100 protein-coding genes (1 of these 100 cut by a window edge) are annotated in these 115,343 nt (G+C 64.3%); 38 read left to right on the forward strand and 62 right to left on the reverse strand.

Annotated elements, in window-relative coordinates; all coding sequences use genetic code 11:
• Positions 1–12 precede the first annotated feature (12 nt).
• The 21 genes from ACT89O_RS16540 to surE all read right to left on the reverse strand — a co-directional run bounded on the left by ACT89O_RS16540 (position 13) and on the right by surE (position 20,867).
• Positions 13–1,161, reverse strand: a complete 1,149-nt coding sequence (locus ACT89O_RS16540; protein ID WP_487260613.1) for an ATP phosphoribosyltransferase regulatory subunit — start codon at positions 1,159–1,161, stop codon at positions 13–15.
• Between the two features lie 90 nt (positions 1,162–1,251).
• Positions 1,252–1,434 (reverse strand): DUF2065 domain-containing protein, encoded by a 183-nt coding sequence (locus ACT89O_RS16545; protein WP_121420594.1) that lies wholly within the window; start codon positions 1,432–1,434, stop codon positions 1,252–1,254.
• A 30-nt stretch (positions 1,435–1,464) separates the two neighbouring features.
• Positions 1,465–2,373 carry a protease modulator HflC gene (gene hflC / locus ACT89O_RS16550; RefSeq protein ID WP_121420595.1) on the reverse strand — a complete coding sequence of 303 codons (909 nt, stop codon included), beginning with the start codon at positions 2,371–2,373 and terminating at the stop codon, positions 1,465–1,467.
• Positions 2,374–2,382: 9 nt separating this feature from the next.
• Positions 2,383–3,759: an FtsH protease activity modulator HflK gene (gene hflK / locus ACT89O_RS16555; protein ID WP_121420596.1), complete on the reverse strand. Its 1,377-nt coding sequence runs from the start codon at positions 3,757–3,759 to the stop codon at positions 2,383–2,385.
• A gap of 54 nt (positions 3,760–3,813) precedes the next feature.
• Positions 3,814–4,980, reverse strand: coding sequence for a GTPase HflX (gene hflX / locus ACT89O_RS16560; protein WP_487260614.1), 1,167 nt, complete (start codon positions 4,978–4,980; stop codon positions 3,814–3,816).
• 69 nt (positions 4,981–5,049) lie between these two features.
• Positions 5,050–5,304: an RNA chaperone Hfq gene (gene hfq, locus ACT89O_RS16565; protein WP_010464175.1), complete on the reverse strand. Its 255-nt coding sequence runs from the start codon at positions 5,302–5,304 to the stop codon at positions 5,050–5,052.
• Positions 5,305–5,410: 106 nt separating this feature from the next.
• Positions 5,411–6,754, reverse strand: a complete 1,344-nt coding sequence (gene der, locus ACT89O_RS16570) for a ribosome biogenesis GTPase Der (RefSeq protein WP_055398655.1) — start codon at positions 6,752–6,754, stop codon at positions 5,411–5,413.
• A 13-nt stretch (positions 6,755–6,767) separates the two neighbouring features.
• On the reverse strand, positions 6,768–7,898 hold the full coding sequence (gene bamB, locus ACT89O_RS16575) for an outer membrane protein assembly factor BamB (RefSeq protein ID WP_487260615.1): 1,131 nt from the start codon (positions 7,896–7,898) through the stop codon (positions 6,768–6,770).
• Positions 7,899–7,936: 38 nt separating this feature from the next.
• On the reverse strand, positions 7,937–8,623 hold the full coding sequence (locus ACT89O_RS16580; RefSeq protein ID WP_487260616.1) for a YfgM family protein: 687 nt from the start codon (positions 8,621–8,623) through the stop codon (positions 7,937–7,939).
• Between the two features lie 15 nt (positions 8,624–8,638).
• Positions 8,639–9,904: a histidine--tRNA ligase gene (hisS, locus tag ACT89O_RS16585; RefSeq protein WP_487262873.1), complete on the reverse strand. Its 1,266-nt coding sequence runs from the start codon at positions 9,902–9,904 to the stop codon at positions 8,639–8,641.
• 155 nt (positions 9,905–10,059) lie between these two features.
• On the reverse strand, positions 10,060–11,322 hold the full coding sequence (gene ispG / locus ACT89O_RS16590) for a flavodoxin-dependent (E)-4-hydroxy-3-methylbut-2-enyl-diphosphate synthase (RefSeq protein WP_487260617.1): 1,263 nt from the start codon (positions 11,320–11,322) through the stop codon (positions 10,060–10,062).
• 20 nt (positions 11,323–11,342) lie between these two features.
• Positions 11,343–12,182 (reverse strand): RodZ domain-containing protein, encoded by an 840-nt coding sequence (locus ACT89O_RS16595; RefSeq protein ID WP_487256109.1) that lies wholly within the window; start codon positions 12,180–12,182, stop codon positions 11,343–11,345.
• Positions 12,183–12,246: 64 nt separating this feature from the next.
• Complete coding sequence (gene pilW, locus ACT89O_RS16600; protein ID WP_055398660.1) at positions 12,247–13,080, reverse strand: type IV pilus biogenesis/stability protein PilW; 834 nt, start codon at positions 13,078–13,080, stop codon at positions 12,247–12,249.
• Positions 13,081–13,116: 36 nt separating this feature from the next.
• On the reverse strand, positions 13,117–14,238 hold the full coding sequence (gene rlmN, locus ACT89O_RS16605) for a dual-specificity RNA methyltransferase RlmN (protein WP_121505919.1): 1,122 nt from the start codon (positions 14,236–14,238) through the stop codon (positions 13,117–13,119).
• Between the two features lie 87 nt (positions 14,239–14,325).
• Complete coding sequence (gene ndk, locus ACT89O_RS16610; RefSeq protein ID WP_008905954.1) at positions 14,326–14,751, reverse strand: nucleoside-diphosphate kinase; 426 nt, start codon at positions 14,749–14,751, stop codon at positions 14,326–14,328.
• A 90-nt stretch (positions 14,752–14,841) separates the two neighbouring features.
• Positions 14,842–16,431 carry a pseudouridine synthase gene (locus ACT89O_RS16615; protein WP_487260618.1) on the reverse strand — a complete coding sequence of 530 codons (1,590 nt, stop codon included), beginning with the start codon at positions 16,429–16,431 and terminating at the stop codon, positions 14,842–14,844.
• The gene (gene scpB / locus ACT89O_RS16620) at positions 16,431–17,186 is read right to left on the reverse strand and encodes an SMC-Scp complex subunit ScpB (protein ID WP_055398663.1); all 756 of its coding nucleotides are present in this window, start codon (positions 17,184–17,186) and stop codon (positions 16,431–16,433) included. The genes ACT89O_RS16615 and scpB overlap by 1 nt, the downstream gene beginning before the upstream one ends.
• A 146-nt stretch (positions 17,187–17,332) precedes the next feature.
• Positions 17,333–18,283: an RluA family pseudouridine synthase gene (locus tag ACT89O_RS16625; RefSeq protein WP_487262874.1), complete on the reverse strand. Its 951-nt coding sequence runs from the start codon at positions 18,281–18,283 to the stop codon at positions 17,333–17,335.
• A 95-nt stretch (positions 18,284–18,378) separates the two neighbouring features.
• Positions 18,379–19,296 (reverse strand): peptidoglycan DD-metalloendopeptidase family protein, encoded by a 918-nt coding sequence (locus tag ACT89O_RS16630; protein WP_487260619.1) that lies wholly within the window; start codon positions 19,294–19,296, stop codon positions 18,379–18,381.
• A gap of 12 nt (positions 19,297–19,308) precedes the next feature.
• On the reverse strand, positions 19,309–20,079 hold the full coding sequence (locus ACT89O_RS16635; protein WP_121420605.1) for a protein-L-isoaspartate(D-aspartate) O-methyltransferase: 771 nt from the start codon (positions 20,077–20,079) through the stop codon (positions 19,309–19,311).
• Positions 20,079–20,867, reverse strand: coding sequence for a 5'/3'-nucleotidase SurE (gene surE, locus ACT89O_RS16640; RefSeq protein ID WP_055398666.1), 789 nt, complete (start codon positions 20,865–20,867; stop codon positions 20,079–20,081). The genes ACT89O_RS16635 and surE overlap by 1 nt, the downstream gene beginning before the upstream one ends.
• A 139-nt stretch (positions 20,868–21,006) precedes the next feature.
• Here surE and ACT89O_RS16645 point away from each other — a divergent pair, with 139 nt between their 5' ends.
• From ACT89O_RS16645 to ACT89O_RS16660, 4 genes are all read left to right on the forward strand, one after another.
• The gene (locus ACT89O_RS16645) at positions 21,007–21,981 is read left to right on the forward strand and encodes an NADPH:quinone oxidoreductase family protein (protein ID WP_008905961.1); all 975 of its coding nucleotides are present in this window, start codon (positions 21,007–21,009) and stop codon (positions 21,979–21,981) included.
• 106 nt (positions 21,982–22,087) lie between these two features.
• A complete protein-coding gene (locus ACT89O_RS16650; RefSeq protein WP_487260620.1) occupies positions 22,088–23,632 on the forward strand; it encodes a GGDEF domain-containing protein in 1,545 nt (514 codons plus the stop codon).
• Positions 23,633–23,805: 173 nt separating this feature from the next.
• Positions 23,806–25,383 (forward strand): alkaline phosphatase D family protein, encoded by a 1,578-nt coding sequence (locus ACT89O_RS16655; protein ID WP_487260621.1) that lies wholly within the window; start codon positions 23,806–23,808, stop codon positions 25,381–25,383.
• A gap of 182 nt (positions 25,384–25,565) precedes the next feature.
• Complete coding sequence (locus ACT89O_RS16660; protein WP_487260622.1) at positions 25,566–27,401, forward strand: gamma-glutamyltransferase family protein; 1,836 nt, start codon at positions 25,566–25,568, stop codon at positions 27,399–27,401.
• A gap of 131 nt (positions 27,402–27,532) precedes the next feature.
• Here ACT89O_RS16660 and ACT89O_RS16665 read toward each other — a convergent pair whose 3' ends face one another.
• The 6 genes from ACT89O_RS16665 to ACT89O_RS16690 all read right to left on the reverse strand — a co-directional run bounded on the left by ACT89O_RS16665 (position 27,533) and on the right by ACT89O_RS16690 (position 31,632).
• Positions 27,533–27,847: a hypothetical protein gene (locus ACT89O_RS16665; protein ID WP_487260623.1), complete on the reverse strand. Its 315-nt coding sequence runs from the start codon at positions 27,845–27,847 to the stop codon at positions 27,533–27,535.
• 199 nt (positions 27,848–28,046) lie between these two features.
• Positions 28,047–28,334 (reverse strand): GNAT family N-acetyltransferase, encoded by a 288-nt coding sequence (locus ACT89O_RS16670; protein WP_487260624.1) that lies wholly within the window; start codon positions 28,332–28,334, stop codon positions 28,047–28,049.
• A 159-nt stretch (positions 28,335–28,493) separates the two neighbouring features.
• Positions 28,494–28,997 (reverse strand): GNAT family N-acetyltransferase, encoded by a 504-nt coding sequence (locus ACT89O_RS16675; protein ID WP_487260625.1) that lies wholly within the window; start codon positions 28,995–28,997, stop codon positions 28,494–28,496.
• Positions 28,998–29,222: 225 nt separating this feature from the next.
• Positions 29,223–29,978: a sulfite exporter TauE/SafE family protein gene (locus ACT89O_RS16680; RefSeq protein ID WP_487260626.1), complete on the reverse strand. Its 756-nt coding sequence runs from the start codon at positions 29,976–29,978 to the stop codon at positions 29,223–29,225.
• Positions 29,979–30,197: 219 nt separating this feature from the next.
• Positions 30,198–30,827, reverse strand: a complete 630-nt coding sequence (locus ACT89O_RS16685) for a pyridoxamine 5'-phosphate oxidase family protein (protein ID WP_487260627.1) — start codon at positions 30,825–30,827, stop codon at positions 30,198–30,200.
• 238 nt (positions 30,828–31,065) lie between these two features.
• Positions 31,066–31,632, reverse strand: coding sequence for a carboxymuconolactone decarboxylase family protein (locus ACT89O_RS16690; protein WP_487260628.1), 567 nt, complete (start codon positions 31,630–31,632; stop codon positions 31,066–31,068).
• Between the two features lie 171 nt (positions 31,633–31,803).
• Here ACT89O_RS16690 and ACT89O_RS16695 point away from each other — a divergent pair, with 171 nt between their 5' ends.
• The 3 genes from ACT89O_RS16695 (at position 31,804) to ACT89O_RS16705 (ending at position 33,652) form a co-directional block, all read left to right on the forward strand.
• The gene (locus tag ACT89O_RS16695; protein ID WP_487260629.1) at positions 31,804–32,703 is read left to right on the forward strand and encodes a helix-turn-helix transcriptional regulator; all 900 of its coding nucleotides are present in this window, start codon (positions 31,804–31,806) and stop codon (positions 32,701–32,703) included.
• Between the two features lie 191 nt (positions 32,704–32,894).
• Entirely contained in the window at positions 32,895–33,392 is a 498-nt protein-coding gene (locus ACT89O_RS16700) for a hypothetical protein (RefSeq protein WP_176886469.1), read from the forward strand.
• Complete coding sequence (locus ACT89O_RS16705; RefSeq protein WP_108497552.1) at positions 33,389–33,652, forward strand: hypothetical protein; 264 nt, start codon at positions 33,389–33,391, stop codon at positions 33,650–33,652. The genes ACT89O_RS16700 and ACT89O_RS16705 overlap by 4 nt, the downstream gene beginning before the upstream one ends.
• 9 nt (positions 33,653–33,661) lie before the next feature.
• On the opposite strand, the gene ACT89O_RS16710 is transcribed toward ACT89O_RS16705, so the two are convergent.
• From ACT89O_RS16710 to ACT89O_RS16720, 3 genes are read right to left on the reverse strand one after another with little or no spacing between them, the layout of a single operon-like run.
• On the reverse strand, positions 33,662–35,308 hold the full coding sequence (locus ACT89O_RS16710; protein ID WP_487260630.1) for an acyl-CoA synthetase: 1,647 nt from the start codon (positions 35,306–35,308) through the stop codon (positions 33,662–33,664).
• Between the two features lie 50 nt (positions 35,309–35,358).
• Complete coding sequence (locus ACT89O_RS16715) at positions 35,359–37,029, reverse strand: diguanylate cyclase domain-containing protein (RefSeq protein ID WP_233559231.1); 1,671 nt, start codon at positions 37,027–37,029, stop codon at positions 35,359–35,361.
• A gap of 3 nt (positions 37,030–37,032) precedes the next feature.
• Positions 37,033–38,136 carry an ABC transporter substrate-binding protein gene (locus ACT89O_RS16720; RefSeq protein ID WP_487260631.1) on the reverse strand — a complete coding sequence of 368 codons (1,104 nt, stop codon included), beginning with the start codon at positions 38,134–38,136 and terminating at the stop codon, positions 37,033–37,035.
• A gap of 60 nt (positions 38,137–38,196) precedes the next feature.
• Here ACT89O_RS16720 and dnaG point away from each other — a divergent pair, with 60 nt between their 5' ends.
• The 4 genes from dnaG to ACT89O_RS16740 all read left to right on the forward strand — a co-directional run bounded on the left by dnaG (position 38,197) and on the right by ACT89O_RS16740 (position 45,930).
• A complete protein-coding gene (gene dnaG, locus ACT89O_RS16725) occupies positions 38,197–40,242 on the forward strand; it encodes a DNA primase (RefSeq protein ID WP_487260632.1) in 2,046 nt (681 codons plus the stop codon).
• A gap of 257 nt (positions 40,243–40,499) precedes the next feature.
• Positions 40,500–42,869: an RNA polymerase sigma factor RpoD gene (rpoD, locus tag ACT89O_RS16730; RefSeq protein ID WP_055398678.1), complete on the forward strand. Its 2,370-nt coding sequence runs from the start codon at positions 40,500–40,502 to the stop codon at positions 42,867–42,869.
• A gap of 312 nt (positions 42,870–43,181) precedes the next feature.
• Positions 43,182–44,201 (forward strand): Bug family tripartite tricarboxylate transporter substrate binding protein, encoded by a 1,020-nt coding sequence (locus ACT89O_RS16735; protein ID WP_218301809.1) that lies wholly within the window; start codon positions 43,182–43,184, stop codon positions 44,199–44,201.
• A gap of 115 nt (positions 44,202–44,316) precedes the next feature.
• Positions 44,317–45,930 (forward strand): methyl-accepting chemotaxis protein, encoded by a 1,614-nt coding sequence (locus ACT89O_RS16740; protein WP_233559230.1) that lies wholly within the window; start codon positions 44,317–44,319, stop codon positions 45,928–45,930.
• Between the two features lie 170 nt (positions 45,931–46,100).
• On the opposite strand, the gene ACT89O_RS16745 is transcribed toward ACT89O_RS16740, so the two are convergent.
• The 3 genes from ACT89O_RS16745 to ACT89O_RS16755 all read right to left on the reverse strand — a co-directional run bounded on the left by ACT89O_RS16745 (position 46,101) and on the right by ACT89O_RS16755 (position 49,430).
• Complete coding sequence (locus tag ACT89O_RS16745; RefSeq protein WP_487260633.1) at positions 46,101–47,138, reverse strand: tripartite tricarboxylate transporter substrate binding protein; 1,038 nt, start codon at positions 47,136–47,138, stop codon at positions 46,101–46,103.
• A gap of 81 nt (positions 47,139–47,219) precedes the next feature.
• Positions 47,220–48,437, reverse strand: coding sequence for a CaiB/BaiF CoA transferase family protein (locus ACT89O_RS16750; RefSeq protein ID WP_487260634.1), 1,218 nt, complete (start codon positions 48,435–48,437; stop codon positions 47,220–47,222).
• Positions 48,438–48,461: 24 nt separating this feature from the next.
• Positions 48,462–49,430: a hydroxymethylglutaryl-CoA lyase gene (locus ACT89O_RS16755; RefSeq protein WP_487260635.1), complete on the reverse strand. Its 969-nt coding sequence runs from the start codon at positions 49,428–49,430 to the stop codon at positions 48,462–48,464.
• A 122-nt stretch (positions 49,431–49,552) separates the two neighbouring features.
• On the opposite strand from ACT89O_RS16755, the gene ACT89O_RS16760 reads away from it, so the two are divergent.
• From ACT89O_RS16760 to ACT89O_RS16770, 3 genes are all read left to right on the forward strand, one after another.
• Positions 49,553–50,458 (forward strand): LysR family transcriptional regulator, encoded by a 906-nt coding sequence (locus ACT89O_RS16760; protein ID WP_487260636.1) that lies wholly within the window; start codon positions 49,553–49,555, stop codon positions 50,456–50,458.
• Positions 50,459–50,834: 376 nt separating this feature from the next.
• The gene (locus ACT89O_RS16765) at positions 50,835–51,143 is read left to right on the forward strand and encodes a winged helix-turn-helix transcriptional regulator (RefSeq protein ID WP_010464095.1); all 309 of its coding nucleotides are present in this window, start codon (positions 50,835–50,837) and stop codon (positions 51,141–51,143) included.
• Between the two features lie 150 nt (positions 51,144–51,293).
• The gene (locus ACT89O_RS16770; RefSeq protein WP_055398683.1) at positions 51,294–51,653 is read left to right on the forward strand and encodes an FKBP-type peptidyl-prolyl cis-trans isomerase; all 360 of its coding nucleotides are present in this window, start codon (positions 51,294–51,296) and stop codon (positions 51,651–51,653) included.
• 111 nt (positions 51,654–51,764) lie between these two features.
• Here the strand turns inward: ACT89O_RS16770 and ACT89O_RS16775 are convergent, their stop codons facing one another.
• From ACT89O_RS16775 to ppsA, 4 genes are all read right to left on the reverse strand, one after another.
• On the reverse strand, positions 51,765–52,271 hold the full coding sequence (locus tag ACT89O_RS16775) for a hypothetical protein (RefSeq protein ID WP_228899626.1): 507 nt from the start codon (positions 52,269–52,271) through the stop codon (positions 51,765–51,767).
• A gap of 166 nt (positions 52,272–52,437) precedes the next feature.
• Positions 52,438–54,528 (reverse strand): VC_2705 family sodium/solute symporter, encoded by a 2,091-nt coding sequence (locus ACT89O_RS16780; protein WP_436129676.1) that lies wholly within the window; start codon positions 54,526–54,528, stop codon positions 52,438–52,440.
• 2 nt (positions 54,529–54,530) lie between these two features.
• Positions 54,531–54,875 carry a DUF4212 domain-containing protein gene (locus ACT89O_RS16785; RefSeq protein WP_055398688.1) on the reverse strand — a complete coding sequence of 115 codons (345 nt, stop codon included), beginning with the start codon at positions 54,873–54,875 and terminating at the stop codon, positions 54,531–54,533.
• Between the two features lie 67 nt (positions 54,876–54,942).
• Entirely contained in the window at positions 54,943–57,333 is a 2,391-nt protein-coding gene (ppsA, locus tag ACT89O_RS16790; RefSeq protein ID WP_487260637.1) for a phosphoenolpyruvate synthase, read from the reverse strand.
• A gap of 264 nt (positions 57,334–57,597) precedes the next feature.
• On the opposite strand from ppsA, the gene ppsR reads away from it, so the two are divergent.
• The gene (gene ppsR / locus ACT89O_RS16795; RefSeq protein ID WP_055398690.1) at positions 57,598–58,419 is read left to right on the forward strand and encodes a posphoenolpyruvate synthetase regulatory kinase/phosphorylase PpsR; all 822 of its coding nucleotides are present in this window, start codon (positions 57,598–57,600) and stop codon (positions 58,417–58,419) included.
• A 171-nt stretch (positions 58,420–58,590) separates the two neighbouring features.
• Here ppsR and ACT89O_RS16800 read toward each other — a convergent pair whose 3' ends face one another.
• On the reverse strand, positions 58,591–59,520 hold the full coding sequence (locus tag ACT89O_RS16800; protein ID WP_218301816.1) for a LysR family transcriptional regulator: 930 nt from the start codon (positions 59,518–59,520) through the stop codon (positions 58,591–58,593).
• A 109-nt stretch (positions 59,521–59,629) separates the two neighbouring features.
• Here ACT89O_RS16800 and ACT89O_RS16805 point away from each other — a divergent pair, with 109 nt between their 5' ends.
• Complete coding sequence (locus ACT89O_RS16805) at positions 59,630–60,616, forward strand: 2Fe-2S iron-sulfur cluster-binding protein (RefSeq protein ID WP_487260638.1); 987 nt, start codon at positions 59,630–59,632, stop codon at positions 60,614–60,616.
• A gap of 178 nt (positions 60,617–60,794) precedes the next feature.
• Here the strand turns inward: ACT89O_RS16805 and maiA are convergent, their stop codons facing one another.
• From maiA to ACT89O_RS16845, 8 genes are all read right to left on the reverse strand, one after another.
• A complete protein-coding gene (gene maiA / locus ACT89O_RS16810; protein WP_487260639.1) occupies positions 60,795–61,433 on the reverse strand; it encodes a maleylacetoacetate isomerase in 639 nt (212 codons plus the stop codon).
• A 26-nt stretch (positions 61,434–61,459) separates the two neighbouring features.
• Complete coding sequence (locus ACT89O_RS16815; RefSeq protein WP_487260640.1) at positions 61,460–62,461, reverse strand: Bug family tripartite tricarboxylate transporter substrate binding protein; 1,002 nt, start codon at positions 62,459–62,461, stop codon at positions 61,460–61,462.
• 54 nt (positions 62,462–62,515) lie between these two features.
• On the reverse strand, positions 62,516–63,640 hold the full coding sequence (locus ACT89O_RS16820; RefSeq protein ID WP_487260641.1) for a cupin domain-containing protein: 1,125 nt from the start codon (positions 63,638–63,640) through the stop codon (positions 62,516–62,518).
• A 30-nt stretch (positions 63,641–63,670) separates the two neighbouring features.
• Positions 63,671–64,387, reverse strand: a complete 717-nt coding sequence (locus tag ACT89O_RS16825; protein WP_487260642.1) for a fumarylacetoacetate hydrolase family protein — start codon at positions 64,385–64,387, stop codon at positions 63,671–63,673.
• An 89-nt stretch (positions 64,388–64,476) separates the two neighbouring features.
• Positions 64,477–65,772 carry an NAD(P)/FAD-dependent oxidoreductase gene (locus ACT89O_RS16830; RefSeq protein ID WP_487260643.1) on the reverse strand — a complete coding sequence of 432 codons (1,296 nt, stop codon included), beginning with the start codon at positions 65,770–65,772 and terminating at the stop codon, positions 64,477–64,479.
• Positions 65,773–65,790: 18 nt separating this feature from the next.
• On the reverse strand, positions 65,791–66,114 hold the full coding sequence (locus ACT89O_RS16835) for a non-heme iron oxygenase ferredoxin subunit (RefSeq protein WP_121505893.1): 324 nt from the start codon (positions 66,112–66,114) through the stop codon (positions 65,791–65,793).
• 9 nt (positions 66,115–66,123) lie between these two features.
• Positions 66,124–66,597 (reverse strand): aromatic-ring-hydroxylating dioxygenase subunit beta, encoded by a 474-nt coding sequence (locus ACT89O_RS16840; RefSeq protein WP_395455466.1) that lies wholly within the window; start codon positions 66,595–66,597, stop codon positions 66,124–66,126.
• A gap of 2 nt (positions 66,598–66,599) precedes the next feature.
• Positions 66,600–67,925, reverse strand: coding sequence for an aromatic ring-hydroxylating dioxygenase subunit alpha (locus ACT89O_RS16845; protein WP_487260644.1), 1,326 nt, complete (start codon positions 67,923–67,925; stop codon positions 66,600–66,602).
• 540 nt (positions 67,926–68,465) lie between these two features.
• Between ACT89O_RS16845 and ACT89O_RS16850 the strand changes: the two genes are divergently transcribed.
• Positions 68,466–70,838, forward strand: a complete 2,373-nt coding sequence (locus ACT89O_RS16850) for a hypothetical protein (RefSeq protein WP_487260645.1) — start codon at positions 68,466–68,468, stop codon at positions 70,836–70,838.
• Positions 70,839–71,328: 490 nt separating this feature from the next.
• Here the strand turns inward: ACT89O_RS16850 and ACT89O_RS16855 are convergent, their stop codons facing one another.
• From ACT89O_RS16855 to ACT89O_RS16910, 12 genes are all read right to left on the reverse strand, one after another.
• Complete coding sequence (locus tag ACT89O_RS16855) at positions 71,329–71,727, reverse strand: hypothetical protein (protein ID WP_487260646.1); 399 nt, start codon at positions 71,725–71,727, stop codon at positions 71,329–71,331.
• A 72-nt stretch (positions 71,728–71,799) separates the two neighbouring features.
• Entirely contained in the window at positions 71,800–74,919 is a 3,120-nt protein-coding gene (locus ACT89O_RS16860) for an efflux RND transporter permease subunit (RefSeq protein ID WP_487260647.1), read from the reverse strand.
• A gap of 9 nt (positions 74,920–74,928) precedes the next feature.
• The gene (locus ACT89O_RS16865) at positions 74,929–76,050 is read right to left on the reverse strand and encodes an efflux RND transporter periplasmic adaptor subunit (RefSeq protein WP_487260648.1); all 1,122 of its coding nucleotides are present in this window, start codon (positions 76,048–76,050) and stop codon (positions 74,929–74,931) included.
• Positions 76,047–76,619 carry a hypothetical protein gene (locus tag ACT89O_RS16870; RefSeq protein WP_487260649.1) on the reverse strand — a complete coding sequence of 191 codons (573 nt, stop codon included), beginning with the start codon at positions 76,617–76,619 and terminating at the stop codon, positions 76,047–76,049. The genes ACT89O_RS16865 and ACT89O_RS16870 overlap by 4 nt, the downstream gene beginning before the upstream one ends.
• Positions 76,620–76,655: 36 nt before the next feature.
• Positions 76,656–77,933 (reverse strand): TolC family protein, encoded by a 1,278-nt coding sequence (locus tag ACT89O_RS16875; protein ID WP_487260650.1) that lies wholly within the window; start codon positions 77,931–77,933, stop codon positions 76,656–76,658.
• Between the two features lie 178 nt (positions 77,934–78,111).
• The gene (locus ACT89O_RS16880; protein WP_487260651.1) at positions 78,112–78,468 is read right to left on the reverse strand and encodes a hypothetical protein; all 357 of its coding nucleotides are present in this window, start codon (positions 78,466–78,468) and stop codon (positions 78,112–78,114) included.
• 171 nt (positions 78,469–78,639) lie between these two features.
• Entirely contained in the window at positions 78,640–79,473 is an 834-nt protein-coding gene (locus ACT89O_RS16885) for a heme ABC transporter ATP-binding protein (protein WP_487260652.1), read from the reverse strand.
• Positions 79,470–80,552: a FecCD family ABC transporter permease gene (locus ACT89O_RS16890; RefSeq protein WP_487260653.1), complete on the reverse strand. Its 1,083-nt coding sequence runs from the start codon at positions 80,550–80,552 to the stop codon at positions 79,470–79,472. Before ACT89O_RS16890 ends, ACT89O_RS16885 begins: the two co-directional genes overlap by 4 nt.
• Complete coding sequence (locus ACT89O_RS16895) at positions 80,549–81,451, reverse strand: heme/hemin ABC transporter substrate-binding protein (protein WP_487260654.1); 903 nt, start codon at positions 81,449–81,451, stop codon at positions 80,549–80,551. Before ACT89O_RS16895 ends, ACT89O_RS16890 begins: the two co-directional genes overlap by 4 nt.
• Complete coding sequence (locus ACT89O_RS16900) at positions 81,441–82,568, reverse strand: hemin-degrading factor (protein WP_487260655.1); 1,128 nt, start codon at positions 82,566–82,568, stop codon at positions 81,441–81,443. Before ACT89O_RS16900 ends, ACT89O_RS16895 begins: the two co-directional genes overlap by 11 nt.
• A complete protein-coding gene (locus tag ACT89O_RS16905; RefSeq protein WP_487260656.1) occupies positions 82,565–82,912 on the reverse strand; it encodes a hypothetical protein in 348 nt (115 codons plus the stop codon). The genes ACT89O_RS16900 and ACT89O_RS16905 overlap by 4 nt, the downstream gene beginning before the upstream one ends.
• 163 nt (positions 82,913–83,075) lie before the next feature.
• On the reverse strand, positions 83,076–85,307 hold the full coding sequence (locus ACT89O_RS16910; RefSeq protein WP_487262875.1) for a TonB-dependent hemoglobin/transferrin/lactoferrin family receptor: 2,232 nt from the start codon (positions 85,305–85,307) through the stop codon (positions 83,076–83,078).
• Positions 85,308–85,640: 333 nt separating this feature from the next.
• On the opposite strand from ACT89O_RS16910, the gene ACT89O_RS16915 reads away from it, so the two are divergent.
• A complete protein-coding gene (locus tag ACT89O_RS16915) occupies positions 85,641–86,099 on the forward strand; it encodes a GNAT family N-acetyltransferase (protein WP_487260657.1) in 459 nt (152 codons plus the stop codon).
• 63 nt (positions 86,100–86,162) lie between these two features.
• Complete coding sequence (locus ACT89O_RS16920) at positions 86,163–86,858, forward strand: HAD family hydrolase (RefSeq protein WP_487260658.1); 696 nt, start codon at positions 86,163–86,165, stop codon at positions 86,856–86,858.
• 388 nt (positions 86,859–87,246) lie between these two features.
• Here ACT89O_RS16920 and ahpF read toward each other — a convergent pair whose 3' ends face one another.
• Both ahpF and ahpC read right to left on the reverse strand, forming a co-directional pair.
• Positions 87,247–88,866 carry an alkyl hydroperoxide reductase subunit F gene (gene ahpF, locus ACT89O_RS16925; protein WP_487260659.1) on the reverse strand — a complete coding sequence of 540 codons (1,620 nt, stop codon included), beginning with the start codon at positions 88,864–88,866 and terminating at the stop codon, positions 87,247–87,249.
• A gap of 318 nt (positions 88,867–89,184) precedes the next feature.
• Positions 89,185–89,760 carry an alkyl hydroperoxide reductase subunit C gene (ahpC, locus tag ACT89O_RS16930; RefSeq protein WP_055398629.1) on the reverse strand — a complete coding sequence of 192 codons (576 nt, stop codon included), beginning with the start codon at positions 89,758–89,760 and terminating at the stop codon, positions 89,185–89,187.
• A 413-nt stretch (positions 89,761–90,173) separates the two neighbouring features.
• Here ahpC and ACT89O_RS16935 point away from each other — a divergent pair, with 413 nt between their 5' ends.
• From ACT89O_RS16935 to ACT89O_RS16975, 9 genes are all read left to right on the forward strand, one after another.
• Positions 90,174–90,992 (forward strand): FTR1 family iron permease, encoded by an 819-nt coding sequence (locus ACT89O_RS16935; RefSeq protein ID WP_228899542.1) that lies wholly within the window; start codon positions 90,174–90,176, stop codon positions 90,990–90,992.
• Between the two features lie 183 nt (positions 90,993–91,175).
• The gene (gene bfr / locus ACT89O_RS16940) at positions 91,176–91,652 is read left to right on the forward strand and encodes a bacterioferritin (protein ID WP_055398627.1); all 477 of its coding nucleotides are present in this window, start codon (positions 91,176–91,178) and stop codon (positions 91,650–91,652) included.
• Positions 91,653–91,856: 204 nt separating this feature from the next.
• Positions 91,857–92,324 (forward strand): MarR family winged helix-turn-helix transcriptional regulator, encoded by a 468-nt coding sequence (locus ACT89O_RS16945; protein WP_487260660.1) that lies wholly within the window; start codon positions 91,857–91,859, stop codon positions 92,322–92,324.
• 12 nt (positions 92,325–92,336) lie between these two features.
• Positions 92,337–92,870: an arsinothricin resistance N-acetyltransferase ArsN1 family B gene (locus ACT89O_RS16950; protein WP_487260661.1), complete on the forward strand. Its 534-nt coding sequence runs from the start codon at positions 92,337–92,339 to the stop codon at positions 92,868–92,870.
• 393 nt (positions 92,871–93,263) lie between these two features.
• Positions 93,264–93,572 carry a DUF3649 domain-containing protein gene (locus ACT89O_RS16955; protein WP_176886506.1) on the forward strand — a complete coding sequence of 103 codons (309 nt, stop codon included), beginning with the start codon at positions 93,264–93,266 and terminating at the stop codon, positions 93,570–93,572.
• The gene (locus ACT89O_RS16960; RefSeq protein WP_487260662.1) at positions 93,569–95,335 is read left to right on the forward strand and encodes a PepSY-associated TM helix domain-containing protein; all 1,767 of its coding nucleotides are present in this window, start codon (positions 93,569–93,571) and stop codon (positions 95,333–95,335) included. Before ACT89O_RS16955 ends, ACT89O_RS16960 begins: the two co-directional genes overlap by 4 nt.
• Positions 95,336–95,338: 3 nt before the next feature.
• Complete coding sequence (locus ACT89O_RS16965; protein WP_487260663.1) at positions 95,339–95,686, forward strand: DUF3325 family protein; 348 nt, start codon at positions 95,339–95,341, stop codon at positions 95,684–95,686.
• A gap of 171 nt (positions 95,687–95,857) precedes the next feature.
• The gene (locus ACT89O_RS16970; RefSeq protein WP_487260664.1) at positions 95,858–98,035 is read left to right on the forward strand and encodes a TonB-dependent receptor; all 2,178 of its coding nucleotides are present in this window, start codon (positions 95,858–95,860) and stop codon (positions 98,033–98,035) included.
• A 121-nt stretch (positions 98,036–98,156) separates the two neighbouring features.
• The gene (locus ACT89O_RS16975) at positions 98,157–100,289 is read left to right on the forward strand and encodes a TonB-dependent siderophore receptor (RefSeq protein ID WP_487260665.1); all 2,133 of its coding nucleotides are present in this window, start codon (positions 98,157–98,159) and stop codon (positions 100,287–100,289) included.
• A gap of 217 nt (positions 100,290–100,506) precedes the next feature.
• On the opposite strand, the gene ACT89O_RS16980 is transcribed toward ACT89O_RS16975, so the two are convergent.
• Positions 100,507–101,073 carry an N-acetyltransferase family protein gene (locus ACT89O_RS16980; RefSeq protein ID WP_487260666.1) on the reverse strand — a complete coding sequence of 189 codons (567 nt, stop codon included), beginning with the start codon at positions 101,071–101,073 and terminating at the stop codon, positions 100,507–100,509.
• A gap of 440 nt (positions 101,074–101,513) precedes the next feature.
• Between ACT89O_RS16980 and ACT89O_RS16985 the strand changes: the two genes are divergently transcribed.
• From ACT89O_RS16985 to ACT89O_RS17030, 10 genes are all read left to right on the forward strand, one after another.
• A complete protein-coding gene (locus tag ACT89O_RS16985; RefSeq protein ID WP_487260667.1) occupies positions 101,514–102,743 on the forward strand; it encodes a PepSY-associated TM helix domain-containing protein in 1,230 nt (409 codons plus the stop codon).
• Positions 102,740–103,000 (forward strand): hypothetical protein, encoded by a 261-nt coding sequence (locus tag ACT89O_RS16990; RefSeq protein WP_260666882.1) that lies wholly within the window; start codon positions 102,740–102,742, stop codon positions 102,998–103,000. Before ACT89O_RS16985 ends, ACT89O_RS16990 begins: the two co-directional genes overlap by 4 nt.
• 25 nt (positions 103,001–103,025) lie before the next feature.
• Complete coding sequence (locus ACT89O_RS16995) at positions 103,026–105,248, forward strand: TonB-dependent receptor (RefSeq protein WP_487260668.1); 2,223 nt, start codon at positions 103,026–103,028, stop codon at positions 105,246–105,248.
• Between the two features lie 185 nt (positions 105,249–105,433).
• Positions 105,434–106,171 (forward strand): TonB-dependent receptor, encoded by a 738-nt coding sequence (locus ACT89O_RS17000; protein WP_487260669.1) that lies wholly within the window; start codon positions 105,434–105,436, stop codon positions 106,169–106,171.
• 163 nt (positions 106,172–106,334) lie between these two features.
• A complete protein-coding gene (locus tag ACT89O_RS17005; protein WP_487260670.1) occupies positions 106,335–108,470 on the forward strand; it encodes a TonB-dependent siderophore receptor in 2,136 nt (711 codons plus the stop codon).
• Between the two features lie 134 nt (positions 108,471–108,604).
• Positions 108,605–110,791, forward strand: coding sequence for a TonB-dependent siderophore receptor (locus ACT89O_RS17010; RefSeq protein WP_487260671.1), 2,187 nt, complete (start codon positions 108,605–108,607; stop codon positions 110,789–110,791).
• Between the two features lie 178 nt (positions 110,792–110,969).
• Positions 110,970–111,806, forward strand: a complete 837-nt coding sequence (locus ACT89O_RS17015; RefSeq protein WP_176886518.1) for a glycosyltransferase family 2 protein — start codon at positions 110,970–110,972, stop codon at positions 111,804–111,806.
• The gene (locus ACT89O_RS17020; RefSeq protein WP_218300641.1) at positions 111,803–112,219 is read left to right on the forward strand and encodes a sugar 3,4-ketoisomerase; all 417 of its coding nucleotides are present in this window, start codon (positions 111,803–111,805) and stop codon (positions 112,217–112,219) included. The genes ACT89O_RS17015 and ACT89O_RS17020 overlap by 4 nt, the downstream gene beginning before the upstream one ends.
• Positions 112,220–112,224: 5 nt before the next feature.
• A complete protein-coding gene (locus ACT89O_RS17025) occupies positions 112,225–113,433 on the forward strand; it encodes an NAD(P)/FAD-dependent oxidoreductase (protein WP_218300640.1) in 1,209 nt (402 codons plus the stop codon).
• Positions 113,434–113,913: 480 nt separating this feature from the next.
• Positions 113,914–114,879: a porin gene (locus ACT89O_RS17030; RefSeq protein WP_055399553.1), complete on the forward strand. Its 966-nt coding sequence runs from the start codon at positions 113,914–113,916 to the stop codon at positions 114,877–114,879.
• 120 nt (positions 114,880–114,999) lie between these two features.
• On the opposite strand, the gene ACT89O_RS17035 is transcribed toward ACT89O_RS17030, so the two are convergent.
• Positions 115,000–115,343, reverse strand: the 3' portion of a protein-coding gene (locus ACT89O_RS17035; RefSeq protein ID WP_487260672.1) for a PepSY domain-containing protein. The gene runs 1 nt beyond the window's last position; 344 of the gene's 345 nt are visible here — the last part of the coding sequence; only part of the start codon is in view: it crosses the right edge, with 2 bases visible at positions 115,342–115,343; its stop codon occupies positions 115,000–115,002.

The following is a 115,343-nucleotide window of genomic DNA, read 5'->3' on the forward strand; positions in this document are numbered from 1 at the left end:
ATTGTCAATTGCTCAAACAGCCTGCACGACCCAGCGGCCCGCAATCTGCACCAGTTCCCGATCACAGTGGAACTCGTCCACTTCGCTCTCATGCCCCGGCAAAACACAAACCACCGTCTCACCAGACGTGCGGAGTTCCGCGATGGCTGCATTCACTTCATCCGACTCTCCCCAGGGAGCACGGATAGCAGCTTTCAATGCCCGTGGAGAGACCACGCCCACAACCTGCTTGATATCCAGACTAAACCCCGCTGCGGGACGATTGCGGCCGAACACAGCCCCCACCTCGTCATAGCGGCCACCTCGAACGAGCGCATCGCTTGCACCCGGGGCATAGATCGCAAAACGTGCGCCGCTGTAGTAGGCATAGCCACGCAGATCGGCCAGATCAAAAGTGACAGCAGCTCCCTCAAGGCGGGATGCCAGCCAATCTAAATTTGATAGCACTTGAGATATGCCAGGAAAGCGCTGGAAGGCTTTTTGAGCCTCAATCAACACACCCTGGTCACCATAGAGCTGAAGCAACGCCAACAAACCCTCGCGCGACTCCAAAGGGAAATCTCGGGTCAATGCCGCGAGTTCAGCCGCGTCCTTGGCTGCCAGTGCCGCATGGATACCGCTCAACACCTGGGCATTCACGGACACGCCCGCCAGAAGATTGCGCACGATGCGCACATCCGCCAGATCAATCGTGGTGCCGGGCACATTGGCAATGCGCAAGCATTCCCGGGCGAGCTGCAACGCCTCAAGATCAGCCTCCAGCCCAGCATGTCCGAAGATTTCTGCGCCGAACTGGAGCGGCTCGCGGGTGGCATGCGGACGATCAGGCCGGGTATGCAACACTGGCCCGCAATAGCAGAGGCGAGTCACGCCCTTGCGATTGAGCAAATGCGCGTCAATTCGAGCGACCTGGGGGGTAGTGTCCGCTCGAAGCCCCATGGATCGCCCTGAGAGCTGGTCCACGAGCTTGAAGGTCTGGAGATCGAGGGCCTCTCCCGTACCTGTCAGCAGGGATTCAAGATGCTCCAGCAACGGGGGCATGACCAGCTCATAGCCGTAGCAGCGGGCTGTATCAAGCAGCCCGCGACGCAATTCTTCGATGTGCCGTGCTTCGGACGGCAAGACATCGGCAATGTGATCCGGAAGGACCCAAGCAGACATGGAAAAAAGGGGAGGCTGTTAAAACCGTGATTCTACCGGGAGCGGCGAAGAGCCCAGAGAGACTCCACCCGCTACCGGCTCTGGCGCTGTTCAGAACCAGAGCATCAACACGCCAGCAACGATTGCCAGCAAACCGAAAAACCGAATTTGGCCATCCTGCATCAGCGCAATCTGAGCGACTGCACGTCGCCAACTCTGAGGCGAAAGAAATGGCAGCAGTCCCTCAATCACCAGCACCAAGGCGAGCGCTGCCCAGAGGCTTTCCGAATCCACAGCGGCAGGATGTCGAAAATCAGCAGGGGACTACTTCCGGGGTGCTGCAGGCATAGCCGCAGAGTTTCCACCTCGGAATGTCTTGAAAAACTCTGATGACGAGGGGTCCAGAACCATTACATCGCTCTTCTTGTTGAAGCTGGATTTGTAGGCTTCCAGGCTCCGGTAGAACTGCGCAAACTGCGGGTCCCGCCCAAACGCATCGGCATAAATGCGCGCGGCTTCGGCGTCACCTTCGCCTTTGATCTTCTGAGCATCCCTGTAGGCATTGGCAATAGTGATCTCACGCTGGCGGTCTGCATCAGCACGAATTTTTTCACCTTCCGCCGCACCCGTAGAACGGAGTTCATTGGCCACGCGTTTGCGCTCGGCCTCCATGCGCCGATACACCGATTCCGTAATCGCCTCTACGTAGTCGACGCGGGTAATGCGAACATCGACAACATCCACACCCCACGGTTTGGCGCCGCGAACGGTCTCCAGCACTTCACGCTTCACATCCGCCATCAGCGCTTCCCGCTTCAGGGAAAGAAGCTCCTTGACGGTGCGCTTGTTGATTTCCTCCTGGAACGCATTGCGCACCACGCGATTGAGTTGCATCGCTCCGGCACTCTCATCCAGTCCAACGTTGCGGATGTACTCCGTTGGCTCGGAGATGCGCCACCGCACATACCAGTCGATGACCACCCGTTGCTTCTCCGCAGTCAACATGGGCTCCGTGTCACTGCTATCCAGTGTCAAAAGACGTTTGTCGATGTACGACACGTTTTGAAAAGGCGGGGGCAGCTTGAAATTCAAGCCTGGCTCTGTGATCACTTCCTTGATCTGCCCCAATGCGTAAAGCACACCAAACTGGCGCTGGTCCACCACAAAAAGCATGGAGCTCATCAGGGCCAGCACCACCAAGAGGGTAGATGCAATAAATCCGACTCTGTTCACGAGTTGCTCCTAGCGAGATTCACGATCGCGTGTGCGACTGCTGTCACGCGCGCGGGGGTCATTCGAAAAAGTGGTCGAAGGGGCTGCAGGGACTGCAACGGGGGCCGTCGTATTTGCAGCGGGAGCATCCGATGCCCCCCCTCCGCTGGCGACACTTTGCATGATCTTGTCCAGTGGCAAATACAACAGGTTAGAACCCTGCCGTGATTCAACCAGCACCTTGGTTACGTTGCCATAAATCTGCTGCATCGCCTCCAGATACATGCGGTCGCGGGTCACCTGTGGAGCCTTCTGATACTCTGCCAGAATCGAAGAAAACCGCTGGGCATCACCTTGTGCCTGGGCAACAATCCGAGCTTTGTAGGCTGCAGCTTCTTCGTTCAAGCGCGATGCGGACCCCACTGCACGTGGAATCACATCGTTGGCATAGGCTTGGGCTTCATTCTTGGCCCGCTCACGCTCCTGCCCCGCTTTGAGGACATCGTCAAAGGAGGCCTGCACCTGCTCAGGTGGACGGACACCACCTTGCTGCAGATTGATACCCACCACCTCGACACCTACCTTGTAGCGATCCAAGATGGTTTGCATGAGTGTGCGGACACGGGGAGCGATCTGATCACGCTCTTCGGCCAATGCCGTATCCATGCGCATCTTCCCGACCACCTCCCGAACTGCCGTCTCCGCAGCTTGCACCACCGCATCCGAAGGGTTCTTGCTTTCAAACAGCCACGCGCGGGCGTCACTCAAACGGTACTGGACCGCGAACTTGATCTCGACGATATTCTCATCTTCCGTGAGCATGGCCGACTCACGCAGACCGGTGCTCTTGATGATGCTGTCTCGCCCCACATCGGCAGACCGAATCTGGGTGACAAATACCAGTTCGTGGCGCTCGATGGGGTAAGGCAAACGCCAATTAAAACCTGCACCCACGGTGCTTTTGTACTTGCCGAACTGGGTAATGACCGCCTGCTGACCTTCCTGAACAATAAAAAATCCTGTTCCCATCCAGATCACAAAGACGATCCCAGCGATCAGCCCCACGCCCACACCAGCGCTCTTCATATCTGGCTGGAAGCCCCCCCCCGAACTACCACCGTTGCCCGGACCACGGCCACCGCCGTTCTTGGAGCCAAAAAAACCTCCGAGCTTCTTGTTGAGGTCGCGCCAAAGTTCATCAAGGTCGGGCGGCTGTCCATTGCTAGGCCGCTGATCGCCGCCCCGATTTCCGGCTGGAGGAGGCGCAGCAGGACGCTCCTCCGGACGTGAACCGTCGTCTGCCTTGTTATCGTCGCCGCGCCCCCACCGAGGGTCATTCAGATTGAACATGCCCCGAATACGTTCTGGCAGCGAAGCCCAGCGTAGGGTGCGATTTTGAAAATTCATGCGCAAAGTCTCTGGTTCTCTGGATGGCATTGGTAATGCTGGCATTGTGCCCAATCAGGGCGCGGCCCCTGGCAATTCAATGGCGGCATCAGGGGTCATGCATTTTTGAGCGGCAAGTACCCTTAGCGAGAGCGCATGGCGCAGGGCATCCAACCCCTCACCAGAACGAGCACTCACGAACAAGCGCGGGAAGACATGCCCATCCACGTCGTACTGGTCTTCAAGAAGCGGGGGGCGCTGCTCAGCCTGTAGAGAATCCAACTTGTTGAACACAAGTATCTGGGGGATGTCAGCTGCACCAATCTCGTTCAAGACCTTTTGAACCTGAGCCATTTGTTCAGGAAAGCCCGGATTGGAGGCATCCACTACGTGGAGTAAAAGGTCCGCATCAATGGCCTCTTGCAACGTTGCCTGGAATGCATCCACCAAGCCATGAGGAAGGTCCCGAATAAACCCTACGGTATCCGAGAGGGATACCGATCGCCCAGCATCGCCCAAATAGAGTTGCCGTGTTGTGGTGTCCAGTGTTGCAAACAATTGGTCTGCAGCGTAGGCGCGAGCCTTCACCAGCGCATTAAAGAGCGTGGACTTACCAGCGTTGGTGTACCCCACCAATGAAATATTGAACGTATCGCGTCGCTCACGCTGCCTTCTCTGGGTGGTCCGCTGGCGCTTGACCTTCACGAGGCGCTCACGCGTGCGCTTGACAGCGTCGCCAATCATCCGACGATCCAGTTCAATCTGTTTTTCACCCGGGCCGCCGCGCGCACCAATGCCCCCTGTCTGGCGCTCGAGATGCGACCAGCGGCGCACAAGGCGGGTGCTGAGATACTGCAATCTTGCCAACTCCACCTGGAGTTTGCCCTCGTGGCTGCGGGCACGTTGCGCGAAGATTTCCAAGATCAACAACGTTCGGTCATTGACTGGAAGCTCAAGGTGACGCTCCAGGTTTCGCTGCTGCGCCGGACTGAGAGACTGATCGAACAAGACTTCCGCCGCGCCATGCATTTGTGCCAACGTACGGATTTCATCCGCCTTGCCACTACCAATAAACAAGGCCGCATCCGGTGCCTTGCGTTTGCACGTCAAGCGGGCGACAGGCTTCATACCCGCTGTCTGCGCAAGCAATCCCAATTCTTCGAGATCGCCGTCGAAGTGAGGAAGACCAAAATCAACCCCAACCAGAAGCACCGGGGTGCCATCTCCCGACGAAACGGTCATCGATTGCAAAGTAGATTGCCCCCTCGCCCGAACAGGGCAAGACGCGAAAACGACAACACAAACAACAACTTAAGCGTTGTTGCTATCTGCATCAGAAGTGTCGGCAGTAGAGAAGTTGACCGCGCGGCCCGGCACGATGGTGGAAATGGCATGCTTGTAGACCATCTGGGTGACTGTATTGCGCAGCAACACCACGTACTGATCAAACGATTCGATCTGCCCCTGCAGTTTGATTCCGTTCACGAGATAGATGGAAACAGGAACATGCTCCCGACGCAAAGCGTTGAGGAAGGGGTCTTGCAAAAGCTGGCCTTTGTTGCTCACGATATTCTCCGTGTTCAAAAATGTTGTTGTAAACCAGCACCTTACCACAGCACGGAGCACAACCCCGCCTCAGGATACATGGCCCTTTGGGAATCCAGCCTTTGACTTAGGCTTCCTCTTTATCAGCGAAAGGGTTGTGCGATGTCTTCATCTCTATCCGGAGCGGTGTACCCACCAAGTCGAATTCTTTGCGGAAGCGGCCCTCCAGAAAGCGCTTGTAGGCATCTGTGACGTGTTCCAACGAATTACCATGGATGATGATCACCGGGGGATTCATGCCTCCCTGATGGGCATATCGCATCTTTGGCCGGAACATGCCTGCGCGTTTCGGACTCTGAAATTGAACAGCTTCTAGCAACAGGCGCGTCAATATCGGCGTTGACATCTTGCAGGTTGCCGCCTTGTGGGCTTGGGCAATCGATGCCCACACCGGCCCCAAACCCTGCCGTTTTTTTGCAGAAATGAAATGCAAGGACGCAAATTTCAGAAATGCGAGCCGGGTCTCGATAGACCGCTCCAGCAACTGACGCTGGTAGTCATCAACGGCATCCCACTTGTTAACCGCAACAACCACGGCTCTCCCGCTCTCCAAGATGTACCCCGCAATGTGCGCATCCTGATCAGTGACACCCTGGGTAGCGTCGAGCAACAGCAGCACCACATTGGCCGATTCGATGGCTTGGAGCGTCTTGACGACCGAGAATTTCTCTATCGCCTCGAAAACTTTTCCCTTGCGGCGCAATCCCGCCGTATCCACCAATTCAAAGCGCTGCCCATTGCGTTCGAAGGGTACCGTGATCGCATCACGGGTCGTTCCCGGCATATCAAACGCAACCAGACGCTCTTCGCCGAGCCAGGTGTTGATCAGCGTCGATTTGCCAACATTCGGCCGACCTGCCACAGCAAGTTTGATGATGCCTTTGTCAGATTCAACATCAGAGTCGTCAGGGTCAGGAAGCTGAAGCGGCTCCAGCGCAATCTCCACCAGGCTTCGGATACCCTGCCCATGGGCAGCAGACACAGGGTAAACCTCGCCCAGACCCAGCTCATAGAACTCGGCGAGTTGCACGCCTTCCAGCATGCCTTCTGCCTTGTTGGCAACAAGTACACAAGGTTTACCAAGGCGGCGCAAGTAATTCGCGATGTCATGGTCTTGCGCAGATACACCTGCGCGCGCATCCACCACAAAAATGACCACATCAGCTTCGGCAACGGCCTGCTGCGTCTGCTTGGCCATTTCCTTGTAAATTCCGCTCGATGCATCAGGCTCAAAACCGCCGGTATCGATAACGATGTACTCGTGCTTGCCCTGCTTGCCATTGCCGTAATGCCGGTCACGCGTAAGCCCTGCAAAGTCCGCAACAATGGCGTCGCGGGACTTGGTCAGGCGGTTGAAGAGCGTGGACTTGCCGACATTCGGACGCCCCACGAGGGCGATAACTGGCTTCATTAAATAAAATCCATCAATCTGGACGGAATCCGTAGACACCACCATTGCGAGTAACCACCACCAACGTATCTGCGGCCACAGCGGGTGCTGCGGCGATGCCAGATCCGTCCGTGGCGATGCGGTTGAGCGGAGAACCATCCGTGCGGGATAGCAGGTGAACGAGGCCTGTGTCGTCCCCGACTACGACGGAGCGGCCCAACAACAAGGGCGCCGTCAGTTTGCGGTGTTTGAGCCTGTCGGTGGCCCACAGACGCGAACCATCGCTGCGACGCCACGCCATGACCGTGCCATTGCCCTCAGCACCGAACAGAGCCTCCCCGTCTCCATGCACGCCATCGGCACCACTGGCGGGTTGCGTCCAAGTCACTGCGCCTCTGGCAGCATTGACACAACCCACAGCCGTCTGGAAGGCACGTGCACAGATGGAATCACCTACTCTGCTGGTACGCCCAACCAACTCCACCAGTCTCTCAACATCGTTGGTTCCCCGCGCACTTGCCAAAGGAGCCTCCCAACGAACGCTGCCATTGTCTGGATTCAGACCTACAACACGGCCGGAAAACCCCGCAACCAAGGTATCACCAACAGCCAGCAAAACGCCCGCCTGGCGTAAAACCAGAGGCTCACCGGGGCGCTGCTGACTCCAGAGTTTGCGGCCCGACACCGCATCAAATGCCGCCAAAGAACGATCGGCCGAAAGCACAAATACGCGTCCACCCGCAACGAGAGGGGGGGTGAATACTTGCGCAGCCAATGATTGGCGCCACCGCTCGCGGCCAGCATCCAGAACGATCAAGGTGTTGCTGCGGGAAACAACCGCAGCCGATTTTCCGTCGCTACCTACCCCCGCAGACAAAGGCTCTGAAAGCGCTACACGCCAAACGTCGCCACCGGTTCGGGCATCGATGGCCGCCACAACCCCGTCGGAGGAGGCAACAGTCACCACATTGCCTGCGGAATGGACATCAAGCGGCAATCCAGCAACGCTGCCAATGCGCGCAGTCCAAGCCTGCCGCACACCCAGCACCGCAACATTGGCCCCCAGATCTGCCGGCATCGGCTTGGAGCTCCCGCTGTTCCACAGCGAGCATCCAGCCAATGTGACAACCAGAACCGCTGAAGAAATGCACCGCAGGCCGAACATTCTGCCCTTTGCGCCGTCTCCACATATGAATGCCATGGCTATTTCACCCCATCAATGGATCCGGCGGCAGCTACTGCAACACCTTGTGGAGAAACACCCAGAGCACCGAGCTTTACCTCCACAAGACGACGGTACTCCACCCCCTCCTCGAAGGACTTATAGGCCTTGGAATACTCCGCAATAGCTTCCGCACGCTTATCCTGCAGTAGATAAATGTCTCCCTTGCGATCCGCAAAGACCGCTTCAAACTCCAAAGGAGCGCTTCCAGACAACTGCTTGAGGGCGTCGTCGTAGTTTTTTTGATCCATCAGCACGCTGGCCAAGCGGACCTTGGCCAATGCCTTGAGACCATCATCTCCCGACTGCGCAGCCACCCAGGCAAGCGCCTCCTTGGCGCCATCAGCATTGCCTGCCTCAACCATGGTCTTGGCCAATGCAAGCCCCGCCTGACTGGCCTGGGTCGTGCCCGCATACTTGCCCTTGAGGTCGGCAAACGCCTGAGCCATGCGCGCCTGGTCACCCGCTCGGGCAGCCACGTCTACAGCATCGTAGAGCGCTGCGGCCTGGCTTGCCTGCCGGTTCTGCCAATACTGGTATCCGTTCCAGGCGACCAAGGAGCCTGCCACCAAAATCAGCACGGAGCTGATGAGGGTGCCCCAGGTGTTCCAGAAATGCTTGAGCTGATCAAGCTGCTCTTGTTCTTCGAGATCAAGGTGATTTGCCATGGCAATGTGTTCTGTTTAGCGGTTGGATTGTAGGTTGGAGGCCCAATCGGCCAGGGAATCTAGCGGATGGTCAGCCTGTGCACCCACACCATCGCGCAATGACTTGACGACAACCATCCCCCGGGACAGCTCATCCTCCCCAAAGACCAGCGCGTGCTGCGCGCCACTCCCATCTGCCTTCTTGAATTGGGATTTCATGCTGCCCATACCTTCGCCCCCTGCAGGCGCAGCATGCATCTGCACACTGAGGCCCAACTGTCGCAGGCGCTCGATGGTGGTCACAGCCACGGGCAGCGCCGCCACAGAGGGGATCACGGCATAGACATCAGGTACAAGGGCTGGGACCGTGCTGGTCTGCTCCTTGAGCAGTTCAAGCACACGCTCAACCCCAAGCGCCCAACCCACCGCCGGGGCCGCCTTGCCACCGATCTGCTCTATCAGGTAGTCGTAGCGACCACCACCGCAAATGGTGCCCTGCGACCCCAGCTGATCAGTGACAAACTCAAAGACCGTAAGGTTGTAGTAGTCCATGCCCCGAACCAGCCGGGGGTTCACGGTCCAGGCCACACCGTTGGCGCTCAGAATGGACTTCACAGCATCAAAGTGCGCGAGCGACTTTGGCCCCAGAAAATCAATCAATCGAGGCGCAGCCTCCACCACGGCCTGCATAGCGGGGTTCTTGGTATCCAGAATGCGCAACGGATTGCTATGCAAACGCCGACGCGCCTCCTCATCCAGCACCTCGACATGCTGTTCCAGGTACGAAATCAGCGCCGCTCGATGCGCCTTGCGTTCATGCGGTTCACCCAGGCTGTTCAGTTCCAGGCGCACGTTCTGCAACCCCAGTTCGCGCCACAGCGAGTGGGCCAGAAGAATCAACTCCGCATCGACCTCCGCACCAGGAAAGCCGAGCGCTTCAGCGCCAATCTGGTGAAATTGGCGATACCGCCCGCGCTGCGGACGCTCATGGCGGAACATGGGCCCCATGTAGTAGAGCCGCTTGCCTCCGTCATACAGCATGGAATGCTCAGCGACTGCGCGAACCACCCCTGCAGTCGCTTCGGGACGCAAAGTGAGATGCTCGCCATTGAGACGATCCTCAAATGAGTACATCTCTTTTTCGACGATGTCCGTGACCTCACCGAGGCCACGAACAAACAGCGCCGTGGGCTCAACAATCGGCGTACGGATGTTGCGATAGGCATATCGAGCCATAAGGGTGCGGACCTTGGACTCCAGCCACTCCCATCGGGCGGATTCAGGAGGCAGGATATCGTTCATGCCTTTCACGGCCACCAGCTTTTCCGGCTTGGTCGACGAAGCGCTTTTTTCGTTACTCACAACTGTTCTTTTCTCTATCTGGCAACTATTCGAAGGACATCACCCACCATCTCAAGATAGCGGCTTAGTATCAATCAGGGTAAGGCGAGCAACGCTCAGGACAAAGTCACAGCGGCGGCGCCAAAACGCTTTTCGATGTACTGCTCGACAATTTGGTGGAATTCATGGGCGATGTTGTCACCCCGCAGCGTCATCGCCTTCTCGCCATCAATGAACACAGGGGCTGCTGGCGCCTCCCCCGTACCAGGCAGGCTGATGCCGATGTCCGCGTGCTTGCTCTCACCAGGCCCATTGACAATGCATCCCATCACCGCAACACGCAAGTTTTCGACGCCAGGATAGCGAACGCGCCATACAGGCATCTGGGCACGCAGAAAATCATCAATCTGCTTGGCGAGGTCCTGGAACGTGGTGCTGGTAGTGCGACCACAGCCAGGACACGCCGTGACACTGGGAACAAATACACGCAAGCCCAGAGCCTGCAGTATTTCGGAGGCCACCACCACCTCCTGTGTGCGCGCTTCACCGGGCTGTGGCGTCAGAGACACGCGAATGGTGTCACCAATACCCTCCTGCAGCAACACAGACAACGCAGCAGCCGACGCTACTGTGCCTTTGGTTCCCATGCCTGCTTCCGTGAGTCCCAGGTGCAAAGGGTAGTCGCAGCGGCGTGCCAGTTCACGGTACACAGAAATCAGGTCCTGCACACCGCTGACTTTGCAGGACAAGATGATTTGGTTGCCATCAAGGCCCATTTCTTCGGCCCGGCGCGCAGATTCAATGGCCGAGGTAATCAACGCCTCGTACATCACCTGGCGTGCTTCCCAAGGAGTAGCACGGCGGCTGTTGGCATCCATCAAATCAACCAGCAAGTCCTGGTCAAGACTGCCCCAATTCACACCAATACGCACGGCTTTGTTCCAGCGAATGGCTGCATCGATCATCTGGCCGAACTGCCGATCCCTCTTGTCGCCCTTGCCGACGTTGCCGGGATTGATGCGGTACTTGGAGAGCGCCTGTGCGCACTCAGGAAAATCCGTAAGAAGCCGGTGCCCGTTGTAGTGAAAGTCCCCCACCAAGGGGACGCTTTCTCCCATACGGTCCAATTGTTCACGAATGTAGGGTACTGCCGCTGCGGCCTCAGGGGTGTTCACCGTGATCCGGACGAACTCCGAGCCGGCCTGCGCCAGTTCCTTGACCTGAATGGCCGTGCCAATGGCATCCACGGTGTCTGTGTTGGTCATGGACTGCACTCGCACCGGAGCATCCCCGCCCACGGTCACCACGCGCGATCCCCACACAATCCTGGCTTGGCGGGACCGTCGTGGCAAGGGGGACGCCACCGCAATGGGCTCCATCTCACAAGGTAACCGTTCCATTATTTCACCTCGAAGCGAGCTACGTTCTCACGGGACACAGGCGTCAAGTCAAAAGGCTTTCCGCGCACGAATACCTCTGTCACGTCGGCACGACCAATCACCACGGCCAGCGGCATTTGGCCTGCGACAGACACCGACTCACCCGCCGCAAGATTCCTTTGCAACGCCACGGTGCCTGCGGAATCACGCACCTGCACCCAGGATTCGCTGCGCGCGCGCAGCACCAATGCCCCGGCCGGTGGCGTTGTAGCGCTTGCCGCCTCCACTGGGGCTGACGCAGCGTTGTTAGTAGCGGCAGCCGCAACGGCGGGAGCCGCGTCTGTGCGACCTGCCACTGACGGCAGAGAAACGTCGGGGATGCGCTGGGCAGCAGCGGGGATTGCATCCGACGCACCCGTGACAGCAGGGGCGGCCTGCTGCTCGACCACATTGGCCGGCGGTTGGATCGATGCGGGGGCAACAAGCGAGCTCGTTACACCGTCCTGCTGCCTGGGGAAAAAGACCAGAATCAGTGCCCCCACCAGCAGCGCCAAAACCACCACCGTTACGGACCGTGAGGTAGACCCGGAGGAAAAGGAAGCCGATGAGGAAGACGATTTCCCGATACTGCCTTTCACCGGAGCGTTCAATCCCGCACTGTCTGTAGCCAAGCGAGGGCTTTTACTTTGTGGCAACAGCGACAGAATGGGGGCTGGGTCCAACTTGAGCGTTCTGCACATGCTGGAGGCAAGCGCACGCACAAACACTGTATCGGGCAAGGCCTCATAGTTATCCGCCTCCAGCGCCTCCAGCTTGCTGACTGGCACTTTCAGTGCCACAGCCAAGGCAGCGATGTGCATACCAGACGCTTGTCGCGCCTCCCTCAGCAAACTACCCGCTGTCACCCCACCACTTTCCAAAACCTCACTCATTGAAAGCCCCACGCTCGTATGCACCCAACTCCCGTGAGTCCGGGAAACGCTTGCGCAACTGGTCAGCCAGTTGCTTCATGGCCACGGAATCACCCAAAGCGCGCTCAACCTTGATCCCCAGCCACAACGACTCGGAATTGGCGTACTGGCTGTTGTTGAGCCTCCGGATATAGAACTGAGACCGGGTCAATTCATTGCGACGCAACAAAAGTGCCGCGAGGTGATAACCGACCACAGGGTTTGCCGCATCCAGTTCATAAGCTTTCAGCAGCGACTGCTCGGCCTCCGCAAACTGGCCAGCGCCTGATTGGCACAGGCCTTGGGCCATCAAGGTCTTGCTGCGTGCTGTGTATGCAGGATTTGCGAGAGCCCGACCAAAGTGCTGATTCGCCTCGGCGTACTTTTGCTGCTGGCACAACAACCAACCGTAGTTGTGCAGCAGATTGGGATCCCCGCCCCGCAGCGCCAATGCTCGGCGAAAACTGTCGTCCGCCTGGGCAAAATCGCTCAACCTCATGTAGATGAGGCCACGAAGATTGAAGGCATCGGCGTAGGTGGGATCAGCTGCCAGCGCCTGCTTGACTTCATCGAGCGCCACGGCTGTCTGACCATTCTCAAAATAGTTGGAAGCAAGCTCCAGACGGATACGGGCGCGGCGCCGCGTCTCTGGCTCATCAGAGGGGGTGATCATTCCCGCGTTGGCGTCGGCGGTCGGCATGCCGCTATTGGTTGCACACCCTTGAAGCGCAGCCACGCAGGCCACCACGCCACATGCCGTGAGAGTCCAGCGGCCCCATTGCTGCCAGCGTCCAACCAATCTCACCATGTAGAGCCTCCTTGAAGTATGCCGATTGCTTGTTGATCAAGTCACCGGTTTGAGCACGATTGTCCGCTGCTTTGCCATGCGCTCGGCAGCCCTTGTGCGGTCCTTGACATCGCCTGCGAGCTGACCGCACGCAGCGTCGATATCATCTCCGCGGGTCTTGCGCACGGTCGTGACGATACCCGCTTCGCTCAAGACTTTGGCGAAAGCCAGCACCTGATTTTGTGGCGAACGCAACAGCCCTGACGCGGGAAACGGATTGAAAGGAATCAGGTTGAATTTGCAGCGCACACCCACACCACGGGCGGGCTTGACAAGTTCGATCAGCTGCCGTGCGTGCTCAACCTGGTCATTGACACCATCGAGCATGCAGTATTCAAACGTAATGAAGTCGCGCGGCGCATGCGCCAGATATCGATTGCAGGCAGCCAGCAATTCTTCAATGGGATACTTGCGGTTCAGCGGCACCAGGTTGTCGCGCAAGGGGTCATTCGGCGCATGCAGAGACACCGCGAGAGCCACAGGACAATCCACGGACAAGCGGTCCATCATCGGAACCACACCCGACGTTGAAACGGTGACCCGCCTGCGTGACAAACCATACCCATGGTCGTCCAGCATGACGCGCAAGGCCGGAACGAGGGCCGAGTAGTTCTGCAGCGGCTCCCCCATCCCCATCATCACCACGTTCGAAATGACGCGGTCCTCAGATTGGAGGCGCTGGCGCAGGGAATGCTCAGCAAACCAAAGCTGTGCAACGATCTCCCCTGTGGTGAGATTTCTGCTGAAGCCCTGGTGCCCCGTGGAACAGAAGCGGCAACCCACAGCGCAGCCAGCCTGCGAGGATATACACAGGGTTCCGCGATCATCTTCGGGAATAAAAACCGCCTCGACCGCATTGCCATCCCCCACGTCAAACAGCCACTTGACCGTGCCGTCTGAGGAGACATGTTCGGAGATGACGGGCAAGGCCTCGACGCGAGCACAGCCCTTGAGCTTGTCGCGCAAGGCCTTTGCCAGATCACTCATGGCGTCAAAGTCACTGGCGCCGCGCTGATGAATCCAGCGAAACAACTGCGTGGCGCGAAACCGCTTTTCACCCAACTGCTGGCAGAAAGCCGCCAGACCGTCGAGATCAAATTCCAAAAGATTGGTGGTCACTGCGCCCTCCCCGGGGTGGGCCGAACGCAGTCGTCCCCATGGCGCAGGTATCCCACGTGTGCGGGAACAGGCATGGGGACACCCATATCAGCGCGAGTAAATGTTCAGGCCAGGGAAGAAGAAAGCCACTTCTGCCTGGGCGGTTTCCGCAGCGTCGGAGCCATGCACTGCATTGGCATCGATGCTGTCAGCGAAGTCGGCGCGGATAGTGCCGGCTTCTGCCTTCTTGGGGTCCGTGGCGCCCATGAGTTCGCGGTTTTTCAGAATCGCGTTTTCACCTTCCAGGGCCTGGATCATCACAGGACCGGAGATCATGAAATCCACCAGATCCTTGAAGAAAGGACGCTCTTTGTGCACAGCGTAGAACTGCTCGGCCTCCAGGCGCGATAGGTGAGCCATACGTGCAGCCACGACCTTGAGACCAGCCGCTTCGAAGCGTGCATAGATCTGACCGATGACGTTCTTTGCCACTGCGTCGGGCTTGATGATGGAGAGAGTGCGTTCGATTGCCATATTGATTTCCTGAATTGATGTTGCTGTGATTCGTTTGTCCACCGGACAAAGCCCTCGATTCTAACCGGGGAGCCCGGGGCAGCACAGCGCCTAGCGCCCGCCCCCGCCCCGACGTGGACCTCCGCCACCAGGGCGGCGTTTGTCCTGGCGATGCCGCGAGAGACTGTCCATGCCGATATAGCCCACCGATGTTTTCATCGGATCGGGCTGCGCCGCGCCGCGCGGGCGGTCTCCACCACCTGCATTGTTGCCACGGTCGAACCCTTGCCCCCCATCACGGCGGGGTTTCTGCCCTCGGGGACCACCGGGCGCACCCTGCGACATGTCGCGACGCGGCCCGTCGCCCACGCGGGGACCATTGCGCCCCCGGTTGCGCTTGTTGCCACCCCGTCCGCCGCCAGCGCCCGACCCGTCATCCGAACGAGCTTCCGCTGCTTCCGGACGCCCGGCGCCCGCCGCCTGCACCAGAGCCCGGATGTCGCCCTCATCCAGTTCCAGCCAGGCACCGCGCTTGAGACCCCGTGGCAGCACCATGGCACCGTAACGGATGCGGATCAACCGACTGACCGCATGGCCCACAGATTCGAGCATGCGGCGCACCTCGCGATTGCGCCCTTCGGAAATGGTGACCCGGTACCAGCAATTGGAACCTTCGCCTCCACCATCTTCGATGGAACCAAACGACGCCATGCCATCGTCCAGGCGCACGCCATCGAGCAGCTTCTGCTTTTCCTCATTGCTGAGGGCGCCGAGCACACGCACAGCGTATTCACGCTCCAGCCCAAAACGAGGATGCATGAGCTTGTTGGCCAGCTCTCCCGAGCTGGTGAACAGCAGCAGGCCTTCGGTATTCAGATCCAGGCGCCCTACCGACTGCCACTTGCCCTGCATGAGCCGGGGCAGCTTGCGAAAGACGGTGGGCCGGTTCTGGGGATCGTCATGGGTCACCACCTCCCCCACAGGCTTGTGGTAAGCAATCACCCGCGCTGGCGGCGGGTCTATGCGGTAGCGGATGGGTTTGCCATTAACCTTGACCTGATCGCCGAACTGGATGCGCTGGCCGATGTGGGCTGGCTCGTTGTTGACGGAGATGCGCCCTTCCAGAATGAGTTGCTCCATCTCCAGGCGCGAGCCAAGTCCCGCCTGCGCCAGCACCTTGTGAAGCTTGGGGGTTTCCACCTGGGGCAGAAGCACCCGCTTAGCGGGAACCATCTCTGCGGAGGCATCATCCTCATCGAAGCGCCCCGACACCACATCTTCAAACTGGTATCCCTGAACCGCAGGAGCACCTGCCTTGCGCTTGTCGCGCCCTGCGCCGTCGAGGCGCGGCTGCCGAGCCCGCCCGTCCCCACGATTCTGGCGCTCGCCATGGCGAGGTTCGGGGGTGGCGTCAGACGCCTCCGCCTCTGCCTCGGGAATTGCAGGCTCATGCGCAACCACAGGAACGACCGGCACATCCTGCTGGCTCAACCCATGCGGCAACGCCCCGGCCAGGGCAGGTGCCTCAGCAGCATCCAAAACGCGCACGTCCACAGCATCCTGCACTTCCACGGCTTGCGCCGGCTCGACTTTTTTCTTGCGCGGGGCACGTTTGACAGCGGCTTTTTTGGGCGCTGCGGCTGTCGCTGAAGGATCAGCATCCGGCAGATCGGCCGGGATTTCGGGGGTCGAATCGTTCATCAAGTATTTCCCTGGATACCACCCGGGGTATCGGCATCGTCATCACGGAGATCCGTCTCCGCACTCTGAAAAAAATCATCCACACGCAGCAACTGCCCACTGGCGGCAACAGCCTCCAAAGACTCTGATGGCTGACTATCCATCGCCACAGCCAGCAGTTCAGCCTCGGCCTCAGGCGTTGATTCCGGCTCTATCACTCCTTGCGCTGCAGCGGCCATTGCTTCCAGCACATTCGCATTGCCTGAGGGGTCGTCAAGCACCGGCAATTGGTCCAACGACTGCAAACCCATGTCATCCAAGAACTGCCGGGTGGTTGCAAACAGCGCGGGGCGCCCCACCGTTTCCCGGTGACCAATGACCTCGACCCAGCCCCGGTCTTCCAACTGCTTGACGATCAGGCTATTGACCGTTACCCCCCGGATGTCCTCGATGTCGCCGCGCGTTACCGGCTGGCGATACGCAATGATCGCGAGTGTCTCCATGGTGGCCCTCGAATAGCGCGGAGGCTTTTCGGGGTGCAGCCTGTCGAGGTATTCACGCATTTCGGGACGGCTCTGAAAACGCCAGCCCGTGGCCACCTGCACCAGCTCTACACCCCGCTGCGTCCATTCAAGCTGCAACTCCTGCAACAGCAACTTGAGCGTGTCCGACCCCAGAGCGTCATTGAAAAGCACCCGCAGCTCGCGCAGGGGCACAGGCTGCTGCGCGCAGATCAGCGCAGTTTCGAGGACCCGTTTGGCATCCACCGTGTTCATGGTTCAGCGATTCCTGGAAAAGTGCCACGCGTTGCAACGGGTGGCACATCAACAGCAGGGGCAATCAATGGCGCGCTGTGCAAGGGCGCTGGCGCGACGCAGAAGCCCGGCGGGATTCCGTCTTCGGGCTGGGGCCAGTCTGGCCGTCAGGGCGCATTGTAGCCCAGCCCCCACAAGGAGAGGGCTTGGCGCATGTCTTCGGGTACAGGAGCATGGAATTCCAGCGCCTGGCCCGTGACGGGATGCACAAAGGCCAGGCGGTAGGCATGAAGGGCCTGGCGCTGCATCGCCCCGAGCGGAGCTCCCCCATAGAGGCTGTCCCCCACCAGCGGGTGCTTCAGAGATGCCATGTGCACCCGGATCTGGTGGGTGCGTCCCGTGTGCAGGGTGCATTGCACCCAGCAACCGTCATCCGTACCAGCCAGGCAGCGGATATCGGTCCGTGCCAGCTTGCCAGCATGGAGTGCCAAGTCCACCACCGCCATGCGCAGGCGGTTGCGTGGATCCCGGCCGATGGGAGCATCCACCGTTCGCGTCTTGGGACCCGACCAGGCGCCGTGGGCCATGGCCAAATACTGGCGCTGTACCTTGCGCTCCGCAATCAGTGCAACCAACGCGTCCATGGTGGCACGATCACGGGCAACCACCATCAAGCCACTCGTATCCTTGTCGAGCCGGTGCACGATGCCAGCGCGTGGCACGGTCAATGCCTTGTCGTCGCGGGCGAGCAAGCCGTTGAGCAAGGTGCCACTCCAGTTCCCCGGCGCGGGGTGGACCACCAGACCAGCGGGCTTGTTCACCACCAGCAGATGCGCATCCTCATGGACGACCTCAATGTGCATGGGCTCGGGCCGAAACGCCTGGCTCTGCAGCGTGGGCCGCATTTCCAGCACCACCTGATCGCCCACCTTCACCCGGGTCGCCGACTTCGTGACCGGTTTGCCATTGAGACTGACCAACCCCTGCACCAGCAATTGCTGCAGATAGCTGCGGGAGAACTCGGGCACCAGATCGGCCAGCGCCTTATCCAGCCGGGCGGCGTGCTGCCCGGCGCCGATCTGCGTGGAGCGAAGCTCGCTCCCGGATTCGTCCGCCAGTCCTTCAGACTCCTCGCTCAGCAAGTCATCTGCGGCTCCGGCCGGTTCATCCGCACTGCCAGATCCGTCCAGAGGCGGTTGAGCCACAGCCGGGCTCAACGGGGAGGCAGGTAACGCGATGGATCCACCGGCTTGCCCTGGCGGCGGATTTCAAAGTGCAGCTTGACGCGATCGGCGTCGGTGCTGCCCATCTCGGCGATTTTTTGCCCCTTGCGCACGGCCTGATCTTCCTTGACGAGCAAGGTCTGGTTATGGGCATATGCCGTCAAAAACGTGTTGTTATGCTTGAGGATGACAAGGTTGCCGTATCCGCGCAGCCCAGCGCCCGCATACACCACGCGGCCATCGGCGGCGGCCAGGACCGGGTCACCGGCCTTGCCAGCAATGTCGTAGCCCTTGTTGCGTGCCTCGTCAAAACCGGCAATCAACGAGCCAGGCGCAGGCCAGATGAACGCCATGTCATCCTCGGCCGCTGCAGCGGGTGCGGCAGGCGTGGCAGGGGCAACGGCCACCACAGGGCCAGAAGCCGCCGATGTTGCAGGTTTCGCGGCACTGGCCGCAGGGGCTGGCGTGCTCGCAGGTGCTGCAGGCGTGATGGAGGAAGACGTGACAGGACGGGTGACCACGCCGCTGTCCGACGCGACCGTCTGCGAAGCAGCAACCGGTGGCGCTACGCGCAGAACCTGGCCCACTTCGATCAGATTTGCGTTGTCAAGGTTGTTCCAGCGCGCAATGTCTTTCCAGCTCTGGCCGGACTCCAGCCCGATTCGGATCAGGGTATCTCCAGGCTTGACTGTGTAATAGCCAGGTTTGCCCGCATTTTCAGCACCCGGCAGTGGCTTGATGGGGGTGCCAACCACCACACCTGGCTGTGCAGAGGATGAAGGAGCAGAGGAGGAGGATGTGCCTCGGTCTTCCACTGGAGCCTTGTTCAGCCGGGTGCCGCAGCCACTGAGCGCCAAACCCGCCAGTGCCACAGTAAACCCAACCACAAGACCACGCGATACGAACATAAGCAATTCCCTTCAGGCAATCCCCGATTTTAGAGGGACAAAATGCACAGGCTCCAGCACGCTTTGTTTCAATCCGTGTGGGGTTTTGTCGATCACAAGCAACATCTGCTGCCCCCCCGCAAGCGCCATGGGCGCAACCAGCCTGCCGCCCACGGCTAATTGGTCGCACCAGGCCTGGGGCACAGCGTCACCACCGGCTGCGGCGATGATGGCCGCGTAAGGCGCACCCTTGGCATAGCCCAGCATGCCGTCACCGAACAGCAGGTGCACATTGGCCAGCCGAAATGGGCGCAGGTTGTTGCGCGCCTTGTCGTGCAGGCCACGCAGGCGCTCCAGGGTGTAGACCTCGCGCGCCAGGTGGCTCAGCACGGCGGCCTGGTAGCCGCAGCCCGTGCCGATCTCCAGCACACGCCCCAGCCCATCGGTGCGTGCGCCTTCGGCGCCCAGGAGCAATTCGCACATGCGGGCGACGACATTGGGCTTTGAGATGGTCTGCCCCAGACCAATGGGCAGACTGGTGTCCTCATACGCCTGGTTGACCAGGGCGCTGTCCACAAAACGGTGGCGTTCCACGGTGCCCATGGCCTGCAGCACCGCAGCCGATGTGATGCCCCCTGCCGCCAGCTTTTGCACCATGCGCGCGCGCACCGCCGCAGAATCCAGCCCAACGCCCACAGGGGGTGCCGCCACTGGATTGCGCGCAGCGGGAGCCACCGGCGTGGGCCGGACTGCCGCAGGACCCGATCCGGGCAGCCGGGCCGGGAATCCAGGGCGGCGCTGCATCAGAGCTCCGGGGCGCCAGCCGCCCCTGCCGCAAGCCGGGACGCCGTTTGCGCCCAGTAGCCAAGGTTGTCATGGTCGGTCAGGTCCACCTTCAGTGGCGTGATGGACACATGGCCCTGCGCCGTGGCATGGAAATCCGTGCCCTCCGCATCGTCCTTGGCGGCTCCCGCGCCACCAATCCAATACATCGCCTCACCCCGGGGGCTTTCCTGCACGATCACGCGCTCGGCCGCGTGGCGGCGTCCCAGGCGGCACAGCTTGATGGGCTGCAGCGCCGCAAGCGGCATGTTGGGAATGTTCACATTCAGCAGCCAGGGTGTATCGGTCACTAGGTTCTGGGCGCGCATCTGCTCCACAATCTCCCGCGCCTTGGCCGCTGCAGCCTCGATCTCGCCCCAGCCCTTGTCCACCTGCGAGAAGGCAATGGCCGGAATGCCAAACAGATAACCCTCCATCGCGGCGCCCACGGTGCCTGAATAAATGGTGTCGTCGCCCATGTTGGCGCCATTGTTGATGCCCGATACCACCAGATCGGGCCGGTAGCCCAGCAGCCCCGTCAGGGCGATGTGCACACAGTCGGCCGGCGTTCCGTTCACATAACGGAAGCCGTTGTGGGCCTTGTGCACATACAGCGGCGAGTGCAGGGTCAGCGCATTGGACTTGGCACTGTTGTTGTGCTCGGGCGCGACGACTTCAACCTCCACCCCGTCGAGGGTTTTCAGGGCATCGTGCAGCGCCACGATGCCCGGAGCCTGGTAGCCGTCGTCGTTGGAGATCAGAATTTTCATGGGTTGCGGTAGAGCTTGCAACGGATTGTAGGTGGGGCACCCGCCCACACCCAACGGCCCGCCCTCCGTCGCTCGTGGGACATCGTGCGCCCGGGTGCCCCGCCTATCATGCTGACCACATTGACAGGAGACTTTTCCCATGCACGCTTGGCTTTGCACCAACCCCACCGGCGTTGACGCCCTGGCCTGGACCGAACTGCCCACGCCCACGCCCAAGGCGGGCGAGGTGCTGATCGAGATCAAGGCGGCCAGCCTGAACTTCCCCGATCTGCTGATCGTGCAGAACAAGTACCAGATGAAACCGCCCCTGCCTTTCGTCCCCGGCTCGGAGTACGCAGGCGTGGTGGCAGCCGTGGGCGAAGGCGTCACCCACCTCAAGGTCGGCCAGAACGTGGCCTGCCTGTCGGGCACCGGCGGTTTCGGCACCCACACCATCGCCCCGGCAGCCCTGTGCATGCCGCTGCCGGATGGCTTTTCGCACGTGGACGCTGCGGCGTTCATCATGATCTACGCCACCTCGCACCATGCCCTCGTAGACCGCGCACAGCTCAAGGCGGGCGAGACCGTGCTGGTGCTGGGCGCCGCCGGGGGCGTGGGCACGGCCGCCATCCAGATCGCCAAGGCCATGGGCGCGCGCGTGATTGCAGCGGCCTCCAGCGATGAAAAATGCGCGCTGTGCACTTCCATCGGGGCCGACGCCACCATCAACTACAGCAAGGACAACCTGCGCGACGCCATCAAGGCGCTTACCGACGGCAAGGGCCCCGACGTGATTTATGACCCTGTGGGTGGCGATTTTGCCGAGCCCGCGTTCCGCTCCATTGCCTGGCGCGGCCGCTACCTGGTGGTGGGTTTTGCCTCCGGCCCCATCCCGGCCCTGCCCTTCAACCTGGCGCTGCTCAAGGGCGCCTCCATCGTGGGCGTGTTCTGGGGCGACTTCGCCAAGCGCGAGCCCAAGGCCAACGCCGCCATGATGGGCGAGCTGGCGCAGTGGTACGCCCAGGGCAAGATCAAGCCCGTGATCGACCGCACCATGCCCATGGCCGAGCTGCCCGCCGCCTACGCGCACATGGGTTCACGGGGGGTGATGGGCAAGCTCGTGATGGTGAACTAACGCCCGCGCCTGCCAGGCCACAAGGCTTGGCAGAGCCAGCCCCTCAGAAAGCGGCCGCTGTGTCACACTCGCACCTCCTGCTCTCCTCTGACACTGGTGTCCGCACATGGCCGACCGACCACCTTCCGAAATTGCGCGCGAGACGCTCAAGCAGCTAGCCACCCGCCGCCTGCCCCCAACGCCCGACAACTACCTGGCGCTGTACGACGAGATCGCAGGAACCCGCAGCCCCCAGCCGTTCCCGGACGGCCAACTGCACCACATCCTGCGGGTGCTGCCAGGGCAGACACCGGCCCAGAAACGGCTCTTGGGGCAATTTGAGCGCGCCGTCAACAACAAAGACTGGACTTCGCTACAAAGTGTGCTGGTGGGTTACGCCAACCTGGGGCTGAGCCCGGCGGCGGCTGCAGCCCCGGTAGAGACCGCTGCAAGCACCACCGTCCCCGGCAACCCCGGTGTTCTGCCGGACGAGTTTGCGCAGATGCTCGCCCGCCTGATCGACAACACGCTGCCCGCGCTGGGCGAAGACGATGCCCGCGTGATCGAGATGGCGCAAAAGCTCATCGCCTTTCTGAAAGAGCCCGCACCGCCCATCTCCACCGTCCAGCTCATGCTGGGCAACTTCACCTACCGGCTGTCTTTTGCCACCGAAGACCAGGCCGCCATCCGCTCCAGCCTGCTGGAGCTGCTTCACATGGTGTTCGAGAACATCGCCGTGCTCAGCGTGGAAGACCGCTGGCTGCACGGCCAGGCCGAGGCGCTGATGGCAGCATCCACGCCGCCGCTCACTTTGCGCCGCCTGGACGATGTGCAGCGCCGGCTCAAGGACGTGATCTTCAAGCAGACCGAGGCCAAGGCGCGCACCGTGGAAGCGCAGGAGCAGATGAAGGATATGCTGGCCACCTTCATCGAACGGCTGGCCAAGATCACGGCGTCCAGCACTACCTACCAGGGCACCATGGCACGCTGCGCCGACCTGATCGGCAAGGCCAACACCCTTGAGGAAATCGCCCCCGTGCTGCAAGAGGTGATGACCGCCACCCGTTCGATGGCGCTGGACAGCCGTGTGGCCCACGACGAGCTTCACGACCTGCGCGAGCGCACCGAAGCCAAGCGCGCTGAAGTCGCCAAGCTGCAGGAAGAGCTGGACCGCGCCAGCGCCCAGGCCCGGCACGACCCGCTCACCGGCTCGCTCAACCGCAAGGGCCTGGACGAAGCCATGGAGCGCGAAATCGCCCGCGCGCGCCGCCTGGGCTCGCCGCTGTGCCTGGCGCTGCTGGACGTGGACAATTTCAAGACCATCAACGACCGCCTGGGCCACTCGGGCGGGGACGCGGCCCTGGTGCACCTGGCCCAAGTCACACGCGAAGTCATGCGGCCACAGGACCTGCTGGCGCGTTATGGCGGTGAAGAGTTCGTGCTGGTGCTGCCCGACACTTCGGTAGAAAGCGGCGTGGCCGCGATGACGCGGCTGCAGCGCGAGCTGACCACACGCTTCTTCCTGCAGGGCAGCGAGAAGGTGCTCATCACGTTCAGCGCTGGTGTGGCCCAGCTGCACGACAGCGAAGGCAGCCCCGACGCCATCCGCCGCGCCGACCAGGCGATGTACCTGGCCAAGCGATCGGGCAAGAACCGGGTCATGGCGGCATAGGGTGAAGCACCCCCTGAGTCGCCTTCGGCGCCTTCCCCCTCTCCTTCGGGAGGGGGACGCCACCAGCGCACGCAAGCGAAGCGCCGCATCCGCAGCTTGGCGGCCCTTGCGCGGTGGCCGCTGGCCTGGGCCGCGCCGGTTCTAAGCGCAGCGCACCTATCCAGCGCCCCGCAATGAATCCAGAGCAGAGACGCGCATTTTTGCGGAAGGCCATCCTGGCCGCCGCCGCTGCCACCCAACTGCCCCGCTGGGCATGGAGCAACGCACCAGCACTACAGAGCAACCCCTTCGCGCTGGGCGTGGCCAGTGGAGACCCGGCGCCCGACGGTGTGGTGCTGTGGACGCGGCTGGTGCTGGCCAACCCGGCGCTGATGCAAGCGGCCCACACCGTGCGGTGGGAGGTGGCGCACGATGTGCGTTTTGCACAGATCGTGCAAAAAGGCGAAGCCACCGCCCTGCCTGCGCTCGGCCACAGCGTGCATGTGGAGCTGCAGGGCCTGGCACCAAGCCGCTGGTACCACTACCGCTTCATGCTGGGCGATGCCATCAGCGCCACCGGCCGCACGCGCACGGCCCCGGCCCCCGATGACCTGCCCGCCACGCTGCGCATCGGCTTTGCCTCCTGCCAGCGCTGGGAACACGGTCACTACGCCGCCTGGCACCATCTGGTGGCCGACCAGCCCGACCTGGTGCTGTTTCTGGGCGACTACATCTACGAATACGCGACGCCGAAAAACACCACCGACCTGACGCGCACCCACAACCTGCGCCACGCCACCACGCTGGCGGACTTTCGGGACCGCTACGCACTGCACAAAAGCGACCCCGCCCTGCAAGCCGCCCACGCTGCCTGCCCCTGGGCCGTGACCTGGGACGACCACGAGGTGCAGAACGACTACGCCAGTGGTACCGGTAAGGGCGACGATGGCAGCTTTCTGACGCTGCGAGGCGCTGCATGGCAAGCCTTCTACGAAAACATGCCGCTGCGCACCGCCAGCCTGAACGGCCCCGCCTCCGGCACCCGCTGGGATGCCCTGCAGGTCTATCGCCGCCTTCGCTGGGGGCGCCTAGCCCACTTCCACCTGCTGGACAGCCGCCAGTACCGCACTTGGCAGGCCTGCCGCACGCCCCAGTCCGCCAGCGCGGGCGCTGTGCGCGCGGCAGACTGCGCCGACCTGGCCAGCCCCGCCCGCACGCTGCTGGGCGCAGCGCAAGAGCAGTGGCTGGACACCGGCCTGGCCGCCGACGCACACACCAAAGACGCCACCCACTGGAGCGTGCTGGCACAGCAAACCCTGTTTTCGCCGCGCCACTACCCTTCGGGCGTTACGTCCGCCGACAGCTGGGACGGTTACCCCGCAGCCCGCGCGCGCCTGCTGCAGGCCGTGGCACAGCACGCCCCGCGCAACACCGTGCTGCTGGGCGGCGACATCCACCAGAACTATGTGTGCAGAGTGCACGCCAATCCCGATCGCCCGGAGTCGCCCGTGGTGGCCAGCGAGTTCTGCGGCACGTCCATCAGCTCGCGCTCGGGCACCACACAAGATAAGGTGGACGCCATCGCCCGGCACAACCCGCATGTGCTGCTGGCCCGCTGCGACCAGCGCGGCTATGGGCTGGCAGACATCACGCCCACGCGCTGGACCACCACCCTGCGCGTGTTGGACGACCCGCTGCACGCGGACAGTGCCGCCACCACGCTCGCCCGCTTTGTGGTGGAAGACGGGCGGCCCGGGCCCAAGCCAGCATGACGGCTGCTTAAATGCTATTATATTTATAGCTATTAGCGCTTTATGGATAAGCGCTAGAGGCTAAAAACACCCAAATTTCCGGAGCCTGTAGCGCGATGTAACGCCCCGGCGTCGCTCCGGCCGGTCCGCGTACCATGGCCACTTCTTCTCCCCCTTCGCTTCTCGCCACCCAGGAGTTGTCCATGCCCAAAACCACCACGCACCCCCTGCCCTCCCCTCGTGCCATCACCTTCAGCCTGAGCCTGCTGGCCTCGGCCGTGCTGCTGGCAGGCTGCGCCAGCGCCCCGTCACAGTTCGCGTACACCGTGCCCGCCCAGCCCGAAGGCTCGTCCGGCTACACCGAAAAGCCCGGCTGGGCCACCGAGAAATTTGCCGTGGCCGCCGCCAACCCGCTGGCCACGGATGCGGGCTACCAGATCCTCAAGGCCGGGGGTTCTGCCATCGACGCAGCCATTGCCGTGCAGATGGTGCTGACCCTGGTGGAGCCGCAATCGAGCGGCATCGGCGGCGGCGCCTTCCTGCTGCACAGCACCGGCAAAACCGTGGAGGCCTACGACGGCCGCGAGACTGCCCCCGCCGCTGCGGACGAAAAACTCTTTCTCGGCGCCGACGGCAAACCCGTGCAGTTCTACGATGGCGTGGTGGGCGGCCGCTCGGTCGGCGTGCCCGGCACCGTGCGCATGCTGGAGATGGCGCACAAGCAGCACGGCAGGCTGCCCTGGGCCACGCTGTTCCAACCCGCCATCACCCTGGCCGAAGGCGGCTTCAAAATCAGCGCACGGCTCAACACCCTGGTCAAGGCCGACCCGCACCTCAAGAAGGACCCGGTGGCTGCCGCCTATTTCTACAAGGCCGACGGCGACGCGCGCGATGTGGGCGTGAACCTGCGCAACCCCGAGCTGGCCGCCGTGCTGCGCAAGATTGCCGCCGAAGGCAGCAAGGCCCTGCACGAAGGCGAAATCGCCCAGGCCATCGTGGACAAGGTGCAAAAACACCCCACCAACCCCGGCAAACTCAGCATGGCCGACCTGGCCGGCTACCAGCCCAAAAAGCGCGAGGCGCTGTGCCACGACTACCAGGTGCAGGCCAAAGACTTCCGCATCTGCGGCTTCCCGCCGCCCAGCTCGGGCGCCATTGCCATCGGGCAGATCCTGGGCATCCTGAAAAACACCGACGCTGCCGCCAAGCCCCTGCAAGACGGCGTTCCATCCGCCGACTGGCTGCACCTGTACAGCGAGGCCGCCCGCCTGGCCTTTGCCGACCGCGCGCTGTACGTGGCCGACCCTGACTTTGTGCAGCCCCCCGGCGGCAGCTGGACCAGCCTGATCGCCCCCGCCTACCTGGCCGAACGCGCCAAGCTCATCGGCACGCAAAGCATGAAGGTCGCCCAGCCCGGCAACCCGGCCGCCGTGAAGACCAGCTACGCTCCCATGCCCGACCAGCCCGAATACGGCACCAGCCACATCAGCATCGTCGATGCCTTTGGCAACGCCGTGGCCATGACCACCACCATCGAAGACCAATTCGGCGCGCGCCAGATGGTCAAAGGCTTCTTGCTGAACAACGAGCTGACCGACTTCAGCTTTGCCCCCACCGACGCCCAGGGCCAGCCCATCGCCAACCGCGTGCAGCCCGGCAAACGCCCCCGCTCGTCCATGGCACCCACCCTCGTGTTCGACAAGGCCACCGGCGAGCTGCTGATGAGCGGCGGCAGCCCCGGCGGCGCGGCCATCATCCACTACACCGCCAAGACGCTCTACGGCGTGCTCAACTGGGGCCTGATGCCCCAGCAGGCCATCAACCTGCCCAACTTCGGCTCGATGAACGGCCCCACACTGCTGGAAGAAAAGCGCTTCCCGCCCGCCACCGTCGAAGCCCTACGCGCACGCGGCGCCGAGGTGCGCGAGATGAATATGACGAGTGGGTTGCAGGCCATTACGCGTGGCCAGGCACACGGCAAGAAGCTGTGGATGGGGGGCGCGGACCCACGGCGTGAAGGGGTGGTGATGGGGGATTGAGATGGAGATGTTGATGCCTCCGCATCAACACCTCCATCTGCAGCCGGACTTGAAACCCTTCACGCTGCGAGCCCCACAAGCTTGTCGAAGCGACTCGCAAGGCTTCGACAAGCTGTGCCCGAACAGGCCGTTCAGGGCTGAAGGCCTGCCTTGATCTTGCGAACCGCTGCAACGTCGCCAAGGAATACTTGCAGTGCATCCTTGTCTTCACGCGAAAGGTCCGCGCTGTCGAGAAGATGGAGTTGGTGGATCACAACTTCCAGTGCCTCTGCGAGCCTGCCGATTTGCTTGCCGTAACTACCAACCTTCTCCAGCGCAGCTTGCTCTACCTTGGCGTTTGAAGTCGCTCCCAAGTTGACCTGAAAGAGATTGAACGACCAGTTGGGAAGGATTGGCTGGGAGAGCGCTGTAGGGGCCAGTTGAAGTGGCATGTAGAAGTTTTGCAATTTGCACTCCCAGTGAAGTTCGTGAGTTCGGACGGCAATGCCTGCGTTCCCCGGCGGTGGGCTTTGTGCAGCCAGACGTTCGAGCCAAGCGGAAGATGGTGGCATGACGACTGTCACACGAGGCCGATGATAGCCAGCACACCTAGCAGGCCAGGCGGCGCGCCGTAGGGGCTCCCACTTAAAGACTACCAACTCGGCGTCACCTCTTTCGCCGGATGACAAATGCGTTCTCAGCACGTTGAAAGCCGATTGCAGGGTAATAGGACATCGCGTTCGGCGCTGACAGCAGTATGAGAGCGACCTCTTCGCCAATGACCGCCTGCGTCCGCCTCATCAGTTCCTTGCCCACGCCTCGACCCTGAAGAGCCTTGTCGACAGCAAGGTCAGAGAGGTAGCAGCAGTAGGCGTAGTCGGTGAGTGATCGACTCAGTCCCACCAGGCGTCCATCCTCCCAGGCCGAGATCACGAGGCTCGGCGCCGCGAACATGCGCGCGATTCGGGGAAGGTCAGAGGTTGGACGCGTGATCCCTGACGCGTCGAAGACCCGAACAACTTCGACGGGATCTAGCGGTACGTTGTGACGGTACTCGAGTTGAGGCATAGGATCGCGAATGGGATGTGATGTTGAATCGTGTGACGCTTGACGTTAGCGCTCAGCGGACGGCGAAGCCGACTCTCGCAGCAGAGTGTTACCAGCATCTGCTGGAGACCGAAAACGATACACGGATGCGCCACGATCGTGGGAAGGCGCAATGTGAGAACGAAACCCCGCAGTGGCGTTACGCCAAAACAACTCGGCTCCAACATTGCCAGGATAGCTTGCGACAGACCACTCGCCCGGATGCGCTTGGAAGAGCGCCAAGGCGGCCGCCCTCCCCGCGCCGCGGCGCCGATAGCGTGGCTCAACCCAGAACTCAGCTATCTCATGCAGCCCGCGCTCAATGTTTCGGACGAGAGCAAATCCCGCCACGTTGTCGCCCACTCGAAATAGGTACGGCGTTCGCCCCGCCTCCTGCCAGTACAGGTGCAAGTACGGGTAGTCCGTACTGGCGCCCAACTCCGACAAGTATCTGTAGAGCAGCGCTGCCACGAGATCATGGTGCTCCCGAGCAACTCGCTCGACGGTTAGGAGATGATCTGGAGTCATCATGATGGATACAGGTTGTGCGGAGCGGCGCGCACCCCGGGGCTTGAACTTGGCACTTTATGCTTCACGCGTCCACTCCTGTGATGGCGTGGACTCATTGGTTGTTTGGGTGAAGGCGTGGTGATGAGACTGAGCTGAATCCGAGAAAAATTGCCGCCATCGTGCTTCGCACCGACACGCTGAGCAAAAGGCGGCATGCTGGAACCTGCTTATTTAGATACCCGCTTGTCACAACCAACGCTCCAGCACCTTCGGCACCCCCGCCATCAACATCGCCACCCCCGACAGCGTCAGCATCCCCAACACAATCTGCCGAAACCTCGCCTCGCTGATGCCGTGGTACAGCTTGGCGCCCAGCAGAGTGGGCACCAGCATGGCAGGTATGACGATGGCCACCAGGGGCAGCGCTTCGCGGGTGACCAGGCCGGTGGCCAGGTAGGTGATGAAGGTCACCAGCAGCATGGCCAGGTTGAAGTTCTGGATGATGGCGCGCTGCACATCCTTGTCCAGACCGCGCAAGGTGCACCAAAGGGTGGGCAGCACGCCGGTGAAGCCGCCCAGGCCGCCCATCACGCCGCCTGCCATACCCACCAGCGCGTCGGCCACGCGCCCGCCGCGCGTGATGCGGGGCAACTGCTTGGCCATCAGCATGGCCGGGCACCACAGCACCAGCAGCGTGCCCAGGATGACCTTGAACGCGTCCATGTCCAGCCGGGGCAATACGGCCACGCCAATGGGGATGCCCACCAGGCCACCCAGCACAAAGGGCAGCAGGCGCACCCGGTCAAACCCCCGGCGCACCGTGGCCGCCGCCACCAGCTGGCCGGTGAGCGCGCCGCACACCGCCAGCAGCGCGGCCAGGCGGGGTTCCAGCGTCCAGGCCCAGAACGACATGGCCACCATGCCAAAGCCGAAGCCCGACAGGCCCTGCACAAACCCGGCGGCTACGGCGCCCAGGGCTACGATCAACAGCACGGAATCCATTGCACCTCCACTGCTATCGGCTGCGTTCAACAATCTGCTCACGCCGAGCTTGTCGGAGCGCTGCACAAGGGTTCGACGAACTCCGCCTGGACGGCTTCGGTACGTCGCAGACACGCAATTCGTTTTAAGGGGCTGGTGAGCCAGCCGTGTCCATTGTGCAGGTTGGTTCGCAGGCGCACTCGGGCACAGGAGCACCTTGGCCCGCACACACCTTGTCCATCAATACAACGTGGCTTGCTGGCGCGCGGGCAGTTCGCGGTCGTAGGTGGCGCCGTCAAACCGGCCCTGCGTGATGGACGCGAGGATGGCGCCGGGGGTCGGCACCGTGCGCGGGGTGCCAGGCGGTACAGCGCTCCACAGGCGCGAGCGCTGTATGGCGCGGGCGCACTGGAAGTACACGGCTTGCACATCAACGACGATCACGCATTTGGGCGGCTGGCCGTTGACCACGAACCGCTCCAGCAGGTCGGGCGCCACGCTGATGCGCGCGTGGCCGTTGACGCGCAGGGTTTCGCCCACGCCGGGGATGAGAAACAGCAGCGCCACGCCCGGGTCGGCCACGATGTTGCGCAGGCTGTCGGCGCGGTTGTTGCCACGGCGCTCGGGCAGGAGCAGGGTCTTATCGTCCTGCAGCTGCACAAAACCCGCCGGGTCACCACGCGGCGAGGCGTCCAGCCCGCCAGGGCCGGTGGTGGCCAGCACGGCAAAGGGCGACGCCGCGATCATGGCGCGGTAGGCGGGGTGCACATACGGGAGCTCTTTGTGGACGGAGGCCTCGCTGAGTGGGCCCAGCAAGGCCTCCAGGCGTGGCAGGGTGTCGATGGCATGCTCGTCGCGGGTGGGGGTCATGGCGGTAGCTTCCTTGGGGTAGGGTGGCAAGGGAACGGCCATGGTGCGGCAGGCCCGCCGCCCCGACAAACGACTTTGCGGCAGGTCACGCGTGCAAAAAGCGCACACATGGAGTCCGGCACGTGGGAGTGCCGGCCCCACTGCCCTGCCCCCAGCGCATGGCACTGGCACGGCACATGCCGCGCCAGGGGGCAGCGCGCAATCCGGCCCGTGGGCAAGACACGCGCCGCTCCTTTGTTCAGCGTGCGGGACGCAGCTTGACCCCGGGGAAATCCACCGGCACCGCGAGCGCCACGTTCACGTAGTTGGTGAACAGGTTGAGCGCCACATGGCCCACGATCTCGACGATGTGTTCGTCGCTCCAGCCGTGGTCGCGCAGCGCCTGCACATCGGCGGCATCCACCTGGCCACGTTCATTGACCAGCTTCAGCGCAAAGCGCAGCACGGCGGCGGTGCGCGGGTCGGCGGATTCGCCCGACTGCGCGGCGGCCAAATCGTCGCCGCTCACGCCTGCCTTGCGGCCCAGTGCGGTGTGGGCGGCCAGGCAGTAGTCGCAGGCATTGCGATTGGCCACGGCCACAGCGATCTGCTCGCCCAGTGCGGCACCGATCACGCCGCCACCCAGCGCACCAAAGGCGGCCCACATGCTTTGCAGCGCGGCAGGCGAGTTGGCCACCGCGCGGAACATGTTGGGGGTGGCACCGAAAGCGCCGTGGATCTGGTCGAGCACGGTGCGCACGGAGCCGGTGGCGGCGGTGCGGTCAACGAGGGGGACGCGGGCAACGGAGGAGGAGTTAGCGGACATGGCGTGGATTTCCTTGAAGGTCATGAAAGACGGTTTGGTTTAAAGGGCCGGTGCTTGGTTAAGGGGTTAAGCACCGGGTGCCTGTTCTCAGCACCCTTGCAGTGTCCAGCGTCAGCGCGTACCATTGGGCACATAAAATCCACCATTCATACCTAATCATCCAAAATCACCATGAATGCCCGCGACACTTGCACCACGCCTCTGCCAACGCAGGCACCCGCTCCGTTTGACCGGCTGTCGTCGCTGCTGGAGCGCTTTCGGGTGCGCGCCCACCTGTTCCACAGCGGCCCGCTGTGCGGCGTGACCCACTTTGCGGCGGCGCCCGGGCGCGGGTTTCTGCATGTGCTGCGCCGTGGCGAGATGGTGGTGACGCACCAGCCCCAGGCGGGGCCACCGGAGCGGCTGGAGGTAGCTGAGCCCAGCCTGCTCTTCTACGCCCGACCGCTGGAGCATTTTTTTCACAATGCGCCCACGGAGGGCTCGGACTTCACCTGCGCGGCGCTGGACTTTGACGGTGGTGCCAGCCACCCGCTGGCCCGCGCCCTGCCCCCGCTGGTGCTGCTGCCCCTGGGCAAGGTGGACAGGCTGCAGCAGTCGCTGGACCTGCTGTTTGCCGAAACCGACCGCCTGCGCTGCGGTCACCGCGTGCTGGCCGACCGGCTGTTTGAAGTGGTGCTGCTGCAGCTGCTGCGCTGGCTGCTGGACCACCCTGAGCAGGCGCACATGCCGCCCGGCCTGCTCACGGGTCTCGCCGACCCTGCCCTGGCCCGCGCCCTCACCGCCTTGCACGATGCGCCGGGCCAGCCATGGAGCCTGGCGCAGATGGCGCAGCAGGCAGGCATGTCGCGCAGTGCGTTTGCGGCCCGCTTCAAGGCCGTGGTGGGCGACACCCCCGCCGACTACCTGGCGCACTGGCGGCTGACGCTGGCGCAGGCCCATCTGCGCGGCGGACGGTCGTTGAAGTCGATTGCCAATGAGCTGGGTTACGCCAACCCCTCGGCGCTGTCGCGCGTGTTTGCGCAGAAGGTGGGCATGTCGCCACGGGTCTGGCTGGAGGGCCTTGCAGCATAGCGAGCTAAGCCGCCACCTCCTCTGCCCGGCTGGACGCGCGGCCCACGGGCCGCCACAATTTCCTGCGCCGGCTGCGCAGCGCCAGGATCTTGATAAAAACAGGCCCTGGCGCTTATCCTGATTACGCAAGCAGCTATTTAATTGATAGCAAAACTCTGTAAATAGATCAGCCGCCGGAAAGGATGCACACCATGAACGCCGCTCTCACCCAACTGGCAGCCGACTGCGGGCTGGCCAGCGACGCCCACACCCCGCTGCGCCTGGCCTTTGGCCTGGCCTGTGTGCAGCGCGTGCGCCATCTGCTGGAAGATCCGGAGGCCATCGCCGGCCTCGACGTGCTGGCCGCGTTCACGGCGGGCACGGTGGATGCGGCCACTTTGGCCAACGCAGCAGAGCGGCTGAAAGCGGTGGCCTCGCACCACCGGGGCTCGCAGTCGCTGGACGGGTCGGCCCATGCCGCCGTGTCGGCCACCTACGCCGTGGCCAACGCGCTGGCGGGCCGGGCGCTGGAGGCCGCCAGCTACGCGGCCTATGCCACGGTGTATGCCTATGGCGGGTATGCGGTGCAAGACCTCTCGGCGTTTGAGCCAGAGCACCAGTGGCAGGTGCAGGCGCTGCAGCGGCTGCTGGACGATGCGGCGACCCAGCGGTCGGCGAGGCCCCTTGCCGCCAGCCAGCCCTGCGCATGAGCCGCCAGCAGGTTCTCGCCGCGCTGGCCGCCCCGCTGCGTGCGATCCTGGAGGCCGAACTGGCGCAGGGCAACGTTATCGACGAGGTGGCGGACTGGCCGCCTCGGTGCGAGTTGCTCGTGATCCTGCGCCGCCCTTTCGCGAAGGCCTACCCGACCGGGCCTGGCGTGGAGTTCACCGCCATCGAAGACCGGCACTACTGGAAGTCGGAATACAACCTCGATGGCGGCCGGCAGACGCTGGCGTGCGGTTTTGGCTGAGCCGGGTGATCAGACGTTGATGGCGGCCGCCGACCCGGCCTGCTTGCGCAGCTCGAACTTCTGGATCTTGCCGGTGCTGGTCTTGGGCAGCTCGCCAAACACCACGGCACGCGGCACCTTGAAGCCCGCCAGGTGCTTCTTGCAATGCGCCACGATGTCTTCGGGCGTGGTCTGCGCACCGGCCTTCAGCTCCACAAACGCGCAGGGCGTCTCGCCCCACTTGGGGTCGGGCTTGGCCACCACGGCGGCGGCCAGCACGTCGGGGTGGCGGTAGAGCACGTCTTCGACCTCGATGGACGAGATGTTCTCGCCGCCCGAGATGATGATGTCCTTGCTGCGGTCCTTGATCTTGATGTAGCCGTCGGGGTACTGCACGGCCAGGTCGCCGCTGTGGAACCAGCCGCCTGCAAACGCTTCTTCCGTCGCCTTGGGGTTCTTGAGGTAGCCCTTCATGGCGATGTTGCCCTTGAACATGATCTCGCCCATGGTTTCGCCGTCCTGTGGCACGGGCAGCATGGTCTCGGGGTCGAGCACGCGCACATCGCGCTCCAGGTGGTAGCGCACGCCCTGGCGGGCGTTGAGGCGGGCGCGCTCGCCAATGTCCAGGGCATCCCAGGCTTCGTGTTTGGCACACACGGTGGCGGGGCCATACACCTCGGTCAGGCCGTACACATGGGTCAGGTCGAACCCCATTTTTTCCATGCCCTCGATCATCGAGGCCGGTGGCGCGGCGCCCGCCACCATGGCCTTGACGCCTGCGGGGATGCCCACCTTCATCGCATCGGGCGCGTTGACCAGCAGGCCGTGCACGATGGGCGCGCCGCAGTAGTGCGTGACACCGTGGTTGCGGATGGCGTCGAAGATGGCCTGCGCGTCCACCCTGCGCAGGCACACGTTGACGCCTGCGCGGGCAGCGATGGTCCACGGAAAACACCAGCCGTTGCAGTGGAACATGGGCAGCGTCCACAAGTACACCGCATGTTTGGGCATGTCCCACTCCAGCACGTTGCTGATGGCGTTGCTGGCCGCGCCCCGGTGGTGGTAGACCACGCCCTTGGGGTTGCCCGTGGTGCCGCTGGTGTAGTTGAGCGCAATCGCATCCCACTCGTCGGCGGGCAGGCTCCAGGCAAAGGCCGCATCGCCGCTGGCCACAAAGGCTTCGTAGTCGGTGCCGCCCAGGCTTTGAACTGCGGGTCCATAAAGCGCGTCCTGCACCTCGATCACGCGTATGGGGGTAGTGCCCGTGCGCAGGGCCAGTGCCTTGGCCATGGTGCCGGTGAACTCCGGGTCCACGATGACGGCCTTGGCCTCGCCGTGGTCGAGCATGAAGGCGATGGCCTCCGGGTCGAGCCGGGTGTTGAGGGTGTTGAGCACCGCGCCGGCCATGGGCACGCCAAAGTGCGCCTCCACCATGGGTGGGGTGTTGGGCAGCATCACGGCCACGGTGTCGTTCTTGCCAATGCCGGCCTTGGTCAGCGCGCTGGCCAGCTGGCGGCAGCGCGCGTAGGTCTGTGCCCAGGTCTGGCGCAGCGTGCCGTGCACGATGGCCAGACGGTCGGGGTAGACCTCGGCCGTGCGTTCGATGAACGACAGGGGGGACAGGGCAGCGAAGTTGGCTTCGGTGCGGGGCAGGTGCTGGTCAAAGATGGAGGTCATGGGTCGGTGCTGAGAGGTAAACAGAACGCAGCCTACCGCCCCAGGCTGACTCAAACCCTTCGGCGGCGACTCTGCTTGATACGGTACATCGCCGCGTCGGCGCTGGCCAGCAGCGTGTGCGCGTCGTGCGCGTCGCGCGGGAACAGACTCACGCCGATGCTGGCTCGCACCGGGAAGGGCTGGCCTTCGATGTCGAGCGGAGACTCGAAGGCCTGCTCCAGCTTGGCAGCGATCTGCAGGGCCGCATCTTCGGAATCCACGTTCTCGCACAACACGGTGAATTCGTCGCCCGCAAGCCGGGCCACGGTGTCGGCCTGGCGCACGGCGCCTACGATGGTGCGGGCCACGGCCTGCAACACCAGGTCGCCCACGGCGTGCCCCCGCCCGTCATTGATGGCCTTGAAGTCATCCAGGTCCACAAACAGCAGCGCGCAGTCACGCCCGCTGCGGCGCGACAGCTCCAGCGCCTGCGCCAGGCGCTGCTCGAACATGCGTCGGTTGGGCAGGCCGGTGAGTGCGTCGTGGTGTGCCAGGTGGGCCATGGCATCGCGGCTGGCGTTGAGTTCGGTCATCTGGCGCAGGATCTGCTGCTCCATGTCTTGAAAGCTGCGCGCCAGCTCACCCACCTCGTCCTCGCGATCCACCGGCAGCACGCCGTGGGGACGTCCCTGCGGCAGTGCCTGCGTGGCGCGCACCATGGCTTTGAGGGGCTGGGTGACCACGCGTGAAACCAACGCCGCCAGCACCACCCCCACGGCACTCAGCACCAGCAGGATCTTGAGGATGCTGTTGCCCAGGTTCACCACCTCGCCCTGGACCGCCGCCAGTGGTTGCGAGAGCCCCACCACCATGAACCGCTTTTCCTCCTCGCGCCCGAAGGGCATGCGCACGAACGAGAAGACGCGGGCCTCTTCGTCGTCAGTGCCCGGCAGACTGAGCACCACCTCTTCCTGGTGGCCCCCGACCAGTGCGGCCACGGGCGCAAAGCTGTCCTGGATCAGGATGCGCTGGCCCCGGTCGAACCCGAAGGTCTGGCTGGCGTCCGGGTGCACCAGAAAATCGCCCCAGCGGTTGCTGAGGAAGAAACCATAAGGAGCGGGCAGCGCTGTATTGAAGCTACGCAGGAAATGCTGCGCCGCCACACGCACCACCACCACGCCACGCACCTGGCCCCCCCGCACCACGGGCGAAGCCATGCTGAACACGGGCAGCGGCTCGGCATCGGCTGCGCCTTCGTGGTTGATGCCGAACTCCGACACATAGACCTCGCCCGGCGCCAACGCCAGGGTTTCGAACACAAAGGGGAAGTGGGCCTTCTCCTGCAGTTCGTCCTCGCTGGCGCGGACCCACGCGTCGCCAGTCCGGTCGATGCGTACGAGCTCCAGGCCAAAGTCCTGCACGCCGATGAAGCGGATCTGCAGGTAGCTCGGGTGGGTGATCAAGCTGGCACGGAACACATCAGCCAGCACGTTCTTGTCCTGCTCTATGGCCGCCACACTGGCCAGAAAAGCCGTGTCGCGCGCCACGGTGCCAAAGCCGGCTTGCATGTGGCGCGCCAGCACCTGCGTGGTGGCCAGCAACGCCTGTTCGGCCCGCCCCTGCAGGCGCGCGCGGCTGGAATCAAAGGTGTAGTAACCCGCAAGAATGGCCGCAAACACACTGAAGGACGCGAGCAGCATCCCCAGCCGCAGCGCAATGCCCCATTTCATGCGGGTTTTCATGGCTCAGAACCGGTTTGGTCGGTCGCCCGACAGGATGCGCTGCCACAGCTGCGCGCGGCGGGCCTCGTCCTCCACGGGCTCCAGCCACACAATGGCGCCTGCGGGGGCATCGCCCGACAGCGCGGGCGGCTCTTCGAGCGTGTTGGCCAGGCCCTGGCGCCGGGTCAGTTCGCGGCTGACGGAGGGGTCGAGCATGTAGTTGATCCACTCGGTGGCCAGCGCCACCTGGGTGGACCGGCGGGTGATGGCCCAGCAGTCCAGCCAGGCCAGAGCCCCTTCGCGCGGTACCACGTAGCCCACATCCAGCCCAGCATCCCGCAACTGCTTGAGCTGCTGCTGGCCATAGTTGGCATGCATGACCGCAATGCGGTGTTTGCGAAACAGCTCCAGCGACTCTTCGGGAAGGCTGTAAAACGAGCGCACGTTGCGGCGCAGGGCCACCAGATCCCGCGCCAGCGGGCCAAACTGCGTGGCGGGGATATGGAACGGCGCCATCCCCCGGTACATCGCAGCCAGCGAAAAACCGTGGCTGCTGCCGTCAAATGCCAGCACGCGCCCGCGCCAGCGGGGGTCCCACAGCACGGCAATGGAGGCAGGTGGGGTAGTGATCTGCTGGCGGTCGTAGATCAGCCCCATCTCTGAATAGGTGTAGGGCATCGCATACACGTCCGAACCCTGCGCAATGCCAGCGATGGCATGCAGTTGCCGAAAGCGCGGCAGCTGCCGCTCGGTGTTGGGGATGTTGTGCACGGGCAACGGTGCGAGCAGCCGGCGGGCCACCAGCCGCGCAATTTCGGCCGTATTGGCGGCCACCAGATCAAAACCGGCTCCCTGAGGGTTGGCCAGCTTGGCACGCAGCACATCGTCAGAGGCGACGGTGGTGATCTCCACCTTGGCGCCATGGCGCTTCTCGAAAACCGCCACGATATCGGGATCGGCATACCCGGGCCAGGACAGCACACGCAGCACCGGCGCCGCATGCGCTGCCGTGGGCCACAGGCCTGTTGCCACCAGCGGCAGCAGCACAGCCACATCCCGGCGCCGCAGCATGTGCTGCGCCGAGGTGCCTGCCCCACCCACCGCCTGGTGCCGCAACGTGACTGCCATGCCGAAAGCCCCGCTTCTGCAATATCTGGTAACAAATAGTTTACGCGGACAATACGGGGTGTGACGATCCCACAGTCTTTCATTCAGGAGTTGCTTGCCCGCGTCGATGTGGTCGACATCGTGGGCCGCTACGTGCCATTGAAGAAAGGTGGCGCCAATTTCATGGGGCTGTGCCCCTTCCACGGTGAAAAATCCCCCTCGTTCAGCGTCAGCCCCGCCAAGCAGTTCTACCACTGCTTTGGGTGTGGAAAAAACGGCAATGCCATCAGTTTCCTCATGGAACATGCGGGTATGGGGTTTGTCGAGGCGGTACAGGATCTGGCCCAGCAGGTGGGCCTGCAGGTACCGGACGACGACATCTCCCCACAGGAAAAAGAGCGCGCCGCCGCCGCTCGCCAAAAGCAGGCCACGCTGACCGATGTGCTCGAAAAAGCCGCCGACGCCTACCGCCGCCACCTGCGCGAGTCACAACGCGCTATCGGCTACTTCAAAGGCCGTGGCGTCTCGGGCACCGTGGCCAAGCGCTATGGCCTGGGCTACGCACCGGAGGGCTGGCGCAGCTTGGCCAGCGTGTTCCCGCAATACGACGACCCGCTGCTGGAAGAGAGCGGGTTGGTCATCGTCAACGACGAAGATGGCGGCAAGCGCTATGACCGGTTTCGCGACCGGGTGATGTTCCCCATCCGCAACGTCAAGGGCGAATGCATCGGCTTTGGCGGGCGGGTGTTGGGCGATGACAAGCCCAAGTACCTCAACTCACCCGAAACCCCGGTGTTCCACAAGGGGCGCGAACTGTATGGCCTTTTCGAGGCGCGCACCGCCATCCGCGAGCATGGCTACGCGCTGGTCACCGAAGGCTACATGGACGTGGTAGCGCTGGCGCAGCTGGGCTTTCCGAACGCGGTGGCCACGCTGGGCACGGCCTGCACGCCTGAACATGTGCAAAAGCTGCTGCGCTTCACCGAATCGGTGGTGTTCAGCTTCGATGGCGACGCGGCAGGTCGGCGCGCTGCGCGCAAGGCACTCGACGGCGCCCTGCCCCACGCCACGGACACGCGCAGCATCAAATTCCTCTTCTTGCCTGCAGAGCATGACCCCGACAGCTTCATCCGCGCCAACGGCACGGACGCTTTTGCCCGGCACGTGAGCGAGGCCGTGCCGCTCAGCCGCTTCCTGGTTGAATCAGCAAGTGATGGCTGCGATCTGGCCACCGCCGAGGGCCGCGCCCACATGGCCAGCAACGCCCGCCCGCTGTGGACAGCCCTGCCCGATGGCGTGCTCAAGCGCCAGGTGCTCAGCGATCTGGCGGACCTGACCCAGCTCAAGGCCCAGGACCTGGCCGACCTGTGGGGCCAGGCCACGTCGCGCGAGGCACCCCGGTCCTCCCACTCTGGCTACTCTGGCCACCCTGGCGCAGGCAGTGCGCCAGCCCGGCAGGCCCCGGCGGCCTACGATCACGAACCGCCGTCCTGGGACGCCCCGCCCGATGCCGGAACGTGGCCGCCCCAAGGGGAACCGGCCGGAGGATATCCAGGCAGCTATGGCAATGGCAGCGGCTACGGCAACAACAGGCCCGCATTCCGCAAGGGTGGCGACTGGAAGAGCAACTGGAAGAAAAAGGACAAGGACTCCCCCTGGCCACCCCAGCCCCGCCTGCCACGCACCCCCACGGCCAGCCGAGCGGACCATGCTGCGCGCCTGCTGCTGTCGCACATGGCGTTTCTGGAGGAGCTGACCCACGACGACCACACCACCCTGTGCGCGCAGCCCGCCCCCCACGGCCCGCTGTTCAGCTGGCTGGAAGCGCAGTTTCATGAACATGGCCCCTTGGCCTGGGCTGTGCTGCGCGAAAGCCTGCGCGAGCACGAATGCGAAGCGCTGGCCGTCAAGGTGATGACGGGCTCGCACGCCCAGACCGAAGGCGCAATGCAGGAGCTGCGACTGGAACTGCGCGACCTGCTCAACCGCATGCAGATTGAGGACATCGAGGCACAGCAAAAGCTATTGATGCTCCAAGCGGCTGATGACCCGACGGCCCTGGAGCGTTACCGCGCTTTGGAACAAAAGCGCAGGGTTTTACTCGGCGTGGCTGCAAAGGCGGCTTGAAATCAGCGCCAAAGGTATAATGTAGGGTTAGTTATTGGCAAGAGCGACAGCAGCACCTCCGAGCCGGACCACCGTGACAAACGCGCACAACCGTCCAACCATCGCAAGGACTGCACACCAAATGATCGCCCAGACATCTTGCCCCTGAGGGCCTCCCCTCAAAGCGCAAAGCCCTCGTAGCTTTGCGTTGCCACCCGCGCCGGGACCTGAGGCGCTTGCGTTTTCTTTGTGTCCGTTTTTGATCCTGAGGTTGTTCCATGCCCGCTCAAAAGTCCGCGAAGCCACTCAAGTCTGCTCCAGGTACCGCCGCAAAGGCTGCCACCAAAACCGCTGCCAAAGCCCCGGCCAAGGCTGCTTCTCAAAAAGCTGCCGCCGCGCCCGCCCCGGTTGCCAAGAAAGTGAAAACTGTGCCTGTGAAAAGTTCTGCCGAGCTGACCAAAGCTGCCGATGAATTGCTGAAGAAAAAGCCTGCCCGCGCCAAGGCTGCAGCATCCGACGACGAAGAAACCCCGAAGAAGCGCCCAGGCCGCCCTGCTAAGGCCGCTGGTGCCGCTGAAGCCAAGGCCCCCGCCAAGCGCGGACGCAAGCCCAAGGCTGCGGCCGCTGGCGACGAAGGCGGTGACGACACCGACCTGTCCGACATCGAGGCCGACCTGGAAGGTGAAGTCGAAGAAACCACCGAAACCGCAGCCACGGTTGAGAAGGTCAAGCCGCTGCGCATGAAGATCAGCAAGGCGAAGGAACGCGCCTTGATGAAGGAATTCGGCCTGGACGAAACCGTCCTGTCCGAAGAGGACATGGCCAAGCGCCGTGCGCGCCTGAAGGCCCTGATCAAGCTGGGCAAGACGCGCGGCTACCTCACCCACGTTGAAATCAACGACCACTTGCCCGACAAGCTGGTCGATGCCGAAACCCTCGAAGCTGTCATCACCACGCTGAACGACCTGGGTGTGGCGGTGTACGAGCAGACGCCCGACGCTGAGGCGCTGATCATCACGGACAACGCCCCCGCAGGCGCCACCGAAGAAGAGGCGGAAGAAGCCGCCGAAGCCGCGCTGTCCACGGTGGACTCGGAGTTCGGCCGCACCACAGACCCGGTTCGCATGTACATGCGCGAAATGGGCACCGTGGAGCTGCTGACCCGTGAAGGCGAAATCGAAATCGCCAAGCGCATCGAAGGCGGCTTGATGGCCATGATGGAGGCGATCAGCGCATCGCCCGCCACCATCGCCGAGATCCTGAACATGGGCGAAGACATCCGCGAAGGCAAGGTCGTGATCTCGACCATCGTGGACGGCTTCTCCAACCCCAACGAGGCCGACGACTATGTGGCCGAAGAAGACTTCGACGAATTCGACGAAGCCGATGACGACGACGGCAAGGGCGGCTCCAAGGCGCTGACCAAGAAGCTCGAAGAGCTCAAGAAGCAGGCGCTGGAGCGCTTCGACAAGCTGCGCGAGCTGTTCGAGAAGGTCCACAAGGTGTACGACAAGGAAGGCTATGGCACCCCTGCGTATGTAAAGGCCCAGCAGGCCCTGTCGGCCGAGCTGATGACCATCCGCTTCACCGCCAAGACCATCGAGAAGCTGTGCGACATGGTGCGCGGCCAGGTGGACGATGTGCGCAAGAAGGAACGCGAGCTGCGCCGCATCATCGTGGACAAGTGCGGCATGCCCCAAGAGACGTTCATCAAGGACTTCCCGCCCAACCTGCTGAACCTGCAGTGGGTCGAAAAGCAGGCCACTGCTGGCAAGCCCTGGTCGGCTGTGATTGCGCGCAACATCCCGCCCATCCAGGACCTGCAGCAAAAGCTGATGGACCTGCAGTCGCGCGTGGTCGTGCCACTGGCAGAGCTGAAAGGCATCAACAAGCGCATGAACGAAGGTGAAGCCACCTCGCGCGATGCCAAGAAGGAAATGATCGAGGCCAACCTGCGCCTCGTGATCTCGATTGCCAAGAAGTACACGAACCGTGGCCTGCAGTTCCTCGATCTGATCCAGGAAGGCAACATCGGTCTGATGAAGGCGGTGGACAAGTTCGAATACCGCCGGGGCTACAAGTTCTCGACGTATGCCACCTGGTGGATTCGCCAGGCCATCACCCGCTCGATTGCCGATCAGGCGCGCACCATCCGTATCCCGGTGCACATGATCGAGACGATCAACAAGATGAACCGCATCAGCCGCCAGCACTTGCAAGAGTTTGGTTTTGAGCCCGATGCGTCCATCCTGGCGGCCAAGATGGAGATTCCCGAGGACAAGATCCGCAAGATCATGAAGATCGCCAAAGAGCCGATCTCCATGGAAACGCCGATCGGGGACGACGACGACAGCCACCTGGGCGACTTCATCGAAGACGGCGCCAACACCGCCCCTATCGAAGCCGCCATGCAGGCTGGCCTGCGCGACGTGGTCAAGGACATCCTGGATGGCCTGACCCCGCGCGAAGCCAAGGTGCTGCGCATGCGCTTTGGTATCGAGATGACCAGCGACCACACGCTGGAAGAAGTGGGCAAGCAGTTTGACGTGACGCGCGAACGCATCCGCCAGATAGAAGCCAAGGCGCTGCGCAAGCTCAAGCACCCCAGCCGCTCGGACAAGCTGCGCAGCTTCATCGACTCGCTGTAATCCCTGCCCAGCCAGCGGCACACTGAACCCCAGCATTCGTTCAGCACAACGCCCTGCCCCGCAATTGCGGCGCAGGGCGTTTTTCATGGCCAATCCGTTGCGCAAGGCCCAGCGCGTTTACCCTGATACTCCCGACAGCAGACTGACAGCTTGGATGGTGACCATTGCCACCACGTCCAATCAAAAATTGGGAGACTTCCCTGCAGCGTTGCAAGCCGCCCTCTTGCGGCGAGGCTGCGCAGAGAAGCCGACCCTGCTGTCCGGTTGCGTGAAGGACATGCTTTTCACCCCCGCGTTTTCACGAGGTACCCCATGACCCCCCTCAGCCGCCGCAAGGCACTCGCACATGCTGCACTCTCCGCTACGGCGTGGACCGCTTTGACCCCGGCCGCATGGGCGCAAGCCAGCGCCACGGCAGCCCGCCCCACCGCCCCCAAGGCCCCCAAACTGGCGGGCACACTGCGCATCGTGATCCCGGCCAACCCCGGGGGCGGCTGGGACCAGACGGGCCGCGCGCTGGGAGCGGCCCTGGCTGCGGTGGGCGCGGCGGACCAGATCGAGTACGAGAACATTGGCGGCAAGGGCGGCACCATCGGCCTGGCCAAATACGCCGAAAAATACGGCAACGACCCCAACACCCTGCTGATGGGCGGCATGGTGATGGTGGGTGCCGTGGCGCTGCAAAAGCCCGCCGTGGACATGGGCCACATCCAGCCCATTGCCCGGCTCACCAGCGATTACCTGGTGGCAGCGGTAGCCGCCAAATCCCCCATCAAGAACACCAAGGACCTGGCCGATGCCATGCGCGCCGACCTGCGCGCCCTGCCGGTGGCGGGGGGCTCGGCCGGCGGGGTGGACCACATCTTCGCCGGGGTGCTAGCCCGTGCCTCCAAGGCCAAGCCGGAAGACCTGGTCTACAAACCCTTCCCCGGTGGCTCTGAGGTGGTGGACGCCCTGGTGTCGGGCAACGCGGCGGTGGGGCTGTCGGGCTACAGCGAATTCAGTGATGCGATAGCCGCAGGAAAACTGCGCGCCATCGGCGTGTCGTCCCGCCGCAGCGCCTTCGGCCTGCCCGCCTTCCGCGAGCAGGGGCTGGATGCCACCATGGCCAATTGGCGGGGCGTGTTCACCGGCAAAGGGGTGCCCAGCGCCCGCATGGCCGAGATGCTGGCCGCCGTGGAGGCCGCCACCGCCCATGAATCCTGGCTGCGCACGCTCAAAAGCAATCGCTGGGAACCCTCTTGGCTGACAGGCAAGGATTTGGCAGAGTTCATGGAACTGGACCTCACCACGGCACGGGTGATGGTGTACCTGCTCAAGCTGAAGGCATGAAGTGCAACAAGGCCTCTGTGCGGCTGCGGGGCGCCACCCTCGGGCCATACCGGTTTCAGGTTGCAGGCGACGTGCAGCAAGATGGAAAACCGAGATCAACCTTGGGAGCTGACCGATGAAAATGTCCAACCACTCCATCGGCGCACGCATGGCCACCGCACTGGGCCTGGTGCTCGCGCTCCTGCTGGGCGCTGCCCTGTTCGGCATTGCGGCCCTGTACAGCAGCCTGGGCACCTACGAGACCACGGTGCAGGAACGCGTGGCCCAGGAACGTGCGGTGAGCCGCATGGAAAACGAGTTCAAGACCCAGGTGCAGGAGTGGAAGAACACCCTGTTGCGGGGTGAGGATTCGCGCAAGCGCGAACTGCACTGGGCAGCGTTCCAGGCCAGTGAAAAGCGGGTGGCCGACGCCGCCAAGGCGCTGGAGCCGCAACTGACCGATGCGCAGGAAAAGGCAGCGCTGCAGAAATTCACCCAAGCCCACGCGCAGATGGCACAGGGCTACCGCAAGGGTTTTGAGGTGTTCCAGTCGCTCGGTTTTGTGCCCTCTGCGGGTGACGCGGACGTGGCCGACATCGACCAGGGCCCGGCCAAGCTGCTCACCGCACTGAGCGAGCAGGTGGCCGCCAGCAGCGCGACCATTGCAGAGCAGGCGGCCCTGAGCGCGCGGCGTGCGCTCATCAGCAGCCTGGTAGCGCTGGCACTGGTCACGGCCCTGGGCGGCTGTGCGGGCTGGCTGCTCACACGCTCGGTAGTGCGCCCGCTGCGGGTGGCGGTCTCGGTGGCCAACAAGGTGGCGGCCGGCGATCTGACCACCACCATCGAGGTCGATGGCAAGGACGAACCCGCGCGGCTGCTGGAAGCCCTGCGCACCATGCAGGAGAACCTGGAAAACGTGGTGTCGGGAGTGCGCAGCAACGCTGAGGGCGTGGCCAGTGCCAGCGCCGAGATTGCCCAAGGCAATGTGGACCTGAGCATGCGTACCGAAGAGCAGGCCTCGTCGCTGGACGAAACCACCTCTTCGATGCAGCAGCTGCAGGCCACCGTGCAGCAAAACGCCTCCAACGCCCAACGTGCCAGCGAGCTGGCCAAGAGCGGCGCATCGGTGGCCCAGCGCGGTGGCGACGTGGTAACGCAGATGGTGACGGTGGTTCAGGGCATTCAAGACAGCTCACGCCGCATTTCCGACATCATCGGCGTCATCGACAGCATCGCGTTTCAGACCAACATCCTGGCGCTCAATGCTGCCGTGGAAGCAGCACGCGCCGGCGAGCAAGGACGCGGCTTTGCCGTGGTGGCCAGCGAGGTGCGCAACCTGGCCACCCGCAGTGCCAGCGCCGCGCGCGAGATCAAGGCGCTGATCCAGACCAGCGTGGAGCGCGTGCAGGCCGGCTCTGACCTCGCCCGGAACGCGGGCAGCACCATGGGTGAAGTCGTCTCGTCCATCCAAGGCGTGAGCGCGCTCATGGACGAAATCAGCCAGGCGAGCGCGGCCCAGACCTCCGACATGCTGCGCGTCACCCAGGCCATCGTGCGAATGGATGAAACCACCCAGCAAAACGCTGCCCTGGTGGAAGAAAGCGCCGCCGCCGCCGGCAGTCTGAGCGGCCAGGCCCGCCAGCTGGTGGAGGCCGTGGAGGTGTTCCGCCTGCGCCACCAGCAGCCGCAGCTTCAGAACCTTCACCACCACCCGGCAGGGCAGCGCGCCCTGACGGCACCGCAGGGTTGATGAATCGCTATAAAAAACATAGCTACCAGCGCTTGTCACATAAGCGCTAGCGTCCAAAAATATTCAAATTGCGGCTCGGCCGAGCGCAGCCTGACCCGGCAGACGACCTCATGCGGGGCGACGGCGCGTTACGCCCTTCGGGCAACCGCACCCCACACGGCAGCCCCGCGTCAATCCATCGTCACGTTGGCGTTTTTCACGACCTGCGCCATGCGCGCCACCTCAGATCGAAAGAACGCGGCTGCTGGCTCCGGAGGGGTGAGCTTGATTTCGTAGCCCTGGGCGATGAGCGCATCGCGCGCCTCGGGCATTTCCATCGCGGCTTTGAAGGCGGCATACAGGCGTTGCAGCTCGGCCTTGGGCAGGCCGGCAGGCCCCACCGGGGCGATCCAGCCGTCGAGCTCGTAGCCCGGCAAGCCCTGCTCCGCAATGGTGGGCACACCGGGCAACGACGGCACGCGGCTGGCCGTGGTCACGCCCAGGGCGCGCAACGCTCCCGACTTGATGTGCGCTGCCGCAGGCGCTACCGCCACCACGGCCAGCTGCACCTGGCCGCCCAGCACATCGTTCATGAGCGGGCCCATGCCCTTGTAGGGAATGTGCTGGATCGACACCTTGGCCTGGTCCACGAACATGGCTGCGGCCAGGTGCAGGATGGTGCCGTTGCCCGACGAGCCGTAGTTGAGGACGCCGGGTTTGGCCCTGGCCAGCGCGATCAGCTCCTGCACGGTCTTGACGGGCACCGAGGGGTGGGCCACCAGCACGAAGGGCGTGGCGCCAATGATGGTGATGGGCGTGATGTCGGCGAGCGAGTCGAACGGAATGTTCTTGTACACGCTGGGGTTGACCACGTGGTTGTTGGACACCACGCCGATCACCGAGCCGTCCTTGGGCGCCCGCACGATCTGCGTGGTGCCGGTGATGCCGCCCGCGCCCGGCAGGTTCTCGATGACCACGGGCTGGCCCAGCGCCTTGGCCAGGCTGGTGCTGATGGCACGGATGGCGCCGTCGGCCCCCGAGCCCGCCGACAGCGGCAGGATCACGCGCAGCGGCTTGCCATCACCCTGGGCACGGGCCAGGTGGGGCAGGCCCCAGGCCACAGCCCCCAGCGCGGCGGCGCCGGTGGCGAGGGCCTGGCGGCGCGTGAGCACGCTGCGAGCGGCAGGCGTGTCGTGGGGTGAAGCGGGGGCAGTGGTGGTGCGTGGCATGGGTTTGTCTCCGGTCGTGGTCAGGGAACCCTGGGCGGTGGTCTGCGCCACATTGCTATGCCCGGGGATGGTTTCAAAAAATCAGGCGATGGCCCCGGCGGCGTGCAACGCCGCCACCTCATCGGCCGTGTAGCCCAGGCCCTGCAGCAGCTCGGCCGTGTGCTGGCCCAGGCGGGGCGGGTCGCAGCGCACATCGAGCCGCTGGCCGTCCATACGCAGCGGCATCAGCGTGATCTGCGCGGTCTGCCCGGCACGTTCGCCATCGGGCAGCGTGATGTCGGCCAGTCCGCCCGTGGCTTGCAGGTGCGGGTCGTCAAACAGTTCTTCGGGCCGGCGGATGGGTGCAAACGGCAGGCCGTGGCGTTCGAAGATCGCGGCCAGTTCGTCGGCCGTGTGCTGCGCCAGCCGCTCGCGCAGCACGGGCATCAGCGTGGGGCGGGCGCGTACGCGGTCGTTGTTGGTGGCCAGGCCGGTGTCGGCCTTCAGGTCGGCATAGCCCATGGCATCGCAGAAGGTCTGCCACTGCGCATCGCTCACGGCGGCCAAAAAGATCTGCCCGCCGTCCTTCACGCTGAACACGTCGTACACGGCCCAGGACGAGATGCGGTCGGGCATGGGGGCCGCGGGTTTGCCGGTGACGGCGTACTGCATCATGTGCTGGCCGACCAGGAAGACGTTGTTCTCGAACAGGGCCGAGTCCACCTCCTGCCCCCGCCCGGTGATGCCGCGCTGCATCAGCGCCGCCATCGCGCCAATCGCGCCGAACATGCCACCCATGATGTCGTTCACGCTGCTGCCCGCGCGCAGCGGGTCGCCGGGGCGGCCGGTCATGTAGGCCAGGCCGCCCATCATCTGCACCACCTCGTCCAGCGCCGTGCGGTGCTCGTACGGGCCGGGCAAGAAGCCGGTGTGGTTGACATAGATAAGGCTCGGGTTGAGCTGGCTCAGCGCCGCGTAGTCCAGGCCGTATTTGGTCATCACGCCAGGCTTGAAGTTCTGCGCCACCACATCGGCCGACGCCGCGAGCTTGCGCGCCGCTGCCAGGCCGTCGGGGCTGCGCAGGTCGAGCGCAATGCTCTTCTTGTTGCGGTTGAACATGGGGAAGAAGCCTGCGCCCGCGCCCAGCAGGTGGCGGGTGCGGTCGCCATCCACGGGCTCGACCTTGATGACCTCGGCCCCCAGGTCGGCCAGCACCATGCCGCAGGTGGGGCCCATGACCATGTGGGTGAACTCCACCACGCGCAGGCCTTCGAGCGGCAGGCGGGGGGATGGTGGGGTGGCGGGTGTGTCGTCGTTCATGTTCAGGGCGTTCCGAAAAGGGGTTCAGGCGGTTGCTGCTTCGTGCAGCGCGGCAGGTGCGGCATTCTGCGGCAGCCCTGCCTGCCACAGCGTGCCATGCAGGGTCTCGCCCGCCAGCCATCCGGCCACGCGCTGGCGCAGTGCGAGCAGCGCAGTCACGTCGATGCCAGTGGCGATGCCCATGCGATCCAGCATGAACACCAGGTCTTCGGTGGTGACGTTGCCACTGGCGCCCGGCGCGTGCGGGCAGCCGCCAATGCCGGCCAGGCAGGCGTCAAAGCGGGTGATGCCCGCCTGCCAGGCGGCATAGACGTTGGCCAGGCCCATGCCGCGCGTGTCGTGGAAGTGCGCGCAGGCCAGGCGGTCGCCCACCAGCGCACGCGCTTTGCCAAACAGGCGGGCGACCGAGGCCGGGTCGGCATAGCCCACGGTGTCGGCCAGGCTCACGCGGTCGGCGCCCGCATCCAGCAGCGCTTGCATCAGGCGCAGCACCTCGCTCTCGGCCACCTCGCCCTGCAGGGTGCAGCCAAAGGCCGTACCCACGCCACCTTCGATCAGCGTGCGGCTGCTGCTGGCGTCGCGCAGTGATCGGATGCGCGCGACCTCGGCCACCACCTCGTCGGGGGTCTTGCGCAGGTTGGCCAGGCTGTGGGCGTGGCTGGCGGACAGGGGCACCACCACTAGGTCGGCACCACACTCCAGCGCGCGTCCGGCGCCTTTGTAGTTGGGCACGAGCACCGAGGCCACCAGGCCCGGCAGGGCTTTGGCGTGGGCCAGCACCTCGGCCGTATCGGCCAGCTGGGGCAGCAGCCGGGCGGGCACAAAGGAGCCGACCTCGATCTCGCGCTGGCCGGCGGCGTAGGCGGCGTTGAGCCATTCGATCTTGTGCGCGGTGGAGACCACGGTGGCAGTGCTTTGCAGGCCGTCGCGCAGACCCACTTCGCGCACGGTGGCACGCGCCGGGGTGGTGGAAGCGATAGAGGGGGTAAGCACTGCGTTGTCTCCGGCGGGTGGTGTTCTGCCGTCGATTCTAGAAATTCCCAACAGAATCAGAAAATACATTTTGGAAGCCATATGATTCCAAACAGGAAGATCAAACACCTGGAGACAAGCCCATGCGCGACCTGGACCTGCAGACCCTGCGCCTCTTTGCCGCCGTGTGCGAGCAGCGCAGCATCGCGCGCGTGGCCGAGCAGGAGTCCATCGTGGGCTCGGCCATCAGCAAGCGGCTGGCGCAGCTGGAAGACACGGTGGGCACGCCGCTGCTGCTGCGCAAACGCCGTGGCGTGGTGCCCACCCCGGCGGGCGAAACCCTGCTGGAGCACGCGCGCACCATGCTGGCCAGAGTGGGCCAGATTGAACGCGACATGGCGGCCTATGCCACCGGCACGCGGGGCCATGTGCGCATGCTGGTCACGGCCTCGGTGATGGCCGAATCACTGGCAGACGACGTGGCCGCTTTTCTGCAAGACCCGGCGCACCGCGACATCCAGGTAAGCCTGGAGGAGCGCGTGAGCCCGGACGTCGTACAGGGCATCCGTGACGGCAGTGCCTCCATCGGCATCTGCTGGGACGCGGCCGACCTGACAGGCCTGGAAACCTGCGGCTACCGTACCGACCACCTGGCCGTGGTGGCACATGCGCTGCACCCGGTGGCCCAGCACCAGAGCGTGCGTTTTGCCGACGTGCTGGACCATGAATTCGTCAGCATGCCCGCACTGAGCGCCGTGCAGGTGTTGCTGGCGCGCGCTGCGGCCGTGGAGGGAAAGATGCTGGCGCACCGGGTGCTGGTGTCCAACTTCGATGCGGCACTTCGGGTGGTGCGGGCCAACCTGGCCATCAGTGTCGTGCCGCGCGAAGTGGCCCTGCCTTTTGCCCAGACTGCGCCCATCCGGGTGGTTCCACTGAGCGACCCTTGGGCCCGACGGCGCTTCGCCATCTGTTACCGCAGCGCCCAGATGCTGGCCCCGGCCGCACAGTTGCTGGTCAGCCACCTGGCAGGGCTGGGCCGTCAGGAATGACCGTCTAGGAGCCTGTCAGGCTTGGCGAATGGACCGCAGCGGTCCATTTTTGGCTTCGCCGCTCTTCGAGAACACCGCCTTTTTTGCCCCATAGCCGGGCTATGGGGCTGCAAATCCGGCAAAAACTGTCCTCGCTGGGGCCAGTTTTCGCTTTCGACGCTCCAAGTCCTACAGGCTCCCAGAACCGTGGCCCTACCGCAACAGTTTGACTTGTAACACAGGTTTTTCGGGGTGTAGCGCATGTGTGGTGTGCGTTCTGAGCTACCAAACTTGTAGCAAAATGGGTTCCGCGCTATAGTCTCAGCGCATCACCGGGCCCGGCATTCGCCCACCCGAATGAATATTTGATCCAACACTTGCGCGAGGAGAAGCGTCCATGAGCTCCAAAGAAAATGCCGCCATCAACCAGTTGTTCGAGCGGCTCGAATGCCGTTACGCACTGCGCGTGCTGTGGGCCCTGAAGGACGGTCACCCCCAGACCTTCCGCCTGCTGCAGGACAGCGTGGGGGGCATCACCCCCAACACGCTCAACACCCGCATCAAGGAACTGCGCGAAGCCGGTTTTGTAGACCACGGCAGCGACGGCTACACCGTCACCCCCTCGGGCGCCGACCTGCTCAAGCGCCTGTCGGACGTGCAGGCCTTCGCCACCCGCTGGGTCGCTGGCCGCGCCAAAAAAGCCTGACGCCAAACCGCCCCCCCGCCCCACTCAGGGAAAAGCCCCGCCGGACCTCCGCGCGGGGCTTTCGTTAAAATAGGGGTCAAAAATGCTGCTAGCGCTTAACTATCAAGCGCCAATAGCTCTTTTTTTAATAGCAAACAAGGAATTTCACCCATGGCACTGACCACCACCGCATCCGGCCTGCAATACGAAGACACCACCGTGGGCGAAGGCGCCGAAGCCACCAAGGGCCAGAACGTGTCGGTGCACTACACCGGCTGGCTCTACAACAACGGCGAGCAAGGTGCCAAGTTCGACTCCAGCCGCGACCGCAACGACCCCTTCGAGTTCTCGCTGGGCGCGGGCATGGTCATCAAGGGCTGGGACGAAGGCGTGCAAGGCATGAAGATCGGTGGCCAGCGCACCTTGATCATTCCTGCCGCCCTCGGCTACGGCGCACGCGGCGCGGGCGGCGTGATTCCACCGAACGCCACGCTCAAGTTCGATGTGGAACTGCTCAAGGTCGGCCGCTGAGCACTGCGCCCTGTGACGCACCAAACACAAAGCGGCCTGGGGCCGCTTTTTTTGTGCCCGCACTTCACGCGTGAAACTGGTGCGCCTCTCGGGGGAGAGGATCCGGGGGCCTCAATCAAAAAGCGCTTCGTCCAGCCGCTTGAATTTGGCGTCACCCACCGCCTCGCGGATCTTGGGTGCCAGCGCCGCCAGATCCTCAAAGCTGCCCGCCCCTTCCACCGCCAGATTCAACCGGAACCCACGCAGCCCCAGCCCCGCTGTCAGTTCGGTGGCGATCGGGTAGGCCGCCTGGTAACGCTCCTTGGGTGAGCGCCCGGAGCCCTCCAGCGGCGACGCCACCGTCCCCAGATCGGTGGCAGGTGCAGGCTCTGCCGTCGCATCAGGCGGGGTGGCAAAAGCTGCAGGCAGAGACTGCCCCGGCAGCGGAGCCAGCAGTCCCTGCGCAATCATGGCCTGGACATCCTCCTGCGTGATCCCCATGGCTGCCGTGGCCGCCAGTATTTCGCCCGTAGAGCGCTTTCCGTCAAAAAGAATAAAAGCCGAGCGCTGGCGTGAGCTGAGGCTACCGCGCCGATCCTTGAGCGCTTCCTGCCCTGCCTGCGTTTTGACGAGAACCATGAATCTCCTTGAGCTGAACCATTGTGGTGTGACCGAAGCTCACCCCGACAGGTAAGCTTTTACGTCCCAGATTCTCACGTTTGCGCAGGCTTGGTAATCGGGGTTTACGCATAACCCATTAGCAGGCGCACGGGCAGGGCACTCCAGCCTGCCAACCCAAGTCCCCCTACATCTCGGACCGGATGCGCGGCAGCGCCGGGGCAGGCCGGGTCAGCCAGCTCACCACCACCGTCACCGCCAAGCCGGTGGGCACGCCAAACACCCCGGCCGAGACGGGCTGAATACCAAACCACAGCCCGTCTGCCAGCATCCAGCTGGGCAGCGCGCGCATGGCGGGCACATGCGACAGCAGGTAGTACACCGCCACGCCAAGCCCTGCCAGCATGCCCGCCACCGCCCCCTGCCGCGTGGTGCCGCGCCAGAAGATGCCCAGCACCATCACCGGCACAAAGGCCGAAGCCGCCAACGAGAACGACGCCGACACCATCGGCAGAATCTCAGAGGGTTTGAGCGCCGCTACAAATGCCGCCGACAGGGCCACGGACAGCAAGGCAAACTTGCTCAGAATCACACGCTGCTCCGGCGACGCCTGGCGCTTTGCGTCCTGAAAATACAGGTCGCGCACCAGGGCGTTGCTGATGGTGAGCAACAGCCCATCAGCGGTAGACAGCGCTGCCGCCAGCCCGCCAGCCGCCACCAGGCCCGAGACCACATAGGGCAAGCCCCCCAGCTCCGGCGTGGCCAACATGATGAGGTCGGCCCCCAGCCGGATCTCTCCAAACTGCACGATGCCGTCAGCGTTCACGTCTTCCACCGACAACAGCGAGCTGTCCACCCGCGCCCATTGGGCCATCCAGGTGGGCAAAGCCTCGAAACTGCTGCCCACCAGGTTTTGCATGACCTCGAATTTCACCAGCACCGCCAACGCGGGCGCACTCAAGTACAGCAAGGCGATGAAAAACAGCGACCACGCCACCGATGCCCGCGCCGCGGACACCGTGGGCGAGGTGTAGTAGCGCGTGAGCAGGTGCGGCAAGCCTGCCGTGCCCACCATCAGGCAGAACATGAGTGCCAGGAAGTTGCGGCGCGTCAGCTCGTAGTCGCGTTGCTCGTCGGGCGTGCCCTGCGGGTCACCCACATACGCCTGGCTGTGCAGGGGCAAGCCGCCCAGGGGGCGCGCACGTTCGTAGTTCTCGCGCATTTCGCGGGTCCAGCGTTCGCGCGCCGCTGCGGCATCGCGCGGCAGGGCCGCCAGCTCGCGGCTGGCCGTGACGATCAAACCTACATCAGCGTTCTGGGTGCGCAGCGCGCGAATGCGCTCCCGCCCTTTCTCGCGCTCCCGCTCCAGGGCGCCTTCCACATCACGCAGCCGCGCCTCAAAATCCTGGGCGCGCCGCAGGTAGGTCTGCACCACCTGATGCTCTGCGGGGGAATCGAGCAGCTGCGCTTCCAGGTCGGCGATCTTGCTGATCTGCGCGCCATAGACTGCGGGCGCCAACGGGTTGCCCAATTGTTTGTACGCCAGCCAGGACACCGGGATCAGGAACGCCAGCAGCACCACCACATACTGCGCCACCTGCGTCCAGGTGATGGCGCGCATGCCACCGAGGAAGGAGCACAGCAGCACCCCGCCCAGGCCCAGCATGATGCCGATCTCGAACTGCACACCGGTCAGGCGCGAAGCGATCAGCCCCACACCGTAAATCTGCGCCACCACATACGTGAACGAACAGAGCACCGCCGCCAGCGCCGCAATCACACGCGGCCACCGGCCGCCAAAACGCACATGGAAAAAATCGGGCACGGTGTACAGGCCCATGGCGCGCAGGTGCGGTGCGATCAGCATCGCCACCAGGCAAAAGCCTCCCGTCCACCCCAGCAGATAGGCCAGCCCCCCGGCCTGCCCCGGTGTGCCGGAAAAACCCTGCAGGTAAAGCGCCCCCGACAGACTGATGAACGATGCGGCACTCATCCAGTCTGCCGCTGCCGCCATGCCGTTGTACATGGGCGGAATGCGCCGACCCGCCACGTAGTATTCCTCGGGGTCGGTAGTACGGCCATAGACACCGATGCCCGCGTAGACCATCACCGTGAGGAACAGAAAAATCGGCCCGATCCAGTGCCGCGAAAGCCCCTGGTGCTCTGCCCAGGTCATCAGCGCCAGAAAGGCCAGCACCCCGGTCACATACAGCGCCAGGATGCGGTGCAACCGCCACAGATAGGCCCGATCGGTGTCGGAAGAATTGTTTTCAGCCATGGTCAGCCGTGGGGGCGGTCCGCGTCGTCCGAAAGGGCTGCGGCATCCGCTGCGAGGCGCTCCGCATCCTGCCGTTCGAAGCGGTTCATGGCCCAGCCATAGACCACCACAATGCCAATGAACACCAGCACTGCCCCCTGCGCCGCAATCCAGTAACCCAGGGGCCAACCGCCAAAGACCAGCACTTGCAGGTCCCGGGCGAAGTAGGTGGCACCAAACGACACCAGCGCCCATAGCAGCAGCAAGCCGGCCTTGAGCTTGAGGTGCCGCACATCGTGCAGATCGGGCGGGAACGGGCCCGCCATTTCGGCATCTGCAGAACGCCGGTGCTGCTGCGGGGGCTGCATCACAGGCACGGCATCAGGGACGCAGTGGCGGGTGGTGCAGTCGGCACATGGCAGCCCGGTCGGAGCGTCAGCCTGCCAGTTGCTGCCAAGTGGCGATCACGCTGTCGGGGTTGAGCGAGATCGACGAGATGCCTTCCTTGGCCAGCCACTGCGCAAAGTCAGGGTGGTCGCTGGGGCCCTGGCCGCAGATGCCGATGTATTTGCCCTGGGCCAGGCAGGCCTTGATGGCCTGATGAATCAGTGCTTCGACAGCGGGGTCGCGCTCATCAAAGTCCTGCGCCAGCAGCTCCAGGCCCGAATCACGGTCCAGGCCCAGCGTGAGCTGGGTCAGGTCGTTGGAGCCGATGGAGAAGCCGTCGAAGAACTCCAGGAAGCGCTCGGCCAGGATGGCGTTGCTGGGCACCTCGCACATCATGATGACCTTGAGGTCATCCTTGCCGCGCTGAAGGCCATGGGTGGCCAGCAGCTTGGTCACGCGCTCGGCCTGGCCCAGCGTGCGCACAAACGGCACCATCACCTGCACGTTGGTCAGGCCCATGTCGTTACGCACGCGCTTGAGCGCCTCGCACTCCATGGCAAAGGCTTCACCGAAGTCTTCGCTGATGTAGCGGGCTGCGCCACGGAAGCCGAGCATCGGGTTTTCTTCCTCGGGCTCGTAGCGGCTGCCGCCGATCAGCTTGCGGTATTCGTTGGACTTGAAGTCCGACAGGCGCACGATGACGGGCTTGGGCCAGAAGGCGGCGGCAATGGTGGCCACGCCTTCGGCGACCTTGTCCACATAGAACGCCCTGGGGCTGGCATGGCCACGGGCCACGGACTCCACGGCCTTCTTCAGGTCGGCATCGATCTGGGGGTAGTCCAGGATGGCCTTGGGGTGCACGCCAATGTTGTTGTTGATGATGAACTCCAGCCGGGCCAGGCCCACGCCTTCGTTGGGCAGCTGGCAGAAGTCAAAGGCCAGCTGGGGGTTGCCCACGTTCATCATGATCTTGGTCTTGATGGGGGGCATCGCGCCGCGCTGCACTTCGGTCACTTCGGTTTCAAGCAGGCCGTCATAGATCTTGCCCGTGTCGCCCTCGGAGCAGCTCACCGTGACCAGCGTGCCGTCCTTCAGCCGCTCGGTCGCGTCGCCGCAGCCGACCACGGCCGGGATGCCCAGCTCGCGCGCAATGATGGCGGCGTGGCAGGTGCGGCCGCCCCGGTTCGTGACGATGGCGCTGGCGCGCTTCATCACGGGTTCCCAGTTGGGGTCGGTCATGTCGGTCACGAGCACATCGCCGGGCTGGACCTTGTCCATCTCGGAAATGTTGTGCACCAGGCGCACCGGGCCGGTGCCGATCTTCTGGCCAATGGCGCGGCCCTCGGCCAGCACGGTGCCATGGCCCTTGAGCTTGTAGCGCAGCTCGGCCTGGCCCTTGGCCTGGCTCTTCACCGTCTCGGGGCGGGCCTGCAGGATGTAGAGGTGGCCGTCGGTGCCGTCCTTGCCCCACTCGATGTCCATGGGGCGGCCGTAGTGCTGCTCGATCACGAGCGCGTAGCGGGCCAGTTGCTCCACATCAGCGTCGGTCAGCGAGTAGCGGTTGCGCTGCTCGGTGGGCACGTCCACGGTCTTGACCAGCTTGCCGCTGGCGGCTTTTTCTTCCGCGCTGGAGAACACCATCTGGATCAGCTTGCTGCCCAGGTTGCGGCGGATCAGCGCCTTCTTGCCTGCCTGGAGCATGGGCTTGTGCACGTAGAACTCGTCGGGGTTCACGGCGCCCTGCACCACGGTTTCGCCCAGGCCGTAGCTACTGGTGATGAAGACCACGTCTTCAAAGCCGGATTCGGTGTCGATGGTGAACATCACGCCGGCAGCGCCCAGGTCGGAGCGCACCATGCGCTGCACACCGGCCGAAAGGGCCACCACATCGTGCTCGAAGCCCTTGTGCACACGGTAGGAAATGGCGCGGTCGTTGTACAGCGACGCGAACACTTCCTTCATCTTGTGCATGACTTCGTCGATGCCCACCACGTTCAGGAAGGTTTCCTGCTGGCCTGCAAACGAAGCGTCGGGCAGGTCCTCCGCCGTGGCCGACGAGCGCACGGCAAACGAGGCAGCGGGGTTGCCAGCACTCAGCTTGGCAAATTCATCGGCAATGGCCTTTTGCAGGTCGCCCGGGAAGGGCTGGGCCTCGACCATGGCACGGATTTCTGCACCCACTTGTGCAAGAGCGCGCACGTCTTCGGTATCCAGGCTCTTGAGCTTGGCGCTGATGCGGTCGGCCAGGCCGTCATAGGCCAGGAACTCGCGGAACGCGTGGGCGGTGGTGGCAAAGCCCGTGGGCACACGCACGCCCTGCGGCAGCTGGGAGATCATCTCGCCGAGGCTGGCGTTTTTACCGCCAACGACCTCGACATCGGTCATTCTCAGGTTTTCAAACGGTACGACCAGGGCGGTCGGGCTGAAAAGTGCAGACATGGGAAAGCTCCAGAAGTTGAAACCGGGTCTGCGTGCCGGGCCCTGGATGGCTCCTGGCAGGCGGCCATGCACGGCCTGAGGCTTTGTCGTTGTGGTTGTGGGCCGACGCGGTGCATGGTGAGAATTGGATAATTGTGACAATTGTAGGCCCGAGCATCTGGCAGCGGGCTGACGCTTTCACGCGACTTACGCAAATCGGGCAATCACCACTTCTTTGGGGTGGCAACCCGGCTGGCGCAAGCCGCATCCAAAAAAAGGGGCTCCATGCACTCGCGCACCGTATTTTTTGTCTCTGACGGCACCGGTATCACCGCCGAAACCTTCGGCAACGCCATCCTGGCCCAATTCGAGATGAAGCCGCGCCATGTGCGCCTGCCCTTCATCGACACCGTGGACAAGGCCCACCAGGCGGTGCGGCAAATCAACCACACCGGCGAGGTCGAGGGCAAAAAGCCCATCGTCTTCACCACGCTGGTCAACATGGAAGTGCTCAAGGTCATCCAGGACGGCTGCAAGGGCATGCTGCTCGATATGTTTGGCACCTTCGTCCACCCGCTGGAGCAGGAGCTGGGCATCAAGTCGCACCACCGTGTGGGCCGCTTCAGCGACGTGAGCCGCAGCAAGGAATACACCGACCGCATCGAAGCCATCAACTTCAGCCTGGCCCATGACGACGGCCAGAGCAACCGTGACCTGGCCGGTGCCGACGTGATCCTGGTGGGCGTGAGCCGCAGCGGCAAAACGCCCACCAGCCTGTACCTGGCCATGCAATGTGGCCTGAAAGCCGCCAACTACCCGCTGATCCCCGAGGATTTCGAGCGCCGCCAGCTGCCCCCGGCCCTGGTGCCGTTTCGCAGCAAGATCTTTGGCCTGACCATCAGCCCCGACCGCCTGGCCGAGATCCGCGCCGAGCGTCGCCCCAATTCGCGCTACGCCAGCCTGGAGAACTGCCGCATGGAGGTCTCCGAAGCCGAGGCCATGATGCGCCGCGCAGGCATCCGGTGGTTGTCCACCACCACCAAGTCGATTGAAGAGATTGCGACGACCATCCTGCAGGAGATTCGGCCGGAGAGGCTGGTGTATTGAGCAGCGTTGCATGGCAAGTACGACCCAACCTCCCTCGGGGGCCATGGCGGATTCATGCAAAAACAGGCTCTACCGCCCTACTGACAAGCGCAACACGCTATAAATAATATAGCAATGTTCTCACAGGACCGGTGGTGCAGTCTGGCTTGCGCCGCAAGCCCCGCCCACCGATCACGGCAAACCACCCCCAGCGGGGCCATCGCCCCCAAACAATTCAAACACCATGCTGCGCAGCCATTGGTTCACCGGCTCGCGGTGCACCTTGGCATGCCAAAACACGCTGATGGGCGCGTCAGGCAGTTTGACGGGGTGCGTGCGCAGCACCAGGCCAAAGGGCTCGACCAGCTTGAGCGCCAGCCGCTCGGGCACCGTCGCCACCAGCGCCGTGCTTTGGAGGATGTGGCCCACGCTCACAAAGTGCGGCACGCTCAGCCGCACCAGGCGGTCGATGCCGGCCTTCTGGATCAATTCATCCACCTTGCCGTGCCCCGTGCCCGCCGACACGATCACCAGATGCTCTGCCGCCTTGTAGTCCGACAGCAGCAGCTTGGGCCGGTCCAGCGCATGGCCCTTGCGGAACAGGCACACATAACGCTGGCGGAACAAGCGCCGCTGGAAAAATCCCGCTTTCAGCTGCGGCAGCAGGCCGATGGCCAAGTCCACCTTGCCAGCCTCCATGTCTTCGCGCAGATGGGCCGCGTTGTTGCGCACGGTGTTCAGCGTGACGCCCGGCGCCTCCCGCCCCAGGCGCTCCAGCAGCGCGGGCAGAAAGACGATCTCGCCAATGTCTGTCATGCCGATGGTGATGGTGCGCTTGAGCGTTGCGGGCGTGAACTGTGTGCGCTGGTTCAGCCCGCTGTGGATCATGCCCAGCGCATAGCCCACGGATTCGCCCAGTTGCTCGGCAAAAGGCGTGGGCACCATGCCGCCCGAGGTGCGCAAGAACAACTCGTCTCCAAAAATGCGCCGAAGCTTGGCCAGCGCGTTGCTGACCGCAGGCTGAGTCAGCCCCAGGTTGTCGGCCACCTTCGACACGCGCCGTTCGACCATGAGTTGCTGAAACAGCACCAGCAGGTTCAGGTCGATATCCGATAGCTCCATCGCTACTCCATCAGCTCGGGTGATATGAAGTGCAAATGGTATTGCAGCTGGGAATGCAGCCAACCATTCATCGGCACAATCGCCCGCATGACCTTGAACGCCGCCCGCCATGGACATCCTCGTTCAGCCGCTTAACCGCGTGATCCGCGCCGAGCCCGGCGTGAACCTGCTCGACGCCCTGCGCGCGGCGCAGGTTCCGATGTCGTATTCATGCCTGTCGGGCCGCTGCGGCATCTGCCGCTGCCGGGTGCTGTCTGGTGAGGTGCTCGATGGCGGGCGCGAGCAGCAGCGCCCGTTGGACGGCGTGGACGGTGCCGTGCTGGCTTGCCAGACCTATGTGACCGAGCCCTGCACCATCGAAGTGCCCGCCCCCGGCGAAGCCGTGGTGCACCGTGCGCGCGTGGCCAAGGCCACCGTGGTGGCCATCGAACCACTGGCGGCAGACATCCGGCGCCTGCTGCTCAAGGTGGCAAAACCGATTGCGTTTTCGCCAGGCCAGTACGTGCAGCTGGGGTTCACGCCGACGCATGTGCGCCCCTACTCCATGGCAAACCTGCCGGGCGAACCGCTGCTGGAGTTCCACATACAGCTCATGCCCCAGGGCCGGGTCAGCGGCTACATCGCCGGGCAGCTGAAGGTGGGGGACAAGGTCAAGGTCAGTGGGCCGCTGGGTGCGGCGTATCTGCGCCAGCAGCACACGGGGCCCATGCTGTGCGTGGCTGGGGGCACCGGGCTGGCATCGGTGCTGTCGGTGGTGCGCGGCGCAGTGGCTGCCGGAATGCGCAACCCCATTCACCTGTACTTCGGCCTGCGCTCGCCGCGCGAGCTGTATGGCCTGGCGTGGCTGGACCATCTGCGCAGCCTGCACCCGGCGCTGCAGGTGCATGTGGTGATGGCCTCGGGCGCCGACACTGCCACGCAGCGGCGCGGGCTGGTGACCCAGGCCATCGAGCAGGACCACGCCAGCCTGCAAGGCTGGCAGGCGTATCTGTGCGGATCGCCGCCGATGGTGGAGACCACCACACTGCTGGCGCTGGGCAAAGGCCTGGAGGCGGCTCACCTCCATGCCGAGGCTTTTTACATGCAGGGCGACTGATTCCGTCTCCAAATCATCCGTGTCGTTGTTGCTTCGCCTTGCCGTGCTACAGCACTGTCTGCAGCTTCGCGCCTAGACACGAATGATTTGGAAACGGAATGAGGTTCTTGGAGTCGTCTGAATCCATTTGAACCGCTCACTCAGCGCGGTCGAAGCGCCGCGAGGGGCTTCGGCAGGCTCAGCCCGCATCCGGCTGCGCGCTGGGCGCCGCCTTGCGGAACGCATCCAGTTGCGCGCAGGCTGTGTCCACCGCCTGCACCAGCGGCCAGCGCGACAAGTCCACCTTGAAGCGGCGCGCGCTCTCCACCTGCGGAACCAGGTACACATCGGCCAGCGTGGGGGTGCTGCCAAAGCAGAAGTCACCGCGCTGCGGGTCCTTCGACAACAGCGCCTCGATGGCGTCAAAGCCCGCGCTGATCCAGGTGCCGCACCAATCGTTCACGACAGCCTCGTCGGCACCGAAGCGGTGGCGCAGCGCCTCCAGAATGCGGCGGTTGTTGATGGGATGGATGTCGCAGCCCACGATGGCCGCCAGGGCGCGCACCTGGGCGCGATCGCCTGCATCGGCGGGCAGCAGCGGTGGGGTGGGATAGCGCTCTTCGAGCCACTCGATGATGGCGGGCGACTGGATCATGAGGCGCTCGTCGGCCTCCAGCACGGGCACCAACTGCTGCGGGTTGATGGCCTTGAAGGCATCGCCCAGATGCTCCTCACGCCGCAAGTCGACCGCAATCTGCTCGTAGGCCAGCCCCTTGAGGTTGAGCGCAATGCGCAAGCGGTGGGAGGTTCCGCTGCGGAAGAAGGAATAGAGCTTCATGGTCAGTCTCTGTGTCAGTCCCTGTGTCAGTCCAGGGCAATCTTGGCGCGCTTGACGACTTCACCAAACGTGCGCGAATCGCGTTCGATGGCCTTGGTGAGTTCGGCGGGCGGGCCAATGTAGGGCTCAAACCCGAAGGTCGCCAGGCGCTCCTTGACCTCTGAAGTGGCCAGCACCTTGCCCACGTCGGCATTGATCTTCTCGATGGCTGCCTTAGGCGTGCCTGCGGGCGCAAACAGGCCCACCCATGTCTTCACTTCAAACCCGGCCGGGCCGCCCGCTTCGCCCATGGTCGGAATGTCGGTGAAGCCCGCCAGACGCTGGGGTGCGGCCAGGGCCAGAAACTTCACCTTCTTGGCCTGGTACATCGGTCCGGCCGTCGCCGCCGTGCCAAACGCCCACTTGATGTCGCCCGTGGCCACCGAGGTGTAGACGCTGCCCATGTCCTTGTACGGCACATGCATCATCTTCGTGCCCGTTGCTGCCTCCAGACTCGCCGCGCCCACATGGGCCACGCTGCCGATGCCCCAGGAGCCGTAGGTGATGTCGCCTGGCGCCGCCTTGGCCGCCTTGATCAGATCGCCCACATCCTTCCAGGGCGAGTTGGCCGCCACCACCACAAAGAAGTTCGTGAAATACACCGGAGCGACTGGCTCGAAATCTTTGGTCGGGTCATAGGGCAGTTGCTTGAACACATGCGGCTGCAGGGCCATGTGCGTGTTGTCCACCTGCAGCAGCGTGTAGCCGTCTGGCATTGCACGCTTGGCATCGCCGATGGCGATGAAACCGTTGGCACCCGGCTTGTTGTCAATGACGAGTTGCTGCCCCCAATTGCGCGACAAGCGCTCGCTGAGGATGCGCATCACCGCATCGGGGCCGCTGCCGGGCGAATACGGCGCGACGGAGCGGACGGGCTTGGCAGGGAAGGTCTGCGCCACGGCGTTGGGCACGCTCGCGGCGGCCACAAGGGCCAGCGCGCAAAGCGCCAGGGCAGGTCTCAAAATCTGTGAACGAATGGCGGTCAGCATGGGGGGTGTCTCCTTGGTTTAATGAAGGCCGAATCTGGCTTGGTAAGTGATGGATCAAACAGTGACTTGCACACGGTGGCTGTGCAGCGCCTCAAAAATCGGCGCGTCGCTGAAGCGGAACAGGTCGAGTGCGCCAGCAGCAGATGCCTGGGCCGAGAACGGTTGCCACGACGGCACCACAAACAAGTCGCCCCGCGCCACCTGCCAGGTGCGCTCACCCACCGTGACGGTGCCGCTGCCGTCAAACACCTGGAACACGGACGAACCCACCTCGCGGTGCACCCGCGTTGCACCGCCCGCGCGCACGCGGTGCATTTCGGTCCGCATCGTGGGCAACACATCGGCGCCGGTGGTGGGGTTGGTAAAGCGCACCGCTGCATGCCCGGGGCTCAGCGTGCCCGCCTGGCCTTCGTCTTCCAGCGCCAGCTGATCGGCCAGCGCACGGTCGGTATCCACCCAGCGGTAGGCCAGCAGGGGCGTGGCGGGCTGCGCCTGCACCATCGACACCGGGCGCAGGCCCGGGTGGCCCCACAGCCTTTCGGAATAAGAACGCTCGGCGGTGGTGCGCTCGGCGGGCGGGAGCTTCTCGCGCCCCACTTCAAAAAACTGGCTCTCGGTGTAGTACGAGAACGGAATGTCCAGGCCGTCGATCCAGGCCATGGGCTCGGTGGCAGCGTTGTGGTGGGCATGCCAGTTCCAGCCGGCCTGGGGCAAAAAGTCGCCCCGCGACATGCGCACGGCATCGCCATTCACCACGGTCCAGACGCCCTCGCCTTCCACCACAAAACGGAACGCGTGCTGCGTGTGCCGGTGCTCGGGGGCGTCTTCGCCGGGCATCAGGTACTGAATGGCGGCCCACAGCGTGGGCGTGGCAAAGGGGCGCCCGCCAAGCGCCGGGTTGGCCAGCGCAATCGCACGGCGCTCCCCGCCACGGCCCACGGGCACGATGGCGCCCGCCTGTGCGGCCAGGGCCTTCAAGCGGTCCCAGCGCCACAAGTGCGGCACGGCCTTGGATTGGGGCTGGCGGGGCATCAGGTCGCCAATCTGCGTCCACAGCGGCACCAGCAGCTCTTGCTCAAAGCCCCGGTACAGCTGCTCCAGCTCGGGCGTCGGCTCGGGCTGGCCTTTGCCCGCAACGGCGTGCAGCCGCACGGGGGAAGGCGTGAGGTCGGTGGTCATGGTGGGTTGTCTCCTGGATGTGGTTTTTTCTTATTCCGCCGGGCCAACGTGGAGCGCGATGCTGCCCACGCCTTCAATGTGGCCTTCAATGCGGTCGCCTGCCAGCACGGGGCCTACGCCCTCGGGCGTGCCGGTAAAGATCAGGTCACCCGGCTGCAGGTGGTAGAACTTGGACAGGTCGGCAACCAGCTCGGGGATGTTCCAGATCAGCTTGGACAGGTCGGACTTCTGGCGCACAGCGCCATTGACCGACAGCTCCAGGTCGCCCTGGCCCAGCACCACCTGCGGCATGGGCACGATCTCGGAGACCACGGACGACTGCTCCACATCCTTGCCCAGGTCCCAAGGCCGGCCCTTGTCGCGCGCCACCAGCTGCAGGTCGCGGCGCGTCATGTCCAGGCCACAGGCATAGCCATAGACAAGGCGGGGCGCATCCGCCTCGCTCACACGAAAGCCGGGCGCACCAATGGCCAGCACCAGTTCCATTTCGTGGTGGTAGTTCTGCGTGCCGGGTGGGTAGGCCACGGTCGCGCCAGACTCGACCAGCGTGGACGGTGCCTTGGTGAAATAGAACGGCACCTCCACCGCCTTGTCCACCGGGCGCCCCATCTCGACCGCATGCGCGTGGTAGTTGCGGCCCACAAAGAACAGCCGGTGGATGGGCAGGCGCTCGCTGCGGCCACGCACAGGCAGCGAATAGACGGGGGGCGGGGTCCAGAGGTAAGTGGTTGACGTGGTTGCGGTCATCGGTGGTTTCCTTAGCGGGTTGTCGTGTTCGGTTCTGGTGGGCTTGGGTGGGGGTGCGGGCCTCGGTGCTGCGCGGCATCCAGTTGGGTTCACAGCTTTGCCATCGGCGTGTTCAGGTCTGCCAGCCGCTCGGCATTCACCGGCTTGCGCTGCTCGATCAGCCTGCGGGCAAACCGCAGGTCACGCGCTGCGTTGGCCCCTACGGCGGCCTGCACCACATCGCCAGCCAGGTAGAACAGCACAAAGCTGCCGCTGGCCGGGTCGCCGCGCTGCACCACGCGGTGCGCAGGCGTGGGCATGCCGTAGATCTGCAGGTTCATGCCGTACTGGTCGGACCAGAACCACGGCAGCGGCTGGTAGTCCACCGCCTGGCCCAGGGCCGAGCGCGCAGCGGCCATGCCCTGCTCCTGCGCGTTCTGCCACGACTCCAGCCGCAGGCTCCGGCCCGCCCAGGGATTGGGTGCCACGGCCACATCGCCTGCGGCCAGGATGTGGGGGTCGGACGTTCGGCATTGGGCATCGACCAGCACGCCACCTTCGCAAGCCAGGCCCGCCGCACGCGCCAGCTCGTCGTTGGGCACCAGGCCAACGCCCAGCACGATGGTGTCGCACGCCAGCGCGCTGCCATCGGCCAGCAAGACCTCCGAACGAATATCTGCGCCGTCTGCGCCATCCGCAGCGCGGGCAAAGCCCCGCACACCCGCGCCCAGCAGCACGCGCACGCCCTGGGCGCGGTGCAGCGCCAACAGATACGCCGACACCTCGGCGGGCACGGTGCGTTCACACAAGCGGCTTTGCGTCTCCACCACCACCACTTCCGCGCCCTGCTGGCGTGCGGTGGCCGCCACCTCCAGGCCGATCCAGCCACCGCCCACCACCACCACGCTGCGGCCAGGCCGAAGGGCCGGGGCCAGCGCCTGCGCATCTTCAATGGTGCGCAGCGTGTGCAGCGGCACCTGGTCTGCGCCCGGCACGGCAAGCCGCCGGGCGCGCCCCCCGGTGCACAGGATGAGCTTGTCGTAGGGCTGCGCTGCGCCATCGGACAGCAGCACCTGCTTGGCAGCACGGTCAATACGGCGCACCTGCACGCCGGGGTGCCATTGCACCGCCAGGGCGTCAAAGGCCTCGGGCTTCATGAGGCGCGTGGTCTCTGGCGCGGCAGCGCCCGATAGCACCGCCTTCGACAGCGGTGGCCGTTCGTGCGGCGGATGGGCTTCGTCACCGATCAGCACCACGCGGCCCGCAAAGCCTTCGCTGCGCAGCGCCTGCGCCGCCCAGCCACCTGCCTGGCCCGCACCGACGATCACGATGGTGGAAGCCTGGTGGGCGTTAGCGCCTTCATGCGGCAATGCGGCGGCCTCGACCTCAGGTCGTTCGGCAGTCATGGGGGCTCCTTGAGAGGTTCAGTCCAGGGCCAGCCACACGCGGCCGCCCTCGATCTTCACGGGGTAGCTGCGCAGCGGCTCGGTCACCGGCGCACAGGTGGGTTTGCCGTTGCGCACGTCAAACTTGCCTTGGTGCAGCGGGCATTCGATCTCGTGCCCTTCCAGAAACCCATCGCACAGGCGCGCATGGCCGTGGGTGCAAATGTTGTCGGTGGCAAACACCTCGCCGCCCACGCCATACAGCGCAATGTCGCGCCCGGCCACGGCCAGGCCGATCACGTCATCCTCGGGCACATCGCCGTGCGCGGCGGCGTCAATCCAGTTCGTCGTCATCGTCGTCATGGCGGCTCCTCAGATGGGGTAGATCAGCGAGTTGGGGATCATCTCGCTGTCGTAGATAACGAGGCGCGACGCGAATTTCAGGCCCTCGGGCGTGGGCACCACTTCATCCAGCGTGCGCCCCACGTTGAACACCGTCGACTCCTTCGACAGGCGCGTGCGCAGCACTGCATAGTTGGCCTCGCAGTGGATGCGGCCATCGGCATCCACCTTGTGCACCAGCGGCGCACCCACCACATGGCGCTGGTAATAGGGGTCGTGGAACAGCGTCTCGCGGATACCGTAAACGCGGTCTTTCAGCATGCCCTTGCTGTCAAACGCCAGTGTGGCCAGCGGAAACCCGCGCTCGTGGTTCTCGCGCGGCTGCAGCTTGTACACACAGTGGTCGATAAAAAATTCAGGCCACGCCTCCCAGTCCGCCGCGTCGAGTGCGCGGGCATAGCGGGCGTAGAGCTGGTTCAGTTCGAAGTAGGTCTGGAAGTCCATGGTCAAGCCTCCGCCTCCATCACCTTGCGCCAGTATTCGTACATGCCCCGGATCAGCGTCTCGGTCACCATGTGGTCTGTGTCGCCTACCTCGCGCCCGCCCAGTTCGGCCAGCGTGCGGTGCGCGGGCTTGGTCTCAAAACCTTCTTGCGACCACTCGATCACCTCTCCATCGTCGGCCGACACAAAGCCCGCCGGGCCGAACAGATTGGCCTGGCGCAGGCGGCGCTGCGTCATTGCTTCGCTGTCGTCTTCAAAGCCAAAGTGCGTCCACACAAAATCAAAAGCCCCCTTGCCATCCGGCTGGATGTGGCGCGTGGACACGCTGTTGACCTGCTGCTGAAAGATCACGCTAGGGAACACGGTCATCATCACCGCCGTGGGCACCGACGCCCCCGCGCTCGGCGCCGCAGCGCCCTCCCCGCTGGCGGCGGGGGCCGGGCCCGCCCACCAGTCCTCCTGCGCAATGTCCAAAAAGCGTGGGTCGTGCAACTCCATGCCCGCCTTGAAGCTGGACACCTGCGTCACATCCGCCGCCTTGCCCGCCGCACCGCGTGTGGACACCATGGCCGCGTGGCGGTGCTGCGCATCCATCAGCAGTTGCGACTTGTTGTCTGCACGCCAGAGCCCAAAGGTAACGAACCATGTGTGCAGCAGGCCGGGGTGGTACGGGTCCTTGATGTTCTCTTGCATCAGCTTCCAGTTGCCCGGAATGCGCTGGCGGTTGTAGCCCAGGATGGTGAGCTTGCGGCCATTGAACAGCCGGTCAAAGTAGCCCAGGATGGTGGGGCCCAAAAAGTCTTCCAGCGGCTCCACGCTGTGGTCAAACGACGCAAACACCACGCCGCCACGGGTGGCCACCTTGAGCTTGTTCAGCCCATGCTCTGCCGGGTTGAAATCCGCAGGCATGCCGCCATTGACCTTGCCATCCTGCTTCACGCCACGCCGAAACGGCACGCCCTGCAAGTCACCCGACAGGGTGTAGTTCCACTGGTGGTACGGGCAGGTCAGGCTCTCGCGGTTGCCATGCCGCTCGCGGCAAAACGCCATGCCACGGTGGGCGCAGACGTTTTCCACCACATGGATCGAAGCGTCCTTGTCACGCACCAGCAGCACCGAACGCTCGCCAATCACCGTGCGCTTGAAATCCCCCGCGTTGGGAATCTCCGCCTCCAGGCCGACATAACACCAGTGCCCGTTGTAGAACAAACGGTCCAGCTCCCTGCGGTACAGCGCCTCATCCGTATAGGCCTGAAAGGGAATGCGGCTGGTGCCATCCGTCTCCCAGCGGATCTGCTGCGGGAACACAGTCACGGGGCATTCATGCATGGGCGTCTCCTTTGTTTTTTGTCATTGCCAATCAATCAGTCGATCCATCGATCCATCAGTCTTTCGGGGCCGGTGCGGATGCACCCAGCGCCTGGGAACCGATCATTCGCGCTGGAGCAATATCAGTCAATGGAACGCTGGTGATATTTCACATCACTCAGGTGAATATGACTTTGACGGCGGTGTAGGAGATTGCTGCGCTATGCGGCGGTGCAAGGCGCGCAAGGCCACGCTGCATGCGGGTGGCATGAGCGAGTCAGATGGGAGTGGGTACTGGGGGCAGTCGGCCGAGAACTTCTACCGATGGGTCTGGGCCGGACGGACAGCCTGCGTGGCAAGGAGGTCGCTGGGGGTAATGCTCAGCCGATGAGTGGCCGGGGCATGCGAGGACATTTCAGATCAGTTCATATCTGCAAGGGCTACCTCGCCAGAAGTAGCTCGAACGAGGTAAGACCACTAAACTGAATTAGGGTGAAAAGGAGAGGAGAAAAAGTGCTCGGTTCCGCAGACATAAAAGTCCGACCGCTCAGGTTGGCGCTCATGGTTGACCCGAACAGCCCCCTACAAGTGCGCGAAGCCATCCGCTTGGCGTGCACTCAGTGGGGTGGGATGTTCTTTCCAATCATCCCCGTGTACAAACGCATGCCGGCTAGTTGGCGGGATGGTGGCTTGAAGGCTCCTCCGGCGGAGAGTGTGGTGAAGGGGTATATCGATGGATTTGACCCAGACATCCTGGTCCAGTTTGGAAATGAACTCCCAAAGTACATCCTCGACTTAAAGCTGAAGGTTCTCAAGCCGGAGGATTTCTGGAGCGGCGGTCGAGACAGGGACGCAATCGAACCCGCCTATGGGATTGGTGTGCTTGACCTTCTGCTAGACATCTATCGAGAGCACTTCAAGTTCAAGGCGAAGTACCCGGTTAAAGCCATTGTTCCCGTAATACCAAGGTCTTTGGGGCTGTTCTGGGCCAGCGTCTTTGGTGAGTATCCAACGCACATTGCCGAAGCCATCGACAAGGAGTTTGGGGACGCCTTGGATCTTTCGAAGCCGGAGGTGCGATCAGACAATTTCCGCGAACTGACCGAAAGCGACGTACTCTTTCCAAGGCGTGTCACCCAATGGGCGACGCGTGTGCAAGGCTCGGTGGTCTTTCGCGGGGACGCCTCGGTCTTCTTTATGGACGCGTCGAAGACCGAGGACGTCATCGACTATTGGAACCTTAGAGCCTCTGGACGTTCGGTGCTCCCGTTGCCGAAGCAGTTCCTTGAGGAAAAGTCCTTCAAGAAGGTCGTTGTTGAATATCTCGATGAACGTCGCGGCCTTAGGGGTGAAAGCGGCCATGGCTTCGATGTTCCCAGCTTGGTACGAAGCCGCAACAGCACCATGGACGAGATGGAGTCATTCGCGAAGTCCTTAACGCCGCCGCCAGCGGATGGGCAGCATAGTGCAGCGAGGCCACGGATGCTCCTCCAGCATTGGTATCCAAGGCTGTGGGAAGAATGGGCCCGCGGCAAGGATGCCGGCGTTGCCGACATTTATGGAAAGGATGATGAAACCATCGACATCGCGGGAGAAGAGGACCTTTCACTTCGGCTTAAACCTCTAATCCCGTCGTTTGGCCGCGAGAACTGGTTTTGGAGCCACGGTCGATGCGCGAATGAACTCGACTTACGCCTTTATGGCGCTGAAGAAAATCTCGCCGAGGTTTATCCAAAGGTCGAGGGAGACAATCTCCTTCATGCGATTTCCGGCTATGCCGGCAGCTTCGGTGAGTGGCGAATAGGACGCCACGGCTTGGTTCGAATTGTCCGCGGTGTGTCGAGCGAGTCGCGCAAGGTGCCAGAAGCAGAGAAGATTTTTTTCGCTTGGCTGAAGGATCGCGGCTGGGAGGCAAAACTCTCGACCCCCGGTATTCTGGCCAAGGAGATTTTCAAGCGCCTCGGTGGCGTGGTCAGCTTGCTAGCAAACAAAGAGGTCCTTGCGCTGATCGAACACATGAATGGTGGAACAGTCAGCAGGGGCGGTGCGCAGAAAGATGACAGGATAGTCGCTGAGCGAGAGGCCTCTGTCGCCCAGGTCAAGAGCAAACTGACCGGTCATCGCTACGAGTGGTTTGTTCAGAAAGGCATTTTCAAGCTGGGCCTACAGACGAAGTGTCCCAATTGCCAGCGGAACAGCTGGTTTGCCATGGCTTCGTTGAAGGAGGAACTGGACTGCCCCAAGTGTTTGAATACGTTTTGCGCAGCGGGCAACATTGAGCAGGGGAAAAGTGGCTGGTTCTATCGGACGGCCGGTCCATTCAGTGTTCCCAATTTTGCAGACGGTGCGTTCTCAGTTCTGCTGACACTTGAGGTACTTGCTGGGCGTATGGCCTCATCGCGTCGCAGCACCTCCGTTCCGAGTTTTGAGGCGACAGCCCCGGGCAAGCTGCCCCTTGAGGCTGATCTCGCTATGTTCTGGCGAGACGGGAGCTATGGCGATGAAACCGCAGGGCTCTTGTTCGGTGAGTGCAAGAGCTATGGGCTCTTCAAGCCCAAGGATTTTCAGCGCATGCGTTATCTCGCCGAGACCTTCCCTGGGGCTATCTTGGTTTTCAGTACGCTGCGCGAGCGGCTCACCAAAGAGGAAGTCGCGGCACTCACTCGTCTGGCAAAGTTCGGTCGCAAGTACTGGAAGGCTGAGCGCCCCGTGAATCCCGTGCTAATCCTCACAGGTGCGGAGTTAATGACATGGGAGCCCCCGCCTCGTTGCTGGAATGGAGAGCTGCAGAAGCGGTTCCAGAACGTACGTTCCCTACTTGAGCACTGCAACGCCAGCCAGCAGATATACCTAGGGTTGCCGTCGTGGCACGAAGCCTGGGAGGCAGCGTCTGAGCAGCGCTGGCGAGCACGTCAGAAGAGGAGCAAAGGTTAGCTTTCGAACGGTTGTTTCAGCGCAGATTTTTTCGACCGGCAGGGCCATTTCGGCCTTGGCAGCAATCGGCCGTAGTGCTCAAAATCGGCCATTTTTCGGTGGGAAAGCGGCGGTCAGGAAAAAGGCGCTCAACGACTGGTCTTTACGGCAGCTGCAATTCAAGAATCGGACCATGGTTATTCAGCTCAGCCGAAAACAGCCAGACACTGCGCTCTCAAAAATCTGCCTATTCCTGCACACGGAGCCTCAGCACCTTGTGCCCAGTATCAACCACTTCACTACTAATTTAATAGCTTCGAGCGCAATACAGGTGGGCGGTAGAGCCCAATTTTCTTCAAATTTCAGCACACCTCACCACCGATACGGCGCTAGTACCCTCCTCGCCCGTGCTCATGGCGCACTGCAACTGAGAAAGGCCACACACCGCCACGCCAGCAAAAGCCAACGCGGCGGCGCGTAATGCACAACGCTTTCTTTCTCCGGCAGCGGCTTACTTCACCGCAAACCGCACATTCGCCGCCTTCTTGCCCGGCAGCGTCACCAGCGCCACCACCTTGGTGCCGGGTGCGACTTTGAAGATGCCTTTGGTTTCGAGCCTGCCCTCGCCTGCCGGTACAAGCACAGCCTCGGATTTCTCGGTGCCGTTGAGCAGGGTGAGTTTGGCGCTTACGCCCTCGGTTTTGGCAGGCTTGCCGTGGTCACGCAGGTGCAGGGTGATGGTGTCGGGCTTGGCGACGAGTTCGTAGTCCATGTCGTTGGCCTCGGCCACGATGCCGCCGTGTTGGGGCTTGTGGTCGTGGCCTGCGCCGTGGTCGCCAGCGGCATGGACGGCGGTGGTGGCCACAGCAGCGAGGGCCAGGGCAGCGAAAAGTTGGCGGGTGGTTTTCATGGGAGTCCTTTCAAAGGGTGAATGAAAAAGCGAACGAACAAACAAAGAGAACAAATACAAAACAAGAAAAGCTCAGAACGCCTCGGCGTTCTTGTCGTCCAGCAGGCGTTCGGCATCCTTGCGGCCAAACAGCCAGAACAGGGCCGGGGTGAGGAAGGTGTCGAGCAGCGTGGAGCTGATGAGGCCGCTGAAGATGACCACGGCCACCGGGTGCAGGATTTCGGTGCCGGGGCGCTCGGCCTCCAGCAGCAGCGGGGCCAGAGCAAAGGCGGTGACCAGGGCGGTCATCAGCACGGGGCTCAGGCGCTCCAGAGAGCCGCGCACGATCATGGCGGTGTCAAAGCGCTCGCCCTCCACGCGCATCAGGTTGAGGTAGTGGCTCACCTTCAAAATGCCGTTGCGCACCGAGATGCCCGCCAGCGTGATGAAGCCGATCAGCGCCGCCACCGACAGCGGCTGGCCCGACACCCACAGGCCCAGCACCGCGCCCACCAGCGCCAGCGGGATGTTGGCCATGATGAGCGCCGACAGCGTGGCCGAGCGGTAGCGCGTGTACAGCACCACGAACATCAGCACCAGCGAGACGATGGCCAGCAGGCCCACCAGGCGGCTGGCTTCTTCCTGCGCCTGGAACTGGCCGCCCAGGGTGATGAAGTAGCCCTCGGGCAGGCGCGTGTCGCCCACGGCCTGGCGGATGTCGGCCACCACGTCGGACAGCGCCCTGCCCTGCGCGTTGGCCGAGAGCACGATGCGGCGCTTGCCGTCGTCGCGGCTGATCTGGTTGGGGCCGTCGCCCTCTTCGATGGTGGCCAGGCGCGACAGGGGCACGGGGCCACGGGGCGTGTCGATCAGCACGCGCGCCAGGCCGTCGATGGAGCGCGCGCTGTCGGGCAGGCGCACCACCAGCGCAAAGCGGCGGCTGCCTTCCACCACCTGGGCGACTTTTTCGCCCTCCACCAGCGTCTGCAGAGCGGCCAGCACCTGGGGTGCGGGCACGCCCATTTGTGCAGCGGCGGCGTAGTCCACGCGCACGGTGATCTGCGGCGCCAGCACCTGCTTTTCCACCTCCAGGTCGGCCAGGCCGGGGATGCCCGCCAGCCGCGCGCGCAGGGCCTCGGCCTGGCCGCGCAGGGTGTCCAGGTCGTCGCCAAAGAGCTTGATGGCGATCTGCGAGCGCACGCCCGACAGCATGTGGTCGATGCGGTGCGAGATGGGCTGGCCGATGGCGATGGCGGCAGGCAGGTGCGCCAGGCGGCTGCGGATGTCGGCCTGCACCTCGGCCATGCTGCGCTTGAGCTCCGCCGCAGGCAGCAGCCCCACGTCCAGCTCGCTCACGTGCACGCCTTCGGCATGCTCGTCCAGCTCGGCCCGGCCACTGCGCCGGCCCACGTGCGTGACCTCGGGCACCTGGCGCACCAGCACCTCGGCCTGGCGGGCCAGCGCGCTCGATTCGGCCAGCGTGACACCAGGGTTGAGCCGCATGCCGATGAGCAGCGTGCCTTCGTTGAACGGCGGCAGGAAGGTGGTGGGGAAGAACGGCACCGCCGCTGCCGACAGCGCCACCGCCACCGCGCTCACGGCCAGGGCTGCACGCGGCCGCGCCAGCACAGCCGAGAGCCCGCTGCGGTAGCGCGCCTTGAGCCAGGCCACCACGCGCGTGTCGCCGTGGTCAAGGTTCTTCATGCGCGGCAGCAGGTAAAAAGCCAGCACCGGCGTGACCGTGACCGACACCAGCAGCGAGGCCAGCGTGGACACGATGAACGCAATGCCCAGCGGCACAAACAGCCGCCCCTCGATGCCCGGCAGCGCAAACAGCGGCAAGAACACCAGCACGATGATGGCCGTGGCATACAGGATGCCGGAGCGCACTTCCATCGACGCGAGCTTGACTACCTCGATGGGGTGCAGGCGGTGGTGGGGGTGCTTGGCGCGGTCCATCTTCAGGCGGCGCAGCACGTTTTCCACATCGACCACCGCGTCGTCCACCAGGCCGCCAATGGCAATGGCCAGGCCGCCCAGCGTCATGGTGTTGATGGACAGGCCGAAATACTTGAACACCAGTGCCGTGATGAAGATGGACACCGGGATGGCCGTGAGCGCAATCACCGTGGGCCTGAGCGTGCCGAGGAACACGAACAGGATTACCGCCACAAACACCGAGGCGCCCATGAGCTTGCCCTGCAGCGTGGTGACCGAGGCTTCGATGAAGCTCGCCTGGCGGAAGGTGACGCGCGGCGCCTCCATGCCTGCGGGCAGCGAGTTCTTCAGGTCCACCAGCGCGGCCTCGATGCTGCGCGTGAGCCCGATGGTGTCGGCCGTGGGCTGCTTCTGGATGCCCAGGATGACGGCGCCCTGCCCTTCAAAGCCCGCGTCACCGCGCTTGGTGGCGGCGGCAAAGGTGGCATCGGCCACCTGGCGCAGCAGCACGCTTTGGCCGTTTTTGGCGGTAAGGGCCAGGTTCTGCAGGTCTTCGAGCCGCGAGGTGCGGCCCAGGTGGCGGATGAGGTATTCGCGCCCGCCCAGCTCCAGAAACCCGCCCGAGGTGTTGGCCGCAAAGCCCTTGAGCGCGCCCGTGAGCTGGTCGTGCGTGATGCCCAGCGCTGCCATGCGCGCCGTGTCGGGCAACACCTGGAACTGGCGCACCTCGCCACCGATGGGGATCACCTGCGCCACGCCAGGGATGGCCATGAGGCGCGGGCGCAGCACCCAGTCGGCGTACTCGCGCACGGCCATGGGGGTGGTCTTGCCTGCGTCGATGGGGATGGCCACCTGCATGATCTCGCCCATGATGGAGCTGATGGGCCCCATGCGCGGCGTGATGCCGCTGGGCAGGCCTTCTTCCATGGACGACAGGCGCTCCGACACCATCTGGCGCGCGCGGTAGATCTCGGTGCTCCAGTCGAAAGTGACGTAGATGAACGACAGGCCCGCACTGGAGGTGGAGCGCACGCTCTCCACACCGGGCAGGCCATTCATCGTGGTCTCCAGTGGGAAGGTGATGAGCTGCTCCACCTCTTCGGCGGCCATGCCGCCGGCCTCGGTCATGAGGGTGACGGTGGGTTTGTTGAGGTCAGGGAACACGTCCACCGGCGTGCGCGAGAGCGTGAAGGCGCCGTAGGCCATGAGCACGGCGGCGGCGATGAGCACCAGCAGCCGGTTGACCAGGCTGTTTTCGAGAAGCCACTTGAACATAGCGACTCCTTAGCGGACCTGGTTGATGAGCGTGGCGCCCTGCGTAGCCACGCGGTCGCCGGGCTGGAGGCCAGAGGTCACGGCCACCGAGGCGCCATCCAGCGGCACCGCCGTGACCACCCGTGGCGCAAAGCGCTCGGGCGACTCCTTGACCCACACGATGGTCTGGTTGGCCGGGTTGCGCAACAGCGCGGCAGCGGGCACTTGCACGCCATCGACCTTGTCGGTGGACTGCACGAACACGCGCACCGGCTGGCCCAGGGCCAAGGTGCCAAGCGCAGACGAGTCGCCCGCAAACTGCAGCGGCTGCGCCTGATCACGCAGGCTGCGCGCCGCGCCTAGAAAGCGCAGTGGCACGCGCTGCCCGGCCACGGCCAGCGTGGCACCGGCCACGCTCTGGGCTTGTGCCGGGTCGTAGGCCAGAGCCTCGATGCGCAAGCGCGATGGGTCCACCACCTCAAACACCAGTTCGCGCGCATCCACCACCTGCCCGGCCACGGCATTGGCTGAGGCGATGACGCCCGACACCGGGGCCACCAGCGCATCGCGTGTGGCCAGGCCCGCGCCCACGGCACCCAGGCGCTGGGTGAGGCTGTGCAGATCGCTCTCGGCTGCCTCGATGTCCTTGCGCGGCACGGTGTCGGCCAGCTCCGTCAGGCGCGCCACGCGCCGTGCGGCCAGGTCGCGTGCAGCGCGCAGTTCAGCCTGCTGGGCCAGTTGGTTGGAGCGCTCGATGGCGCCCGCCGTGGGCACCACATAGGCCAGCACCTCGCCCTTGCGCACCGCCTGGCCCACGCCAGGCAGGCCCTTGGGCCCAGCCTCCAGCCGCCCGGCCAGCACGGCCTGCACCTTGCCACCCGCGTTGGGGTCCATCACCACGGTGCCCGCCAGTTCAAAAGCCTTGGCGTGCTGCCCGGTGTCTGCCACCAGAGTGCGCACGCCCAGTTGGCGCTGTGCGGGCTTGGGCAGAAACACGCTGCCATCGGGCTGGCGGCTGGGGCCGTTGCCGGTGGGCGCGGGTGGCGCGTCGCCATGGTCGTGGCCGGGGCCTGCCAGGGCTGGCAGGGGTGCGCTGAGCGCGGCGGCCATGAGCAGGGCAAGCAAGGAAGGCATGGGGTGGAAGCGCTTCATGCTGCACCTCCCACGCGCTGGTTGTTGCCCATGCGGGCAGCACGGCCCCGGCGCAAACCCCACACGGCGACCAGCGCCAGCAGCACGGCGGCCATAGCGCCTGCGATCAGCACAGTGCGGCGGGCCAGCCCTGCCGGTGCGGCATCGGTGTGGGCGGCGGGGTGCAGGTCGATCTCGCCTGCGAGCAGATCGGTCTCATTGCCTGCGGCCACGGTGGCGGTGACGGGGCTCACACCCTCGGCCAGCGGCGCGGCCAAGATGGCCTGGAACTCGCCCTCGGCCACGCGGGTGACGGGCACGCTGGTGCCCGCGATGTCCAGCTCCAGCCGGGCGTCTTTCACGGGGCTGTTGTCGCCCGCGTGGTCCAGATAGAGCGCAATTTTTTGCCCGTCGAGCACGCCCACGAGTTCAAACAGGTCCGAGGTAGCAGCAAAGCGCGGCAGGGCCGTGCCCGTTGCGGCAGCGGGGGCGTCGCCATGGTCGTGGCCAGCACCGGCCAGCGCTGTCGGCGGTAGCAAGCCCAGCAGCAGGGCCAGGCCCAGTGTGGAGAAAGCGGAAGAGAGTGTCATGGTTGTCTTAAAAATTGGTCGGGATTCACAGGGAGTTCATTGCGGCAGCAGGCCCAGGGCCTGGCGCAGATGGGAGACGGCGGCCGCTGCGTCGATGCGGGCGCGGGCCAACTGGCGTTCGGCCTGGGCGGCCTCCAGCTCCACACGCAGGCGTGTGGGGCCGTCGGCTTCGCCCAGTCGGAAGGCCTTGTCGATAAAGCCGCGTGTGCCCTGCGCCAGCGCCGCGTGGCGTGCCAGCGCATCGCGCTGGGCCTGCGCGGCCTTCACGCGGGCCATGGCGGCGGCGATGTCGGCGGCCAGGCGCCTCTGCTCCACGGCAGCACGCGCCTCGGCATCGATGGCATCGGCGCGTGCTGTAGCCTGCTTCGCCTGCGCACGGTCGCCCCCGCCCAGGGGTATGCGTAGGCCCACGGTGAAGGTCTGCTGGTAGCGGTCGCCCGCCTGCTCGCGGCCGCGCGTGGCGGCCACCGTCAGCTCGGGGTTAGCACGGGTTTGCACGGCAGCCAGGTCGGCAGCGCGGCGGGCTACCTCGGCCTGGTCGTGCCAGTCGGCCGCCGCAGGGTGCTGGGCAGCGGCTGCCGTGGCGTCTGGCACAGGGGGCTCGGGCTCCGCCCCGTCCGCCAGCGCCAGGGTGGGCGCGGCCTGCACACCCCAGGCGGCCAGTGCGGCCTGCGCTGCGTCCCGCGCGCCCTGGGCCTCGGCCGTGGCGGCTTCGGCCTGGGCCACGGCGCCGTCGGTCTGGGCCTGGTCGGCACGCGACAGGTCGCCAGCACGCACGCGGCGCGCCACGTCGGCGGCCAGGCGCTGCGCGTTCAGCAGCCGGTCTTGCGCCAGGGCCCAGTCAGCCTGCGCGCGCTGCGCGGCCCACCAGGCTTCGCGCACAGTGGCGGCCAGTTGCAGCTGCGCGGCGCGCTGGCGGCTGTCCAGCGCCTGCGCTTCCGCATCGGCCAGCGCTGCCTTGCGGGCGCGCTCGCCGGGCAGCCACAGCGGCAGGGCCAGGCCCACTTCGGCCTCGCGGCTGCCCTGGTTGCTGCCGGGGCGGTCGGTTTTGGTGGACAGCTCCAATGCCATGGGCTCGGCCGTCCAGGCTGCCGCCGCGCTGTGTGTGGCCTGCGCGGCCTCGCGCCGCAAGGCAGCAGACTGCGCTTCGGGCTGGCGCTGCCAGGCCTGCTCGAACAGGGCCTGGAGCGTGAGCGGCGCTGTGCCGGGGTTGGAGGTCTGGGCCTGTGCGGCACTGCCCAGCAGTGCCCAGCCCAGCGCCATCACCACCAGCGCGGCGATGGGCGTGTGTTGTCGTTGTTTCGTTGGTTGCATCCGATTCCTCTGCAGTGGCCGGGGCCACAGGTTGAAATCGGCGAGGCGCGATGCACGGAGGGGACGTCAGAGGGGCACGCATGCCAACAGCAAGACGAGCACCGCTACTGCCTGGGAAGGCAGGTCTCCAACAGCATCAGGAAAAGAAACGGAGCCACCCAAGCCCCCGCCTCGCCGCTCAGGCGAAGAAGGACCAGTTGGGGCGTTCGGGGCGCGTAAGGGGGGCAAGTGGCCAGGCGGGTGCGGCCAGGCCCGGCGGGTGCACCACGGCCACCACGATGGCCTGGGCGCTGGCACTGTGCGCCAGGCCGCCGCCTGTGCCGTGGCAGGCATGGCAGTCCATGTCGGCCAGAGTGCTGGGGCTGGCGCCCGGGGCCGAGTGGTCGGCCCCTTCGTCGCCATGGTGCTCGTGCACATGGTGGCCAAAGTGCGATGCCTGCGGCGCTGACTCGTGCCCGCAATAGGGCGAGGCCGCCGCCCAGATGGACTGGAGCGGCATGAACACCAACAGAAAGACGAGCAGCAAGCGGCGCATGGGCAGCGGGATTCTAAGCAGACCGCACCACCCACCCCGCCAGATAGCCTGACGGGTTGAGGGGCCTACCTTCATGGGTTGCGCAGGCACACCATGCAGATGCTTCATTTTTTATAGCGAACTTTGAGACCCATAGCGCGGCAGAGGCCATTTTGACTATAGAAATGCCATTCACTGCGCCGCCACCAGATACTGCGGCACCCCATCGGCCGCCAGCACCGGCGTGCTGTGCACGCCCCACACCTGCGCGATGGTGGCGGGGGTGAGCAGGTGGGCCGTGGCGTGCACGCTGCGCGGGCCTGTCAGGCCCGGGGCGAGCAGCAGGCTGTCGTGTGCGTAGCGCAGGGCCAGGTTCAGGTCGTGCAGCACCGCGACCACGCCCACGCCCTGCTCCACCGCCCAGCGGCGCACCAGGGCCAGCGTGTGGTGCTGGTGCGCCAGGTCGAGCGCGGCGGTGGGCTCATCCAGCAGCAGCCAGCGTGTCGTACCGTCGGGCAGGGGCTCCCAGATCTGGGCCAGCGCGCGGGCCAGATGGCTGCGGGCGCGTTCGCCGCCCGACAAGGTGTTGATGCTGCGCCCGGCCAGGTGGGCCACGCCGGTGGCCTGCATCGCCTCGGTCACGATGCGCGCTTCGTGGCGGCTGGGCTGCTGGCGGTGGGGAAAGCGCCCCATCTCAACCACCTCCTGCACCGTGAAGTCGAAGGCCACGGCCGTGTCCTGCGGCAGCACGGCACGCTGGCGGGCCAGGGCCTGGGCGCCTTGGCCAGACACCGGTTGCCCGCCCATCCACACATGGCCCGAGCGCGGCGCACGCTGGCCCGAAAGCATGGCCAGCAGGGTGGACTTGCCCGCGCCGTTGGGGCCCAGGATGGCCGTGACGCGCCCGGGCACGAACTGCGTGTGCACGGTGGCCAGCAAGGGCCGGCCGGGCACGCCCACACCCAGCTGGTCGCACGCCAGCAGATCGGCGGTGGTGGTGACCGGGGATGCGACGGCGGCATTCATACCTTGCTCCGAAACTGGCGCAGCATGGCCAGAAACAGCGGCACGCCGATGAACGCGGTGAGCACGCCCAGCGGCAGCTCTGCGGGCTGCACGATGGTGCGCGCCACGCCGTCGGCCGCCAGCACCAGCGCGGCGCCCAGCAGGGCCGAGCCCGGCAGCACCACGCGGTGGTCCGGCCCCGCCACCAGGCGCACCCAGTGCGGCGCCACCAGGCCGATAAAGCCAATGATGCCGGTGGCCGCCGTCACCGCGCCCACGGCCAGCGCGGTGACCAGGACCGCCAGGCGCTTGGTGCGCTCCACCGGCACGCCCAGCAGCGCGGCCTGCGCCTCGCCCAGCGCAATCGCGTTGAGCGGGCGCGCCAGCGCCAGGCCCAGGCCGCAGGCCACCGCCACGATGGCGCCCACCAGCGCCACGGCGCTCCAGCGCGCGCCGCCCAGGCTGCCCAGCAGCCACATCTGGATGTTGCGCAGCTGCTCGTCGGTAGAGATGAAGTTGAGGTAGCCCAGCCCCGCCAGCGCCAGCGCATTGACCGCCACACCGGCCAGCAGCATCAGCCCCATGCGCGTGCCGCCATCGGCCTGCGCCAGTGCATAGATCAGCGCCGTGACGAGCAGGCCGCCGCCAAAGGCCATGCCCACCAGTGTCCAGCTGCCTAGCGTGCGCGGCAGGTCGGGCAGCCAGTGGCTGCCCAGCACGATGGTGACGGCCGCCGCCAGCGCGGCGCCGCTGCTCACGCCCACCAGCCCGGGGTCGGCCAGCGGGTTGCGAAACAGCCCCTGCATCAGCGCACCGGCCAGCCCCAGGCCCGCCCCGGCGGCCACGCCCATCAGCAGGCGCGGCAGCCGGATGTTGATGAACACCAGGTATTCGGGTGCCTGCTCGGCCGACGGCGCTGCGCCCACAGCCTGCAGCAGCACCTGCCACAGCTGGGCGGGTGCAATGGCGTAGGCGCCCCGTGTGCTGGCCCAGACAAAGCTCAGCCCCACCAGCGCAACGCCCCACAGCAGCGCTGCGCGCGGCGACAGGCGCCGCAAAGACCAGCGCGCACCCGGCTGCGCCACAGCCACGCTGCTCACGCGGTGATCGCCTGGGTGCGGGTGTGCAGCTCGCGCACGGCAGCAGGCAGGCGCGGGCCAAAGCCCAGCAAGTGGCTGGCCTCCATGGCCACCAGGGCCTTGCGGCGGTAAGCGGGCGTGAGTGCCAGCTCAGGCCGCTGCCAGAAAGCGGCCTCGCCGCCCAGTGCCTCGATGCCCTGCGTGCTGTTGAGCAGCACCTCGGGCGCGGCGCTGGCCATGGCCTCGGCCGTGAGGGGCCGGTAGCCTGCGAACTGCATGATGGCATTGGTCGCGCCCGCAAAGCGGATCAGCGCATCGGCCGCTGTGCCAGTGCCTGCCACCATGGGGCTGCCGCCGTGCGACAGGATGAAGATGGCGCGCGGGCGCCGTGTGGTGGCTGCCACCTGCTTTTGCACTGCCGCCCACTGCGCATCCAGGTCAGTCTGCAGGGCCTGGGCCTCGCGCTCGCGGCCCGCCACGCGGCCCACGGTGGCGACCTTGCGCCGCACCTCGTCCCAGGTGTGGTCGGCCTGCACCAGCTCCACGCGCACGCCAGCGCTGCGCACCTGGTCCAGCACCACGGGCGGCCCGGCTTCGGTGGTGCCCACCACAGCGTCGGGCTTGAGGGAAAGCAACCCCTCGGCCGACAGCTGGCGCATGTAGCCGACCTTGGCGGTCTTGAGCGCGGCCTCGGGGAACAGGCTGGTGGTGTCGGTGCCCACCAACTGGCCTTGTGCACCCAGCAGGTAGACCACCTCGGTCAACGCGCCGCCCAGCGAGACAATGCGCGCCGGGCGGGCGGCCCATGCGGTCCCGAACCCCATCGCGGACAACCAAGGCAACGCCACCACACCGCGCAGCAACCGCCGACGCGCGCCACCTGGCCCCCAGCTTTGCACGGCCATCGGATCACGCAGCATGGGCCAGCTCCTGCACGCCAGGCAAGCGTGCCACCAGGTCGCGCCAGCCCTGCAGTTCGGGCTTGCCGGGCTTGCGTGCACCGAAGAACATGGCCATCAGCTCGCCCGCGTGGTCGAACGCCTCGACCGAGGTGACAACACCATCGGCCGTGGGCTTCTCCACCACCCACACGCTGGCAATCATGTCGGTGCGCAGGTGCAGGTTGAAGCCCGCGTCCAGCACGTTGATCCACTGCGCACGCGGCGTATCGAGCGGCTGGATGTTGCGCACCGGCCCGGTGTGGATCTGGATGCAGCCGCCGCTGCCCACAAACACCATGATGGGCAGGCCGTCCACCGCGGCCTCGTCCAGCAGGCGTGCCACGGCCTGCGGTGCGGCGCGCCAGGCAAACTGGCCTTCGACGAGGCGAAAGCTCTGCTGGCGCACCACGCCGAACTTTTTGGTCAGGCCGAAGAACTCGTGCGTGTCCTGCATGGCGGCCCAGGCCTCGCGCAAGCCCTGGGCGTCGATGTCGGCGTCGGGCAGCACGGCCGCTGGCGTGGGCTCCGGACCAAACACGTAACCCGCGCTGGGTTGCACGAAGCGGCTCACCACTGCGTCGAATGCAGCCAGGTCGGTGGCTTCGCGCGTGAAGATCTTGTGCACCGCACGGCCCTGCGCGTTGTAGAACTGCAGGCTGCGCGATGGCGGCTTGGTGGGGTCGTTGGCCAGCTCCGTCACCGCAAAGCCCGCATGCCACTGCGCAAAGAACAGGCGCAGGTCGATGTCTTCGCCCAGTGCGATCCCCACCGGCCCGGTGGCCGACACGTGCGTGTACACGCCGGTCTTCTCGTGCACCGTGCCTTCGTTGCGCGTGAGCGCCATCAGCGGGCCGCAGGCTTCGAGCGCCTGCAGCAGTTCCAGCCACGAGCCCTGCAGCGGCTGGGCCTTGAGCGGGTGGCCGTGCTCGCCCGCATGGGCGGCCACGGCGGCGCCTTCCGACAGCCCCAGGCTCTCGGCGGCGTCCTTGGCACGCTTGCCCGCTGCGCGGGCTGCGGCGAACCGCTCGCGGATGTCGGGGGCGGCTTGCGGCGGATGGGCCGGAGCGCTTGGGGGGTTCGTCACAGCGGCATTCATTGCACGGCCTCCGGCGCGGTGTGCCACAGCACGCGGCGTTGTTCGGCAGCCACCATCGCGGCGCTGGCGGCCACGTCCTGGCGCGCCTTGCATTGCTGGTCCCAGCGGCCTTGCAGGCTCCAGACCACGGTGCGGAAGTGTGGCGTGAAGCCCTGGGCGTCGGCCAGCATCTGCAGGTTGGCCGCGATCTTGCTGCCCATGGCGTCGCGGTGGCTGTCGCAGCAGGCTTGCACATAGCCCGTCATCAGGGCCAGGGTGCCCGCCAGCAGCGCCTCGGCGCAGGGCAGGCTGTATTCCTCGTCGGCGTGGCTGCCCGTGTTGGGCTGGTGTGGAGCGTGGCTCATAGTGATCTCCTTGGGTGGATGCCTGGGGACGGAAAAGCAGGGAACAGCAGGAAAAAGGCAGTCATTCCGTTTCCAAGTCATTCGTGTCTAGGCGCGAAGCCGCAGACAGTGCTGTAGCACGGCAAGGCGAAGCAACAACGACACGGATGATTTGGAGACGGAATCAGAAATCCGCCACCAGTGACACGCGCACTGCGCGGCCCGGCTGGCTGTAGGCGTCGATGAAGCTGGCGTTGGCAGCGAGGCCGCGCACGTCGGCCCAACGCCAGTGCTTCTTGTCGGTGAGGTTGTAGATGCCCGCGTTCAGGCGCAGGTCCTTGCGGATGCGCCACTGGGCCGCCAGGTCCAGCACCGTGTACGACGGCGTGAGGAACTGCGTGCTGCCCGTGGCCACGCTCACGTCGCTGGCCTTCTTGGCGGCGGCATGGGTCATGTCCAGCCGCGCCATCCAGCCACCGGTGTCGTAGCGCAGGCCCGCCGTCAGGCGCGATGGGTCCACGGTGTTCACCGGCTTGCCGGTGGTGGTGTCGCGGCCACGTGTCTGGCCGTAGGCAAACGGAGAACTCCACTGCCCGCCCGCCCACTGGCCCCAGCGCATGTCGCCCTTGACCTCGAAACCATTGAGCTTGACGCGGCCGATGTTGACCGACTGGAACACCAGCGGGTTGCCCGGCGCGCCCGTGCCGCTGACCTGGCGCAGGTCTTCGATGAAGTCCTTGTAGCGGCCAGTGAATGCTGCGGCTTCGATGGACAAACGCTCCATGCGCCCGCGCACGCCCAGCTCAAAGTTCTGGCTCTTCTCGGGCTTGAGGTTGGCGTTGGGCACCGTGCGGTAATTGCCCACCGGGTTCTCAAAGAAGGCGTTGACCTGCCCTGCGTTGGGCGCACGGAAACCCGCTGCGTAGTTGCCAAACACGCTCCACTGCTCGCTGGCGCGGTACAGCACGCCGAACTTGGGCGAGGTCGCATTGCCCGACAGCGACACCGCCTGCGCGCCAAAGCCCGCCTGGTCGGCCTTGATGCGGAAGGTGTCGAAGCGCACGCCGGGGGTGATGCTCCATGGCCCGCTCACGAACTCGTCCTGCACATACAGGGCCGTGCTGGTCTCGGTGGTGTCGGGGAAGCGCTTGAGCGGGAAGGTCTCGCCCGTGGGCGGCGTCACGCCGGTCTGCAGGTTCTCGACTTTGGCCGCCGTGTAGTCCAGGCCGTAGGTGATCTTCTGTACCCATGGCCCGCCATTGCGCAGCACCTTGCTGCCCTGCAGGTTGGCCTGCCAGGTGCGCTCGTCATAGGTCACGTCGCGCACGCGGTCGGCGGCGGTGTTGCGGTCTTCGGTGATGTACTCGCGCGAATGGGCGTCCTGCCAGCTCAGCGTGGCCTTCACATCATCGGCAAATGCGGTGTTCACGCGCCAGTTGCCTTCCCACGTCGCCCGGCTGCGCTGCATGTCGGTGAACGAGGTGGAGCCCAGCACGGACGTGGCGGCCAGCGGCGGCTTGGAGAGTACGGTGAGCAGCTCGTAGTCGGACGTCTTGTCCACATGCTCCAGCGTGAACACATGGCGCTGGCCGCCGCCGGGCGTCAGCACCACCTTGCCCAGCAAAGCGCCACTTTTGTCTTTCTGCGGATTGGGCTTGGTGCGATCGGCATTTGCCGCATCGTTGGTGCCCATGTTGTCCAGCTCGCTGGCGCGGGTGACGTTGCCGCCCAGCAGCCACTGCACCGTGTCGCCCGCCTTGCCCGCCACGGTGGCACCCACGCGTTTGCCGTGCTCGTCGCCGTCATAGCCCAGGCTCACCCGGCCGCCGATGCGCTTGTCGCCGTCAAGGAATGCCGCAGGGTCTGCCGTGATGAAGTTGACCAGGCCCGCCATGCCGTCGGAGCCATACAGCGCCGACGTGGCGCCGCGCACCACCTCGATGCGCTGCAGCAGCCCGATGTCCAGGTAGTCACGCCCGAAGGCATTGGCGCTGAAGACATAACTGCGCGGCAGGCGAATGCCATCCACCATCATCAACACGCGGTTACCGTCCAGCCCCCGGATGTTGAAGCCCGCGTTCTGCTCGCGCCCCGTAGAGCCGCTGGCCAGCGAGAAGCGTGCGGGCGACCGTGTGACCGACACATTGGGCAACTCACGCGCCACGTCGCGGATGTCGCGCACCTGGCCTTCCTCGATGGCCTGCGCATTGATCACGTCGATGCTCATGGGCAGCTCGTCGCGGTCCTGCTCGCTGCGCGAGCCGCTGATGACCACTTCTTTGAGCTGCGGCGCTGCAGCCACCAACTGGGCCACATCTTGCGCATGCGCGCTGCCAATCGCCACACATGCACAGGCCACCAGCCATGCAAGCGGCCGCAGACGGCCTTGCAGCCATTGATCGGAGGGGTGCGCCAGCGCGCGCCGGGGAGAAAACGAAGGGGAACGGAATGCCTGCGCCACGGAGGGGAGTCCTTCTCTGAAACGACAACGAATACAGAGCTGGCTCCATGCAGACGGTCCTGGCTTCTGCGGACAGAAGGATGGGCCGTTGTGGCTGGCTGATGGGATGAAATTATATGAGAATAATTCTCAATATCAACAGTTTAAAGCCCCAAGCGGCAACTCTTAACAAGCCCGATGTGGCGGGCCCGGCCTATGGCAACATCTCGCAGCGACCCTTTGGCGTGCTCATGAGCGATCTCCTGGATGCCGCATTCGTCATACCCACACAACTCAAAGGAGGAGTGCATGGAAGTTCGCCGAATTGACCCCTCGGAATTGAACAGCCTCCTGGACTTGTATCAACACCTTCACAAAGATGACGACCCATTGCCGGGAGCATCAACGGTTGAAGCCATCTGGCAAGAACTACAGAGCAACCCACGCTACCGATATTTCGGGGTCTACGTGGCTGACAAGCTCATCTGCAGCTGCACCATCACCGTGGTTCCGAATCTGACCCGTGGCTGCAAGCCCTATGGTTTGATCGAAAACGTCGTGACCCATACAGCACATCGCAATCGTGGGTATGGCAAGGCAGTACTCGCTGAGGCTCTGTCGTTTGCTTGGTCGCAAGGCTGCTACAAGGTCATGCTGATGACAGGCAGGAAGGATGAGGCGACCTTCCAGTTTTATGAATCGGCGGGCTTCAATCGCCATGACAAGCAGGCGTTTACAGCAAAGGAAAGCAAGTGCCAGTCAATATGATCCTTGCCGAGGTCCATCGGGTCAGCAACAGCCCGTCTATGGCCGATTAAGCCTGCGTCATCTATGCGTCAAGCAAAGCCTCCAGACATTGCAGGCTACCGGGCTGTTCTTTTCGACATGAATGGCACCTTCATGTTCGGAGGGGATCGGTTCGACCCGCAGCAGGACTACTACACCAGCTATCGTGCGGTCGGCGGCGGGGGCCTGTCGTTCGCTGATGTGCAATCGGCTGTAAGCGCATGCTACGCAGCCTTTCTGCGCGACTATGAGGATCCCCGGCTGGTGGAGTGCTTCCCTTCCTTGGCCGACTTCATCACCACCCACTCCGGGGTTCCCGCCAGCGAGCATGAAGCGATCGCCATGACGATTGCGAGGCACGAGGTCGGAAAAGTGCCAGCTTGGGCCGCTCTTGCACTGCGCTCTGTCGCAGAACAACGTGCTATCGCCATTGTCAGCAACGTGTGGGCGCCGTCGCATTGTTGGAAGGAAGAACTAGTAGCGAGTGGTGTTGCCCCCATCCTTGCCGCCGCCATGTTCTCCACAGAGGTCGGCGCCATCAAGCCATCCGCGCGGCCGTTTCTTGCGGCGCTCGACGCGGTAGGAGCCTCCCCAGATGAAGTGCTGTTTGTGGGTGACAGCCTGGAGCGCGACATCCTACCTGCCAGAAAGTTGGGCATGACCACCTGCTTGGTAGGCACCAGCGCGCCTGGCGTAGCCGCAGACTTTCACATTCAGTCCATTGCCGAGCTGGCGAGGTGATGTGGGCAACGGCCACGCTGTAGCAAACTATCGCGAGCTCCGGCGAAAGTGGATGAGAACCCTCTCCACCGTGCCACTGACTTGACGATTCCATGCCTCCATGATCGGCACCAAAAGCAAAGCGACCGGATGCTGAAACATCCAGTCGCTCTTGTTTTGATAGCTACTAGCGCTTTACTAGCAAGCGCCAGGGTCCGATTTGCTTGAGATGCCCCCTGCATGACTCCCTCTCCCCTCGCGGGAGAGGGTTGGCGAGAGGGGGGAAACTGGCGCGGAGGGAATGCGCCCCCCCCTCCCCCGGCCCCTCTCCCCCGAGGGGAGAGGGGAGTTGGGGTGTGCCTCGAAAGCACTGGCCCTAACCAGCTCGCCCCCGCCGCCCTGCCCCGTCCTACGCCGCCACGGCTTCGCGCTGCGCTTCGGGAGCCTTGGCGCCTTCGGCCGCAGCCACCACCGGCATGCGGATCAGGTGGTCGAAAGCACTCAGCGCCGCCTTCGATCCGTCGCCCGCAGCAATCACGATCTGCTTGAACGGCACCGTGGTGCAGTCGCCCGCTGCGAACACGCCGGGGATGTTGGTGCGGCCGTGCGAGTCGACGATGATTTCGCCGAACTTGGACAGCTCCACCGTGCCCTTGAGCCACTCGGTGTTGGGCACCAGGCCGATCTGCACGAACACGCCTTCGAGCGGCACCAGGTGCTCCACGTTGGTGGCGCGGTCCTTGTACTTGAGGCCGTTGACCTTGCCGTCGGCGCCGGTGATTTCGGTGGTCTGCGCGTTGGTGTGGATGGTCACGTTGGGCAGGCTCTTGAGCTTGTTGACCAGCACGGCGTCGGCCTTGAGCTGGTCGGCAAACTCGATGAGCGTGACGTGGGCCACGATGCCAGCCAGATCGATGGCAGCCTCGACACCCGAGTTGCCGCCGCCGATGACCGCCGTGCGCTTGCCCTTGAACAGCGGGCCGTCGCAGTGCGGGCAGTAGGCCACGCCTTTGTTCTTGTACTCGGCTTCGCCGGGCACGTTGACATTGCGCCAGCGGGCGCCGGTGGACAGGATCACCGTCTTGGACTGCAGCGTGGCGCCGTTGGCCATTTGCACGCTGATGAGGCCACCTGGCTCGGCCGCGGGGATGAGTTTGTCGGCGCGTTGCAGGTTCATGATGTCCACGCCGTAGGCGCGGGTGTGGGCTTCGAGTGCGGCGGCAAACTTGGGGCCGTCGGTTTCGAGCACCGAGATGTAGTTTTCAATCGCCAGCGTGTCATTGACCTGACCGCCAAAGCGCTCGGCAGCGACGCCGGTGCGGATGCCTTTGCGGGCGGCGTACACAGCGGCCGCGGCGCCTGCGGGGCCACCACCGACGATGAGCACGTCGTAAGGGGCCTTGGCGCTGAGCTTGGCGGCTTCGCGAGCGGCGGCGCCGGTGTCGAGCTTGGCGACGATTTCTTCAATCGACATGCGGCCGGAGCCGAAGACCTGGCCGTTCAAAAACACCATGGGCACGGCCATGATTTCGCGGTCGGTCACTTCCTGCTGGAAGGCGCCGCCTTCGATGACGGTGGTCTTGATCTTGGGGTTGACGATGGCCATGAGCGACAGCGCCTGCACCACGTCCGGGCAGTTGTGGCAGGTCAGGCTCATGTAGACCTCAAAGTTGAAGTCGCCATCCAGGGCCTTGATCGAATCGATCACGTCCTGCTCCACCTTGGGCGGGTGGCCGCCCGTCCACAGCAGGGCCAGCACCAGCGAGGTGAATTCATGGCCCAGGGGCAGGCCGGCAAAACGCAGGCTGTTGGTGGCGCCCGCGCGCTGCAGGCTGAAGGATGGCTTGCGCGCATCGTTGCCGTCGGTGCGCAAGGTGATCTTGTCGCTGCGCAGGGATTGGATGGTTGTCAGCAGCTCGCGCATGTCGCGCGCAGTCTCGCTGTCGTCCAGGGATGCCACCAGCTCAAACGGCTGCTGCACGCGCTCCAGGTAGGCGGCGAGTTGGGTCTTGAGTTGTTCGTCGAGCATGGTGGTGTCCTTTGAATTTGGAGTTGTATGTGGGGAGCGTGATGGCAAGCGTGGTTCGGATCAAGCCTGCCGGTCAAACTCCGGGCGTAAAAAAGCCGGACGGCACGGCGCACAGGCGCCATGACGCTGTCCGGCTTCAGAGGCCGAGAAAAGCGACTAGAAGGTGGGAAGGGGCCCGGCGTGCCAGAGCGGGCCGCACAAACGTGCTCCGTCTAGGCGCAAAGCGCAGGCATAGCTTGGGCTATGGCGAGCATTTGCAACGACGAGGGTGCGCGTTTTTGCGGGACGAGCGGGCATGGCGGGCTCTTTCACACCTTCTTAAATCTTGCCGACCAGGTCCAGCGAAGGCGTCAGGGTCTTGGCGCCTTCCTTCCACTTGGCGGGGCAGACTTGGCCAGGGTTGGCGGCGGTGAACTGGGCAGCCTTGAGCTTGCGCAGGGTTTCCGACACGTCGCGGGCGATTTCGTTGGAGTGGATTTCCAGGGTCTTGATCACGCCATCGGGGTTGATCACGAACGTGCCGCGCAGTGCCAGGCCTTCTTCAGGGATGTGCACGCCGAAAGCGTTGGTCAGCTGGTGCGTTGGGTCGCCAACCAGGGGGAATTTGGCCTTGCCCACGGCGTCCGACGTTTCGTGCCACACCTTGTGCGAGAAGTGGGTGTCGGTGGTCACGATGTAGACCTCGGCGCCGGCCTTCTGGAACTCTGCGTAGTTGTCGGCAGCGTCTTCGATTTCGGTGGGGCAGTTGAAGGTGAAAGCTGCGGGCATGAAGATCAGCACGGACCACTTGCCCTTGAGGGACTGCTCGGTCACTTCGATGAATTCACCCTTGCCGTCACGGTTGACGAAAGCGGTGGTCTTGAAGGGCTGAACTTGCGTATTGATCAGGGACATTGCTGTTTCCTTGGTGGTTGGTTAACTGAACAGGACTGAAGTCTAGGCTTTTCGAGACCATCAATCCAATTAATTGATTTGATTGAATCAATTGCCTGTGACTATACAGTGACACCCTGCCCTCAGGCCGGGGCGGGCATTTTGCCCCCTTTTAAACCCCCAAAGACCGCCACGAAGCCGCTGCACGAACCACCGCCCACCTGGTCAACCCTTGCGGCATATCAAACATTCAAATACAACTGATTCGCGTTTAGTTTTATCATCTGCCGCACTGCAGCAACGCCGCCCATGCCACTTTGCTGCAGTGGGCCAGCCAAAGCTCGACGCCTCTGAAATATTGGTCAAAACGGCCTGCAGCGCTTTATTGATAAGCGCAAGCAGCTCATAAATTTATAGCAAAGACCTCAAACACCATGTTCCAAACACTTCTGATCTGTTTCCGCGAAGGGCTGGAAGCCCTGCTGGTGGTGGCGATTGCCACCCTGTACCTGCGCAAGACCGGGCGCCTGCACCTGTTGCTGCCACTGCGCGCGGGCGTGGGCGTGGCAGCCCTGCTCTCGCTGGTGCTGGGCTGGGTGCTCTCGCAGGTGGGTGCGCTGTCGCCCGCAGCCGAGGGTGGCATGGCGCTGGTGGCTGCCGCCACCGTGGCCTGGTGCGTGGTGCACATGCGCCGTGCGGGCCAAGGCATGGGCCAGGACATTGCCCAGCGCATGGACCGCGCCAGTGTGCTGGAAGGCCCGCGCGCCTGGGTGGCGGTGTTCCTGTTTGCCCTCTTCATGGTGGGCCGCGAAGGCGTGGAAACCGCCACCATGCTCGCCGCCCTGGCCCGCAGCGCCGAGCTGGGCTACATGGCCTGGGGCGGTCTGGCGGGCCTGGCGCTGGCCATTGCCATCGCCTGGGCCTGGACGCGCTACGGTCGCGCGGTGAACCTTGCGCGGTTCTTCCGCGTCACGTCGTGGTTCATGGCGGTGTTTGCGGTGCAACTGGTGGTGTATGCGTTCCATGAGTTCACCGAAGGCGCAGCGATACCCGGCATCGACAACGCTTACTGGCATGCGGCCACCGAAGACCTGGCCGAAGGCACCATTGCCCAGGCCATCTCGCTGGCCCTGGTGCTGGTGCCCACGGTATGGCTGGGCCTGGCGCACTGGCGTGAGCGGCGCACGGCGCCATCGTCTGCAGCCGCAACCGCCATGGGCACACAGGCGGCCGCGCCACGCGCCGCACAATAGCCCCGCGCACGGCCTGCGCAGCCCCATCGGGCCTACCGGGCCGGATGGGGTCGGCCGGGGTGAACGCGAACGCCTATCAACCTCACACGCAGCCAGCGCGCTCTAGCAGGGATATGCCTTGCGCGTGTTGATATGGCTCACGACAATCGGGGCCGAATCAACACAACACAACAAGGAGTCCCCATGAAAGGTGACGCACAGGTCATTGGCCATCTGCAGGCCCAGCTCAAGAACGAACTCACCGCCATCAACCAGTACTTCCTGCACTACCGCATGCTTAAGCACTGGGGCTTCGACAAGCTGGCCAAGAAGGAGTATTCGGAATCCATCGGCGAGATGAAGCATGCCGACTGGCTCATGGACCGCATCTTCACGCTGGATGGCCTGCCCAACCTGCAGGACCTGGCCAAGATCCAGGTCGGCGAAGACGTACCAGAGATCCTGGCCTGCGACCTGCGCGCCGAACAAGGCGCCCAGGCCACCATCAAGGATGGCATCGCCCACTGCGAAACGGTTCGTGACTATGTCTCGCGCGACCTGCTGCAAAAGATCCTGGACGACACCGAGGAGCACATCGACTTCCTGGAAACCCAGATCGATCTGATCGGCAAGGTGGGCCTGCAGAACTACCTGCAATCGCAGATGGGTGACGTGGAGTAATCCATCCCAACGCCTGCGCGGCACGAAGATGCCTCGTCGGTGTCTTCGCCAGCAGAATGGAACAAACGGGCTTCGGCCCGTTTTTTTTGGCCGAAAGTGCATCAACCGATGCACTGAACAAGAAAAAATGGTCCATTTAGTTGCTATTGACAACCAAATCACAGACAAGTATCTTTCAGGCAGTTAGTTGCTTTACACACCTAAATGTCTACCCCTCACCCTGAAATGCTGCTGCGCGAGGTGGCTCGTCTGTACACCCGAGCGCAACGCATCGTGGCCGACTGCAGCCAGACCTCCAACACTCAGTGCCATTTGCTGACCGAACTGGGGCGCTCTGGCCCCCTGACGCTCTCTGAACTTGGGACGCGAGTACGCCTGGAAAAGAGTTGGATATCGCGAGCCGTTGAAACGCTGGTAGCCCGCGGCCTGGTGACCAAGGAGCCAAACCCCGCTGATGCAAGGAGTTGGCTGGTGACGCTAACCGCCGAAGGCACGCGTGCCGTTGATGATCTGAACGCTGCGCTCGATGCCCATGCGACCCAATTGCTGGGCTCGCTTCATGAACGTGATCGCGCTGCCATCAACAAGTCACTCACCCTTCTTTTGCAGGTGCTGCAACAAGAGCAGACCGCACCCTGCAGCGCCTCTCTATTGCAAGCTCCGGCTACTTGAAAGCTCTCGCTCATGACCATACGCACCGCCACAGAAGCTGACGCCGAGGCAATCACCGCCATTTATGCCCCCATCGTTCAGCAGACCAGCATTTCATTCGAGCTTGAGGCTCCGACGATTGAGCAGATGCGGGAACGCATATCCAAGACACTACCGGATCTCCCCTGGCTGGTCAGCGAGGACAAACACGGTCAGGTCAATGGATATGTGTACGCGAGCAAGCACCGTGAGCGGGCTGCCTACCAATGGTCGGTGGACACCACCGCCTACCTCCGTGAGGATGCTCGCGGACAAGGCCTTGGAAAACGGATGTATCAGGAGCTGAAAAGGGAGCTGATCCATCTGGGCTACTGTCAGGCGTTCGCTGGCATTGCCCTTCCCAACAATGCCAGCGTGGCGTTGCACGAGTCGGTGGGATTCGAAGCACTGGGCGTCTATCGCAATGTAGGTTTCAAAAACGGCCAATGGCACGATGTGGGCTGGTGGCAGTGCAGACTCCAGTCGCCGAGCAAGCCTGCTTCGCCTTTGAAGTTTCAAAGTCTGTAGCCGCTGACGTAGCACGGTGAACGCACCCATGCGGCGCACCTATGCCCCTCAACGTCACAAGCTGTTGCAAGCACACATCAAAACAGCACAAATAGCATTCTTATAAATGCGAATGCTTCTCAACAAAAGTAGAATGCATTCTTACGACCAAGGCCATTCCTTCTTGCAGATCCCGATCTGCAAGGGCAGGTCCCGTGATTCCCTTTAACACCTAGCCAGCCAGTCAGCCGGGCTCTCCGCCGCTGCAGCCAGCGTTTGTACGTTTGCCGTACGACACCTACTGCCTGGAGCCTTTCTGATGCCGCGCAGCACCGCCAGCCCCTGCTCTGCAGGAGTTCTGCTTCTCTCCTTTTTTGAAGGCCGCACCGCCCTGGGTGCCGCCGCAGGTCGGCCATGAAGGCGGCCCGCGTTGACTGGCGCTACCGCCTGGTCATCACCTCCCGCGCCATGGCGGCCATCGCTGGCGGCTATGCGCTGGCGGCAGGGTTCACCGCTGCGCTTTCGCTGGTGTTGGCGCTGTGGATGCCACGCGTGGAGGCCGTGCTGACCGCCACCATGCTGGCCTGGCTGGCCTATGCCATGGCGGCGGGATGGGCGTTTTATGCGCGCACGGCCTGGGGCGCCTGGGGCGGCACGCTGCTGCCCGCCCTGGCACTGGGCGCGTGCGCCATGGCGCCGCAATGGATGAGGGGCACGCCATGACAACAGCGACCTCCACCGTGCGCAAGAGCGCCGACCGCGAAGGCTTTCGCCAAGCGATGTCGTGGCTGCACACCTGGGCAGGGCTCATCCTGGGCTGGCTGCTGTTTGCGATCTTCCTCACGGGCACGCTGTCGTTCTTCAAGAACGAGTTCAACCTGTGGATGCGGCCCGAGATGCACGGGCTGCCGCGCACCGACGCGGCCGATGCGCAGGTGGCCCAGAAGTCCGTGGACGCGCTGGTGCGCAAGGCCCCTGACGTCACCCAGTGGATCCTGCACCTGCCCGATGACCGCGACCCAGCTGTCAACATGCTCTGGCGCGGCACCGGCAACGGGCGCTTTGAAACGCTGCGCATGAACCCGCAGACGGGCGAGCCCATCGAGGCGCGCCAGACCATGGGCGGTGATTTTTTCTACCGCTTTCACTTCGAGCTGCGTACCGCGCAAAAGGGCCGCTGGACTATCCAAGGCCGCTGGGTGGTGGGCGTGGCCACGATGCTGATGTTTGTGGCGCTGATCACCGGCGTGATCACACACCGCCGCATCTTCAAGGACTTCTTCACCTTCCGCCCTACCAAGGGCGGGCAGCGTGCCTGGCTGGATGCGCACAACGTCAGCGGCGTGCTGGTGCTGCCGTTCTATCTGATGATCACCTTCAGCGGGCTGATGATCTTCCACACGCTGTACATGCCCGCGGGCATTGCCGCCAACTACAAGAACGAGAAAGGCGTGGACTCCAACGCGTACTTTGCCGACCTGCAGGGCGAGAAGCCCGAAAGCCGTCCCCGCCGGGGTGCGGGCGACAAGGTGGAGCCCCTGCCCGCCATCACCCTGCAGCCCATCATCGACGCGGCCACCACCCGCTGGCAGGGCGGGCGCATCGGCAGCGTGCAGGCGCGCCGCGATGCCAACGGCCGCGCCGTGGTGGAGGTAACGCGCCACGAAGGCGACCGCCTGCAGTACCGCCCACCGCGCCTGCTGTTTGATGCCACCACCGGCGAGTGGCTGGACCATGCCTACGCCACCAGCCCCGCCGTCAAGACCTATGGCGTGCTGTATGGCCTGCACATGGCGCGGTTTGCCGATGTGGGCCTGCGCTGGGCGCTGTTCGGTTTTGGGGTGCTGGGCAGCCTGATGATTGCCACGGGCATGGTGCTGTGGTCGGTCAAGCGCAGCGCCAAGTCGCAGACACAGGCCAGCCGCAAAGGGGCAGCCACCGCCACCAGCACCGCAACCAGCACCGCGCCCGCTGCGCACCCCAAAGCGCCGTTTGGTGAGCGCCTGGTGGCTGGTATCAACATCGCGACACTGGCCGGGCTGCCGCTGGCCTGTGGCGTGTACCTGGCCGCCAACCGCCTGATCCCTGTGGGCATCGAGGGCCGAGCGGATGCAGAGCTGGCCTGGTTCTTCAGCGCCTGGGGCATCACGCTGCTGTGGGCGCTGGCCTGCGCAGTGGTGCGCCCGCACCGCCTGGGCTGGACGGTGCCGCTGGCAGCTGCGGGCCTGGTGTGGGTCGCGCTGCCGCTGATCAACGCGCTGACCACACACACCCACCTGGGCGTGAGCCTGCCCGCGCGCGAATGGGTGTGGGCCAGCATGGACCTGTCGTTTTTGGCCACTGGGCTGCTGCTGGGCTGGCTGGCGTGGCGTGTGCGCCCTGGTCGCACGCCCCGGCGCGGTGCGCCTGCACGGAGTGCGCGACCCGCGCGGCCTGCCCCGTCGGTGCCCGTGGCGCCTGCCGAAACCTCCACCTCGGGAGCCTGAGCCATGTCTGCCTTTCTTCTGTGCTTTGCCGCCTGGTCGGCCATTGCGCTGGGCATGGATCGCCACCACGAAGACGCCCTGGCCCACGCCCTGGGCAAGGAAGGCGCCGTGCGCCGCCTGGTGGCGCTGCGCCGCTCGGGCTGGCTGCTGCTGGTGCTTTCGCTGTGGCTGGCAGCGGCGCACCCGCCGGGGGGCACATCTGCATCACTGGGCGTAACGGCATGGTCCGTGGCCCTGTCGGTGGCCGCCGTGGCGGTCACGGCCACCGTCACCTGGCAGCCCCGGCGCACGCCCGAACTGGCTGGCGCCGCCCTGCTGGCGGGCCTGCTGGCGCGGGCGCTGGGGTGGTGATGGACAGTCTCCACGCTCCCGCAGCCGTGCGCTGAGCCGCTCGGGCTCGAACTCGCTTTTCTGTTTTCACGGCCCCACCACATCCCAGACAGCGGGCCTTTACGGCGTGCGCCAGGCCACGAGGTGCAAGGGCTTTTCGCCAACCGCGTTGCGCTCACTCCAAGGAAAACCATGCACGCTTACACACCAACCCCCTATCGCCTCCACCCGCTGGTGGCCGCCCTGCTTGCCACGCTGTGTGGCACGGCACTGGCGCAGACGACGGCGCCACCCCCTGCAGTTGCGCAGACCACGCCGCAGACGCTGGGCGAGGTCACCGTGCAATCCAGCGCGGACGACGACGGCTATTCGCCCGCCGCCGCCAGCACAGCCACCAAAGGCAGCGCGCCGCTGCGCGACGTGCCCCAGGCCGTGAACGTAGTGCCCGCACAGCTACTGCGCGACCAAGGCGCGCGCTCCATGGAAGACGCGCTGCGCAACGTGCCCGGTGTGGCCATGAGCCACGGCGACGGCCAGCGCGACCAGGTGGTGATACGCGGCTTTACCGCCATTGCCGACCAGTTTGTGGACGGCGTGCGCGACGACGCGCTGTACTTCCGAGACCTGGCCGACATCGAGCGTGTGGAAGTGCTCAAGGGCCCTGCCGCCGTGCTGTACGGGCGTGGATCGTCGGGTGGCCTGATCAACCGCGTGACCAAGAAGCCCAAGTTTGGCGAGACCTCGGGCGAGGCATCGCTGGGTCTGGGCAATTTTGACTACCGCCGCGCCACGGCCGACGTGAATGTGGGCATCAGCGACACCGCCGCCTTCCGCATCAACGCCGCCGTGGAAGACTCGGGCAGCTACCGCGACCAGCAGTTCGTCAAGCGCCACAATTTCGCGCCGTCGCTCGCGCTCAAGCTCGCGGCGCAGACCGACCTGCTGCTGCAGTACACCAACGCGCGCGACAAGCGCCTGACGGACTTCGGCATCCCTGCGCTCAACGGCCGCCCAGTCAACGTGCCCGCGAGCACCTACTACGGCTCCAGCAACGCCGCGCAGGACGACACCACCACCAGCACCATGCAGTCGTTCGCGGCCACGCTGAACCACCGCTTCAACGACGACTGGTCGGTGCGCAACGTCACGCGCCTGTACGACTACACGCTGGACCGTTACAACACCTTGCCCGGCGGCACCACCGACCCGGTGAACCTGACGGTGGGCCGCACGCGCTCGTTCATCCTGCGCGACGAAAAAGGCTTCTTCAACCAGACCGACGTGACGTGGCGCAACCAGCTCGGCGGCTTCAAGCAGGAGTGGCTGATGGGTGTGGAACTGGGCCAGCAAAAGAAACGCTCCGAGTCCGTCACCGGTGGCGCAGACCGCGTGCCGCTCTTCAACCCCGGCAACCGCCCTGCTCCCGCCATCCCAGCGGCCAACTACAACGCCGACAGCGCCATCCCCAGCCACACCACGCAAGACACGGCCGCGCTGTACTGGCAAAACCAGATCACGCTGGCGCCCCAATGGAAGGCGCTGGTGGGCGCCCGCTACGACGTCTTCGGGCAAGAGACCACGTTCGACCGCAAGCTCGCAACGCTCTCGCGCACCGACAAGAAGTTCAGCCCTCGCGCGGGCCTGGTGTGGCAGCCGAGCGATGTGGTGTCGTACTACGTGTCGTACAGCAAATCCTTCCAGCCCTCGGCCGAAGCGTTTGCGCTGGCCGCCAACAACACCGGCGCCGAACCAGAGATCACCGAGAACAAGGAAATCGGCGTCAAGCTCGACCTGCTCGATGGCCGCATGAATGTGACCGGCGCGCTCTTCAACCTGGAGCGCACCAACATCAAGAACACCGACCCCGCCAACCCTGGACGCCAGATCAACGTGGGCACCCAGCGCACCAACGGCCTGGAGCTGACCGCCAACGGCCGCCTGCCCGGCCGCTGGGACGTGAGCACCGGCTACGCCTGGCTGGACGGCCGCATGACGAAGTCACTGGCCACCACCACATCCACACAGCTGCCCACCGCCGCCATCGCCGCCCAAGGCAAGGTGCCCGCGCTCACGCCGCGCAACTCCGCCTTCCTGTGGGCCATGAAAGACCTGGGCCACGGCCTGCGCGTGGGCGGCGGCGTGAACTACGTGGGTGCGCGCTTCACCTCGCTGACCAACCTGGTCACCCTGCCCGGCTACACCACGCTGGACGCGGCCCTGCAGTACACGCTGGGCCAGTGGGATGTGGACGTGAACATCAAGAACCTGGCCAACCGCAAGTACTACGTGTCGGCCCACGGCAGCAACGACAACCTGATCCTGCCCGGCTCGCCGCGCGCGGTGCAGGTGACGCTGCGCACGCGGTTCTGACGCTGCGCCTGCAGGCACAGCACGCAAATTTGAACAATTTTTGGCTGCTAGCGCTTGATGGGTAAGCGCTAAAAGCTATTAATTTAATAGCAGATATCAAACACCGAGGAGGAGAAGCACCATGCAAATGCACCCACTGGCCCTTGCCGCCCTGCTGGCCACCGTGGCAACGGCGCAAGCACAGACCAGCTCCGGCCCCACCACGGGCACCCCCACCACGACAGCGCTGCCCGAAGTGAAGGTGACCGACGAGGCCAACAGCGCGGCGACCGAAGGCTCGGGCCAGTACACCGCCCGCGAAGTCAGCGTAGGCAAGCTCCAGCAGGCACCGCGCGAGACGCCGCAGTCCCTCAGCGTGGTCACGCGCCAGCAGTTGGATGACCGCAACCTGACCAAAGTGGAAGACGCCATCAAGCTGAGCACCGGCATGACGGTCACGCGCTTTGATGGTGCGGGCAACTACAACACCTTCCAGGCGCGCGGGTTCGATCTGGGCGCCATCCAGCTCGATGGCGTTCCGATTCCCCAGGGCAACTACAGCACGCTCGACACGGCCATGTATGACCGCATCGAAGTGCTGCGCGGCCCGGCCGGGCTGCTGCAGGGCGCGAGCGAGCCCGGCGGCACCGTGAACCTTGTGCGCAAGCGCGCCCCGGCCAAGCTGGCCATTGGCGCCGATGCGGCGGTGGGCTCCTTCGGCCTGCGCCGGGGCACCGTAGACGTGGGCGGCGGCCTCAATGCCGAAGGCACGATCCGCGCGCGCGCCGTCGCGGTGGTGGAAGACAAAGACAGTTTTGTAGACACCCTGTTCAACAACAAGCGCCTGGGCTACGGCTCGCTGGAATGGGACATCGCCCCCTCCACCACCGTGTCGGTGGGCGCGGCGCAGCAGCGCGTGCGCGCCGCCATCGACCAGGGCCTGCCCACCTATGCCGATGGCCGCCTGGCCGACCTGCCCCGCAGTGCCTTTGCTGGCCTGCGTGCCAACCGCCAAGACCTGGAGACCACCGACGTTTTCGCAGAGCTGGAGCACCGGCTGGATGGGGGCGGCTTGGTGCGCCTGTCCGCGCGCGACATCGACCGCACGGCGTTCTACCGCTCGGCCCGCGCCAACAGTGCCCTGGCCGCCGACGGCAGCTTCACCATGGAAACCGTGGACGGCGACTTTCACGTGCGCACCCGCAACTACGACGCCTTCCTGGTCACACCGGTGCAGGTGGCAGGCCGCACCCACAAGCTGCTGGTGGGCGCGAGCCATAACGAGGGCAAGAGCTGGGACGGCAACTACGCCTACGGCCCCAGCGTGCCGTTCAACCTGCTGCAGCCCCACTACGACCTGGCCTACCCAGACATCCGGTTGCCGGGCTTCACCTCGATCGTCACGCGCCGCGAGAACGCGCTGTACGGACAGGCGCAGATCGGCCTGACCGACACGGTCAAGCTGCTGGCAGGCGGGCGTCTGTCGTGGGCGGAGGTGGTGACGCGCAGCACCAGCACGGGCGCAGTCACCGCATCGGCAGACCCCGGCCGCCAGTTCGTGCCGTCGCTGGCTCTGATGTGGGACTTCCACCCGCAGTACACCGGCTACGCCAGCTATGCAGAGACCTTCGTGGTGCAAAGCCAGCTCAACGCGGCCAAGCAGTTGCTTGCCCCACGCACAGGCAAGCAGGTGGAGCTGGGCGTGAAGGGCGAGTTTTTGCACAAGCGCCTGCAGGCCCATGCAGCGCTGTTTCGCATCATTGACGAGAACCGTGCCATCGCCGACCCGGTGGTGGCAAACGCCTACATCGCCGGCGGCAAGGTGCGCGCGCAAGGCTTCGAAACCGAGATCAGCGGCCAGCCCCAGCCCGGCTGGGACATCGTGGCGGGCTACGCCTACAACGACACCCGCTACCTCCAGGCCCCCGTGGCGCAGCAGGGCCAGGTGTTCAGCCCCGTCACGCCGCGCCACAGCGTGAACCTGTTCACCCGCTATGCCTTCACCAGCCCGGCGCTGCGCGGCTTCAGCGTGGGCGGCGGCATGACCTACCGCAGCGAGTTCTTTGCGCAAAGCGGTGCGTTGCGCATCAACGCACCGGGCTACGCGGTGTTCAACGCCCAGGTGGGCTACCAGATCAACGACCACCTGTCTCTGAACCTGTCGGTGGACAACCTGCTGGACAAGACCTACTACGAGAAAGTGTCAGGCATTTCGCGCCAGAACTTTTATGGCGAGCCGCGGCGTGTGACGGTGGCGCTCAAGGCGCGGTATTGATGCTCGCACCCGACACACCCCGCGCCGAGTGCCCCCGGCCGGGAGGACCTCTCATGAGGAGCGCCTGCACGCTCAGCGCTTTTCAGTTCGCCTTGGCGAAGGTCGGTCAGGATGCGCCGGCTGGTGCAGTACCTCCAGCGCAGCCACTGCTGGAGGCCTGGACATAGCCCGCAGGCTTCTGAGAACAGCACAAGTCCGATTCACGGTTCAACGCCGCTCAGCGGGCGTCGAAGGCCGTCGGATGCCGCGGCTTGTCATGCCGATCTTTGGCAAGCGTCATGTGAACACCGTCGTGATACTGACCATCAAGGCATACAGCTTCAGACTCGACGCCGTACTCCACAAAACCTATTGATTTGTAAAGCAGGATGGCCGATTCGTTGGGCAGGTACACCTGCAGGTTCACCCGGTGCACGCCGTTGTCGAAGGCGTGTTGAAGTGCGGTTTCCACGACTTGCCGGCCTAGTCCCCGGCGACGGTGCCGAGGGGACGTGAACACGCCCCACATCACCATCTTGTGATGCGATGATGGGAACTGGCCTGCGCGGCTCACAGCCGCTGTCGCGGCAAGCTCACCCAGAACAAAACAACCGAACACAGCGTTTGGAAGAGGTGCGGACAGCTGCGCTCGAAAGCCTTCCAACGTGCGCGTGAGTTCTTCCTCGAACGTCAAACCCATGGGCACCGGATTGTCTCGCGTGACCTCGCGCCGCAAAAAAGAAAACGCTTCAGCGTCGTCAGCAACGAGACGACGGACCTCCAATGGATGCGCAAATTTGCTCATAGGGCAGGTGTGAGGGGCGGCTTGCACCTTGGGGCGGGACGTCCCCTGGGTGAAGGGATCAAACGCTTTGCGGGAGGGGAGAAAAGACATACCTTTGTGTCAATTTTCCATCAACCTTGAAGCGATTTCACGCACGCCAACCCGCACAAAACCATTCCCCGCACCGTGGGACCGGCTTTTTCCCAACACCCCCATCCCCGCATCACAACAAATACAAATCATTCCCATTTGCAATGTAAAATTCAGTTTCCGCAAGCCACAGCCTCCCCCTTAGACCTGTTCTAAGGCTGCAGCCAGCACCCACCGTCCTTCGATGTTTTCGGGTTGTCTGGCTTGAACCACTTCTTCACTCCTTCTGCTGCCACCATTGCCGCCTCTGCGCTGTGGGCCGGCCGTGCGGGTGTGCGCCAGCCCGGCCCCTGCCACCCCACCTCCACACCATGCTGAGCCCCACCGCCCTGCGCCGCTGGAGCTGGACCCACAAGTGGTCCAGCCTGGTGTGCACCGTCTTCATGCTGCTGCTGTGCATCACCGGCCTGCCGCTGATCTTTCACCACGAAATTGGCCACCTGCTGGGCACCGAGGTCGAGGCGCCTGCGATGCCCGCCAACACGCCGCGCGCCAGCCTCGACAACGTGCTGGCCACCGCGCATGCGCTGCACCCGGATCGTGTGGTGCAGTTCGCGTCGCACGCGGAGGACGATGACAACGTGTGGTTCGTCACGCTCACGCCCACACCGGCGCCCACGGACGATTTCCGCTCCGTGGCGGTGGATGCGCGCACGGGCCAGGTGCTGGCGCAGCCACGGTTTGACGAGGGCTTCATGTACGTGATGTTCAAGCTGCATGTGGACCTGTTTGCAGGGCTGCCGGGCAAGTTGTTTCTGGGCTTCATGGGCTTGCTGCTGCTGGTGGCCATCGTCACGGGGGTGGTGCTGTATGCGCCCTTCATGCGCAAGCTGGCGTTTGGCGAGGTGCGGCGGGACCGCTCCACGCGCGTGAAGTGGCTCGACCTGCACAACCTGCTGGGCATCGTCACGCTGGTGTGGGCATTTGTGGTGGGCGGCACGGGCATGATCAATACGTGGGCCGATCTGCTCATCAAGTACTGGCAGTACGACCAGCTGTCACTGCTGCTCAAGCCCTATGAGGGCCAGCCCATCGTGCCCGCCGCAGAGCGCGGGCCGCTGCAACAAGCGCTGGAGGTGGCGCAAGCCCAGGCGCCGGGCACCAAGCTGTCGTTCATTGCGTTCCCGGGCACAGCGTTCTCCAGCCCGCATCACAACACGTTTTTTCTGCGTGGCAACGAGCCGCTCACCTCGCGCCTGCTCAAGCCCGTGCTGGTGGATGCGCGCACGGCGCAGGTCACTGCAGCGCCCCAGCTGCCGTGGTACCTGACGGCGCTGCTGGTTTCGCAGCCGCTGCACTTTGGCGACTACGGTGGCATGCCGATGAAGATCCTCTGGGCGCTGCTCGACATTGCCACCATCGTGGTGCTGGGCAGCGGGTTGTACCTATGGCTGCGCAAAGGTGCGCAGGCGGGCAGCGTCAGCAACGCCAGTACCAGCACCGCCACGGCGGCAGCCACCGTGCACGGCCACACCGGCCTGCCGCCAACGGCTGCCGCACGCACTGGCGGCGCGCTGCCAAGCACGGAGGGCCGCGCATGAAGGCGAGCCCTTTCTGGTCGCTGTGGGGCTGGCCCATCGTGATGGGTGTGCTGACCACCACCGGCCTCATCACGGCACTGGTGTCTGACACCTGGGGCGACTGGTGGTCGTGGGTGGGTCTGGGCATTCCGGTGGTGGTGATGGGCTGGACCTGCTGGCCGCGCACCACGCCAAGGGCCACTGCGCAACGCGCCCATGACAAACCCCACACCGATGCCGACGAAGCGGGCACCAACGCCAACGCCACGCCACTCTGAAAATTCCCCGCACCTTCACCACGCCATGCGCAATTCCCATTCCACTCGCCGCCCTACCCTGACCCCAGCCGCACTGGCCGCCGCGTTGCTCTTCACACTGGCCGCGCCCGCCGCTTGGGCGCAAGCGACGGCCAGCGGTACCGAGCCCGACGGCAAAACCCTGTCCACCGTCACGGTCAACGCCAGCGCCGACGCATCGGTGCAAGGCCTGTCGCCCGCCTACCCCGGCGGCCAGGTGGCCCGTGGGGGCCGTGCGGGCATCCTGGGCACCAAGGACGCGATGGACACGCCGTTTTCCATCACCAGCTACACCAACGAACTGATCCAGGACCGCCATGCCCGCAGCGTGGGCGATGTGCTGCAGAACGACCCCACGGTGCGCGTTGCACGTGGCTTTGGCAATTTTCAGGAGGCGTTCTTCATCCGGGGGTTCATCCTCGATTCGGACGACACGGCCTACAACGGCCTGTACAGCCTGCTGCCGCGCCAATACATTGCCACCGAGCTGTTCGAGCGTGTGGAGGTGCTGCGCGGCGCATCGGCCTTTTTGAACGGTGCCAGCCCCAACGGCGGCGGTCTGGGCGGCAGCATCAACCTGCTGCCCAAGCGCGCGCCCAACGAACCCTTGAGCCGCGTGACTTTTGGCGTGGCCAGCGGCGGCCAGACGCAGGTGGCGGCCGACATTGCCCGGCGCTTTGGGCCCGATGGCAATACGGGCATCCGCGTGAATGCTGCTGGCCGCAATGGCGGTACGGCGGTGGACCACGAAGACGTGCAGCTCGGCCTGCTGGCCGTGGGCCTGGACTGGCGCAGCCGCGATGTGCGCCTGTCGGGCGATATCGGCTGGCAGGACCACAAGCTCAAGAACACCCGCACCAACGTCACGCTGGGCAGCGCTGTGACCACGGTGCCGAGCGTGCCCGACAACCAGACCAACTTTGCCCAGCCCTGGAGCTACTCCAACGAACGCGATGTGTTCGGCACGCTGCGTGGCGAGTGGGACCTGTCGCCCAGCACCACGGCCTGGGCTGCGGCGGGCGCGCGCCGTGGCGAAGAAGCCAATTCACTGGCCAACCTCACGGTGACCAACGCCGCCAGCGGCGCCGCCACCACCTACCGCTTTGACAACACCCGCAAGGACAGCGTGAACACCGGCGAGCTGGGCCTGCGTGGCAAGCTGCAGACCGGCAGCGTTGGGCATGAATGGGTGGCGGTGGCGTCGCACTACGACTTCGAAAAGAAGAATGCCTACGCCATGGATTGGCGCAACACGCACGCCACCAATCTTTACAACCCCATAGCCACCAGCCTACCGGGGTTCAGCGCCAACACCCTGTTTGGCGGCGATCTGGCCAATCCCCTGCGCACCGGCAGCACCCGCCTGTCCAGCTTTGCGCTGGGCGACACGATGGCTTTCATGGACAACCGCCTGCTCTTCACCGTGGGCTTGCGCCACCAGAAGATGGAGATCGCCAATTACGACTACGGCACCGGGCTGCAGACCGACCGCTACGACCAGAGCCGCACCAGCCCGCTGCTGGCGGCTGTCTACAAGGTCAACAAGGGCCTGTCGGTGTATGCCAACTATGTGGAAGGCCTGAGCCAGGGCCAGACCGCGCCCAGCACGGCGGCCAACCGGGGCGAGATGCTGGCGCCGTATGTCTCCAAACAAAAGGAAGTGGGCATCAAGTTTGACGCCGGCCGCGTGGGCGGCAGCGTGGCGCTGTTCTCCACCACCAAGCCGCGTGCGTTTTTGAACGCGGCCAACCTCTTCAGCACCAGCGGCAAGGACCGCCACCAGGGCATCGAGCTGGCCGTGCAAGGCGAGGCCACCCAGGGCCTGCGCCTGCTGGGCGGCCTGACCTGGCTGGATGCCAAGCAGCTGACCACCGGCGCTGCCGCCACCGACGGCCAGCGCGTCATCGGTGTCCCCAAGCTGCAAGCCAACCTGGGGGCGGAATGGGACGTGCCCGGCGTGCCGGGCCTGGCCGTGGACGGCCGCTGGGTGCATACCGGCGCCAGTTATGCCAACGCCACCAACACCCTGCGCGTGCCCGGCTGGAACCGGCTCGACGTGGGTGCCCGCTATATGACGGAAGTGCAAGGCAAGCTCGTCACACTGCGCGCCCGCATCGACAACCTGACCAACCGCAACTACTGGGCCTCAGTCGGCGGCTACCCCGGCTCGGGCTACCTGGTGGTGGGTGCGCCGCGCACCTTGTCGCTGAGCGTGAGCGTGGACTTCTAAAGCGGCACCCCGCGCCACACAGGCACTGCCAAGACCCATTTCAGGGTCAAAAAGCCACCCAGCGCTTATCCAAAAAGCGCCGGCAGCTATCAAAAAATGAGTATTTTTCCCCTGTAGCACCGGGGGTGTGGAGCACTGCGCTCCGCTGTTTTTGCTGTCACTAAACCACCGAAAGGAAAACGTCCATGTCCTCGAACCAACGCCTCCAAGCCCCGCTGCTGTCCGCCCTGCTGGCCTGCGGCGCCCTCACCGCGGTGAGCACCGCCCATGCCCACCAGGTCTGGCTCGAAAACGCTGGAGGTCAGGCGCGCCTGCACTTTGGCGAGTTCAACGAGAACCTGCGCGAGACCTCGCCCGGCCGGCTGGACCAGTTCAAGGGTGTGCCTGCACTGGAACAACAACGCGCAGGTGCCGCCGCCCAGCGCGTGGAAGGCCAGCTCGCCAAAGACGCTTTTGTCTACGCCACCACGGGAACGCCCGACACCCTGTTCGCCGCCGCCAGCTACCCGCTGATCGACCGCAGCAAGCGCAACCTGCCGGCCATGATCTGGCAGCCCTCGGCCCGCTGGGTGGCCAGCCTGGCCAAGCCCGTGGCACCCACCGCGCCGCTGGACCTGGTGCCCACCGGCAAGCCCGGCGAGCTGAAGGTGGTCTACAAGGGTGCGCCGCTGCCCAAGGCCAAGGTGCAGCTGGCCGCCCCGTCGGGCTGGACGCGCGAAGCCGAGGCGGGTGAAGACGGCACCGTGACCTTCGTCACCCCCTGGAAGGGCCAGTACGTGGCCGAGGTAAAGCACAGCGACAAGACCCCCGGCGAAGTGCAAGGCGAGAAGTACGGCGAAGCCAGCTACGTGACCACGCTCACGTTTGTGCTGGCCGACGGCATGGCGTCGCCCGCCCTGCCCGAGCCGCCCAAGGCCCACTGAGCCCCGGCTGCCGCCACCGCCGATTTGCTAGCCGCACAAACCACCGCCCTCTCGCGGCGCGTGGTACTGCCTTGGCACGCTCGGGCGGCTGGCATTCATATCACTAAAAATGGGCTGTAGCGCTTTACGTAAAAGCGCCGACAGCTATTAATTCGATAGCGCCATGATTCACCCCAATCTCTTGCGCACCGCTGTGGCGCAAGCCGCACTGCTGGCTGTGTGCGGCACCGCGTTCGCGCAGAACAGCACAGCACCCGCACCTATACCCTCCGACGCTCCAGCAGCCGCCCCCTCCTTGCGCCAGGTCGATGTCATCGACTCCACGGCAGGCGAAGCCGCCACGCCCGCACGGCGCGCGCAAAGCAGCTCGCGCCTGGGCCTGTCGGTGCTGGAGACGCCGCGCTCGGTCAGCGTGATCGACAACGCGCTGCTGGAGCAGCAGATGGCCACCACCGAGCGCGATGTGCTGCGCAATGCCTCGGGCGTGTCCTCGCGCAGCGAGTACTACGGCTCGTACTCGCAGTTCTCCATCCGGGGGCTGTGGGCCAACAACACCTACAACTTCCTGCGCGACGGCGCCAAGTTCATCCACCTGCTGGACCCACCGCTGTTCAACATCGAGCGGGTGGAAGTCATCAAGGGCCCGGCCGCGCTGGAGTTTGGCCAGGTCGCGCCCGGCGGCCTCGTCAACTACGTGAGCAAGCGGCCCCAAGCCGATCCGCTGCGCACCGTGAAGATGGGCGCCGGCAGCCACGGCTGGCGCAGTGCCGAGTTCGACCTGACCGGCCCGCTCAACACCGACGGCACGCTGCGCTACCGCCTGGACGGCGGCGCCAGCCGGGGCGGCAGTTTTGTGGATGGCAACACCCCGCGCAAACAGGGCATTGCGGGCAGCCTGGAGTGGCAGGTCACGCCCGACACCGTCTGGCGCGCGCAGGCCGAGACCCAAAGCATCGACGGCACTTCGACCTCCGGTTTGGCCGTGCCCGACCCCAAGAATCCACGCAGCGCGGATGTGCTGCCGGTGGGCGCGTTCTACGGCGAGCCCTGGTTGAAAACCGATGGCCATCTGCGCTTTTATTCCACCGAGCTGCAGCACCGCTTTTCGGACCAGCTGGAAGGCCGCGTGCACCTGTCGCGCAACGAGACCTTTCGCAACGTGAACATCGTGTCGCCCATGGGCCCGGTGACCAACGGCCGCGTGGCGCGCGGCTACTGGATGGCGCCGGGGCAAAAATACACGTCGGACACGGCTCTGGCCGAACTGCGCGCGCAGCTGCAGACCGGCGCGGTCAAGCACACGGTGCTGGCGGGCCTGGACTGGCGCGCCATTGCGGGCTTCTATGGCGCGCGCACCACAGGCAACCTGGGCGCCATCGATCTCTACAACCCCATTGCAGGCCTGGTGCCACCCGTGGCCTCCACCGGCGTGGGCAAGCTCTCCTCCGACGCCCGCAACACCGGTGTGTTTGTGCAAGACCGGATGGTGCTAGGCGATTTCGGCCTGTTGCTGGGCCTGCGCCACGACCGCTTCAAAGACGCTTACACCACGCCCGTCACCGACGTGAGCAAGACACAGCCGAGCGCGGCGATCAGCTGGGAGCCTCGCCCGGGCAGCATGCTCTACGCGAGCCATGCGCGCTCGTTCCAGGCCAACTCGGGCACGCTGGTGTGGGGCGCGCAGTCGGCCCCGCCCTCGGAGGGCAAGCAGCTGGAGGTGGGCTGGAAGCAGGAATGGCTGGACCAGCGCCTGATGACCACCGTGTCGGCCTTTGACCTGGAGCTGACCAACGCCCCCGCCACCGACCCGGCGCGCCCCGGCTACTCGGTGCTCACCGCGCGCCAGCGCATCAGGGGCATCGAGCTGGAGCTGCAGGGCCGCATCACGCCCGGCTGGACGGTGACGGCCAACGCCAGCTTCCACGACCCCAAGGTGCTGGCCGACACCACGGCCGGTGCCAACGTGGGCAACCGCGTCGAGCGGGCCACGCGCCGCAACGCATCGCTGTGGACACAGTACCGACTGCCCCAGCTGCCCGGCCTGTGGGTGGGTGGTGGCCTGGTGCACCAGGGCGACAAGTTCACGGCCAACGACAACAAGTGGCGCCTGCCAGGCTACACCGTGGTCGACCTGGCCGTGGGCTACCAATTTGCGGGTGGCGTGCGGCTGCAGGCCAACCTGAAGAACGCGGGCAATCGCCGCTACTACATCGACGGCACCACCACCGCCGCCGGTTTTGGCGCCGTGGTGCCCGGCACGCCACGCAGCCTTCAGGTGTCGCTGGACTACACGTTCTGAAGACCAGCGCCAAGGCTGCGCCTGTCCCATCGCCAGCCCCGAAAGCCAAGCGCTCCTGGCACTCCAGGCGCGCCACGCGCCGTGCCTGGCCTTCGGGCCCGCCCCCTTTTTTCAACCATCGGAGAAACAGCACCATGCAATCTGGCATCACCGTTTGCCGCACCGCCATCGCGCACGCGGCCCTGCTCGCCCTGTGCGGCGCCGCCCATGCGCAGCAGGCCACACCCACAGCCCCCACCGCTCCCACGGCGCCCGCTGCAGAGAAAGCCCTGGCCCCCGTCACCGTGAGTGCGGGCGCCGAGCAGGAAAGCCCCACCGCGCCGGTCACCGGCTTTGTGGCCAAGCGCGCCCTCAGCGCCACGAAGACCGACACCCCGCTCATCGAAACCCCGCAGGCCATCAGCGTGATCACCCGCGACCAGATGGAGGCCCAGGGCGTGCAGACGCTGCGCCAGGTCACGGCCTACACGGCCGGGGCGGTGTCGAACTACTTCGACAGCCGAGTGGACAGCTTTGCCGCACGCGGCGGCACGGTGTCGCAGTACCAGGACGGCCTGCTGCGCACCTACGGCACCTACAACACCAGCCGACCCGACCCGTACACGCTGGAGCGCGTGGAGTTTCTGCGCGGCCCCACGTCGGTGCTGTATGGCCAGGGCAGCGTAGGTGGCGTGCTCAACCTCACCAGCAAACGTCCGCAGGCCGAAACGCTGCGCGAAGTACAGGTGCAGCTGGGCAACAACAACCGCAAGCAGATTGCGGCCGACATGACCGGCGCACTGGACAAGGACGGCCAGTGGCTCTACCGCCTGGTGGCCGTGGGACGCGACAGCGGCTCGCAGGTGGACCATGTGAGCGACGACCGCATGGTGCTGATGCCATCGCTGACATGGAAGCCCAATGCCGACACGTCGCTGACGCTGCAGGCCCTGCACCAAAAGGACAAGAGCGGCTCGCTCATCGGCTTCTTCCCGTGGCAGGGCACGCAGCTGGCCAGCCCGTACGGCCAGATCCCGCGCAACACCTTCATCAGCGAGCCGGGCTGGGATGCGTATGACACCACCAACAACTCGTGGGGCTACCTCTTTAGCCACCGCCTGAACGCCGACTGGACCGTGCGCCAGAACCTGCGCCGCACCGTGAGCGAGGTGGACTACCGCACCATCTACACCAGCTTTACCGCCAACGCCGCTCTAGGCCGCCCCGCACGCCCGGTGTTCAACGCTGACAACCGCACCGTCGTACGCGATGCGGTGTGGAACATCAACACCGGCCGCATGTTGCTGATCGACACGCAGCTGGAAGGCAAGCTCAAGGCAGGCAGCACCGAACACACGCTGCTGGCGGGCCTGGACGTGCAGCGCAACCACACGGGCCAGCAGGCCTGGCGCGCCGTGGCGCCCGCCATCGACGTGTACAACCCCGTGTACGGCAACTTCACGCCGCCCACCGCGTCGCAGCTGGTGCGCCAGCCCAGCGTGGAGCAAAAGCAGCTGGGCTTTTACCTGCAGGACCAGATCAAGTGGGATCGCTTCACCGCCACGGTGGGCCTGCGCCACGACAACGCCAAGACCGACACCGAAGGCCGCCCCGCAGCTGCGGTGAACGACAAGGCCTGGAGCAAACGCGCGGGCGTCACCTACCAGATGGACGGAGGCTGGGCACCGTATGCGGGCTACTCCGAGTCGTTTCAGCCGCTGGGCGGTGTGGATGCGTATGGCGCAGCCTACAAACCTCAGCGCGGCGAGCAGTGGGAGGCCGGTGTGAAGTGGCAGCCGCCTGGCCAGGGCATCAGCGCCTTTGCCGCCGTTTACCAGTTGCGCGAAAAGAACCGCAAGACCACCGACCCGACCAACCCGCTCAACAGCCTGCAGATCGGCGAAGTGAAGGTCAAGGGCTTCGAGGCCGAGGTGCAGGCCAGCCTGGCACGCAACTGGGACTTCACCGTGGGCTATGCCTTCACTGACGCCAAGATCAGCCGCAGCAACGCCGGCGACCAGGGCACCCCGGTTGCTAGCGTGCCCAAGCACACAGCATCCGCGTGGCTGAGCCACCGCTTCGCCAGCGAAGGCCGTGGCGGCTGGACGGTGGGCGCTGGCGTGCGCTACACCGGCTCGCAGTGGAGCGGCACCAGCGCCATCAGCACCCCGGCCGCCACGCTGGCCGATGCCATGGTGGCCTACGACGCAGGCGACTGGCGCGTGGCCTTCAACGTGGTGAACCTGGCGGACAAGGTGCACATCACGCAGTGCCTGGCGCGGGGGGATTGTTTCTATGGGCAGGCGCGGACGTACACGCTGACTTCGACGTATCGGTTCTAACGACTGGAAGGAGCACCCCAAGCGCATTGGGGGTACGCCGTGGGGTGCCCCAACTTAGCCCCCACTCTGCCCGGCATTCACGCACACAGCAGGCGTGAAGTGGATGGTGGCGGGTTGTCGCCCCGCCCACCTGTTCAGTCCCACTACACTGGGCGTTGGCGTTCACTTCACCCAACCCATGCAACCCCATTCAAAGCCCTCCAAAGTGGCCGCGCTGGTTCCGGCGTGGCAGTCTTCGGCGTTCATTCAAGCAACCCTCGACTCTCTCTCAGCCCAGACTTACCCACACCTGGAAGTCATCGTCTCTGTCGATGAGTGCAATGATTCGACCTATGAGATTTGCATCGCCCATGCTCAGAAAGATGCTCGTTTCCGAGTAATCCGCCAATCGCAGCGGCTAGGGTATGTGGGCAACTGCAACTTTTTGCTCAATCAGGCCGAAGCTGATTACGTACTTTTTGCATTTCATGATGACATCCTGAACCCTGACTACATCACGCTGCTGGCAGAAGTGCTTGACGCACGGCCAGAGGTCGTCATGAGTTATTCAGACGTTCACCTGACAAACACCAACGGAACGGAAGAACACTGGGTATTCACCGAACTTGAAGGCGTTCGTGACCCGGTTCAGCGGGGTGTTCTCATGATGAGTGGAAAAAATAAATGGTGGGTGCCCAACCGAGGGTTATTTCGCCTCGGTCAAGCTCGGCAAATCAACGGCCTCAAAACCCACCATGCGGGAGAATTTTCGGCAGACTGGCCATGGCTGTTCCATATGAGCCTTTTGGGAGAATTCGCACGGGTTCCCAAAACCCTGTGCTACAAGTATTACAAGCCTGGAAGCTTATCGAGAAGCTGGCAGTTTTCCAAGCACCAGATCTATGAAGTTTACGCGGCCATAATGCGCGAAATCTGGATATCCGGCCTTACCACTGAGCAAAAGCTCACGCTTGCCAGTCCCTTGGCAAGATGGCTCTACCACAATAATCCTGATCGACTCGGCGAGGGCAAGTGATAAATACCACCGACCCGGCTTCCTGTTCGAGCTGGTTTGGAGGGCGAGCTCGCCTGGTTGATCTCCCCATTCATTCAGACGAGCGTGGCGACCTGCTACCGCTCGACTTCGACCGCCTTCCGTTCATGCCACGCCGCGTATTCACCGTAACAGGCGTCCCCGCCGGCTCCATCCGGGGGGAGCATGGCCACCACAGTGGGGAACAACTGTTGGTTTGCCTGCAAGGGAAAATCGACCTTTTGCTCAGAAAGGGGGACGAAGAAGCCACTACGGCGCTCACCCCAGCGGGGCCAGGCCTCCTTTTGGGCGCAGGCGTGTGGTGCCGCCAGACTTACCTCGTCTCGAATTCCGTGCTATTGGTATTGGCCAGCGAACCGTATGATCCAGAGTCATATATATCCACCTGGAACTGATATAAATGCGAAAGACTTCCCGAATTGCCATCCTTGGCGCCGGAATCATGGGCTGTTCGACTGCGATATTTCTGGCCCGCAAAGGAATCGAAGTATCTGTCTTCGATATGGCAGAGCAACCATTCAGCGCAGCGAGCCGATGGAATGAAGGGAAAATCCACTTAGGCTGCCTCTACAGCGCAGATCCGTCCCTGAGCACTGCGGACCGTGTCATTCCCGGCGGGCTCAAATTTCGCCCCTTGATCGAGGAATTGGTCGGCACATCCCTCGCTCCAGCGATCACTTCCGAAGATGATCTGTACCTGTGTCACCGCAAATCCGTGACATCTGCAGCAGAAATGAAGACGTACATGGAGAAGGTCGTCGAGCGTGTACGCAATCACCCAGATGCGGCGCAATACTTGGCAGATGCGTCTGGCAGTCGGGTTCACCCGCTGAGCACTTCTGAACTGGCTGGATTGACCTCATCGACAGATATTGTTGCGGGCTTTCGGACTCCTGAGAGATCCGTTGACACCAATTGGGTGGCAGAACGATTCATACCTGCGATGGACGCAGAAGCATCGATCCAGCAGTTTATGAAAACCCGCATCACGGCGGTGCGCCCCGCAAAAGATGGAATCGACGGCAAGTGGGAAATTGAAACTTCCGAAGGCATCTTTGGACCATTCGACTACGTCATCAACTCGCTGTGGCAAGGCCGATTGGCCATAGACCGGACTGCTGGGCTGGAGCCCACGGGAGTTTGGTCACACAGATACCGCCAGTCACTGTTCTTGCGCACCAAAGAACCGGTTCATACGCCTTGCGTGGTCATTGCCACCGGCCCCTTCGGAGACATCAAAAATTACAATGGGCGGGATTTTTATCTCTCCTGGTATTCCGATGGCTTGCGCGTGGACAGCTCCGATATTTCACCACCGGAGCCTCATTTGACTGCCCAGAACTTGGAGAACTTGCCAAACTCCATTTTCGACCATCTCCAATCCTTGTTACCGTGGGTAGCGCAAATTCGCGAGCAAGCGGAGCGCTCCACCATTCAAGGCGGATGGGTCTTTGCTGTCGGGCAAGGTGTGCTTTCGGACCGAGATTCCACACTGCACTCCCGTTCGGAATATGGCATTCAAAGATTCGGAAACTATATATCCGTCGACACCGGCAAATACTCAACAGCACCCGCCATGGCCCGCGCCCTGGTAGAAGCGATTATCTAGCCACCTCAGAAATATCGTTCCTGATGGGCACCATATCCATCCCAGCATTTGATTGGTCCCAAAATCTCTGAAGCCTGTCACGACTTGATCGTCGGAACTGCACGCGATCAGGCTTACACCACCCACACGCCGCGTTCTGGGCCTGCCGCCACAGAGCCCCCGTGCGCAGCATCGGTGCTCGCCCGGACGGGCCTGCACCATCGGCCTCGACGAAGCGCCCGAGAGCCCAGCCGGGGCGCTCCAGGAAAAATGTTCCACTTTGTTGCACAGCACCAACACCCCCACGGGTAAAAGGTGTTTACCCCTGTGGCGGACATACAAATAGGCCATTAGCATCCCCCTCCGTTGCAAAGTGCAACGATCACATCACCACAGGCATCAAACTTGCTTGTAGCGACGGCCCGAAAGCATCACCCCTGTGCGTTTTTGGCCGGTGATTATTTGTCATCAAACAAAATTTGATTTAAGGAAACCTTGCTAATGAAAACGATTAACCGCTGCGCCCTCGCCGCGCTGGCCCTGGTGGGTACGTCTGCTGCCTTTGCACAGAGCAGCGTCACCCTGTACGGCCGGGTCAACACCACGTTCGAGCACCAAAAAGAAGGCAATGTGTCCAAGACCGGCCTGTTCAACAACTCCTCCCGCTTCGGCTTCAAGGGCCAGGAAGACCTGGGCGGCGGTTTGATGGCAGGCTTCCAGCTGGAAAGCGGCTTTGACTCCAGCACCGGCGCCACAAGCTCCACCTTCTTCGGCCGCCAGAGCGAAGTGAACCTTGCCGGTGGCTTCGGCATGCTGCGTCTGGGCAACTTCACTTCGGAGTCCTACTACGCCACCGCTGACTTCATCAGCAACCACAACCACGACACCGGTTCGTCGTCGGATGCGCTGTACGCCTACCCTGCCCGCGACGCAAACAAGATCGCCTATCGCGCCCCCAGCCTGGGCGGCGCCACGTTCGAAGCCGGCTGGGCCATGCATGAGCAAGCCAGCGGCACCGGCGGCAAGAACAGCCTCGACCTGGCTGCCAACTACGAGATCGGCAAGCTGGGCCTGGGCGCCGGTTACTCCAAGCTGGACGACCAGAACCAGTTCGCGGTGCGTGCTTCGTACTCGACCGGCCCCTTCGTGGTGGGCGCCTACGTGCAGCGCGACAAGAACGTGTTCTTCGCCAACGGCGGCAACCGCACCAACGTGCGCCTGTCGGGTGCCTACATCATGGGCGTGTCGGAATTCCATCTGAACGTGGGCCGTGCCGGCAAGTACTCCAACGTGGCCGACAGCGCCGCCACCCAGTACACCGTGGGCTACAACTACAACCTGAGCAAGCGCACCAAGATCTACACGTACTACACCCGCATCAACAACAACCACAACGCCAGCTACGGCGTGGCCACTGCGGGCAACGACTTCAGCTCCTTCGCGATGGGTGTGCGCCACAACTTCTGATGGCCTGATCCCGCTGCTGCCCTAACTGGTGGGAGGGCAGACATACAGCTATTTACCCCCGCACTTCTTCGGAGTGCGGGGTTTTTTTACGCTACAGCATCCAGCTTTTTTGCAGCGGTTTTATTTGGCAATATTCTGCCGCACGAGTTTCGACGTTACGGGGTCGAAATAGGCCTCGACCATATTGCCACTCTTGAATCCGTATATTTCGTAGCAACTGCCATTGGCGATTTTGAATGTGGCGATTTTGTAGCCACGAAACTCCGCCAGCAGGCGCATTTCCGCCTCAGGCAACCACTGACTTCGCGGCTCCCGCGTACACACATCTTCAGTGCGCTCACGGCTGAAACTGGTTGGCCCCGCCGACTGGACGGGCGGCTTGTCGGCCTCCGCCGCAAGCGCGGACACAGCCAAGGCCAAGGCCCCCACCGCACTCGCAGCGGCGCTTCTCACAGCATGGTTCA

The sequence above is a fragment of the Acidovorax sp. NN32 genome, from assembly GCF_057597245.1.

Excerpts from the sequence above, each read along its gene's own strand:
- ACT89O_RS16540 (WP_487260613.1), bottom strand. The coding sequence starts at position 1,161 with ATGTCTGCTTGGGTCCTTCCGGATCACATTGCCGATGTCTTGCCGTCC.
- hflK (WP_121420596.1), bottom strand. The coding sequence starts at position 3,759 with ATGAATTTTCAAAATCGCACCCTACGCTGGGCTTCGCTGCCAGAACGT.
- hflX (WP_487260614.1), bottom strand. The coding sequence starts at position 4,980 with ATGACCGTTTCGTCGGGAGATGGCACCCCGGTGCTTCTGGTTGGGGTT.
- der (WP_055398655.1), bottom strand. The coding sequence starts at position 6,754 with ATGAAGCCAGTTATCGCCCTCGTGGGGCGTCCGAATGTCGGCAAGTCC.
- bamB (WP_487260615.1), bottom strand. The coding sequence starts at position 7,898 with ATGTTCGGCCTGCGGTGCATTTCTTCAGCGGTTCTGGTTGTCACATTG.
- ACT89O_RS16580 (WP_487260616.1), bottom strand. The coding sequence starts at position 8,623 with ATGGCAAATCACCTTGATCTCGAAGAACAAGAGCAGCTTGATCAGCTC.
- hisS (WP_487262873.1), bottom strand. The coding sequence starts at position 9,904 with ATGAACGATATCCTGCCTCCTGAATCCGCCCGATGGGAGTGGCTGGAG.
- ispG (WP_487260617.1), bottom strand. The coding sequence starts at position 11,322 with ATGGAGCCCATTGCGGTGGCGTCCCCCTTGCCACGACGGTCCCGCCAA.
- ACT89O_RS16595 (WP_487256109.1), bottom strand. The coding sequence starts at position 12,182 with ATGCACATCGCTGCCTTGGCTGTGGCACTGAAAGTGCCAGTCAGCAAG.
- pilW (WP_055398660.1), bottom strand. The coding sequence starts at position 13,080 with ATGGTGAGATTGGTTGGACGCTGGCAGCAATGGGGCCGCTGGACTCTC.
- ndk (WP_008905954.1), bottom strand. The coding sequence starts at position 14,751 with ATGGCAATCGAACGCACTCTCTCCATCATCAAGCCCGACGCAGTGGCA.
- ACT89O_RS16615 (WP_487260618.1), bottom strand. The coding sequence starts at position 16,431 with ATGAACGATTCGACCCCCGAAATCCCGGCCGATCTGCCGGATGCTGAT.
- scpB (WP_055398663.1), bottom strand. The coding sequence starts at position 17,186 with ATGAACACGGTGGATGCCAAACGGGTCCTCGAAACTGCGCTGATCTGC.
- ACT89O_RS16630 (WP_487260619.1), bottom strand. The coding sequence starts at position 19,296 with ATGTTCGTATCGCGTGGTCTTGTGGTTGGGTTTACTGTGGCACTGGCG.
- ACT89O_RS16635 (WP_121420605.1), bottom strand. The coding sequence starts at position 20,079 with ATGCAGCGCCGCCCTGGATTCCCGGCCCGGCTGCCCGGATCGGGTCCT.
- surE (WP_055398666.1), bottom strand. The coding sequence starts at position 20,867 with ATGAAAATTCTGATCTCCAACGACGACGGCTACCAGGCTCCGGGCATC.
- ACT89O_RS16645 (WP_008905961.1), top strand. The coding sequence starts at position 21,007 with ATGCACGCTTGGCTTTGCACCAACCCCACCGGCGTTGACGCCCTGGCC.
- ACT89O_RS16650 (WP_487260620.1), top strand. The coding sequence starts at position 22,088 with ATGGCCGACCGACCACCTTCCGAAATTGCGCGCGAGACGCTCAAGCAG.
- ACT89O_RS16655 (WP_487260621.1), top strand. The coding sequence starts at position 23,806 with ATGAATCCAGAGCAGAGACGCGCATTTTTGCGGAAGGCCATCCTGGCC.
- ACT89O_RS16660 (WP_487260622.1), top strand. The coding sequence starts at position 25,566 with ATGCCCAAAACCACCACGCACCCCCTGCCCTCCCCTCGTGCCATCACC.
- ACT89O_RS16670 (WP_487260624.1), bottom strand. The coding sequence starts at position 28,334 with ATGTTCGCGGCGCCGAGCCTCGTGATCTCGGCCTGGGAGGATGGACGC.
- ACT89O_RS16675 (WP_487260625.1), bottom strand. The coding sequence starts at position 28,997 with ATGATGACTCCAGATCATCTCCTAACCGTCGAGCGAGTTGCTCGGGAG.
- ACT89O_RS16680 (WP_487260626.1), bottom strand. The coding sequence starts at position 29,978 with ATGGATTCCGTGCTGTTGATCGTAGCCCTGGGCGCCGTAGCCGCCGGG.
- ACT89O_RS16685 (WP_487260627.1), bottom strand. The coding sequence starts at position 30,827 with ATGACCCCCACCCGCGACGAGCATGCCATCGACACCCTGCCACGCCTG.
- ACT89O_RS16690 (WP_487260628.1), bottom strand. The coding sequence starts at position 31,632 with ATGTCCGCTAACTCCTCCTCCGTTGCCCGCGTCCCCCTCGTTGACCGC.
- ACT89O_RS16695 (WP_487260629.1), top strand. The coding sequence starts at position 31,804 with ATGAATGCCCGCGACACTTGCACCACGCCTCTGCCAACGCAGGCACCC.
- ACT89O_RS16700 (WP_176886469.1), top strand. The coding sequence starts at position 32,895 with ATGAACGCCGCTCTCACCCAACTGGCAGCCGACTGCGGGCTGGCCAGC.
- ACT89O_RS16705 (WP_108497552.1), top strand. The coding sequence starts at position 33,389 with ATGAGCCGCCAGCAGGTTCTCGCCGCGCTGGCCGCCCCGCTGCGTGCG.
- ACT89O_RS16710 (WP_487260630.1), bottom strand. The coding sequence starts at position 35,308 with ATGACCTCCATCTTTGACCAGCACCTGCCCCGCACCGAAGCCAACTTC.
- ACT89O_RS16715 (WP_233559231.1), bottom strand. The coding sequence starts at position 37,029 with ATGAAAACCCGCATGAAATGGGGCATTGCGCTGCGGCTGGGGATGCTG.
- ACT89O_RS16720 (WP_487260631.1), bottom strand. The coding sequence starts at position 38,136 with ATGGCAGTCACGTTGCGGCACCAGGCGGTGGGTGGGGCAGGCACCTCG.
- rpoD (WP_055398678.1), top strand. The coding sequence starts at position 40,500 with ATGCCCGCTCAAAAGTCCGCGAAGCCACTCAAGTCTGCTCCAGGTACC.
- ACT89O_RS16735 (WP_218301809.1), top strand. The coding sequence starts at position 43,182 with ATGACCCCCCTCAGCCGCCGCAAGGCACTCGCACATGCTGCACTCTCC.
- ACT89O_RS16740 (WP_233559230.1), top strand. The coding sequence starts at position 44,317 with ATGAAAATGTCCAACCACTCCATCGGCGCACGCATGGCCACCGCACTG.
- ACT89O_RS16745 (WP_487260633.1), bottom strand. The coding sequence starts at position 47,138 with ATGCCACGCACCACCACTGCCCCCGCTTCACCCCACGACACGCCTGCC.
- ACT89O_RS16750 (WP_487260634.1), bottom strand. The coding sequence starts at position 48,437 with ATGAACGACGACACACCCGCCACCCCACCATCCCCCCGCCTGCCGCTC.
- ACT89O_RS16760 (WP_487260636.1), top strand. The coding sequence starts at position 49,553 with ATGCGCGACCTGGACCTGCAGACCCTGCGCCTCTTTGCCGCCGTGTGC.
- ACT89O_RS16765 (WP_010464095.1), top strand. The coding sequence starts at position 50,835 with ATGAGCTCCAAAGAAAATGCCGCCATCAACCAGTTGTTCGAGCGGCTC.
- ACT89O_RS16770 (WP_055398683.1), top strand. The coding sequence starts at position 51,294 with ATGGCACTGACCACCACCGCATCCGGCCTGCAATACGAAGACACCACC.
- ACT89O_RS16775 (WP_228899626.1), bottom strand. The coding sequence starts at position 52,271 with ATGGTTCTCGTCAAAACGCAGGCAGGGCAGGAAGCGCTCAAGGATCGG.
- ACT89O_RS16780 (WP_436129676.1), bottom strand. The coding sequence starts at position 54,528 with ATGGCTGAAAACAATTCTTCCGACACCGATCGGGCCTATCTGTGGCGG.
- ACT89O_RS16785 (WP_055398688.1), bottom strand. The coding sequence starts at position 54,875 with ATGCAGCCCCCGCAGCAGCACCGGCGTTCTGCAGATGCCGAAATGGCG.
- ppsA (WP_487260637.1), bottom strand. The coding sequence starts at position 57,333 with ATGTCTGCACTTTTCAGCCCGACCGCCCTGGTCGTACCGTTTGAAAAC.
- ppsR (WP_055398690.1), top strand. The coding sequence starts at position 57,598 with ATGCACTCGCGCACCGTATTTTTTGTCTCTGACGGCACCGGTATCACC.
- ACT89O_RS16800 (WP_218301816.1), bottom strand. The coding sequence starts at position 59,520 with ATGGAGCTATCGGATATCGACCTGAACCTGCTGGTGCTGTTTCAGCAA.
- ACT89O_RS16805 (WP_487260638.1), top strand. The coding sequence starts at position 59,630 with ATGGACATCCTCGTTCAGCCGCTTAACCGCGTGATCCGCGCCGAGCCC.
- maiA (WP_487260639.1), bottom strand. The coding sequence starts at position 61,433 with ATGAAGCTCTATTCCTTCTTCCGCAGCGGAACCTCCCACCGCTTGCGC.
- ACT89O_RS16815 (WP_487260640.1), bottom strand. The coding sequence starts at position 62,461 with ATGCTGACCGCCATTCGTTCACAGATTTTGAGACCTGCCCTGGCGCTT.
- ACT89O_RS16820 (WP_487260641.1), bottom strand. The coding sequence starts at position 63,640 with ATGACCACCGACCTCACGCCTTCCCCCGTGCGGCTGCACGCCGTTGCG.
- ACT89O_RS16825 (WP_487260642.1), bottom strand. The coding sequence starts at position 64,387 with ATGACCGCAACCACGTCAACCACTTACCTCTGGACCCCGCCCCCCGTC.
- ACT89O_RS16830 (WP_487260643.1), bottom strand. The coding sequence starts at position 65,772 with ATGACTGCCGAACGACCTGAGGTCGAGGCCGCCGCATTGCCGCATGAA.
- ACT89O_RS16835 (WP_121505893.1), bottom strand. The coding sequence starts at position 66,114 with ATGACGACGATGACGACGAACTGGATTGACGCCGCCGCGCACGGCGAT.
- ACT89O_RS16840 (WP_395455466.1), bottom strand. The coding sequence starts at position 66,597 with ATGGACTTCCAGACCTACTTCGAACTGAACCAGCTCTACGCCCGCTAT.
- ACT89O_RS16845 (WP_487260644.1), bottom strand. The coding sequence starts at position 67,925 with ATGCATGAATGCCCCGTGACTGTGTTCCCGCAGCAGATCCGCTGGGAG.
- ACT89O_RS16850 (WP_487260645.1), top strand. The coding sequence starts at position 68,466 with ATGGTTGACCCGAACAGCCCCCTACAAGTGCGCGAAGCCATCCGCTTG.
- ACT89O_RS16855 (WP_487260646.1), bottom strand. The coding sequence starts at position 71,727 with ATGAAAACCACCCGCCAACTTTTCGCTGCCCTGGCCCTCGCTGCTGTG.
- ACT89O_RS16860 (WP_487260647.1), bottom strand. The coding sequence starts at position 74,919 with ATGTTCAAGTGGCTTCTCGAAAACAGCCTGGTCAACCGGCTGCTGGTG.
- ACT89O_RS16865 (WP_487260648.1), bottom strand. The coding sequence starts at position 76,050 with ATGAAGCGCTTCCACCCCATGCCTTCCTTGCTTGCCCTGCTCATGGCC.
- ACT89O_RS16870 (WP_487260649.1), bottom strand. The coding sequence starts at position 76,619 with ATGACACTCTCTTCCGCTTTCTCCACACTGGGCCTGGCCCTGCTGCTG.
- ACT89O_RS16875 (WP_487260650.1), bottom strand. The coding sequence starts at position 77,933 with ATGCAACCAACGAAACAACGACAACACACGCCCATCGCCGCGCTGGTG.
- ACT89O_RS16880 (WP_487260651.1), bottom strand. The coding sequence starts at position 78,468 with ATGCGCCGCTTGCTGCTCGTCTTTCTGTTGGTGTTCATGCCGCTCCAG.
- ACT89O_RS16885 (WP_487260652.1), bottom strand. The coding sequence starts at position 79,473 with ATGAATGCCGCCGTCGCATCCCCGGTCACCACCACCGCCGATCTGCTG.
- ACT89O_RS16895 (WP_487260654.1), bottom strand. The coding sequence starts at position 81,451 with ATGCTGCGTGATCCGATGGCCGTGCAAAGCTGGGGGCCAGGTGGCGCG.
- ACT89O_RS16900 (WP_487260655.1), bottom strand. The coding sequence starts at position 82,568 with ATGAATGCCGCTGTGACGAACCCCCCAAGCGCTCCGGCCCATCCGCCG.
- ACT89O_RS16905 (WP_487260656.1), bottom strand. The coding sequence starts at position 82,912 with ATGAGCCACGCTCCACACCAGCCCAACACGGGCAGCCACGCCGACGAG.
- ACT89O_RS16915 (WP_487260657.1), top strand. The coding sequence starts at position 85,641 with ATGGAAGTTCGCCGAATTGACCCCTCGGAATTGAACAGCCTCCTGGAC.
- ACT89O_RS16920 (WP_487260658.1), top strand. The coding sequence starts at position 86,163 with ATGCGTCAAGCAAAGCCTCCAGACATTGCAGGCTACCGGGCTGTTCTT.
- ahpF (WP_487260659.1), bottom strand. The coding sequence starts at position 88,866 with ATGCTCGACGAACAACTCAAGACCCAACTCGCCGCCTACCTGGAGCGC.
- ahpC (WP_055398629.1), bottom strand. The coding sequence starts at position 89,760 with ATGTCCCTGATCAATACGCAAGTTCAGCCCTTCAAGACCACCGCTTTC.
- ACT89O_RS16935 (WP_228899542.1), top strand. The coding sequence starts at position 90,174 with ATGTTCCAAACACTTCTGATCTGTTTCCGCGAAGGGCTGGAAGCCCTG.
- bfr (WP_055398627.1), top strand. The coding sequence starts at position 91,176 with ATGAAAGGTGACGCACAGGTCATTGGCCATCTGCAGGCCCAGCTCAAG.
- ACT89O_RS16945 (WP_487260660.1), top strand. The coding sequence starts at position 91,857 with ATGTCTACCCCTCACCCTGAAATGCTGCTGCGCGAGGTGGCTCGTCTG.
- ACT89O_RS16950 (WP_487260661.1), top strand. The coding sequence starts at position 92,337 with ATGACCATACGCACCGCCACAGAAGCTGACGCCGAGGCAATCACCGCC.
- ACT89O_RS16955 (WP_176886506.1), top strand. The coding sequence starts at position 93,264 with ATGAAGGCGGCCCGCGTTGACTGGCGCTACCGCCTGGTCATCACCTCC.
- ACT89O_RS16960 (WP_487260662.1), top strand. The coding sequence starts at position 93,569 with ATGACAACAGCGACCTCCACCGTGCGCAAGAGCGCCGACCGCGAAGGC.
- ACT89O_RS16965 (WP_487260663.1), top strand. The coding sequence starts at position 95,339 with ATGTCTGCCTTTCTTCTGTGCTTTGCCGCCTGGTCGGCCATTGCGCTG.
- ACT89O_RS16970 (WP_487260664.1), top strand. The coding sequence starts at position 95,858 with ATGCACGCTTACACACCAACCCCCTATCGCCTCCACCCGCTGGTGGCC.
- ACT89O_RS16975 (WP_487260665.1), top strand. The coding sequence starts at position 98,157 with ATGCAAATGCACCCACTGGCCCTTGCCGCCCTGCTGGCCACCGTGGCA.
- ACT89O_RS16980 (WP_487260666.1), bottom strand. The coding sequence starts at position 101,073 with ATGAGCAAATTTGCGCATCCATTGGAGGTCCGTCGTCTCGTTGCTGAC.
- ACT89O_RS16985 (WP_487260667.1), top strand. The coding sequence starts at position 101,514 with ATGCTGAGCCCCACCGCCCTGCGCCGCTGGAGCTGGACCCACAAGTGG.
- ACT89O_RS16990 (WP_260666882.1), top strand. The coding sequence starts at position 102,740 with ATGAAGGCGAGCCCTTTCTGGTCGCTGTGGGGCTGGCCCATCGTGATG.
- ACT89O_RS16995 (WP_487260668.1), top strand. The coding sequence starts at position 103,026 with ATGCGCAATTCCCATTCCACTCGCCGCCCTACCCTGACCCCAGCCGCA.
- ACT89O_RS17000 (WP_487260669.1), top strand. The coding sequence starts at position 105,434 with ATGTCCTCGAACCAACGCCTCCAAGCCCCGCTGCTGTCCGCCCTGCTG.
- ACT89O_RS17005 (WP_487260670.1), top strand. The coding sequence starts at position 106,335 with ATGATTCACCCCAATCTCTTGCGCACCGCTGTGGCGCAAGCCGCACTG.
- ACT89O_RS17010 (WP_487260671.1), top strand. The coding sequence starts at position 108,605 with ATGCAATCTGGCATCACCGTTTGCCGCACCGCCATCGCGCACGCGGCC.
- ACT89O_RS17015 (WP_176886518.1), top strand. The coding sequence starts at position 110,970 with ATGCAACCCCATTCAAAGCCCTCCAAAGTGGCCGCGCTGGTTCCGGCG.
- ACT89O_RS17025 (WP_218300640.1), top strand. The coding sequence starts at position 112,225 with ATGCGAAAGACTTCCCGAATTGCCATCCTTGGCGCCGGAATCATGGGC.
- ACT89O_RS17030 (WP_055399553.1), top strand. The coding sequence starts at position 113,914 with ATGAAAACGATTAACCGCTGCGCCCTCGCCGCGCTGGCCCTGGTGGGT.